This window comes from Streptomyces sp. NPDC040610 (assembly GCF_055594065.1).
In genome coordinates, this window is sequence record NZ_JBVIXA010000002.1 from 690,381 (window position 1) to 805,723 (window position 115,343).

General features: G+C 73.6%; 69 protein-coding genes and 1 pseudogene (2 of these 70 cut by a window edge). 26 read left to right on the plus strand and 44 right to left on the minus strand.

Annotation, left to right across the window (positions count from 1 at the left end; translation table 11 throughout):
- Positions 1-17,392, minus strand: the 5' portion of a protein-coding gene (locus tag ACZ6AA_RS09440; RefSeq protein WP_471457180.1) for an amino acid adenylation domain-containing protein. Its footprint begins 5,210 nt before the window's first position; the window shows 17,392 of its 22,602 coding nt (coding positions 1-17,392); the start codon lies at positions 17,390-17,392; its stop codon lies beyond the left edge, outside the window.
- Complete coding sequence (locus tag ACZ6AA_RS09445) at positions 17,389-32,100, minus strand: SDR family NAD(P)-dependent oxidoreductase (protein ID WP_471457182.1); 14,712 nt, start codon at positions 32,098-32,100, stop codon at positions 17,389-17,391. The genes ACZ6AA_RS09440 and ACZ6AA_RS09445 overlap by 4 nt, the downstream gene beginning before the upstream one ends.
- Positions 32,101-32,535: 435 nt before the next feature.
- Here ACZ6AA_RS09445 and ACZ6AA_RS09450 point away from each other — a divergent pair, with 435 nt between their 5' ends.
- Complete coding sequence (locus ACZ6AA_RS09450) at positions 32,536-33,291, plus strand: thioesterase II family protein (RefSeq protein WP_471457184.1); 756 nt, start codon at positions 32,536-32,538, stop codon at positions 33,289-33,291.
- Positions 33,292-33,375: 84 nt separating this feature from the next.
- Positions 33,376-34,758, plus strand: coding sequence for an amidase (locus ACZ6AA_RS09455; RefSeq protein ID WP_471457186.1), 1,383 nt, complete (start codon positions 33,376-33,378; stop codon positions 34,756-34,758).
- Positions 34,759-34,820: 62 nt separating this feature from the next.
- Here the strand turns inward: ACZ6AA_RS09455 and ACZ6AA_RS09460 are convergent, their stop codons facing one another.
- Positions 34,821-36,038: a serine hydrolase domain-containing protein gene (locus tag ACZ6AA_RS09460; RefSeq protein WP_471457188.1), complete on the minus strand. Its 1,218-nt coding sequence runs from the start codon at positions 36,036-36,038 to the stop codon at positions 34,821-34,823.
- Between the two features lie 418 nt (positions 36,039-36,456).
- On the opposite strand from ACZ6AA_RS09460, the gene ACZ6AA_RS09465 reads away from it, so the two are divergent.
- Positions 36,457-38,445, plus strand: a complete 1,989-nt coding sequence (locus ACZ6AA_RS09465; protein WP_471457190.1) for an N-acetylmuramoyl-L-alanine amidase — start codon at positions 36,457-36,459, stop codon at positions 38,443-38,445.
- 113 nt (positions 38,446-38,558) lie between these two features.
- On the opposite strand, the gene ACZ6AA_RS09470 is transcribed toward ACZ6AA_RS09465, so the two are convergent.
- The 3 genes from ACZ6AA_RS09470 to ACZ6AA_RS09480 all read right to left on the minus strand — a co-directional run bounded on the left by ACZ6AA_RS09470 (position 38,559) and on the right by ACZ6AA_RS09480 (position 42,311).
- Entirely contained in the window at positions 38,559-40,940 is a 2,382-nt protein-coding gene (locus ACZ6AA_RS09470; RefSeq protein WP_471457192.1) for a glycoside hydrolase family 95 protein, read from the minus strand.
- A 140-nt stretch (positions 40,941-41,080) separates the two neighbouring features.
- Complete coding sequence (locus tag ACZ6AA_RS09475; RefSeq protein ID WP_468458109.1) at positions 41,081-41,581, minus strand: hypothetical protein; 501 nt, start codon at positions 41,579-41,581, stop codon at positions 41,081-41,083.
- Between the two features lie 91 nt (positions 41,582-41,672).
- On the minus strand, positions 41,673-42,311 hold the full coding sequence (locus ACZ6AA_RS09480) for an ABATE domain-containing protein (RefSeq protein ID WP_468458111.1): 639 nt from the start codon (positions 42,309-42,311) through the stop codon (positions 41,673-41,675).
- Between the two features lie 67 nt (positions 42,312-42,378).
- Here ACZ6AA_RS09480 and ACZ6AA_RS09485 point away from each other — a divergent pair, with 67 nt between their 5' ends.
- Positions 42,379-43,086, plus strand: coding sequence for a leucine-rich repeat domain-containing protein (locus tag ACZ6AA_RS09485; protein ID WP_471457849.1), 708 nt, complete (start codon positions 42,379-42,381; stop codon positions 43,084-43,086).
- On the opposite strand, the gene ACZ6AA_RS09490 is transcribed toward ACZ6AA_RS09485, so the two are convergent.
- Entirely contained in the window at positions 43,083-44,489 is a 1,407-nt protein-coding gene (locus ACZ6AA_RS09490; protein ID WP_468458113.1) for a lysine N(6)-hydroxylase/L-ornithine N(5)-oxygenase family protein, read from the minus strand. The two genes, ACZ6AA_RS09485 and ACZ6AA_RS09490, sit on opposite strands and share 4 nt — an antisense overlap.
- Positions 44,490-44,556: 67 nt before the next feature.
- Between ACZ6AA_RS09490 and ACZ6AA_RS09495 the strand changes: the two genes are divergently transcribed.
- Complete coding sequence (locus ACZ6AA_RS09495; protein ID WP_471457195.1) at positions 44,557-45,507, plus strand: methionyl-tRNA formyltransferase; 951 nt, start codon at positions 44,557-44,559, stop codon at positions 45,505-45,507.
- Between the two features lie 225 nt (positions 45,508-45,732).
- Positions 45,733-45,942, plus strand: coding sequence for an MbtH family protein (locus tag ACZ6AA_RS09500; protein WP_468482074.1), 210 nt, complete (start codon positions 45,733-45,735; stop codon positions 45,940-45,942).
- 108 nt (positions 45,943-46,050) lie between these two features.
- Here the strand turns inward: ACZ6AA_RS09500 and ACZ6AA_RS09505 are convergent, their stop codons facing one another.
- Complete coding sequence (locus ACZ6AA_RS09505) at positions 46,051-46,680, minus strand: hypothetical protein (protein ID WP_468458119.1); 630 nt, start codon at positions 46,678-46,680, stop codon at positions 46,051-46,053.
- A 118-nt stretch (positions 46,681-46,798) separates the two neighbouring features.
- Here ACZ6AA_RS09505 and ACZ6AA_RS09510 point away from each other — a divergent pair, with 118 nt between their 5' ends.
- Complete coding sequence (locus ACZ6AA_RS09510; RefSeq protein ID WP_468482072.1) at positions 46,799-48,379, plus strand: amidohydrolase; 1,581 nt, start codon at positions 46,799-46,801, stop codon at positions 48,377-48,379.
- A gap of 126 nt (positions 48,380-48,505) precedes the next feature.
- On the opposite strand, the gene ACZ6AA_RS09515 is transcribed toward ACZ6AA_RS09510, so the two are convergent.
- The 5 genes from ACZ6AA_RS09515 to ACZ6AA_RS09535 form a co-directional block, all read right to left on the minus strand.
- The gene (locus tag ACZ6AA_RS09515; protein ID WP_030357441.1) at positions 48,506-48,751 is read right to left on the minus strand and encodes a DUF397 domain-containing protein; all 246 of its coding nucleotides are present in this window, start codon (positions 48,749-48,751) and stop codon (positions 48,506-48,508) included.
- A gap of 117 nt (positions 48,752-48,868) precedes the next feature.
- Positions 48,869-50,047, minus strand: a complete 1,179-nt coding sequence (locus ACZ6AA_RS09520) for a thiolase domain-containing protein (protein WP_468458123.1) — start codon at positions 50,045-50,047, stop codon at positions 48,869-48,871.
- Positions 50,044-51,111, minus strand: coding sequence for a thiolase domain-containing protein (locus ACZ6AA_RS09525; protein WP_471457198.1), 1,068 nt, complete (start codon positions 51,109-51,111; stop codon positions 50,044-50,046). The genes ACZ6AA_RS09520 and ACZ6AA_RS09525 overlap by 4 nt, the downstream gene beginning before the upstream one ends.
- The gene (locus ACZ6AA_RS09530) at positions 51,112-52,059 is read right to left on the minus strand and encodes a Zn-ribbon domain-containing OB-fold protein (protein WP_471457200.1); all 948 of its coding nucleotides are present in this window, start codon (positions 52,057-52,059) and stop codon (positions 51,112-51,114) included.
- Between the two features lie 17 nt (positions 52,060-52,076).
- Positions 52,077-52,877, minus strand: a complete 801-nt coding sequence (locus ACZ6AA_RS09535; RefSeq protein ID WP_471457202.1) for a crotonase/enoyl-CoA hydratase family protein — start codon at positions 52,875-52,877, stop codon at positions 52,077-52,079.
- A 166-nt stretch (positions 52,878-53,043) separates the two neighbouring features.
- Here ACZ6AA_RS09535 and ACZ6AA_RS09540 point away from each other — a divergent pair, with 166 nt between their 5' ends.
- Complete coding sequence (locus ACZ6AA_RS09540) at positions 53,044-54,657, plus strand: acyl-CoA synthetase (protein WP_471457203.1); 1,614 nt, start codon at positions 53,044-53,046, stop codon at positions 54,655-54,657.
- Positions 54,658-54,716: 59 nt separating this feature from the next.
- Here the strand turns inward: ACZ6AA_RS09540 and ACZ6AA_RS09545 are convergent, their stop codons facing one another.
- Positions 54,717-55,364: a chorismate mutase gene (locus ACZ6AA_RS09545; RefSeq protein ID WP_471457205.1), complete on the minus strand. Its 648-nt coding sequence runs from the start codon at positions 55,362-55,364 to the stop codon at positions 54,717-54,719.
- 218 nt (positions 55,365-55,582) lie between these two features.
- Between ACZ6AA_RS09545 and ACZ6AA_RS09550 the strand changes: the two genes are divergently transcribed.
- Both ACZ6AA_RS09550 and paaK read left to right on the plus strand, forming a co-directional pair.
- Entirely contained in the window at positions 55,583-56,632 is a 1,050-nt protein-coding gene (locus tag ACZ6AA_RS09550) for a glycoside hydrolase family 5 protein (protein WP_471457207.1), read from the plus strand.
- 241 nt (positions 56,633-56,873) lie between these two features.
- Positions 56,874-58,169: a phenylacetate--CoA ligase PaaK gene (gene paaK / locus ACZ6AA_RS09555; protein ID WP_471457209.1), complete on the plus strand. Its 1,296-nt coding sequence runs from the start codon at positions 56,874-56,876 to the stop codon at positions 58,167-58,169.
- Here paaK and ACZ6AA_RS09560 read toward each other — a convergent pair.
- From ACZ6AA_RS09560 to ACZ6AA_RS09580, 5 genes are read right to left on the minus strand one after another with little or no spacing between them, the layout of a single operon-like run.
- Positions 58,138-58,650 carry a PH domain-containing protein gene (locus ACZ6AA_RS09560; RefSeq protein ID WP_471457211.1) on the minus strand — a complete coding sequence of 171 codons (513 nt, stop codon included), beginning with the start codon at positions 58,648-58,650 and terminating at the stop codon, positions 58,138-58,140. The genes paaK and ACZ6AA_RS09560 overlap by 32 nt on opposite strands.
- A 43-nt stretch (positions 58,651-58,693) precedes the next feature.
- Positions 58,694-59,107, minus strand: coding sequence for an NAD(+)--rifampin ADP-ribosyltransferase (arr, locus tag ACZ6AA_RS09565; protein ID WP_468482176.1), 414 nt, complete (start codon positions 59,105-59,107; stop codon positions 58,694-58,696).
- 56 nt (positions 59,108-59,163) lie between these two features.
- Positions 59,164-59,985, minus strand: a complete 822-nt coding sequence (locus ACZ6AA_RS09570; RefSeq protein WP_468482064.1) for an SDR family NAD(P)-dependent oxidoreductase — start codon at positions 59,983-59,985, stop codon at positions 59,164-59,166.
- Complete coding sequence (locus tag ACZ6AA_RS09575; protein WP_471457213.1) at positions 59,982-61,079, minus strand: alpha/beta hydrolase family protein; 1,098 nt, start codon at positions 61,077-61,079, stop codon at positions 59,982-59,984. The genes ACZ6AA_RS09570 and ACZ6AA_RS09575 overlap by 4 nt, the downstream gene beginning before the upstream one ends.
- Entirely contained in the window at positions 61,076-61,999 is a 924-nt protein-coding gene (locus tag ACZ6AA_RS09580) for a zinc-binding dehydrogenase (protein WP_471457215.1), read from the minus strand. Before ACZ6AA_RS09580 ends, ACZ6AA_RS09575 begins: the two co-directional genes overlap by 4 nt.
- An 89-nt stretch (positions 62,000-62,088) precedes the next feature.
- On the opposite strand from ACZ6AA_RS09580, the gene ACZ6AA_RS09585 reads away from it, so the two are divergent.
- Positions 62,089-63,033: a LysR family transcriptional regulator gene (locus ACZ6AA_RS09585; protein WP_468458147.1), complete on the plus strand. Its 945-nt coding sequence runs from the start codon at positions 62,089-62,091 to the stop codon at positions 63,031-63,033.
- A gap of 69 nt (positions 63,034-63,102) precedes the next feature.
- On the opposite strand, the gene ACZ6AA_RS09590 is transcribed toward ACZ6AA_RS09585, so the two are convergent.
- Positions 63,103-63,408: a trypco2 family protein gene (locus ACZ6AA_RS09590; RefSeq protein WP_468458149.1), complete on the minus strand. Its 306-nt coding sequence runs from the start codon at positions 63,406-63,408 to the stop codon at positions 63,103-63,105.
- A gap of 117 nt (positions 63,409-63,525) precedes the next feature.
- Here ACZ6AA_RS09590 and ACZ6AA_RS09595 point away from each other — a divergent pair, with 117 nt between their 5' ends.
- A complete protein-coding gene (locus ACZ6AA_RS09595; protein ID WP_471457218.1) occupies positions 63,526-66,729 on the plus strand; it encodes a trypsin-like peptidase domain-containing protein in 3,204 nt (1,067 codons plus the stop codon).
- Between the two features lie 29 nt (positions 66,730-66,758).
- Here the strand turns inward: ACZ6AA_RS09595 and ACZ6AA_RS09600 are convergent, their stop codons facing one another.
- The gene (locus tag ACZ6AA_RS09600) at positions 66,759-68,303 is read right to left on the minus strand and encodes an acyl-CoA synthetase (protein ID WP_468458153.1); all 1,545 of its coding nucleotides are present in this window, start codon (positions 68,301-68,303) and stop codon (positions 66,759-66,761) included.
- Between the two features lie 162 nt (positions 68,304-68,465).
- On the opposite strand from ACZ6AA_RS09600, the gene ACZ6AA_RS09605 reads away from it, so the two are divergent.
- Positions 68,466-70,889 carry a penicillin acylase family protein gene (locus tag ACZ6AA_RS09605; protein ID WP_471457220.1) on the plus strand — a complete coding sequence of 808 codons (2,424 nt, stop codon included), beginning with the start codon at positions 68,466-68,468 and terminating at the stop codon, positions 70,887-70,889.
- A 32-nt stretch (positions 70,890-70,921) separates the two neighbouring features.
- Here the strand turns inward: ACZ6AA_RS09605 and ACZ6AA_RS09610 are convergent, their stop codons facing one another.
- On the minus strand, positions 70,922-72,472 hold the full coding sequence (locus tag ACZ6AA_RS09610; RefSeq protein WP_468482057.1) for an acyl-CoA synthetase: 1,551 nt from the start codon (positions 72,470-72,472) through the stop codon (positions 70,922-70,924).
- A gap of 58 nt (positions 72,473-72,530) precedes the next feature.
- Positions 72,531-73,649 (minus strand): NAD(P)H-dependent flavin oxidoreductase, encoded by a 1,119-nt coding sequence (locus ACZ6AA_RS09615; protein WP_471457223.1) that lies wholly within the window; start codon positions 73,647-73,649, stop codon positions 72,531-72,533.
- 148 nt (positions 73,650-73,797) lie between these two features.
- Here ACZ6AA_RS09615 and ACZ6AA_RS09620 point away from each other — a divergent pair, with 148 nt between their 5' ends.
- The gene (locus ACZ6AA_RS09620) at positions 73,798-75,033 is read left to right on the plus strand and encodes an FAD-dependent oxidoreductase (protein ID WP_471457225.1); all 1,236 of its coding nucleotides are present in this window, start codon (positions 73,798-73,800) and stop codon (positions 75,031-75,033) included.
- Here the strand turns inward: ACZ6AA_RS09620 and ACZ6AA_RS09625 are convergent.
- Positions 75,030-76,361: an enolase C-terminal domain-like protein gene (locus tag ACZ6AA_RS09625; protein ID WP_471457227.1), complete on the minus strand. Its 1,332-nt coding sequence runs from the start codon at positions 76,359-76,361 to the stop codon at positions 75,030-75,032. The two genes, ACZ6AA_RS09620 and ACZ6AA_RS09625, sit on opposite strands and share 4 nt — an antisense overlap.
- A 276-nt stretch (positions 76,362-76,637) precedes the next feature.
- Here ACZ6AA_RS09625 and ACZ6AA_RS09630 point away from each other — a divergent pair, with 276 nt between their 5' ends.
- A complete protein-coding gene (locus tag ACZ6AA_RS09630; protein ID WP_468482053.1) occupies positions 76,638-77,426 on the plus strand; it encodes an IclR family transcriptional regulator in 789 nt (262 codons plus the stop codon).
- A gap of 50 nt (positions 77,427-77,476) precedes the next feature.
- Here ACZ6AA_RS09630 and ACZ6AA_RS09635 read toward each other — a convergent pair whose 3' ends face one another.
- From ACZ6AA_RS09635 to ACZ6AA_RS09645, 3 genes are all read right to left on the minus strand, one after another.
- Positions 77,477-78,754 carry an amidohydrolase gene (locus tag ACZ6AA_RS09635; protein ID WP_468458166.1) on the minus strand — a complete coding sequence of 426 codons (1,278 nt, stop codon included), beginning with the start codon at positions 78,752-78,754 and terminating at the stop codon, positions 77,477-77,479.
- Between the two features lie 132 nt (positions 78,755-78,886).
- On the minus strand, positions 78,887-79,522 hold the full coding sequence (locus tag ACZ6AA_RS09640; RefSeq protein ID WP_468482051.1) for a TetR/AcrR family transcriptional regulator: 636 nt from the start codon (positions 79,520-79,522) through the stop codon (positions 78,887-78,889).
- A 96-nt stretch (positions 79,523-79,618) separates the two neighbouring features.
- The gene (locus ACZ6AA_RS09645; RefSeq protein ID WP_471457230.1) at positions 79,619-81,187 is read right to left on the minus strand and encodes a phytoene desaturase family protein; all 1,569 of its coding nucleotides are present in this window, start codon (positions 81,185-81,187) and stop codon (positions 79,619-79,621) included.
- A gap of 155 nt (positions 81,188-81,342) precedes the next feature.
- Between ACZ6AA_RS09645 and ACZ6AA_RS09650 the strand changes: the two genes are divergently transcribed.
- Positions 81,343-82,002 (plus strand): hypothetical protein, encoded by a 660-nt coding sequence (locus ACZ6AA_RS09650; protein ID WP_468482049.1) that lies wholly within the window; start codon positions 81,343-81,345, stop codon positions 82,000-82,002.
- Positions 82,003-82,030: 28 nt separating this feature from the next.
- On the opposite strand, the gene ACZ6AA_RS09655 is transcribed toward ACZ6AA_RS09650, so the two are convergent.
- The 3 genes from ACZ6AA_RS09655 to ACZ6AA_RS09665 form a co-directional block, all read right to left on the minus strand.
- On the minus strand, positions 82,031-84,298 hold the full coding sequence (locus ACZ6AA_RS09655; RefSeq protein ID WP_468482048.1) for a serine/threonine-protein kinase: 2,268 nt from the start codon (positions 84,296-84,298) through the stop codon (positions 82,031-82,033).
- Positions 84,280-85,218: an oxygenase MpaB family protein gene (locus tag ACZ6AA_RS09660; RefSeq protein ID WP_468458175.1), complete on the minus strand. Its 939-nt coding sequence runs from the start codon at positions 85,216-85,218 to the stop codon at positions 84,280-84,282. Before ACZ6AA_RS09660 ends, ACZ6AA_RS09655 begins: the two co-directional genes overlap by 19 nt.
- Positions 85,219-85,346: 128 nt before the next feature.
- On the minus strand, positions 85,347-85,658 hold the full coding sequence (locus ACZ6AA_RS09665) for a YidB family protein (RefSeq protein WP_468458177.1): 312 nt from the start codon (positions 85,656-85,658) through the stop codon (positions 85,347-85,349).
- 313 nt (positions 85,659-85,971) lie between these two features.
- Here ACZ6AA_RS09665 and ACZ6AA_RS09670 point away from each other — a divergent pair, with 313 nt between their 5' ends.
- Positions 85,972-87,276, plus strand: coding sequence for a hypothetical protein (locus ACZ6AA_RS09670; protein ID WP_471457233.1), 1,305 nt, complete (start codon positions 85,972-85,974; stop codon positions 87,274-87,276).
- Between the two features lie 25 nt (positions 87,277-87,301).
- Here ACZ6AA_RS09670 and ACZ6AA_RS09675 read toward each other — a convergent pair whose 3' ends face one another.
- Both ACZ6AA_RS09675 and ACZ6AA_RS09680 read right to left on the minus strand, forming a co-directional pair.
- The gene (locus ACZ6AA_RS09675) at positions 87,302-88,333 is read right to left on the minus strand and encodes a sulfotransferase (protein WP_471457235.1); all 1,032 of its coding nucleotides are present in this window, start codon (positions 88,331-88,333) and stop codon (positions 87,302-87,304) included.
- 124 nt (positions 88,334-88,457) lie between these two features.
- Positions 88,458-89,648 (minus strand): acyl-CoA dehydrogenase family protein, encoded by a 1,191-nt coding sequence (locus ACZ6AA_RS09680; RefSeq protein WP_471457237.1) that lies wholly within the window; start codon positions 89,646-89,648, stop codon positions 88,458-88,460.
- 248 nt (positions 89,649-89,896) lie between these two features.
- Between ACZ6AA_RS09680 and ACZ6AA_RS09685 the strand changes: the two genes are divergently transcribed.
- Positions 89,897-90,625, plus strand: coding sequence for a YoaK family protein (locus ACZ6AA_RS09685; protein WP_471457239.1), 729 nt, complete (start codon positions 89,897-89,899; stop codon positions 90,623-90,625).
- Positions 90,626-90,789: 164 nt separating this feature from the next.
- A complete protein-coding gene (locus ACZ6AA_RS09690) occupies positions 90,790-91,761 on the plus strand; it encodes a COG4315 family predicted lipoprotein (protein WP_471457241.1) in 972 nt (323 codons plus the stop codon).
- 125 nt (positions 91,762-91,886) lie between these two features.
- Here the strand turns inward: ACZ6AA_RS09690 and ACZ6AA_RS09695 are convergent, their stop codons facing one another.
- The gene (locus tag ACZ6AA_RS09695; RefSeq protein ID WP_471457243.1) at positions 91,887-93,335 is read right to left on the minus strand and encodes an FAD-dependent monooxygenase; all 1,449 of its coding nucleotides are present in this window, start codon (positions 93,333-93,335) and stop codon (positions 91,887-91,889) included.
- A 65-nt stretch (positions 93,336-93,400) separates the two neighbouring features.
- Here ACZ6AA_RS09695 and ACZ6AA_RS09700 point away from each other — a divergent pair, with 65 nt between their 5' ends.
- Complete coding sequence (locus tag ACZ6AA_RS09700) at positions 93,401-94,126, plus strand: TetR/AcrR family transcriptional regulator C-terminal domain-containing protein (protein ID WP_471457245.1); 726 nt, start codon at positions 93,401-93,403, stop codon at positions 94,124-94,126.
- Here ACZ6AA_RS09700 and ACZ6AA_RS09705 read toward each other — a convergent pair.
- Complete coding sequence (locus ACZ6AA_RS09705) at positions 94,123-94,599, minus strand: VOC family protein (RefSeq protein ID WP_468458193.1); 477 nt, start codon at positions 94,597-94,599, stop codon at positions 94,123-94,125. The genes ACZ6AA_RS09700 and ACZ6AA_RS09705 overlap by 4 nt on opposite strands.
- Positions 94,600-94,754: 155 nt before the next feature.
- On the opposite strand from ACZ6AA_RS09705, the gene ACZ6AA_RS09710 reads away from it, so the two are divergent.
- On the plus strand, positions 94,755-96,227 hold the full coding sequence (locus ACZ6AA_RS09710) for a M4 family metallopeptidase (protein WP_471457247.1): 1,473 nt from the start codon (positions 94,755-94,757) through the stop codon (positions 96,225-96,227).
- Between the two features lie 12 nt (positions 96,228-96,239).
- On the opposite strand, the gene ACZ6AA_RS09715 is transcribed toward ACZ6AA_RS09710, so the two are convergent.
- The 10 genes and pseudogenes from ACZ6AA_RS09715 to ACZ6AA_RS09760 form a co-directional block, all read right to left on the minus strand.
- Positions 96,240-97,988: a hypothetical protein gene (locus ACZ6AA_RS09715; protein WP_468458197.1), complete on the minus strand. Its 1,749-nt coding sequence runs from the start codon at positions 97,986-97,988 to the stop codon at positions 96,240-96,242.
- Between the two features lie 6 nt (positions 97,989-97,994).
- Positions 97,995-98,888, minus strand: a complete 894-nt coding sequence (locus ACZ6AA_RS09720) for a protein phosphatase 2C domain-containing protein (protein ID WP_468458199.1) — start codon at positions 98,886-98,888, stop codon at positions 97,995-97,997.
- A gap of 2 nt (positions 98,889-98,890) precedes the next feature.
- Positions 98,891-99,562, minus strand: a complete 672-nt coding sequence (locus ACZ6AA_RS09725) for a vWA domain-containing protein (protein WP_468458201.1) — start codon at positions 99,560-99,562, stop codon at positions 98,891-98,893.
- Complete coding sequence (locus tag ACZ6AA_RS09730) at positions 99,559-100,482, minus strand: hypothetical protein (RefSeq protein ID WP_468458203.1); 924 nt, start codon at positions 100,480-100,482, stop codon at positions 99,559-99,561. Before ACZ6AA_RS09730 ends, ACZ6AA_RS09725 begins: the two co-directional genes overlap by 4 nt.
- Before the next feature lie 4 nt (positions 100,483-100,486).
- The gene (locus ACZ6AA_RS09735) at positions 100,487-103,351 is read right to left on the minus strand and encodes a hypothetical protein (RefSeq protein WP_471457250.1); all 2,865 of its coding nucleotides are present in this window, start codon (positions 103,349-103,351) and stop codon (positions 100,487-100,489) included.
- Positions 103,344-105,302: a hypothetical protein gene (locus tag ACZ6AA_RS09740; protein ID WP_471457252.1), complete on the minus strand. Its 1,959-nt coding sequence runs from the start codon at positions 105,300-105,302 to the stop codon at positions 103,344-103,346. Before ACZ6AA_RS09740 ends, ACZ6AA_RS09735 begins: the two co-directional genes overlap by 8 nt.
- Positions 105,303-105,482: 180 nt before the next feature.
- Complete coding sequence (locus ACZ6AA_RS09745) at positions 105,483-106,436, minus strand: universal stress protein (protein WP_468458208.1); 954 nt, start codon at positions 106,434-106,436, stop codon at positions 105,483-105,485.
- Between the two features lie 76 nt (positions 106,437-106,512).
- Positions 106,513-108,870, minus strand: a pseudogene (locus ACZ6AA_RS09750) (phosphoketolase family protein); the annotation flags it as partial.
- Between the two features lie 177 nt (positions 108,871-109,047).
- Positions 109,048-109,917, minus strand: a complete 870-nt coding sequence (locus tag ACZ6AA_RS09755) for a universal stress protein (RefSeq protein ID WP_468458210.1) — start codon at positions 109,915-109,917, stop codon at positions 109,048-109,050.
- Between the two features lie 161 nt (positions 109,918-110,078).
- A complete protein-coding gene (locus ACZ6AA_RS09760) occupies positions 110,079-111,035 on the minus strand; it encodes a GbsR/MarR family transcriptional regulator (protein ID WP_471457851.1) in 957 nt (318 codons plus the stop codon).
- Between the two features lie 291 nt (positions 111,036-111,326).
- On the opposite strand from ACZ6AA_RS09760, the gene ACZ6AA_RS09765 reads away from it, so the two are divergent.
- The 5 genes from ACZ6AA_RS09765 to ACZ6AA_RS09785 form a co-directional block, all read left to right on the plus strand.
- Entirely contained in the window at positions 111,327-112,277 is a 951-nt protein-coding gene (locus tag ACZ6AA_RS09765) for an ABC transporter ATP-binding protein (protein ID WP_468458535.1), read from the plus strand.
- Positions 112,274-113,152, plus strand: coding sequence for an ABC transporter permease (locus tag ACZ6AA_RS09770; protein ID WP_468482038.1), 879 nt, complete (start codon positions 112,274-112,276; stop codon positions 113,150-113,152). Before ACZ6AA_RS09765 ends, ACZ6AA_RS09770 begins: the two co-directional genes overlap by 4 nt.
- A gap of 444 nt (positions 113,153-113,596) precedes the next feature.
- Positions 113,597-113,824 carry a type A2 lantipeptide gene (locus ACZ6AA_RS09775; protein ID WP_468458214.1) on the plus strand — a complete coding sequence of 76 codons (228 nt, stop codon included), beginning with the start codon at positions 113,597-113,599 and terminating at the stop codon, positions 113,822-113,824.
- A gap of 124 nt (positions 113,825-113,948) precedes the next feature.
- Positions 113,949-114,755: a hypothetical protein gene (locus tag ACZ6AA_RS09780; protein WP_468458216.1), complete on the plus strand. Its 807-nt coding sequence runs from the start codon at positions 113,949-113,951 to the stop codon at positions 114,753-114,755.
- Positions 114,752-115,343, plus strand: the 5' end (the start) of a protein-coding gene (locus tag ACZ6AA_RS09785; protein ID WP_468458218.1) for an NHLP family bacteriocin export ABC transporter peptidase/permease/ATPase subunit. It continues 1,694 nt past the right edge of the window; only the first 592 of its 2,286 coding nucleotides appear in the window; its start codon is at positions 114,752-114,754; its stop codon lies beyond the right edge, outside the window. Before ACZ6AA_RS09780 ends, ACZ6AA_RS09785 begins: the two co-directional genes overlap by 4 nt.

Below are 115,343 nucleotides of genomic sequence, written 5' to 3' on the forward strand. Positions count from 1 at the left end.
GGGCGGTGCCGGGCAGCGGTCCGGCCAGGGACCGCTCGTATCCGACCAGAGCGTCGAGGACGGCCTCGCCCACGGCGCCGTCGGCCTCGCCCGCCTCCTCGAAGTGTCCGGCGACGAGCACGTCGGGGACGACGTGGCCGGTGGCGGCCACGGCCCGCACCAGTTCGCCGACGTCGGCGAGTTCCCGCAGCGGCGGCGTGCCGCCCGCGTGCTCGGTGGGCCACAGGTAGTGGACGGCGTCCAGCGGTCCGTGGGCGTCGGCGACGGCGGCGAGCACCCGCGACCAGGCGTGCTCGTCGTCCGGGTCGAGCCGGTACACCGTGGGGTCGGCCGCGTCGTCCCGCGCCGGGGCGTCGGCCTTGGCGACGAACACAAGGCGCGTGCCCGGCGCCTGCCGCGCCATCGCGGCGCGATACGCCTCCTGGGCCGCGCGGTCCGACAGGAAGACCACGGCCAGGCACGGCGCGACGGCGACGGCGTCCGCCACCGGTTCCGCCGCCCGCGCCACCCAGCGTTCCTCGAAGTACCGCGGGGCGACGGCCTCTTCGGCCGCACCGGGCCCGGCGGCCGGACGCTCCGCCCGCAGCCAGAAGTGCTCCTCGGCGAACGGGTACGCGGGCAGGCTGAGCCGACGCGGCCGGGCCCCGTCCGCGTACAGCTCCCGCCACGCGACGGACTCCCCCGCCTCCCACAGCCGGGCCACCTTGTCGAGCCTGCGCCCGGCGAGCCACTGCTGGACGAGGGCGCGCCGGTCCGCCTCGTCGAGGACGCCGGAGAGGGCGCTCGCGGCACCGGGGGCAGCCGCCGCGGGGTGATCCTCGCGCGCCGCGAAGTCTTCGAGTGCGGCGACGAGTTCGGCCACGCTCTCCACGACGAACGCCACCCGGCACGCCATGGCGGTGCGTCCCACCTGGAAGGTGAACGCGACGTCGTCGAGGCGGGGCGGATCCGTGTCGTGTCGCTGGTCGGTGAGGTGCCGGGCCAGCGCGCGGGCGTAGCGGCGCAGGGACTCGGGAGTGCGGGCCGACAGGGGTACGAGGTGCGGTCCGGCGTGGTCCGTGGTGCGGGCGGGACGGGGCGGGGCCTCTTCCAGGACGGCGTGGACGTTCGTGCCGCCGATGCCGAAGGAGCTGACGGCGGCACGCAGGGGGACGGCCGATGCGGGCAGGGGTGTGAGTCGGTCCACCACGTGGAAGGGCGAGTTGGCGAAGTCGATCCGCGGGTTGGGCGCGTCGTGGTTGATGGTCGGCGGCACCGTGCGGTGGCCGAGGACGAGGGCGGACTTGACGAGGCCCGCGAGGCCCGCGGCGGCGTCGAGGTGGCCGACGTTCGCCTTCACCGAGCCGATGCCGCAGAAGCCGGTGGCGTCGGTGTGCCGCCGGTAGGCGGCGGCGACGGCGTTCACCTCGATGGGGTCGCCGATCACGGTGCCGGTGCCGTGGGCCTCCAGGTACCGCACGGACTCGGCGTGGACACCGGCGCGGTCCAGGACGGAGGCGACGAGCTCGCTCTGCCCCGCGAGGCTCGGCGCGTAGTAACCCGCCTTGCGCGCACCGTCGTTGTTCATGCCCACGCCCTGCACGAGCGCGTGGATGTGGTCGCCGTCGCGCACGGCGGCGCGGGCGTCCTTGAGCAGGACGACGACGGCGCCCTCGCCGCCGATCATCCCGGCGGCGTCCGCCGCGAACGGCTTGCAGTGACCGTCCGGCGACAGCGTCATGCCCTCCTCGTAGAGGTAGCCGACGGTCTCCTCGCCGTACATCGCGCAGCCGCCGACGAGGGCGTGCGTGGTCTGGCCCGCCTGGATGCCCTGGCAGGCCAGGGCGAGTCCGGCGAGGGACGACGAGCAGTTGCTGTGCACGAACAGGCTCGGGCCGCGCAGGCCGAGCCGGTGCGACACGGTCGTGGGCGCGGTGCCGGGCTGGGCCTGGAGGAAGCCGACCAGGGCCTCGGAGTCGCGGCGGACGCCGGGGCCGGTGACGGGCGCCTGGTACAGGGCGTTGGCGGTGGACATGTACACCGCCGCGTCGGCGATGTCCGCCGGCAGGTACGCGGCGTCCTCGACGGCCTTCCACGCGTGCTGGAGGAGCTGGCGCGCCTGCGGGTCCATCAGTTCGGCGTCGCGCGCGGAGACCTGGAAGAAGGCGGCGTCGAAGTGCCCCTTGCCGCGCATGCTCGCGCGCACCGGTACGTGCGCCGGGTCCTGGACGAGCCGTTCGTCGACGCCGAGGCGGCGCAGCTCGTCCGGCGGGCACAGCTCCACGCTCTCGACGCCCTCGACGAGGTTGCGCCAGAACGCGCGGTGGTCGTCGGCGCCGGGGAGGCCGACGGAGATGCCGATGATGGCGACGCTGCCGTCGAGGTGGGCGAGGGCTTCGGGGCTCTCCGCCGTGGCGGGGGTGTGCGCTTCGGTACGGGGGGTGCGCTCGGCCGGAGCCGACGCCGACGCCCGCGCGGGCACCGAAGCCGACACCGGTGCCGTGGGGCGGGCCTCGTCGTGCGGCGCCCGCTCCGGGCTCAGCACCGCGCGCAGCCGCGCGGCCGTCCCCTCCGCGTCGACGCAGCCGAACACGTCCGCCGAGGTGAAGGGGACACCGAAGCGCGCGGCGATGCGGTCGGCGAGCACCACGGCGAGGACGGAGTTGCCGCCCGCGTCCAGGAAGGCGTCCGTGGGCCGGAGCCCGGCGACGCCGAGCACCTCGCACCACAGGGCGAGGACGTCGGCGTCCCGCACGGTTCCCGTCGTACCGGTCGAGGTGTCGGCGGTGTCGGGCGCGGCGTCGGGGCGTGCGGCGGTGGCGGACGCCGTGGCGGGCAGGGTGATCGGGCGCCGCGCCAGGGCGAGCCGGTCCACCTTGCCGTTGGGGGTCTGCGGCAGCCGGTCGATCGGCAGGATGAAGGCGGGGACCATGTACGCGGGCAGGTCCCGGCCCAGGTGCGCGGTCAGTTCGCGTACCGACGCGTCCGTACCGGTGCCCGTGGCGGTCCAGTAGGCGACGAGCTGGGTGGTGCCCGTGGCGGGCTCGGTCCTGGTGACGACGGCGCACTCGCGGACGGCGGGGTGGCGGGTCAGGACGTGCTCGATCTCGCCCGGTTCGACGCGGAAGCCGCGCACCTTCACCTGGGAGTCGATGCGGCCCAGGCAGGCGATGGAGCCGTCGGCGAGGCGGCGCGCCAGGTCGCCCGTGCGGTACAGCCTGGCGCCGGGCGTGAAGGGGTCGGCGGGGAACCGCTCGGCGGTGAGTTCGGGCTTGTTGAGGTAGCCGAGGGCGAGCCCGTCGCCCGCGATGCACAGCTCCCCGGGCACGCCGATCGGCGCGGTCCTGCCGCGCTCGTCGAGGATGTGGATCCGGGTGTTGTCGATGGGGCGGCCGACGGTGACGCGGCGGCCCGCCTCGACGCGGGCGACGGTGGACCACACGGTGGTCTCGGTGGGCCCGAACAGGTTCCAGACCTCGCCGCCCAGGGCCGTCAGGCGCTCCTTGAGGGCCTCGGACATGGCCTCGCCGCCGCACAGCACGCGCAGGCCCTCCGCGTTGGTCCAGCCCGAGTGCAGCAGCATCGTCCAGGTCGCGGGGGTCGCCTGCAGCACGGTCGGCCGCACCCGCGCGACGAGTGCGGCGAGCCGGTCGCCGGAGCGCACGGTGGCCGGGTCGGCGAGGTGGCACTCGGCGCCGGTGATCAGCGGCAGGTAGAGCTCGAGGGCGGCGATGTCGAAGCTGTGCGTCGTCACCGCGAGGAGACGGTCCCCCGCGTCCAGACCGGGCCGCTTCGCCATGGCGCACAGGAAGTTGGTGAGCGCGCGGTGCGGCACCACGACGCCCTTCGGCCGGCCCGTGCTGCCGGAGGTGTAGATGACGTACGCGGGGTCCTCACCGCCGGACGTGACCTCACCCGCGGCTTCCCGGGCCCCCTCGACCGGGGCGTCGGCCTCCGGTGCGTCGAGCGCGAGCACCCGCGGCCCCGCCGCGTCCGGAACACCGAGACGGTCGCGCAGCGCGGAGGTGCTGAGGACCAGCGCGGGCGCCGCGTCGTCGAGGATGTGGGCGATCCGGTCCCGCGGGTAGTCCGGGTCGAGGGGAATGTAGGCGCCGCCCGCGCGCAGCGTGCCGAGGAGCGCCACGACCAGGTCGACGGAGCGCTCCAGGTGCACCGCGACGAGGCTGCCGGGGCCGACGCCGAGGCGGCGCAGCCGTGCGGCGAGCCGCCGCGTGCGCGCGTCGAGGTCCGCGTAGGTGACGGACTCGGCGCCCGCGACGAGCGCGACGGCGTCCGGTGTGCGCGCGGCCTGCTCGGCGAACAACTCGTGGACGCGGAGCCGCGGCTGGGTCACGGCGGTGTCGTTCCACTCCACGGTGAGGGTGTGGAGTTCCTCCGGCGACATCGGCGAGCAGTCGTCGAGCCGCTGGTGGGGGTCGGTGGCCGGGGCCGACTCCAGGAGGTGGACGTACTGCCGCAGCAGCCGGTCCACCGTCGCGGCGTCGTACAGGGCCGGGTCGTACTTCCCCTTCACGGTGAAGGCCGCCTCGTCGCCGTGCGGCGCGATGACCTCGAGGACGAGGTCGTACTCGCCCTCCTGGTGGATGCCCTCGACGTGGCGGACACCCGGGTTGCCCGCGGTGACGTCCTCCAGCCAGTCCTGGTACATGAAGGCGTGCCGGAACACCGGCGCGGAGCCGTCCGCCCCGCCCAAGCCGAGCTCGCGGACCAGCGGGCCGAACGGGTAGGTGTGCGCGAGGGCGTCGAGCAGCGTCCCCTGGACGTCCGTGCACAGGTCGGCGAACGTCCGGTCGCCGGAGAGCCTGCTCCTGACCGGCACCATGGTGACGAAGTGGCCGACGGTGGCGTCGAAGCGGCGGCCGGGGCGGGCGCTGACCGGCATGCCGACGACCAGGTCGTCCTGCAGGGTGTACTGCCGCAGCAGGACCTTGTGCGCGGCCAGGAACACGGCGGACGGGTAGACGCCGTGCGCACGGGCGAAGCGGGTGATCCGCTCGCCGACGTCCACCGGCAGCCGCGTGACCTCGGTGGCACCGTGGCGCCCGCGGTCGGGGGCCGAGCGCGGCCGGTCGGTGGGGAAGGCCGCGGCGGGCGGCAGGTCCGTGAGCTGCTCGCGCCAGTGGGCGAGCCGGGCGGTGCCCTCGGCACCGGACAGGAGGCCGGTCTCGTCGGCGACGAACTCCGCGAAGTCGGCAGCCGGGCGCGGCCCTTCGGGCAGGGTTCCGCCCTCGACGAGGCTCCGGTAGCCGGACAGCAGGTCCTTGACGAGGACGACGGCGGACGCTCCGTCGAGGACGAGGTGGTGGGCGTTCAGGAGGATCCACGCGTCGCCGTCGGGCGCGTGGAAGACGCTGAGCCCGCACAGCGGGCCGCGGTCCAGGTCGAACGGCTCCCGGGCGTGCTCGCGCACCCGCGCGAGCACCGCGTCGGGGTCCGGCACGGACAGCCGGTGCTCGGCGAACGCGGGCCGCGCGGCATCGGGACGGGCGAACACGAGCCGGTCGCCGTCACGTCGTACGACCGCCGCGAGCAGCGGGTGCCGGGTGCGGACGCCCTCGAAGGCGGCCCGCAGCGCGTGCGTGTCGAGCCCGGAGACGCGGAAGCACAGCGGCACGTTGTACACGCTCGTGTCCGGCGCGGACTTCTGCAGGCTCCACAGGCCCCGCTGCCCCTCGGACAGCGGGTGCGGCACGAACTCGCCGTCCGTGTTCGGCAGTTCGGTCCGGGGCGGGTGCGGCAGGCGTACGCCGTCGAGGTGGGCGGCCAGGGCGTCCACGGTCCGGTACTCGAAGAGCGCGGCCGAGCCGAAGTCCGCGTCGAGCTCCGCCTGTACGCGTCGGGCCAGGCGCACCAGGCCCATCGAGGACAGGCCGAGCGCGGGGAACTCCTGGCCGGTGGAAATCTCGTGCGGAGCTTGCCCCAGCTCGTCGGCGAGCGCGGCACGCAGCCAGCCGCGCACACCGTCCGCTCGGTCCGCTCCGGCGGTGCCGGTGCCCTCGGTCCCGCCGGTGACACCGGTACCCGTGCTCTCCGCACGGTCCGGGCCGTCCACAGGGAGCGCCTTCGCCACGCCGTCGTACCAGTGGTCCTTCTTCGCGAACGGGTACGTCGGCAGGCTGACGCGACGTACCGGGCGTCCGGCGGGCCGCTCGCCCCACGGGACGCTCGCTCCGGCGAGCCAGCGCCGGGCCGCCGCGTGCGGGTCCGCGACCGGGTCGCCCGGCACGGGAGCCACGGCGACAGCGCCCTCGGTGTCGGCGCCCTCGGTGAGGTCGGCGTACTGACTGGGCCCCGCGATGCCGCGCGCGCCGAACTCCGCGAGGGCAGTAGCGAGTTCGGCGGTCGAGCGGACGACGAGCGCGAGGCGTACGGGCAGTTCGTCGCGGCCGGTCCCGAGGGTGTACGCGATGTCGCTCAGCGCCAGCGGGCGCCGCTCTCGTTCCGCGTCGCCCAGGTGGCTGGCCAACTGATGTGCGGCCGTGCGCAGTTGCGCGGGCGTGTGCGCGGAGAGCGGCACCAGGCAGGCCTCGTCGTCCGCCGTCGCGTCGGGGCGTGCCTCGTCGTCCATGTGTTCCTCGATGATCAGGTGGGCGTTCGAGCCGCCCGCGCCGAAGCAGGAGATGCCGGCGCGCCGCGGCAGCGGGCGCCCGTCGGCGTCGGCCGGGGTCCAGGGGGCCAGTTCCCGCTGGACGAAGAACGGCGACTGCTTGAAGACGATGCCGGTGTTCAGGTCCTCGGCGTTGATGGAGGGCGCGAGGGCGCCGTGGCGCAGCTGCATCAGGACCTTGGTGAGCCCCGCGATGCCGGAGGCGCTCTCGCTGTGGCCGAGGTTGGACTTCAGGGAGCCGACCGCGCAGTACTGCCCGGGGCGGGCACCGGCGAAGGCGCGGCTGAGCGCGGAGATCTCCAGGGAGTCCCCGAGCGGCGTCGCCGTGCCGTGGGCCTCCACATAGCTGATGGTGTCGGGGGTGACACCGGCCCGGTCCAGGGCGCGGGCGACGACGTCGCGCTGCGCGTCGAGGCTCGGCATGCTGTAACGGCTGGTGCGGCCGCCGGAGTTGACGGCACTTCCCTTGATGACGCCGTAGACGTGGTCGCCCGCCGCGACCGCGTCGGCCAGCGGCCGCAGCACGACGGCGCCGACGCCCTCCGCCGCGAGGAATCCGTCCGCGTGCTCGGAGAAGGGACGGCACCGCTCGCCGGACGACAGCAGACCGTGCTCCTCCAGGACGTCGAAGTGGTCCGTGCCGAGGAGCAGGTTGACGCCGCCCGCCACCGCGCAGTCGCTGTCCCCGGAGAGCAGGCTCTGCGCGGCCAGGTGCACGGCCGTCAGCGACGCGGAGCAGGCCGTGTCGACGGCGACGCTGGGACCCTGGAAGTCGAAGAGGTACGAGGTGCGGTTGGCGATCGAGGAGTAGGCGGTGCGGCCGTTGTACGTGGCGTTCATGACGCCGACGAACACGCCCACGCGGCCGCGTCCGGCCAGCGCGGCGGGTGTGTAGCCCGCGTCCTGCACCGCGCCGTGCGCCGTCTCGATGAACAGCCGCTCCTGCGGGTCCATGGCCGCCGCCTCGCGCTCGTCGACGCCGAAGTAGTCGGCGTCGAAGGCCGCGACGTCGTCGAGGAAGCCGCCCCAGGGGCGCTCCCGGCCCGTCCAGTCGCACCACTGCCGGTCGGCCGGGTAGGGCGCGGTCGCGCTCTCGCCGCGGGCCAGGTTCTCCCACAGCTCCGTGGGGGTGTCCGCGCCCGGGTAGCGCCCGGCGAGACCCACGATGGCGATGTCACCGGAACGCCGGGCGGCCCGGTGCTGGTCGCCGGAACGCTGTTCCGGCCGCCGCGGTGCGGACTCGTGCGCGAGCGTCTCCCGCGCGGCGGGAGCCGCGGGCACGGACCGGGCGCCCATGCCCACCACCTCGGCGAGCCGCTCCGGCTGCGTCCCCGTGAAGTGGTCGACCACTTCACGGACCGTCCGGCGGTCGAAGAACAGCGTGCTGCCGAGGTCCTCGAAGTCCTTGCCGAGCGCGTTGTTCAGCTGGACCACGAGGATCGAGTCGAGGCCGAGGTCGAAGAGGTCGGCGTCCGCGTCGAGCTGCTCGGGGGCCAGTTTCAGGGTGTCGGCGACGAGGCCGGTGACGTACGCGAGGGCACGTTCGGTGAGGGACGCCTCGTCGACCCGGAGGTCGGGCGCACCGGGGCCGTCGGCCACAGGGTGCGTCGGGCCGTCGAGCCGGAACAGCCTCCGCAGCTCCGCCGCCCGCCGCTCCACGAAGTGGTCGACGAGCTCGTCCAGCGTGCGCAGTTCGAAGAACAGGGTGCTGCCGACGTCCTCGAAGTCCCGGGCCACGGCGCTGTTCATGCCGGACACGAGGATGGAGTCGAGGCCGTAGTCGTGCAGGTCCTTGGCCGGGTCGAGGGGCCCGTCCGGCAGCCGCAGGGCGTCGCGCAGCAGCCGCTCGAAGTAGGCGACGGTGCGCGCGCGCAGCTCGGCGCCGTCGTCCGCGGGGCGCGGTGCCGTGGCGTCCGGCTCCCGGGTGTCGTGGACGGCGGTCCGGGGCGCGGCGGCCGGGGCCTGGGGACCGGCCGGCGTGCGGAACCAGCCGTCGCTCTCGGCGACGATCAGCATCTGGCCGAGGGCGTGGGCGTCGGTGTCCGGCTGGACGCCGGTGCGGAACCCTTCGTCGGCCAGGACCTCGTGCCAGCTCTCGGCGGAGAGCACCGGGCTGCCGGGGATGCGCAGGGCCGCGTCCCGGTACAGCCACCAGCCGTCCAGGAGCCCGAACGTCACGTGGGCGAGGAGGGTGTTGCGGCTCATCTCGTTGAGGAAGAGCAGGCCGCCGGGTCGCAGCGTGGCCTTGACGTTGCGCAGGGTGCGGGCGATGTCGGCGGTGGCGTGCAGGACGTTGGTGGCCACCACGACGTCGAAGCCGCCGAGGTCGACGCCCTGCGGTCCCGGGGCGTGCTCGGCGTTGAAGATGCCGGTGGTCACGTGCGGGTGCCGGGGCTTCAGGCGCTCCTCGGCGCGGAACAGGAACGCCTTGGACAGGTCGGTGTAGTGGTACTCGGCGATGCGGTCGCCGAACGGCTCCAGGGCCTCCAGGACCTTGATGCTGGTCGCGCCGGTCCCGGCGCCGACCTCCAGGACGCGCAGGCGGCGCTCGGGATCGGCCGTGGTCCAGGCGCGTACGGCGTCGGCGAGCACCACGCTGAGCTGGTCGTTGAAGTAGTCGGCGACGGGGTCGCCGCGGTAGATGCCCTCGACGCGCGACAGCGAGGAGCCGGGGAAGAGGATCTCGGTGGCCTGCCGGGCGCCGGTGAGGACGTCCGGCAGAGCCTGGAGGCAGGACTCGACGAGGTCGACCTGCGCCCGCTGGTTGGCGTTCGGCTGCCACGCGTCGCGCTCGGCCCACCACTGCCGCCACAGGGCGGCGGCGTCCAGATCCCGCGCGGGCAGGCCGGACCCGGCCTCTGCGAACAGCCGGTGGCTCTCCTCCAGCCACCGCGCGTACCGCGCCGGGAGCCGGTGCCCGGTGCTGTCCGGCCGCTCGGCTCCCAGCTCCCGGAGCGTCACGTACAGCAGATTCAGGGTGAGTTCGCACATGCGCGGGTGCGGCAGGAAGCGGTGCAGGCGCTCCACCTCGCCGTGCGGCGCGCGGTGCGCGGACACGACGGCGTCGCGTACGGAGGGCAGGGCGGCCGGGTGGCGGCCCTGGTGCTCGGCCAGGGTGAGCCCGCGCAGCGCCTCGTCGCCGAAGGTGCGCATCAGCGCGACCTGGTCGCGGTCACCGGCGAGGAGGGACTCCAGGGTGCGCAGGGCCTCGTCGGGGTCGAGCGAGTCGACTCCGGCGGCGGCCATCCGCTCGCGGTAGAAGGCGTCGCTGACGACACCGGCCACCCCCCAGTACCCCCAGTTGACGACCTTGGCCAGGGCTGCGCCGCGCTGCCGCAGGGCGTGTGCGAAGGCGTCCTTGAAGGTGCAGCCGGCCGCGTAGTTGGCCTGCCCCGGCGCCCTCACGAAGCTCTCGACCGAGGAGAAGAAGAGCAGGAAGTCCAGCGGTTCGGCGCCGAACACGTCGGCGATGCGGACGCTGACGTCGACCTTCGAGGTGAGGGCGGCGCGGAAGCGCTCCTCGTCCATGTGGGCGAGGGTCTTGTCGGCGAGGACGATCGCGGAGTGCACGACGCCGTCGACGCGGGCGTGGTCCCGCTTGATGCGGTGGTACGCGGCCAGCAGGCTCGCGTGGTCGCCCGCGTCGGCCTGGACGTAGGCGGGCGCCGGCGCGCCCGCGGCCCGGGCCCGCGCGGCGAGGTCGGCGAGGCGGTGCTCGACGTCGTCGGCCAGGGGGCGCCGCCCGATCCACACGATCGTCGCCCGGTACCGCTCGACCAGGTACCGGCTCCACAGCTCGCCGATGCCGCCCGCGCCGCCGACGACGACGTACACGCCGCCGTGCCGGTAGGTGCCGGTCGCCGGTTCGAGGGCGTCGCCGGGCAGCAGCTCCTGGGAGAACCAGCGGCCGCCGCGCAGGGCCACCGTGGTGCCGGGCCGCACGCCGGTCAGGTACCGCTCCTGCCCGAGCAGGTGGCCCACGGGTGCACCGGAGTCGGCGTGCTCCAGGTCGGCCAGGTCGATCGTCCAGCGCGTGTGTTCCTGGGCGAGGCTGCCGACGAGGCCGTGGACGCTCGCGTGCGTCGCCGCGACCCGGTCCTGGTCGCGGACGGCCTGGGTGCCGAACGTGTAGACGGACCAGGCGAGTTCGCGCGTGCCGTGACCGAGGGACAGCAGCGCCTTGACGATCCGGAAGACCTCGACCGCACCGCGCTCCTGGCCCCGGACCATGTCGTCGGGAACCTCGGCGGGAGCGACCCAGACGATCCGGTCGATACGTCCGTCGGTCGCCGCGCAGGCGGTACGGATCCGCCCGGCGATGTCGTCGACCGACTCCCCCTCGGGCAGGTCGACGACCTGATGGCCGGGGTGCAGCACGGTCAGTTCGGTGTGCAGCCTGCGCTCGCCGTCGAACACGAGCACCGCGCCAGCCGGGCCCCGCGCTTCGAGGGCGGGCGTCTCGGCGGGGTGCCGCGGCTCCCACACCGGAAGCAGCGTGCGCAACTGCGAGACGCGGGCGGCCTGTTGGCGGTCCGGCGTGGTCAGGGCACGGTAGGCGAGGCCGCGCAGCGCGGCGCAGACCCGGCCCGTCGTGTCGAGCAGGTCGATGTCGAGGACGCGGCCCGCGTCGGCGGCGCGCTCCCCCGGCGCCGGGCGCACCCAGGCGTACATCGTCTCGCCGAACGGCGCGTGCGCGTCGAGGCGGTCGAGCGCGAAGGGCACCCGGGTCGGCCCGTCCGGGGCGGTCGTGGACCCCTCGGTGTCGAAGGCGGGGTCGAGGCCGAGCGAGGCGTGGACGGCGGCGTCCAGGAAGCTCGGGTGAAGGGTGTACTCCCCCGCCGTGTCGCGCAGGTGCGCGGGAAGGCGCAGCTCGGCGAGCACTTCGCGGCGGCCGTCGCGCTCGCCCCGGTGCAGGGCGTGGACGAGGCGGAAGCCAGGGCCGTAGGTGACGCCCGCGCGGGCGATGTGGGCGTAGACGTCGTCGCCGGGAAGGGGGCGAAGGCGCAGCTCGGCGCGGAGCCGGCCGAGGTCGACGGAGGGCGGCGGCGCGGCGGCCTCGGTGGTCGCGCGGCCCTGGACGCAGAGCCGGTCGCCGTCGGCGAGGAGGGCGAAGCCCAGCGCTCCGGGGTGGGTCGCGGCGCGCTCGCGGGTGAGCGTGAACTCCACCTGTCGGCCGCCGTCGCCGACGACGACGGGGCGCGCCCAGGTCACGTTCTTCAGGACGGTGCGCCGCCCGGTCGCCTCGGGCAGGGCCTGCCGGACGGCCGCGCAGGCCATCTCGAGGCTGGCGACGGCGGGCAGCAGCTTCCTGCCGTCGACGACGTGGTCACGCAGGACGTACTCATCGCCGGTGAAGGACGAGCGGTGGCGCTGACCGTCGAGCCGCGACACGTTCTCGTGCAGCAGCGGGTGCGCGGGGGCGCCCGGGGTTCCGGACGGCAGCGGCGCGGGGGGCGCCTCCGCGCGGCTCCCGGCGGTGGCGCCGGTGCGTGACCGGCGTTCCGGATACGGGTGGGACACGGGTGCGAAGGCGTACCCCGGCAGGCTCACGCGTCGGGCGGACCGCTGCCCGGGAAGCATGCTCCAGTCGGCCTCGGCGCCGCGCGCCCAGGCCTTCGCGGCCTTCTTCAGCTTGCCGTCGGCGAGCTTGCGGGCGAGCTGCGCGGCGCGCTTGCGCGCGGTGTCGCCGTCGCCCGTGGCGCAGCCCGCGGCGGGGCCGCTGAAGCGACGCGCGGTGTCGCCACTGTCGGGGCCATCGGTGAACTCGGCCAACTCGGCGGCGAGTTGACCGAGGTCCCGGACCACGAAGGCCACCCGGCAGGCCATGGCGACGCGGCCCGTGCGCAGGGTGTGGGCGACGTCGTCGAGGCGCAGCGCGGCGGCGCGGGGGCCGGTCAGTTGCCGTCGCAGTTCGGCGGCGGCGCGGACGAGGTCGTCGCGCGTGCGGGCGGAGAGCGGCACGAGCTGCGGCGCACGCTCCTCCTCCGGCCGGTCCTGCGCCGCACGGGACGGGACGTACTCCTCGAAGACGGCGTGGGCGTTGCTCCCGCCCAGACCGATGGAGCTCTGCGCGGCACGCCGCGGCCCGGCGTCCCCGGGCCAGTCCCGCAGTCGGTCCACGACGTGGAACGGCGATTCCTCCAGGCGGAGTTGGGGGTTCGGCGTGCGGTAGTGCAGCGTCGGCGGGAGCTGCCCGTGGTAGAGACTCAGGAGCACCTTGACGCAGCCCGCGAGTCCGGCCGCGGTGTCGAGGTGGCCGAGGTTGGTCTTCACCGAGCCGATGCCGCAGTAGCCGGTGTCGTCGGTGAAGGCGCGGTAGGCCTCGGTGAGGGCGGCGACCTCGACGGGGTCGCCGAGCTTGGTGCCGGTGCCGTGGGCCTCGACGTAGCCGATGGTGCGCGGGTCGACGCCGGTGCGGTCGAGGACCTGTCGGACCAGGCGGGTCTGGCCGTTGACGCTGGGGCTGTAGAAGCCGGTGGCGTCGCCGCCGTCGTTGTTCGTGGCGATGCCGCGCAGCAGCCCGTAGATGTGGTCGCCGTCGGCGACGGCGTCGGCCGCGCGCCGGATCAGCAGCGCCACCACGCCCTCGCCGCCCGCCATGCCGTCGGCGTCCGCGTCGAACGCCTTGACCCGGCCGTCCCCCGAGAGGTTGAGGCCCGCCTGATGGACGTAGCCGAGGCCGTCGACGCTGTTCGCCGAGGCCGCCGCCACCAGTGCGAAGTCCGTCTCGCCCGACTGCACGGCCCGGGCCGCGAGGGCGAGGGCGCTCAGCGAGGACGAGCAGTTGGAGTGCACGGACATGCTGGGCCCGCCGAAGCCGAGCTGGTACGACACCATCGAGGCGACGGTGCCGCTCTGGCTCATCACCCACGACAGGTATTTCCGGGGGTCCTCGATCACGGCGGCGGGCATCTCACCGGAGTCGTCGGGCGCGCCGTAGTGGTGGTTGCCGGTGGAGACGTACACGCCGGTGCCGGGTATCGAGCGGTGGTCGCGGCCCGCGTCCTCGACGGCCTTCCAGGCGTGCAGCAGGACCTGACGGAACTGCGGGTCCATCAGCTCGACGTGCTGCGGGGACAGCCGGAAGAACGCGCCGTCGAACTCGTCCTTGCCGTCGAGCCCGGAGCGCAGCGGTACGAAGTCGGGGTCGCGCAGGACGTGTTCGGGCACGCCCGCCGCGCGCAGTTCCGCCTCGCTCCAGCGTCCGGCGGACTCGTGGCCCCGCTTGAGGTTCTCCCAGAACTCCCAGTGGTCGCGGGCGCCGGGGAAGCGGCAGGAGATGCCGACGACGGCGACGGCGTCGTCGGGTACGGGCGCGGCCTCGGGCTCCGGCGCGGTCTCTTCGTCGGCGGCCACGTCGTCGGCCTGACCCACGGCAACGGCCTCGTCCAGGTCCAGGCCCAGATCCGCGTCCGCGTCGGGCTGCTGTCCCCGCACATACGCGGCGACGTCCCGCACCGTCGCGTACTTGAACAGGTCCGCGGCCGCGAACGGCACGCCCAGGCGGCGGCCGATCAGGTCGGCGAGCACGACGGCGGACAGCGAGTTGCCACCGGACTCGAAGAAGGACACGCCCGGCGTCAGGTCCCGTACCTTCAGGACCTCCTGCCAGCAGGCGAGAACCTCCCGTTCGACGTCACGGGACGCCTGCGCGGGCGTCGAGGTGCGCGGCTGCGCGCCGCTCATGGAGGTACGGGGCTTCGTCGCCGTCGAGGCACGCGGCGCCGCGGCCGCGGCGTCGGCCGCCGACACCTCCCGCCGCATCAGCTCGGTCCGGTCCACCTTGCCGCTCCCGGTCAGCGGAACGGCGGCGAGCGGCACGAAGAAGTCCGGGACCATGTAGGCGGGCAGCAGCGCCCGCAGATGGTCCTTGAACGCCTCGGGGCTCCCGGCCCCCCGCTCGCGCGGCACGTAGTAGGCGACGAGTTGCTTGGCGCCGTCCTCGCCGCGCGCGACGACGGCGCACTCGGCGACGTCCTCGTGCAGGCCCAAGTGGTAGTCGATGTCGCCGAGTTCGATGCGGTAGCCGCGGATCTTCACCTGGAAGTCCTTGCGGCCCAGGTAGTCGATCTCGCCGTCGTCGGTCCAGCGGGCGAGGTCGCCGGTGCGGTAGAGCTTGCCGCCGGGGACCAGCTCGTGGTCGACGAACTTCTCCGCGGTCAGGTCGGGCCGGTTGACGTAGCCCTTCGCCAGGCCCTTTCCGGCGATGCACAGCTCACCGGTCCCGCCGTGGGGCACCGGGCGCAGGTGTTCGTCGAGGATGTGGACCTGGGTGTGCGCGACGGGCCTGCCGATGGTGGTCGGCCGGTCGTGCCTGACCGGTCCGCCCGTGGAGTACACGGTCGTCTCCGTGGGCCCGTACAGGTTCCAGGCCTCGGTCCCGGTGTCGTGGAAGAACTCCTTGAGGGTGCGGGGCAGCGCCTCGCCGCCGCAGAGGACCCGCAGCCCCTCGGGGTTGCGCCAGCCCGAGTGGAACAGCATGCTCCATGTCGCCGGGGTCGCCTGCATCACCGTGGGGCGCACCCGCCCGACGCGCTCCTTGAGCCGGTCGACGTCCTTGATCGTCGGGCTGTCGCAGACGTAGACGCGGGCCCCGCACACCAGCGGCAGGAACAGTTCGACCTGCGCCATGTCGAAGCTGATGGTGGTGACGGCGAAGAGGGTGTCCGCCGCGTCCAGACCGGGCTCGCGCCGCAGTGAGCCGAGGAGGTTGGTGAAGCCCCGGTGCGGGATCATCACGCCCTTGGGGCGGCCGGTGCTGCCGGAGGTGTAGATGACGTACGCCAGGTCGTCGCCGGTCACGGGGACGGCGACCGGGCCGGAGTCGGCTGCCGCCTCGAGGGCGGCGCGCTCCTCGTCGAGGACCAGCAGGGCGGGCGCGGGGCCGTCGCCGGGCGCGGCCGCCAGGTCGCGGGCGCGGGCCCGGTGCCGGGCCCGGGTCACGATCAGCGGGGTGCGGCTGTCCGTCACGATGTCGGTGAGCCGGGCGGCGGGCAGCTCCGGGTCGAGCGGTACGTAGGCCGCGCCCGCCTTGAGGACGCCGAGCAGCGTCACGACCATCTCGACGGACCGGTCGAGCAGCACCGCGACCAGGTCTCCGCGCCGCACACCACGGTTCACGAGAAGTGCGGCGAGGGCGTCGCTGCGGGCGCCGAGCGCCTCGTACGTGAGGACCTCCTCCTGCCCGGCCACGGCGACCGCGTCCGGGGTGCGGCGCGCGGCCTCCCCGACGAGGTCGTGCACGCACAACTCGCCTTCCGTCCGGCGCAGTTCGGCCAGGGTGGTGTGCGGGGCTTCGCAGACGGCGGTCAGGACGCGCACGAAGCGCGCGGCCAGCCCCTCGACGAAGGCGCGGCCGTACAGCTCGGGCTGGTACTTCCAGTACAGCGCGTAGCCCGCGCCTCTGCGCCACACCTCCAACGACAGCTCGTACTCGCCCTCCTGGTGCAGTTCCTCGACGAGGCGGTAGGGCCGGTCGGGTGCGGTGAGGCCGTCGAGGACGTCCTGGTAGACGAACGCCGTCTGGAACACCGGGGAGCGTCCGGCCGGGGTGTCCTGCGCCAACTCCCGCACCAGCGCAGGGAAGGGATGGCTGTGCAGGAGGTCGTCGGAGACATACCCCTGGGCGCGGGTGACGAGCCGGTCGAAGGGCTCGTCGGCGGGGAGCGCGACGCGCACCGGCACCATGTTGATCATCAGGCCCATGGTCCGGGCGAAGGCCTCGCCGTCGCGCTCGTTCACGGGCATCCCGACGACGAGTTCCTCGGTGTCGGAGTACGTGGCGAGGGTGGCCGCGTACGCGGTGAGCATCGCCGTCGACGCGAAGGCGCGCCGTCCGGAGGCGAACTCGGCGATGCGCGCGGCCAGTTCGGCGGGCACCTCGGTCACGAGGGTCTTCCCGGCGAAGCGGTCGGCGAGGGCCGTGTGGGGGCGGTCGGCGGGCAGCTCGAGGACGGGCAGGGGCGCGGCGAGGCGGCCTCGCCAGTACGGCAGCCGTGCGGCGGCGCGGTCGGCGAGGGTGCGCTGCTCCGCGGCCACGAAGTCGTGGAAGCCCGCGGCGTCCTGGGGCTGCGGTGCGCTCGTCGGACGGTCCCCGGTGGCGGCGCCGAGCAGCGCCTCGTACTCCTCGAAGAGCGTGCTCATCAGGAGGGCGGCCGAGGTGCCGTCGAAGACGATGTGGTGGACGACGAGCAGGACGAGCGACTCGCCCGCCGGGCGGTCGAAGACACGGACGCGGAACAGTACTTCGCCGTCCCGCCCGGACGCCCCGCCCAGCGTGAACACCCGCTTGCCCGCGCGCTCGACGACTGCCAGAGCCTCGCCCTCGTCGGCAGTGCCCGTGAGGTCCACGCGGGCGAAGTCCAGTGTGCGGCGCGGGTCGACGGACTGCGACGGCGCGTCCGCCTCCTGACGGATCACGGTGCTGAGCACGGGGTGCCGCACGAGCAGCGCCCGGCAGGCCGCCTCGAAGGCCGCCACGTCCAGGCCGGAGACGCGGAAGCACAGCGGCACGTTGTACGCGGCCAGGTCCGGGTACGCCCGCTGGAGCGCCCAGAGACCGCGCTGACCCTCGGAGAGGGGGTAGGCGTGCTCACCGGAAGCAGGAACGGTTCGCTCACCGGAGGGAGGATCCGTGCGCTCCTCGGTGGCCGTCGGCCCCGGCGCGTCCTGCGGGTGCGACTCCTGCGCCTGGGCGCGCAGTTCGCGCAGGAGGTCGCCGACCTCCCGGGCGTCGACCTTGCCCGCCCGGTAGTCCGCGATGAGGGCGCTGAGCTCGTGCTTCACTTCTCGTAACTCTCTTCGTCGAGGAGCGCGATGGCGTCGTCGAGGTGCAGGGCGCCGGTGCGCAGCAGCTCCAGCACGTCCAAGACGGCGGGTTCGGCGGGGTCGGCCTGCGGGGCGGCGGGCGCGGGCGCTTCGGAGCGCGTCGCGACCAGCCGCGCGAGGCCCGCGGGCCAGCGGTCGGCCAGGTGCGCCGCGAGATCGGCCACGGTGCCGTACTCGAACAGCGCGCTGGGCACGAACCCGGGCGCGACCGTCGCCGCCAGGTCGCGGGTGAGCCCCACGGCGCCGAGCGAGGTCAGGCCGATCTCGATCAGGCCCGCGTGCGGCCCGATCTCCCCCGCGGGCCGTCCCACGCGGGCGGCGACGAGCTGACGCAGGTAGCCGCGGGCCTTCTCCTCGGCGGGGAGGTCGCCCCGGTGGGCGGTCGCGGGCGGCTCGGCGCCGTCCGGAACGAAGCGCCACCGCACCGCGTCGGACGTCGCCTCCGTGGCGGGCGCCTTCCCCGTGGCGGGCCGCTCAGCCGTGGCGCGCGTGCCCCCGGCCGCGGGCGGGCGGCTCGACGATCCGGCACCCCGCTCGGGCGACGCCGTCACCCAGTGCCGCCGCCTGGCGAAGGGGTACGTGGGCAGATGTACGCGCCGCGGCACCGCCGTGCCGTGCGTGCCGTGCGTGCCGTCCCAGTCGACCGCATAGCCGCCGAGCCACAGCTCCGCGACCTTGTCCCACTTGCCCCGCGCCACCCAGCGGGCGACGAGGTCGGCGCGTACGTCGTCCTCGTCCAGGAGCCGTGCCTCCAGGGGCCGCTCGGCCACCCGGCCGCGCCACACCCGCACCCCGGCGTCGGCCGTGCCGGTGCCGTCGGCCAGCGCCTGAAGGCCCTCCCGGACGTCGTCCAGGTCGTGCGCGAGGATCACCGCGCGCTCGGCCAGGGCGACCCGTCCGGTCTGCAGGGTGCGGGCCAGGGCGGCCGGGGCGAGCGCCGCGCCCTCCTTGGTCTCCAGGAAGCGCAGCAGCTTCTCGGCGTAGGCGCGCAGCCGTTCGCCGTCCGTCGCCGACAGCGGTACGAGCACGGGTCCCGTCGCACCGTCGCGCAGGGCCTGGTCCGCCGCTGCCGGTGCCTCCTCCAGGACGATGTGGGCGTTGGTGCCGGTGGCGCCGAACGCGCTCACTGCGGCACGGCGGGGCGCGCCGGGGCGGACGGCGTCGCCCGTCCACTCCTGGAGCTCCGTCTGGAGGCGGAACGGCGAGTCGTCGAGATCGAGGTACGGGTTGGCGGTCCCGTCGCCCACCAGCGGTGCCAGTGTCCGGTGGTGCAGTTGCAGGACCGCCTTGGTGAGCCCGCTGATCCCGGCGGCCGCCTCGGCGTGCCCGATGGCCGACTTGACCGAGCCGAGGGCGCAGAACCCGGTGGCGTCCGTGTGCTGCTCGAACACCCGGCGCAGCGCCTGGACCTCGATCAGGTCACCGATCTCGGTGCCGGTACCGTGCGCCTCGACGTAGCCGATCGTCGCCGGGTCGACCCCGGCCCGCTCCAGGCAGCCCTCGATCAGTTCCGCCTGCGCGGCGACGGACGGCACCCGGATGCCGGGGGTGCGCCCGGAGTGGTTGACCGCGGTGCCCTTGATGACGGCGTACACGGCGTCGCCGTCGGCCAGGGCCCGCTCCAACGGCTTCAGGACGACGGCGCCGACGCCCTCCGCCGATACGTACCCGTCGCCGCCCGCGCCGAAGGAACGCGCGGGCGCGTCGCTCGCCAGCAGGTCGAGCGTGCCGTACGTGCGGTACTTGGCCGGGTGCAGCGAAAGGTTCACGCCGCCCGCGAGGGCCGCGTCGCACTCGCCGCGCCGCAGGCTCTCCACCGCCAGGTGCACGGCGCTCAGCGACGACGCGCACACGGTGTCGACCGCGAGGGACGGGCCGCGGAAGTCGCAGAAGTGGGAGACGCGGTTGGCGACGGCCGCGGCGTTCAGGGCCAGCGGCACGGACGCTCCGTCGCCGCCCGCCGCGTCGTGCTGGACCAGGACGTAGTCCTTGTGCATGACTCCGGCAAAGACTCCGACGGTCCGCCGCGGCCCGGATCCCTCGGCCCCGGACAGACCCGCGGGCGTGTACCCGGCGTCCTCGACCGCCTCCCAGCACACCTCGAGGAACAGCCGCTCCTGCGGGTCGAGGTGAGCTGCCTCGCCCTCGGGGACGTCGAAGAACTCCGCGTCGAAGCAGTCCGGGTCGTCGAGGAAGCCGCCCCAGGCGGACATCTCCCGTCCGGACGGGGTGCGCTCGCCCGCGAAGGTGTCACGCGGCCAGCGGCTCTCCGGCACCTCGCCGACGCAGTCGCGCCCGGCCTTCAGGTTCTCCCAGAACTCGGCGATGCCGGGCGCCTTGGGGTAGCGGCCGCCGAGGCCGACGACGGCGATGTCGCCGGAGGGTCCGGCGGGGGCGGGGGGCGGGGTGTCCGGCCGCGCGGGTGCGTCGGGTGCGCGGTGCGCCTCGGACACCTCAGACGCCACGGGCACTTCGGCCGCCGCGGACGCGTGCTCGCGGGCCAGATGCGCGGCGAGATCCGTCACCGTGGCGTGCTCGAACATCACCGTCGGCGACAGCTTCGTGCCGAGCCGCTCCCCCAGCTCCGCCGCGATCCGCAGCAGCGAAGCGGAGTCGAGGCCCAGCGCGTAGTAGCTCGCGCCCGCGTCGACCTGGTCGGCGGGCAGGCCCAGCGGACCGGCGACCACGGCACGTACGAGCGCCTCGATCCCGTCGGCGGGCGCGGCCACGGACACCGCCTCGGCACCGGACGCGGCCACGGGCTGCGGCGTTGCGGCCCGCGCGGGATCGGCGGCCCGCGCCGGATCGATGTGCCCGGCATCGCGCACGGCCTTGGTCGTGAGCCCTGTCAGCTCGCCGATCTGTCGTCCGCGTACATCGAAGAACTCCATCCCGAAGGTGAGCAGTTCACCGCCGCGCGTGATCCCGGCACGCGCCACCCGCGTGTAGCAGGCCCGGCCGAGGGTCTGCGCGGCCCGGAACGACGCGTAGTGCAGGGGCAGGAACAGGCGCGGCTCGCCGCCGAGGGCCACGGCGCTCGCGGCCACCGCGCTGCCGTCGATCAGCGCCGGGTGGAAGAGGTGCTCCGGCGCCTCGGCCGGGGCGGTGGCCCCGTCGACGGCCACGCGCACCCAGATCGCGTCGGGCGTGGTGTGCACCGCGCCGGCGGCCTTCATCTCGCCCGTGTGGACGAGTTCCCGGGAGCGGAAGTCGCGGTAGATCTCCCCGAGGTCGCGCGTGCCGCTCCCGTCGGCGAAGTGCGGCGTGCCGAGGGCGTCGAGGACGTCGGCGGGAACCGTCGCGCCGAAGCGCGCGCCGTCGTCCGTCCGGTGCACCTCGGCCGTCACGTACGGCTCGGCGCCCTGGTCGTCGCCGCGTACCGCGTCGGTGACCGTGAGCCGCCAGGAGCCCGTGGCCGTGGGCCGCGCCTCGACGCGAAGGTCCACAGCGCTGTCGGCGGCCACGGCCAACGGCCGGTAGATGGACAGGTCGCGCAGGGTGAGCCCGGTGGCGGGCGCGTCCGGTGCGAGGTCGGCGCAGCAGCCGTACAGGAGGTCGATCCAGGCGAGTCCTGGCAGCAGGCGGAGGCCGTAGACGCGGTGGCCGTCCACGACGGCGTCGCGGGCGTCCAGGCGCCGCGTCCACACGCGCGGCTCCGAGGCGCCGACGGGTGCGTCGGTACGGACGGGATCGCCGGTACGGACGACGGGGCCGCCGGAGCCGACCACAGGAACGCCCGTACGCACGTCACGCCGGTCGAGCTCCGGCAGCGGCACCGGACCACGACGTTCCGCACCCGCCGGGGGCGCCGCGGGTCGGCGCAGGACGACGTGTCCGTTCGTGCCGCCGTCGGCGAAGCTGCTCACCGCCGCGTACTCCAGGTCGACCGGCTCGGCCCGCCGGGGCAGGGACAGCACGGCGGGGTCGAGGGTGAAGTGCTCCATGGGCTGCGCACCCGAGCGGAACGGCACCGTCCGCTGGTGGTGCACCATGAGCGCCACCTTGAGGAACGCGGCGATGCCCTCGGCGCACAGCGGGTGCCCGATGTTGGGCTTCATCGAACCGAGGCGCAGCGGCTCGGCCCGCTCGGCCCCGTACACCGCGGCGACGGCCTTGAGCTCCAGCAGGTCGGTGAGTTCCGATCCGGAGCCGTTGACGTCCAGGTGGCCGACCTGGTGCGGTGCGCATCCGGCCTGCCGCAGCGCCTCCTGCATCACCCGCTTCTGGGCGGCGAGGTTGGGGGTCGCGGGTCCGGCCGTGCGGCCGTCGTTGTTGAGGGCGACGCCCTCGACGACCGCGTACACCGTGTCGCCGTCGCGCTCGGCGTCGGCCAGCGGCTTGAGCAGGGCCACGCCCGCGCCCTCGCCGAGGACGACGCCGCCCGCGCGCCGGTCGAAGATGTGGAACTCCCCGTCCTCGCGCAGCAGTCCCCGGCGCCGGAACAGCTCGTGCGCCTCGGGGTCGGCGAGCAGGCTGACGCCGGCGACCAGGGCAAGGTCGACCGATCCGGCGGCGAGCGCGTCGGTGGCGACCTTCAGCGCCGTCAGCGCGGACGAGCAGGCGGTGTCCATGACCATGGCGGGGCCGTGCCAGTTGAAGAACTGGGAGACGTTGGCCGCCAGGTAGTTCTGCCCCACCGTCATGATCGGGTTGCGGGCCGCGCCCACCAGTTCCCCGTCGGCCGCCGGGCGGCTGCGGGCCCCCACGTACACGCCGGTACGGGTGCCGTCGAGGTCCGCCGTCCGGTAGCCCGCGTGGTGCACGGCCTTCAGGCTCTCCTCCAGGAGGACCAGGGCCTGCGGGTCCATGGCGCGGACGTCCTCGGCGTGCAGCAGGAAGTGCCCGGCGTCGAAGCCGTACACGTCGTCGACGAGACCGGCGCGGAAGCCCGTCGCCCGCCCCCAGCGCTCGGCGGGTATCTCGCGCACGGCACTGCGCCCCTGGGACAGCAGCTCCCAGTAGGCGTCCAGGTCGGGAGCGCCGGGCAGGCGGCAGGCCATGCCGATCACGGCGACGGCGGCACCGCGACGGCCACCGGTGCGGTCTGCGGGGCCCGGCTCCGTCGTCGGCTCCGACTGCGTCGCCTGCTTCAGCTCCGGCTCCTGCTCCTGCTCCTGCTCCTGCTCCGATGCGGAGGCGAACTGCGCGCCGATCTCGTCCGGATACGTGTCGAGGAGCCAGGCCACCAGCTCGCTCAGCGTCGGGTACTCAAGGAGCACCGACGGGTCCAGCGGTATGTCGAGGCGCCGCCGGATCCGCTGCAGGATCTGGGCGAGCAGGATGGAGTCGGCGCCGTAGTCCGCGTACGAGGTGTCATCGTCCAACTGGCCCGGCTTGAGGCCGAGTTCGCCGCTGAAGGTGGTGCCGAGGAAGGCGGTGAGGCGGGCGGCGAGGGTGCCGCTCCCGGGTGTGGCGTCCTGCTGGGCCGCAGGGGCGGGTTCGGTGGTACGCGCCCGGGGCGCGGGGTCGGCGGGACGGGCGTCCGGAGCGGGGGCCGTGGGACGTACGTCGAGCAGCGCGGCCGCGTCGAAGCGGTCCGGGTCGACGCGGACCGGCATGACCACGGGGCCGCGCGGGGCGGCGAGGACCTCGTCGAGCAGGGCGAGTCCCTCGGAGTCGGTGATGCTGAGCAGGCCGGTGTCGGTGTACGCCTTGTTCGTGACCTCGCCGAAGCCGGTGTCCCGCCAGCTCGGCCACTGAACACTGGTGACGGGCAGTTCGCGGGCGTGCGCCCGGGCGAAGTAGTCCATGAAGGCGTTGCCCATGGCGTAGTCGCTCTGTCCGGCGCCGAGTGTCGGCAGGGCCGCGGAGACCGAGGAGAACAGGACGGCGAAGCGCAGCGTGCGGGCGTCCAGGGCCGTGAGCAGGTTCACGGTGCCGTCGATCTTCGGTGAGACGACCCGGGAGATGCCGGACAGGGGCTTGCGGACGAACGCCGGGTTCTCCGTGTCGACGAGTCCCGCCGCGTGCAGCACGCCCGCGATCGGCCCGAGCGTCGACTCGACGGTCGCGACGGCCGCGGCCACCGCGTCGGCGTCGTCCAGCGGCAGCGCGAGCACGCGCACCTCGACGCCCTGGGCCTCCAGCGCGGCGACCGCGTCGGTCTTCGCCCGCACCGGGGGCGGGCAGGCGTCGGGGTCCGCCCACAGGTGGCGCGGCGGCAGGGCCTCACGGCCCGTCAGGACGAGACGTCGTACGCCGTGACGGTCGACGAAGTGCTGGGCGCACCGCAGGCCGATGCCGCGGGTGCCGCCGGTCACGAGCAGCACCTCGTCGGCGGCGAAGGGGGCCGGGGCGGCCTGGGTGGCCCGCGCGGGCCGACCGCGCCCGGCCGTGCCGGTCGAGGGCTCGGCGAGGACGGGCGTGAGCCGGGTGCCGTCGCGGTGGCAGACCTCCGGGGCGCCTCCGGTGTCCAGGAGTTCCCGGTGGACGGCGGCGGCGAGGTCGGCGGTGTCGCGGACGGCGGGGTCGAGGTCCAGGTGGCAGGAGCGGAGGTGCCGGTACTCGCTCTGGAGCAGCCGGTAGAGGGCGGCGCGGGCGGCGCCGGTGAGCGGGACGCGGCCCGCGAGAGGAGCACCGGTCCCGGCGGCCGTCCGGCCTGCGGAGGCCCGCACGCCTTGGGAGGCCGCCAGGCCGACGGGCCCCTCCAGACCGACGGGTCCCCCCAGACCGACGGAAGCCTCCAGACCGACGGAAGCCTCCAGACCGACGGGTCCCTCCAGACCCTGCGTCACGAACAGCACCCGCACGTCCCGCGTCGCCTTGACGTCGAGCACCTGCCGCAGCAGTGCGAGGGCACGACCGGCGGCGCTGTGTTCCGTGATCCGGTCGATCCCGCCGGACGCCGCGGCGTCGCCCAGGCCGGTGAGGTCGATCAGGGCCGAGCAGGACGCGGCACGCCGGGCGATGAGCCGGTCCGCCGCCGGATCGGCCACGTCCACGAGCGTGGCGTCGACGGCAAGGTCGGCGATCGCCTCGGCGAGCCGTCGGGTGGCGCGGTCGTGCAGGAGGAGGGTGCCGGTGGGCCGGGGCCCCTCGGCGGCGGCCGGGGCCTGGCGCCACTGCTTGGTCAGGAAGAGGGTGCCGCGCGGCACGGCGTCGGCCGCCGTGACCGTGGCGGCGGGGGCCGCCCGCACCACTGGCTCGGCCTGCGCCGCTGTCGGCGCGGCCGCCGGTACCCAGTGCCGTTCCCGTGCGAACGGGTAGGTGGGCGCGCTGATCCTGCGCGGCGCGGTGACCGCCGCCGCGTGCAGGGCCTGCCAGTCGGGTGCGGCGCCGCGCGCCCACAGTTCGAGCAGCTCCGTCAGCTTGCCGCGCCGCGCCAGCGTGGCGACGGTCTCGGCGAGTTCCTCGGCGGGGACGACGGCAAGCGCCTTCCGGTCCCGCTTGGCGTTGCCCCGGCAGACGCCCTCGATCGAGGCGTCGCCCGCCAGCAGGCGCTCCAGCTTCTCGGCGAGCGCGGCGAAGGAGTCGGCGACGACGCCGAGCCGCTCGTCCATGGCCTCACGCCCGGTCTGCAGCGTGTACGCGAGGTCGGCCGGGGTCACGTCGGCGGCCGCTTCCTGTTCCCGGGCGTAGCTCAGCAGTTCCCTGGCGTAGGCGTGCAGCCGCTCGTCGTCCTTCGCGGAGAGCGGGAACAGCTGCGGGGTGCCCTCGGTCGGGGCCGGGCGGCGGTCGACGTGCTCGGCGACGACGAGGTGGGCGTTCGCGCCGCCCGCGCCGAACGAGGAGACTCCGGCGACGCGGGGGTGCGGGCGGCCGTCGACGACGGGCCGCTCCCAGTCGCGCAGTTCCTGGTTGACGACGAACGGGGTGCGGGAGAAGTCGATGTTCGGGTTGAGCGTCGACGAGTGCAGCGAGGGCGCGATCTGCCCGTGCTGGAGCTGGAGGAGGACCTTGGTGAGCCCGGCGATGCCCGCGGCGCTCTCGCAGTGGCCGATGTTGGACTTCGCCGAGCCGACGTAGCAGCGCGGGTCATGGCCGGAGGCCCCCGTACCGCTCGTGCCGTTACCGCCCGCGACGGAACCCGCGACCGAGCCCGCGGCGGAACCCGCGGCGGCGAAGGCCTGGCTCAGGCCCGTGATCTCGATGGGATCGCCGAGCTTCGTGCCGGTGCCGTGCGCCTCGATGTAGCCGATGGCCCTGGGGTCGACGCCGGACTCGCTCAACGCCTCCTGGATCGCGGCCTGTTGGGCGCGTGGGTTGGGCACGGTGTAGCCGTTGGTGCGACCGCCGTGGGAGACGCCGCTGCCCTTGATGACGCCGTAGATGTGGTCGCCGTCGCGTTCGGCGTCGCGCAGCGGCTTGAGCAGGACGACGCCGACGCCCTCACCCGGGATGTAGCCGTCGCCGCCGACGCCGAAGCTCTCGCAGTGGCCCTTGCCGGAGATGAACTGGCCGGCGCTGAGGCCCAGGTACTTGTTCGGGTGGACGGTCACGTTGACGCCGCCCGCGAAGGCCAGCTCCGTGCGGCCGCGGCGCAGGTCGCGGCAGGCCAGCTCCACGGCGGTGAGCGAGCTCGAGCACATGGTGTCCACGGTCATGCTGGGGCCGTGCAGGTTCAGGACGAAGGAGACACGGTTCGCCACGCTCGCGTAACTGCTGCCGAGGGCATGGGGGTTGCCGCGGCCCGCGCCCTCCCCGGGGAACAGCAGCTGGTACTGCCCCCACATCACCCCGGCGTACACGCCGACCTGCCCGGCGCCGCGCCCGCCCGTGGCGCGCCCGAGCCGCTCGCGGGTGTATCCGGCGTCCTCCATCGCCGTCCAGGCGTGCTCCAGGAACAGCCGCTCCTGCGGGTCGAGGTAGTCGGCCTCGTGCGGCGCGATGTTGAAGAACAGCGGGTCGAAGCGGTCCACCTCGGCGATGAAGCCGCCCCACTTGCTGTAGTGCCGCCCGGGCACGGAGCGGTCCTGCTCGTAGTGCTCCCGCCAGTCCCAGCGGTCCTCGGGGATCTCGACGACGCAGTCGCGTCCGGCGCGCAGGTTGTCCCAGAACTCCCGTACGTCGCGCGCTTCGGGGTAGCGGCCGGACAGGCCGATGACGGCGATGTCCAGGGCGGTGTCCTCGACCGGGGCGACGTCGTCACCTTGCGCCGCCTCGGAGGTGTCGCGGACGGGTTCGACGGCGTTCGCGCGCGTCGGCCGTGCCGCCGCCGCGGGTATTCGCTCCGGGACGACGTCCCCGAACAGCCGCTCCAGGACCGGCCGGTGGTCGTCGAGGAAGTAGCCGCCGAGCTCGTCGAGGGTGTGGTACTCGAACATCAGCGTCTTCGGCAGCGACCCGAATGTCTTCTCAAGGCCGGCCGTCAGCTCGGTCGCGAGGATCGAGTCCATGCCGTACGAGCCGAGGGGTTCGCCGTCGTCGATCTCGCCCGGCGGGAGCTGGGTGAGGCGGTACAGCTCCTCCTTGAGGAACCCGAGCGTCCGTGCGCGCAGCGCGCCCTCGTCCGCCAGGTCGGGCGACTGCTCGGCCGCGACGTCCTGCGCCCGCGCGGCCTCCCCGTCCAGGAGCGTCCGCCCCGCCGCCTGGTCCCCGGCCCACACGACCACGTGCGGCTCGTCGGACGCCAGCGCGCGACGGAACGCGTCGAGCCCGGCCTCCGTGGCCATCGGCAGCAGCCCGCCCCGCAGCCGCAGGGTCCGCCGCGTGGCCTCGTCCGCACCCATGCCGCCGCTGTGCCACAGCGGCCACGCGACGGACAGCGTGCGCCCGCCGCGCTCACCGGCGGCCACGCGGGCGGCGCGCTGTCGGGCGAACTCGTCGAGGAAGGCGTTGGCCACGGCGTAGTCGCCCTGGCCCACGTTGCCCGTAGCGCCCATCAGGGACGAGAACAGCACGAAGAGGTCCAGGTCGACGTCCTGGGTGGCCTCGTCCAGGGCACGGCAGCCGTCGATCTTGGGGGCGAGGACACGGCGGAACTCGGCGACGGACTTGCGCTGGAGGAAGTTGTCGTGGAGCACGCCCGCCGCGTGCAGCACGCCGTGCAACGCCTTGTGACGTCGCGTCAGTTCGGTGACCAGGCGCGCGGTGGCGGCGGGGTCCGTGACGTCCAGGACGTGGTACTCGGGTCGCGCACCGGCGGCACGCAGGGCGGCCAGCTCCGCCTCGATCGCCGGGCTCAGCGGGGACCGGCCGGTGAGGCACAGCACGGCTCCGGGGGCCCGGCGGGCGATGTCCCGGGCGAAGATCCGGCCCAGGCCGCCGACGCCGCCGGTGACGAGGTAGACGCCGTCGGCCCGCCACGGCACGGGCGCCGCCGGGGGCAGGGGGGCGCTCTCGTCCAGCTCCTCCCAGCCGAGCACCCTGCGGGCCTCGCCGTCGTGGCTGATCCGCTGATCGCCCGGACGGCGGCTCTCCGCCTCCAGGACATCGGCGAGGTGCGCCGTGGACGCGTCGGCGGGCACCGCGACGAGCTGTCCGACGAGGGCAGGGTGCTCCAGGCGTGCGGTCCGAAGGAGGCCGGACAGGGCCTGGTGGAGGGCCTGTTCGCCGTCGGTGTGCGTGAGGACCTGCAGCAGGACCGGCCCCGACGGCTTGCCGAGCAGGAGCCCCCGCACGGCCCGCAGCAGCTCGACCGCGTGCGCGGCCACGGAGTCGGCGACCGGGGCGGCGGTCCCCTCGGCGGCAGTTCCCTCGACGGCAGTTCCCTCGACGGCCTCCAGGACGGTCACGTCCGGGAGCAGCTCACGCAGCGCGTCGAGCCGGTCGTCGAACCCGCAGGCGAGCACGAGCCGCGCCGTGTGGGCAGTCTCGCGACCCGCCGCTGCCACCACCGCGTCCCCGGCGGCGGTCTCGCGCCACACGGGTCGGAACAGCGTCACGTCGTGCGTGGCCCCCGTCTCGGCGGGCTCCGTGGTCTTCCGCATGGAGTAGCCGCGCAGCTGCGCGAAGATCCTTCCCTGTGCGTCGCAGAGGTCGAGGTCCCACCGCTGTACGTGACGCGAGGCGCTCGGCACCGCACGGATCCACGCGTGGGCGGAGCGCGGGGTGGCCCCGTGGACGTCGATGCGGTCGAGGGCGAACGGGAGGGCGACACCGCCCTGTTCGGCCGTGTGGAGCTCGGGCGCGAACGCCGCCTGGAGCGCGCCGTCGAGCACGCTGGGGTGCAGGACGTAGTCGTCGAGGGTGTCCGCCACGTCGTCCGGCACGGCGAGCTCGGCGAGGACCTCGCCGTCACCGAGCCGGATGCCGCGGAGCGCCCGGTGCGCGGGGCCGTAGTCGAGGCCGGTCGTGCGGAGCGTTGCGTAGAAGTCGTCGATGTCGACCGCCGCGTCCGTGCGGGACGTGAGGGCGTCGAGGTCGAGGGGCCGGGGCACGGTGGTCCGGTGGCGCGACGCCGCACCGCGTGCGTGGACGACGTCGGCCGTTCCGTCGGCCGCCTCGGCCGTTCCGTCGGCGCCGTCGGCGCGGATCTCGAAGGCGACGGAGCCGTCCGCCTCTTCCGTCACGACCGTCCGCACGGTCCGTGCCCCGTCGCGTACGACGACGGGCCGCGACCAGACCACGTTCTCCAGCCGCAGCACCTGGGCGTTCTCCGGCCCGTCCGCGTCATCGGCAGCGGGCAGCACCCGGCTGACGGCTTCGCGCGCCATCTCCAGGGAGGCGACGGCGGGCAGCACGGGTTCGCCCGTGACCCGGTGGTCGCGCAGGAAGTGGTCATCGGCGCCGAGGGTGGACGCGAAGCAGGTCGCGCCGTCGGCGTCCGGCGTCGTCGCACGCTGGAGCAAGGGGTGCTGGGGCACGGGTGCCGCACCGGACGGCCCCGGCTCCACATCTGCCGACCCCGGCGCCGCACCCGCCAGGCCCGGCTCCACCCCTGCCGACCCCGGCGCCGCACCGGCCGGACCCGACTCCGCCCCGTCCCGCGACCGGCCACCGGCCGCGTCATCGTCGATCCAGTAGTGATCCCGGTCGAAGGCATGCGTGGGCAGCGCGATCCGTCGCGGCGCCGGACCGCCCGCGTAGCGGTCCCGCCAGTCGATCCGAGCCCCGCGCACCCACCCGGCCAGCGCGTCCACCGGCGCGGCGTCGGCGGCGACGTCCGGCACGGCGTCCCGCCGGACCCGTCCGCGCACCACGTCCGCCGGGCGGCTCTCGCCCGCCACGAACGCTTCGAGCAGCTCGGCGAGCGAGTCGACGCCCGTCGGCAACAGCCCCAGCCGCTCGGGCAGTTCCTCCCGGCCGACCTGCGTGGTGTACGCGATGTCCCGCAGGTCGGCGTCGCCGGGCCGCTCCCGGCGCAGGTGGTCGAGCAACCTCTGGGCCTGACGCACCAGTTGGGGCTCGCTGCGGGCCGACAGGACGACCATCGGGCGCGCCGCCCCGGCCGCGTCCGCACCGGTGGCGGCCGGACGGCGGCCCCCGTCATCCGACCCCGACCTCGACCCCGACACGACACCGACACCGGCTCCGGCTCCGGCTCCGGCTCCGGCGAACTCACCGACGATCACGTGGGCGTTGCTGCCCCCGGACCCGAAGCTGCTGATCCCCGCGAGCCGGGCGGGGCGCCCGTCGAGGTCCCAGTCGGACAGCCCGGTCACCACGGAGAACGGCGAGGCGTCCAGGTCGATGTGCGGGTTGGGGCGTGCGTAGTGCAGCGTGGCGGGCAGTTGCCGGTGCTGGAGGGCCAGGACGGTCTTCAGGACTCCGGTGATGCCCGCGGCGGCTTCCAGGTGGCCCAGGTTCGTCTTCACCGAGCCCAGGGCGCAGGTCGCGTCGCTGTCGGCGAACGCCTTGGTGAGCCCTTGGACTTCGATGGGGTCGCCCAGCGCGGTGCCGGTGCCGTGCGCCTCGACGTAGCCGATGTCGCGCGCGCTCACGCCCGCGTCGGCGAGAGCCGCCTCGACGAGGCTCGCCTGCAGGGCGGCGCTGGGCACGGTCAGGCCGCCCGCCTGGCCGCCGTGGTTGGTGGCGCTGCCCTTGAGGACGGCGTGCACCGGGTCGCCGTCGGCGAGCGCGGCAGCGAGCGGCTTCAGGAGCAGGACGACGCCGCCCTCGGAGCGGACGTAGCCGTCGGCCGCGGCGTCGAACGTCTTGCACAGGCCGTCGGGCGCCAGCATGCCCGCCTGGTGGTAGGCGAGGGTGTTGGCCGGGTGGCAGAGCACGTTGACGCCGCCGACCAGGGCCGTGTCGCAGTCCCCCGCCCGCAGCGCGCGCAGCGCCGAGTGCACGGCCACCAGCGAGCTGGAGCACGCCGTGTCCAACTGCACGCTCGGTCCGCGCAGGTCGTAGAAGTACGAGACGCGGTTGGCGATGACGGCCATGGAGGTCGCGAGGCCGCTGTGGGCCCGCACGGGCAACTTCCGGGTGTCCATGAGCCGCTGGTAGTCCGAGCCGCTGGCGCCGACGAAGACGCCGGTCCTGCTGCCCGCGACGGCGCTCGCCGAGTATCCGGCGTCCTCCAGGCAGGCCCAGGTCAGCTCCAGGAGCCAGCGCTGCTGCGGGTCCATGTGGCGCGCCTCGTACGGCGTGACGCGGAACAGGGCCGCCTCGAACGCCCCGGCGTCGGTGACGAATCCGCCGCGGTCGATGCCGGGGTGGGTGTCGGGTCCGGTGCCGTCGGGCCACTGCCAGCGGCCTTCCGGCAGTGATCCGATCGCGCTGCCGCCGGACGCGAGCAGCCGCCACAGGCCGGTGCGGTCCTCGATGCCGCCGGGCAGGCGGCATGCCATGCCGATGATGGCCACGTCGCGGTCGGTGGCCGCGTCGCGGGAGGCGTCGGAGCCGTGCGGGGTCTCGGCGTCGGGGGTGGCCTCGGGGGCCGGTGGGACGTCCGGTGCTTGGCTGGTTTCGCCCGCCTCGACCCCACTGAGACCAGCCAGGTGGGAAATGATCTGCGTGCCGGTGTTGTGCTCGAAGAAGAAGAGGGGCGCGAGGGAAATGCCATAGCCGGATTCGATCTTTTCCTGAAGATCCAAAAGGCCCGCTGAATCGAATCCCAGCTCGAACAGCGGGCTTTCAAGGGGGTGCTCGATTCCCTCGTAGTCACCCCCGAGTATCTCGTCGAAGAAATCCCGGATTTCCACGGAGAGTTGCTCCGCGGAAGGAATGGCGACGGACACGGAGGTTTCCTCCGTACTCGTCAGGAGACCCATACGTATCTGACGGTCCGGCAGATCGTAGACGACGAGCACGCCGTTTCCCGCATTGGCCAGATCACCGGGCCGATATCCCGGGACAAGGCCCTTGATCTCCGCGCCGTGGAGCTGGTGCATGCGCAGCACCGTGTCCAGGCAGCGCCCCTGCGCGTTGGTCGCGCGGACGTACTCTGCGGGCTCGAACCCGGGATGCCGCCGGAAGTCACGGCACCGGGTCACCCCCACCGCGGTCCGCACGCCGACCTGCTCCTCGGCCCATGTCAGTAGATGTTCCAGCAGCGTGTCGCCGAAACGGAAGCTCTGCTTCGATGGATCGACGTTCAGGGAAAGGACATGGGCGACCGGACCCTCGGGGCGGTGCAGCCGATCGGCGGTGTCGAACGAAACGGCGTAGAGGCCCTCCGGACTCTCGATGCGCTGGGAGTAGACGACGGCCTGGACGGCACCGTCGGCCTCGACGACGAACTGGCCGACCGGATGCGAGAAAAGCCGCTGCCGGATGACTTCTTCGGAGATCCGCAACGGCGCGGGCCAGCACAACTCCTCGAGTTCGAGAAGCCTGGGCATATCCGAGAGACGGGCGTGACGAATGACATCATCGTGCTGCTGAACCATGTGTACGTACGCCCCGTCCCCCGTGCACCGGCGCTTCATCACCGTCGAACTGTCGCCCACTTCACGCACCGACGACTGCCCGCCACATTGAGGTAGGAATGGGCGGAACGTCAAGCGCCGATTGCCGCACCCGGCCCACCACTCCTGTTCCCACTTGTCCGGAATTCACGGTGGATCCGGGATCGAGTGGGTACGAGCTGCGGAGACGGCAGCACCAGTCGGTCGTTACAGTGGCTCGAAATATACCCCAGCGCACGTGACCCCCCGTCGGTGTCACGCCGAGTGCGCCGGGAGCTTAGAGTAGCCCTTGTTCGACCATGAGTTACACACAACGGTCACGATTCGTTCACAACAGCCACTGAGGCATCACGAGGAAGAGGCGGCACGATGGCATCGACCGGCAGCTCCTGGGTCCGGCGGTTCCATCCGGCGCCGGACGCGGCCACCCGCCTCGTCTGCTTCCCGCACGCCGGCGGCTCGGCGACGTTCTACTTCCCGCTCTCCGCCGTGGTCTCACCTGCGGCGGAGGTTCTGGCCGTGCAGTATCCGGGCCGCCAGGACCGCATGAACGAATCCTGCATCACGGACATTTCGACACTCGTGGACCGCGTCACCGAGGAGTTGCTGCCCTGGGCGGACCGGCCGCTGGCGTTCCTCGGGCACAGCATGGGGGCGACGGTGGCCTTCGAAGTGGCCCGTAGACTGGAGGCGCGGGGCATCGTCCTGCTCGGCCTGTTCGCCTCCGGGCGGCGCGCCCCATCACGTCGACGCGAGGAGAGCGTGCACCTGCGCAACGACCAGGGTCTCGTCGAGGAGCTGCGGCGCCTCAGCGGCACGGACGGGGAACTCCTCGCCGACGAGGCCGTCCTGAGCATGGTCCTGCCGGCCATGCGCGGCGACTACCGCGCCATCGAGACGTACCGCTACCAGCCCGGACCGCCCCTGAACTGCCCCGTCCTCGCCCTGACCGGCGACAGCGACCCGCTGGTCGAGGTCGCCGAGGCCAGGGCCTGGGCGCAGCACACGGTGGCCCCGTTTCGGCTGCGGGTCCTGCCTGGCGGACACTTCTTCCTGAGCGAGCACACCGAGACGGTCGCCCGGGAGATCACCGACCACCTCGACGCCGCGGCCCCGCGCCGCTGACCTGCCCGCTCGCCCGCACGACCACCAGGACAGACCAAGGAGCTGGGACCGCTGGAGCTCGACGAGTACGCGTCCTTCGACGCGGTGGGACTGCGGGAGCTGATCCGGGCGCGTGAGGTGACCCCCGCCGAGGTCGAGGACTGTGCGCGCCGGGCGCTGGAGCGGGCGCACGCCGAACTCAACGCGCTCACCCGGCCGCTGTTCGAGCCGTCCCTCGCCCATGATCCGGACGGGCCGCTGGGCGGGGTGCCCTTCGTCATCAAGGACAGCGGCCCCTTCGCGCAGGGCGTGCCGTTCACCATCGGCAGCCGGGCCATCAACGGCGCGTACGCCCAGGTCGACCACGATCTGATGGCCCGGTTCCGGGCCGCCGGTCTGGTGGCGCTCGGGCAGAGCACCGCGCCGGAGTTCGGGCTGAGCTTCGCGACCGAGTCGGTGCGGTACGGCCCGACCCGCAACCCCTGGAACCCCAAGCTCGGCGTGGGCGGGTCGAGCGGCGGGGCGGCCGCCCTGGTCGCCGCGGGCGCGGTGCCCGTGGCGCACGCCAGCGACGCGGGCGGATCCATCCGCGTCCCGGCCGCGTCCTGCGGCCTCGTCGGCCTGAAGCCGGGTCTCGGCCGTACGCCGTGCGGGCCGACCAGCGGGGAGATCGCCTTCGGTCAGCTAGTCGAGTTCGCCGTGACCCGTACCGTCCGGGACACCGCCCACCTCCTCGACGCCGTCAGCGCGCCCACTGTCGGCGACAAGTACCAGGCGCCGCGGCCGGCGCGCCCCTACACCGAGGCGATCCGCACCGATCCCGGCCGTCTGCGCGTCGCCCTCACCACCGAGCCCTGGACGGGCGGCACCGTGAACGGCCAGGTCGCCGCCGCGGCGGTCACCGCGGGCCAGGTCCTGGAGTGGATCGGGCACACCGTGACCGAGACCCGTCTCGACCTCGACGGCGACGCGGTCGTCGAGGCGGCCATGCTGACGGTCGTCACCACCGGCGGCGCCGTGCTGCGCGGCGCGCCCCGCAGGCCCGACCCCGGGAAGCTGGAGGCCGTGTCCCGGCGCGTGCTCAGCGAGACCGAGGAGTTCACGCTCCTCGACGTGATGAGCGCCACCCAGGCCCAGAACGAGGTGACGCGGTCCCTCGGCCGGTTCTTCCAGGAGTACGACCTCCTCCTCACGCCGACCCTCGGGCGCCTGCCCGCGCCGCACGGCACCCTCGACTACGACCACTCCGGGCACACGGCACGCTCCTGGCTGCGCCGCCTGTTCACCTACGGGCCCTTCACCGCCACCTTCAACGTGTCGGGGAACCCGGCCATCAGCCTGCCGCTCGGCCAGAGCCGCGAGGGCCTGCCGATCGGCGTCCAACTCGTCGCCGCGCACGGCCGCGAGGACCTGCTGCTGCAGGTCGCCGCGCAGCTGGAACAGGCGACGCCCTGGGCGGACCGCACTCCCCCGGTCTACACCGGCTGACCTGACCCCGATCCACTGCGACTGGCCCTGCGGGCCCACGCTCATCGGCCTGCCCGAGCTGGTCAGCCGGTGTGACCCGCGGTCGGCACCGGCTTGTCGGCCATGGCGCACATCGCGGCGGTCTGCAGCTCCTTGGACACCTCGTTGAGCTTCGGAAAGGCTTCCGGGTGCTCGGCGAAGGCCTCCGTCGGGATGAGGACGGTCGCCGTGCGCTTGCCGCTGGGGTCGGTGAAGTTGGTGCTGAAGTAGCCGGGGATGCCGCCGTCGTGGGCCCACACCCTGCCGCACGGGCCCTCGAGGGTCTGGATGCCGAGGCCGCCGCCGGGGCCGTTCGGCTGGTCCGGGCGGACCGGCACGGTGGTGCGCATCTGGGCCAGCTGGGCGGCGGGCAGCAGTTCGCCCGACATCAAGGCGTGGTAGAACCGGTCCCAGTCACGGGCGCTGGACACCACCGCTCCGGCCGCCCCGCCCCACGAGGGGTCGTTGTCGGAGACGTCCACGTGACCGTCGCGGGGCACCCCTGCGTACTCCCTGAACTCGGGCGGTACTCCCGGTGGCATATGGGCGGCGTCGGGTTCGTAGCCGCGGGCGTGTCGGCCGCGCCAGGTGGAGTCCGTGGCGAAGTAGGTGTGCTTGAGGCCGAGCGGCCGGGTGATCCGGTCGCGGACCAGCTCGGCCAGGCTCTTCCCGGTGACCTTCTCCAGGACGGCGCCGACCGCGGCGTAATTGGTGTTGCTGTACGACCAGGCGGCGCCCGGCGGGAACTCCGGATCGGTCCGCACGCCGACTGCAAGGAGCTGCTCCGACGTCCAGCGCCGCTGTTCCCGGCCCAGTATCGAGGGAAGGAGCGCCGGGTCGAGGGTGTAGTCGTACAGGCCGCTGGTGTGGTTGAGGAGCATCCGCAGGGTGATCGCCCGGCCGTTGGGCACCAGGCCCGGCAGCCACTTCTCCACCGGGTCGGTCAGCGCGAGCCTGCCCTCGGCGACCAGTTGCAGGGCGACGGTGGCCATCATGGTCTTGGTGTTGGACCCCATCCGGAACTCGTCCCCCGCCCGCAGCCGCTGCTCCGCCCGGCTCCAGGCGGCCTGTTCGACGACCTCGACCGGCCGCCCCCGCCCGTCGTCCACGCGCACGACCACACCGGGCGCCCCGGCGGCCACGACCTCCCGCGCCAGCCGCTCCAGTCGGTCCCGCTGATCGGCCCCCGCGGCGTTCGACGTGCCGCCCGCCTTCGCGACGGCCTGGCCCGGCTGCCCGAGCGTGCCGACGACCCCGGTCACGGCCAGGACGGAAGACACCGCCAGAAGGCCGACGCGGCGACGACGGTGAGCAGGTCGAGTACGGGACTGTTCGGCCCCACGGACGGGGCACGCTCTCATCGGCATGCCGATCACCCTCGCGCACCGGCGGCCCCCTCGTCACTGGGGCACACCGGATGGTCGAGGTGGGGCCAGCTCCCCCACGCCGCTCCACCTCGTGCTCCGACCTGCGGCTCCGCCCGCTCATTGGTCCACTCCACTGACGCACCGCAGGCGATGACACCGCCCGTGGCGAAAACACGCCAGACCGGCGCTGACATGGGAAATCCCTTCTCCTGGGCATGATTGACGGATCGTCGGCGAGCCGGTACCACTGACGCACGCCCGGCCCCGCACGCCCCGTCACGCCGCTTTGGCCCGGAAGTCCCAGGAGGCTGCCTTGCGAGGATCCGTCACCGCATCCGTCCCGCCCACGCGCAGACGTGCCGCCAGGGCGGCGGGCGCTCTCGCGTCGGCCGCCCTGCTGGTGCCCCTGCTCGGCGCCGCGCCGTCGTCCTCCGCGTCCCGGCCCGCGTCGGACGCCGGGCCCGAGAGCCTGCAGAGCGCCTTCGCGGCGGCGGCCGCCGAGTACGACGTGCCGCAGAGCGTGCTGCTCGGCGTCTCCTACCTCCAGTCCCGCTGGGACGCGCACGGCGGCGCCCCGAGCGTCACCGGCGGCTACGGCCCGATGCACCTCACCGACGCCCGCACCGCGCTCGCCACCGCGCCGCACCACGCCGACGGCGCGGAGGACCCGCGCGGGGACGCCTCCCGGGCCACGCTGCGGCCCCAGGCGAAGCCGCCGACGGAGTCCCAGCTCCCGGACCGGTTCAAGACGTTGAAGCGGGCCGCGAAGCTCAGCGGCCTTCCCGCGGAGCGGCTGCGCGAGGACTCGGCGGCGAACGTCCGGGGCGGCGCGGCCCTGCTCGCCGCCGCGCAGAAGCAGCTCGGCAAGCCGCTCAGCGACGACCCGGCCGACTGGTACGGCGCCATCGCGCGTTTCTCCGGAGCCGACGACCGGGCGAGCGCGGCCACGTACGCCAATGACGTGTTCGCCGTCATGCGGGACGGGCAGCGGCGGACGACCGACGCGGGGCAGCGCGTGACGCTGGCCGCCCGGCCCGGACTCGCCCCGGAGAACGCCCAGTTGCGCGGCATGGGGCTGCGCAAGGCGAAGGATGCCGGGACGGACTGTCCGAAGACGCTCGCGTGCGAGTGGATCCCCGCGCCGTACGAGGAGTTCGGCGACAACGACTACGGCAACCACGACAAGGCCGACCGCCCCAAGAGCCAGGGCATCAAGTACATCGTCGTGCACGACACCGAGGGCACCTGGGAGGGCGTCCTGAAGATGGTGCAGGACCCGACGTACGTGTCCTGGCACTACACCCTGCGCTCCTCCGACGGCCATGTCGCCCAGCACGTGCGCACCAAGGACGTCGCCTGGCACGCGGGCAACTGGTTCGTCAACGCCAAGTCCGTCGGCCTGGAGCACGAGGGCTTCCTGACGGCGCCCGACACCTGGTACACGGAGGCGATGTACCGCTCGTCGGCGCGCCTGGTGAAGTACCTCGCCAAGCGGTACGGCATCCCGCTGGACCGCCAGCACATCCTCGGCCACGACACGGTGCCGGGCACGACGGCCGCGACGATCCGCGGCATGCACACCGACCCCGGCCCCTACTGGGACTGGCAGCACTACTTCAAGCTGCTCGGCAAGCCGCTGCACCGCACGGCGGGACCCAAGGGCGGCCTGGTCACCGTGGCGCCCGAGTTCAGCAAGAACCAGCCGGAGTTCACGGGCTGCGCCAAGCCCGGCGAGAAGTGCGTGCCGCACGGCTCCAGCGCGGTGCGCGTCCACACCGAGCCCCGCGAGGACGCCCCGCTGATCCAGGACATCGGGCTGCGCCCGGGCGGTGAGCCGTCGACGATCGACGTCAACGACATGGGCTCGCGCCTGTCGACCGGCCAGCAGTACGCGGTCGCCGACCGCCAGGGCGACTGGACGGCCGTCTGGTACCTGGGCCAGAAGGCCTGGTTCAAGAACCCGAAGGAGCAACCGACGGCCGTCGACGCGCGCGGCTGGGTCCTGACGCCGAAGGACGGCGCGAGCGACGTCCCGGTGTACGGCCGCGCCTATCCGGAGAAGGAGGCCTACCCGGCCGGGGTGCCGGTGCAGGCCGTCTCGCCGCTGCCGTACAAGCTCCTCGCGGGCCAGAAGTACGCGGTCGGCGACAAGCTGCCCGGTGAGTACTTCTACTCGCCGACGTTCGACCTCGCCCCGCACCGCGTGGTGCGCGGCAAGGACATGTACTACGAGATCCAGTTCGGCCACCGGGTGGCGTTCGTGCGCGCCGCCGACGTGAAGGTGATGCCGTCCGGATCGTGACGGCGATGCCGACGACCTGAGCTCGTCGGGCCCGGACCTGCGTGGGGGCAGGCTCCGGGCCCGACGTCGTACGGGGACCACACAGTCGTACGGGGACAGTCCTACGGGGCGGGCTAGCGGAAGACGTAGCGGCGGCCCGCCACCGCCTTGAAGGTGCGCTCGCCGCCCGTCAACAGGGCGCAGCGAACGGTCAGTTCGCGGGTGCGCGAGGCCTGCACGACGACGTGGGTGGCGCGGCCGTCGGCCCAGGTGATGTCAACGGTGGCGCCGCCCCGTGCCCGCAGGCCACGCACCGAGCCGTCCGGCCAGCTCGCGGGCAGGGCGGGCAGCACGTCGATGGTGTCGTGCTGGCTCTGCAGCAGCATCTCGACGATCCCGGAGGTGGCGCCGAAGTTGCCGTCGATCTGGAACGGCGGGTGGGTGTCCCAGAGGTTGGGCAGCGTGGAGGACCTGAGCTGTTCGCCGAGCATCTTGTGCGCGTGGTCGCCGTCGCGCAGCCGCGCCCAGAAGTTGATCTTCCAGGCCTTGGACCATCCCGTGCCGCCGTCGCCGCGTGCCTTCAGGGAGACCTCGGCGGCCTTCGCCCACTGGCTGCCGGGGCGGATCTGCCGTCCGGGGTGCAGGGCGTAGAGGTGGGAGACGTGCCGGTGGTCGTCGCCGGGGTCGTCGAGGTCGTCCTTCCACTCCTGGAGCTGTCCCCAGGAGCCGACGCGCAGGCCGGGGTCGAGCCGGTCCAGGGTCTGTTCCAGGCGGGTGCGGAGGGCGGGGTCGTCGCCGAGGACGCGGGCGGCCTGAAGGGTGTTGGTGAGCAGGTCGTGCACGATCTGCTGGGACATGGCGGCGCCGACGGTGAAGTCGCCGTGCTCCGGCGAGTAGCTGGGCGTGACGACGAGGGTGCCGTCGCGCGGGTCGGTGCGCAGCTGGTCGAGCCAGAACGCGGCGGCCTCCTTCATGACGGGGTAGGCGGTGTGCCGCAGATAGTGCGTGGACCCGCCGAAGCGGTAGTGCTCGTAGAGCTGTGCGGTGAGCCAGGCGGCGGCCTCGGGGAACCAGAACGCGGTCGACCAGTCGTGAACGCCGGTGAAGCCGTAGGGGTTGGTCTCGTTGTGCACCACCCAGCCGGGCGCCCCGAACATCTCCCGCGCGGTGCGCCGCCCGGGCTCGCGCAGGGCCTCGACGAAGCGGTCGTAGGGGGCGGTGGTCTCGGCGAGGTTGGCGGCCTCGGCCGGCCAGTAGTTCATCTGGAGGTTGATGTTGACGTGGTAGTCGGCCGACCACGGCGGGGCGGTGCTGTGGTTCCAGCCGCCCTGGAGGTTGGCGGGCAGCGAGCCGGGGCGGGAGGAGGCGATGAGGAGGTAGCGCCCGTACTGGAAGAACAGCGCTTCGAGGGCCCGGTCGGCGGCGGGCGTGGTGCCGTACTCCTTGAGGAGCTGGTCGGTCGGGACGTCCGGGGCCGCCGCCGTGCCGAGGTCCAGGGTGACGCGGTCGAACAGGGCCCGGTGGTCGCGCACATGGCGGGCGCGCAGCTCCTCGTGGCCGCGGGCGAGCGCGGCGTCGACGGTGCGCGTGACGGTCCGGTGCGGGTCGTCGCCGCGGTAGCGAGGGAAGGTGTCGGCGTAGTCGGTGGCGGCCGCGAGCACGAACCACACCTGGTCGGCGCCGGTGACCGTGAGACTGCCGTCGGGGCCCGCGGCGAGTGTCCCGCCCCGGTGGGCGACCCGGATCTGGGTCTCGAACTTCAGGCCGTTGTCGGCGAGTTCACCGCGTACGGTGATGCGGTCGCCGTCGGCCGCGGCGGTGACGTCGGTGCGCGGTGAGGTGGTGCGCAGGGTGCAGGTGACGGCTCCGGGGCGGTCCGCGCCGAGCCGTCCGACGAGCACGCCGTCGGGGTGGGAGGCGAAGAACTCCCGGGTGTGGCGGGTGCCTTGGTGGGTGTACGCGACGGTCGCGACGGCTTCGCGCAGGTCCAGGGCGCGGCGGTACGAGGCGTCGGGCGCGTCCGGCGCGCCCGCGACGTCGATGCGCAGGTCACCGAGGGTCTGGTGGGCGCCGTAGCCGCGCCGGGGCTGGCCGAGGGCGGCGGCGACGGCGTCCGGGGCGAGTCGGCCGCGGTCGTCGAGGTCCCCCCGGACGGCGGCGAGGGCGTCGGGGCGGGGTGCGCGCCAGTTGCCGTGGTCGTAGCCGCCCTCGGCGCCGGGGCCGCCGGTCCACAGCGTCTTCTCATTGAGCTGTAGCCGCTCACTGGTGAGGGATCCGAAGACCATGGCGCACAGGGCCCCGCCGCCGATGGGCAGCGCCTCGCGTTCCCAGTCGGCGGCCGGGGCCCGGTACCAGAGCCTCAGGTCATCGGATGACTGAGCGGACTCGCCGGTGGCGGCGATGCCCTCGGACGCCGGTCCGCCGAGGGCCAGAGCGGCTCCCGCCCCTACGGCCGACTGAATGGTGGTTCTTCGAGTGATCCCCTGCCGCATGAACTCCAGGAACTGTGGCCTCATGGGCCGCCACGCTAAAAGTCCGATGACTCGCCCGACAAGGAGCATGACAAACCCACTCCTTGGACGGAGTGGGTGGGCACTTGGACTTCGGGGCGGCGGGGCGCGGTGACCTCGCGGGCGGCGATGGGCCTCCGGTGCCCTCAGCCCTGCTGGAACAGCTCCGCGGGCAGCGGCTTGAGGAGCGCGTACAGGTCGTCGGTGATCGGGCGGTCCCAGGCCGCGATGGTCACCAGGACGTTGTCGCTGCGGTCGAACTGCACGCAGGAGACGCGGCTTTCGGACAGCCGCAGACGGCGCACGATCAGGAGGTTGTCGCCCTGCATCACCGGCACGTCCTCGCTGGCGACGACGGTGACCTCCTCGTCGTTCTCCAGCGCGAGCAGCAGCTGGGCCACCTCGAAGGGCACCTCGCCGTCGGCGAGCTCGCGGGCCGGGGCGCCCTCCGGCAGATTGCCGATCACCATCGCCGGACCGCGGCCGCCGAACAGGTCGTAGCGCAGGAAGACGCCCTGGCAGCTGCCGTCGGGGGCCGGCAGCAGGCCGGCGCCGAGATTGCCGGGCCAGTCACCCGGGTCCATGGCCAGGACGTCGAAGTCCGGGCCCGCGGGAGTGGCGGAGCTGCGGCGGCGGAGGAAGGACATGCCGCCATGGTACGTGTCCGGCGCGCTCACCCCTGCCCGGGGGCGGCGGCGGGAAAGCGCCGGTGAGGGTGTGGTTCCCGGCCGGGCGGGCTCAGGCGTGCCCCCGGTTGCGCTCGTGGTGGCGGGCCACCCGGGCACGGTTGCCGCAGGCGGGTCGGCACCACTCCTGGCGCGGGTGGTCCTTGAGGAAGTACCGCACGCAGCGGGGCGCGTGGCAGGCGCGCAGCCGCTCCCGGTCGGGTCCGGTGAGGAAGGCGAGCGCGGCGCGGGCCAGGGCGGCGTTCAGGAGGTCGGCGCGTACGACGGTCTCCGCCTGGGCCACCGGCTCGTCACGGACGACGGGCGCGCCGCCGCGCGGCCAGCTCAGGACGGGCACGGCGGGCACCCGGGCGGCGGCCTCGTTGAGCCTGGTCACGGCCTGGCCGAGGGGCAGCAGCCGCCGGGCGTCGGCGGGGCTCGGCGCTCCCGGACGCACGGCGCGGGCGAACAGCGCGCGGACGGCGGCACGCACCCCCCGTACTGCTTCCAGTGCGCTCTCGTCGGCCCGGAAGCGCCGGGCGGCGAGGGCTCCGGGCAGCGCCGCCGCGTGGGCGCGGACCCAGGCGGTGAGGCCGTCCGGCGTGTCGAGGTCGTCGGCGACACCGCCATGGCCGTCGTGGCGGAGGGTGGCGGCGAGGTCGAGGGTGAGGAGGGTGGCGGGCGGCGCCGACGGCTCGGGCGGGGCGGGCATGCGGTTAATGATAGGTTCCCCGGCAACCATTAACAGGGGGTGGCTCGGGGTGCCGGACGGGACCGTACTGGACTATTGGCGTGCCGGACTCGACGCCGTACCGGAAGCGGTGTGGGACCACCCCCGCGTCGAGTCCCTGCTCCTCGCCGACAACGCGCTCACGCACCTGCCCGCCCGCATCGCCGCCCTCCCGGCCCTGCGCACCCTGGACCTCGGCCACAACCTGCTGACCGAGGTCCCGCCGGAACTCGGCGCCCTGCCCGCGCTGACCGACTTCCTCTATCTGCACGACAACCGCCTCACCGCCCTGCCCGAAGAGCTGGGCGGCCTGCGCCGGCTCGCCTACCTGAACGTGGGCGAGAACCGGCTCACCGCACTGCCCGGCGCGGTCGGCCGCATGACGTCCCTCGTCGAGCTGCGCGCCCAGCACAACCGGCTCACCACGCTGCCCGCGACGCTCGGCGGCCTGCGTCGGCTGCGCGAGCTGTGGCTGCGCGGCAACGAGCTGACCACGCTCCCCGACGACGTACGCCACCTCGGGGAACTCCGCGAACTGGAGCTGCGGGAGAACGCGTTCGCGACCGTGCCCGACGCCGTGCGCGGGCTGCCGCTCCTGCGCCGCCTCGACCTGCGGGCCAACCGGCTGCGCGAAGTGCCGCACTGGCTGGCCGCGTTGCCGTCCCTGGAGAAGCTGGATCTGCGCTGGAACGACGTGCGAGGCGGCGAGGACACCCTGGCGGCCCTGCGGGCGCGGGGCTGCGTGGTGCTGCGCTAGCTCCCCTTCAGCGCGGGCTCCCGTCGGCGGCGCTCGATCAGCGAGGCGCGGATCTCGCCCGCCCTGACCGCCGTGTTGGACAGGAGCGTCGAGGTGAGGCCGTGGGTGTGCTCCGTGCCGCCCTGGAGGTAGATGTCGGCGGCGACGTTGGCGTGCGTGGCGACGCGGTGGTCACGCCCGACGACGAGGGCGTCCTCGTCGTCGCGGCGGCACAGTTTGCCGAGCTCGCCCATGCGCTCGTCGATGCCGCGCGGCTGGTAGCCCGTCGCGCACACCAGGAGGTCGGCGTCCATGACGTCGCGCTCGGCGGTCGGCAGGAACTCGATGCCCAGGCGCAGGCCGTCGTCGTGGGTCTCGATCTCACGGATACGGGAGATGTTGAGCATCCGCATGCGCTGACGCCCCTGCACCTTCTCCTGGTACATGGTGCGCGAGAGCGACTCGATGAGGTCCATGTCGACCACGGAGTAGTTGGTACCGCGGTGGTAGTCGAAGAGGGACTGCTTCACCTCCGGCGGCGCGTTGTAGAAGATGTCCACGGCCTCCGGGTCGAAGATCCGGTTCGCGAACGGGCTGTCGTCGGCGGGCGTGTAGCCGTACTTCGCGAACACCGAGCAGATCTCGGCGTCGGGGAAGTGCCGGTGCAGGTAGTCCACGCTCTCGGCGGCGCTCTGGCCGGCGCCGAGGACGACGGCGCGGCGCACCGGGGTGCCCGCGTCGAGGAGCGCGCCGACCCGGGGGATCAACTCGCTGTTGTGGAAGACCCGTTCGGAGCGGGCCGCGCTGGGCGGCAGATGGGGCTCCATGCCGGTGGCGACACAGAGGCTGCGGGCCCGGCGCACGATCTTCCGCTCCGGGTCGCCCGGGGCGCGGCTGACCACGTCGAAGGCGACGACCTCGCCGTTCTCGGTCACCGGCTTCACGGCGACGACCTCGCAGGAGTACTCCACGAGCCCGGCGACACGACCCGCGGCCCACTCCAGGTAGTCGTGGAACTCGATGCGCAGCGGGAAGAGCGTCTTCTGGTTGAGGAAGTCCACGAGCCGGTCACGCTCCTGCAGGTAGCACAGGAAGCTGTAGCTGCTCTTCGGGTCACGCATGGTGACGAGGTCCTTGAGGAAGGACACCTGCATCGTCGCGTCGTCGATGAGCATCCCCCGGTGCCAGCCGAACCGCGGCTGCTTCTCCAGGAACCCGGCGCGTATCCGGTCGCCCTCGGCGGCCCGCGCGTTGTGCTCCTCGACCGCGATCGCGAGGGCGAGGTTGGACGGCCCGAAGCCGATCCCCAGGACGTCGTACGTCACTTCCGGTCCCCCATGTGCCGACCCCGTGCCGCCGCTCGCCGGCTCCGTGCCGCCGTACGTCGAATCCTGTTCGCTGTGCAGAGTGTTCACCCGCGTCATCGCCTCCCTAAGCAGGCACATGTTAGATAAGGTTAGCCTTACCTTGCAATGTCTGAGGAGGATTCACATGCGGGTCGTCATGTTCGGCTATCAGACGTGGGGTCACCGCACACTGCAGGCCCTGCTCGACTCCGAGCACGACGTGGCCCTCGTCGTCACCCACCCCAGAAGCGACCACGCGTACGAGAAGATCTGGGACGACTCGGTCGCCGACCTCGCCGCGCGGCACGGCGTGCCCGTGCTGCTGCGCAACCGCCCAGGAGACCCCGAACTCCTCGAAACCCTCAAGTCGGTCGAACCGGACCTCAACGTCGCCAACAACTGGCGCACCTGGCTGCCCCCGGAGATCTTCGACCTCCCCCGGCACGGCACGCTGAACGTACACGACTCGCTCCTGCCGACCTACGCCGGCTTCTCCCCGCTGATCTGGGCCCTCATCAACGGCGAGCCCGAGGTCGGCGTCACCGCCCACCGCATGGACGCCGACCTGGACATGGGCGACGTCCTGCTCCAGCGCGCGGTGGCCGTCGGCCCGCGGGACACGGCGGCGGACCTGTTCCGCGCGACGGTCGACCTGATCGCCCCGATCGTGCGCGAGTCGCTCGACCTGATCGCCTCGGGCACGGCGGTGTGGACGCCGCAGGACCGGTCGCGGGCCAGCTTCTTCCACAAACGCGCCCCGGAGGACAGCCGCATCGACTGGACCTGGCCCGCGGAGGACCTGGACCGGCTCGTGCGCGCCCAGTGCGACCCGTACCCGAACGCCTTCACGCACCACCGCGGCAAGCCGCTGCGGATCGTGGAGGCGGCGGTGTCCGAGGGCCGGTACGGGGGCACCCCCGGGCGCGTCTTCATCCGTGAGGGCGACGCGGTCGTCATCGTCGCCGGTGCCGACGCGCGCACGGGCCGCCGCCGCGGGCTCGCGGTCAAGCGGGTGCGGACGGAGGACGGGACGGAGTACGCGGCGACGGACTACTTCCGCACGATGGGCGGGTATCTGACGGCCCGTCCGTCCTGATCCGGCCGGACACATCAGCGGGCGGCCCGCCCTCTGCGGGCGCGAGGTCCACCGGCGTGCCGCCGGGCCCGTACGGGAGGTGCGCGGGACGGCGCCCACCGGACTCCCCCGTCCACCCGCCCGGACCGACCACCTGATTAGGCAACCCTTACCTTACTATGGCTTCGATCTCCGGACGGCGCCCGCACCGATCTCCGGACCACCGACATCGAGGAGAGACCGCAGATGAGCAACCCCTTCGACGACGCCGACGGCCGGTTCTCCGTGCTCGTCAACGACGAGGGCCAGCACAGCCTGTGGCCCGAGTTCGCCGAGGTCCCGGCGGGCTGGACCGTGGCCCACGGCCCGGCCGACCGGCAGTCCTGCCTGGACCACGTCGAGGCCAACTGGACCGACCTGCGGCCCAGGAGCCTGCGGGAGGCCACGCGCGCCTGACGCACGGCGGCCCGCGCCCTCAGGACGCGGGCCGCTCCATCCCACGGCGGCACCCCGGGCGCCCCGGGCGCCTCACGCACCCCGAGCACCTCACGCATCCCCGGCACCTCACGCATCCCCCGCGCCCCGCGCATGCACCAGCGGCCCGTCGTCGACCCGCACAAGGCGGTACCCCCGCCCGCCCCCGGAGCCCCCGCGCCGCTCCGCCCGTCGCGCCCGGGCCCGGGCCCGGCGAGCAGCGGCCAGCAGCGCCGCGACCTCCGGACTGCGTCGGCGCAGCCGCAGGAAGGACCGCTCCGACCAGCCGCCGAGCACCGCGGCCGAGGGCTGGGCGACCCCGTCGCGCACGGCCCGCAGGACGACCCGCAGCGCCGCCGCACCCGGCCCGGCCGAGACCGCCATCGGACGCCCCCGCTCGCGCTCGCCCGCCGCCATGAGGCTCGCCGCCGCCATGGCCTCCGCGAACGAGGGGTCCTGGGCCTGCCAGTTGAGCAGCAGCCGTTCCGTCACCCCGGCCGCCGCGGCGCAGCCCGCCTGCCCGAGGCCGAGCGCCGCCGCGCGCAACGCGTCGGCCCTGCGCACCGCGGTCTCCTCGCGCAGACTCGGGTCCACCCGCAGGGCCCGCAGCAAGGAGCGATCGATATCTTCTTGCGCGTCGAGGCCCGCGACCACACCATCGGCCCAGGCCTCAAGGCGGTTGACCGCGGCCGTGCGCCGCTCCACCCGTTCGTCCTCCACCAACTCACCACCAAAGCAACTTAGGCTAGCCTCACCTAACAATAGAACAATAGCCCGTCGGAATCCCGTACGGACGAAGACCGGACCCGACACCCCGCTGCCTCGAAGGGATCTGTACGTGCTCTGCACCAGGATCACCAACGCCCGCGTCGTCACGATGGACCCGGACCGTCCCACCGCCCGCGAACTCGGCATCTGGCGTGGGCGGATCGTGGGGCTCGACTCCGATGTGGCGGACCTCCCGGCCCGCCGCGTCCTGGACCTCGGCGGCGCGACCGTGCTGCCCGGCTTCATCGACAGCCATGTCCATCTCGTCTGGGCGGGACTGGCGGCCAAGGCCCCGAGCGTGGCGCCGAGCAGCCGCGTCGACGACGTCCTCAGGGTGGTGGCCGACGCCGTCGCGGCGGCCCCCGGTGACGGCTGGGTGACCTTGGCCGACTACGACCAGCGCGGACTGGACCGGCCCCTGACCGCCAAGGAACTCGACGCCGTGAGCGCCGGGCGCAAGGTGTATCTGGGGCACATCTCGGGGCACGCGTGCCTGGTCAACACGGCGATCCTGGACCTGCTCCCGGCGCATGTCGCGGGCTCGGACGGTTTCCTCGCGGAGGAGGACATGGGCGCCGTGCTGCGACTGCGGCCGCCGCACGCGCTCGGCGAACTGACCGACGCCATCGAGCACGCGGCGCGCGTGTGCCGGTCCGAGGGCGTGACGGCGGTCGCGGAGGCGGGCATCGGCAGCGAGCTGTTCGCGCACAGCCCCATCGAGGCCGCGGCATACCAACTCGCCCACGAGTCGGGCAGGTTGCCCGTCCGCGTACAGCTGATGGTGGCCGCGGACGCGCTGCGCCCGGTCGAGGCGGCGCGCGAGGACACCACGACCCGCGCCTTCGGTCTCGGCCTGCGCACGGGCTTCGGCGACGGCGGACTCTCCCTCGGCGCCCTCAAGGTGTTCACCGACGGCGGCATGATGGCGCGGACCGCGGCGCTCACCGACCCCTATGTCGGCAGCGAGTCGAACGGCCAGCTCCAGATGGCCCCCGACCTGCTCAAGGACACCATCGTGGCGGGCCACCGCGCGGGCTGGCAGCTCGCCGTGCACGCGATCGGCGACCGCGCGGTCGACGTCGCCCTCGACGGCCTGGAGGCGGCCCAGCGCTCCCGGCCACGCCCCGACGCCCGCCACCGCGTGGAGCACGCGGGCCTGGTGCGCCCGGACCAGCTGCGCCGGTTCGCCGAGCTCGACGTCACGGCCGTCGTCCAGCCCAGCTTCCTGCGGTACTTCGGCGACGACTACGCCACGATCATGGGCGCGGAACGGGCGCCGTGGATGTACCGGGGCCGGGGCTTCCTCGACCACGGGGTGCGTCTGGTGGGCAGTTCGGACCGGCCCGTCGCCGACGGGGCGCCGCTGCGGGCCGTCCAGTTCATGGTCGAGCGGGCCTCCGCGTCGGGGCAGGCCATCGGACCCGACGAGGCCGTCGATGTGGACGCGGCGCTGCGCGCCTACACGATCGACGCCGCGTACGCCTGCCACTGGGAGGACAGCGCGGGCAGCATCACGCCCGGCAAGCGCGCCGACCTGGTGGTCCTCGGCGAGGACCCGAGGGAGGTGGAGCCGGGGCGGATCGGGGACATCGAGGTGCTCGGCACCTTCGTCGAGGGCGAGGACGACCTGGCCGCGCCCGCCGCCGACTGACCACGTCCCCCCGCCTCCCGAAAGGCCTCCCCGCGGGCCCCTTTGGAAGCCACCGTGGCCCCGGCCCCCGCACTGCGGGGGCCGGGGCCACGGGCCGTCGCGGCGCACACGCGCCGGGCGCGCTTCCTACGTCAGGTCGAACCGCCCCTCACGGGCCCCGTGCACGAACGCGCCCCACTCGGCGGGCGTGAAGATCAGGGACGGGCTCTCCGGCCGGCCGCCGTTGCGCATCGCGATGAATCCCTCGACGAAGGCGATCTCCACGTCACCGCGACCCTCGCTGCTCGACCGCCATTCGGCGCTGCTGAGGTCGAGGTCCGGCTTGTCCCAACCCGCGAGCGGATGCTGCTGGGTGATGGTGCTGTCGGCCACGTCCGTGCTCCTCCCGATGCGTCGTCCGCCCGCCAGCCTAGCTTTCACCCCCGGCGCAGCACAGGCCGCGGCACAGGCCACGAGAACGGGCGGAATCACGCCCGCCGGGAGCGCGCGTCACGTCGTGGGCGGCTCCGCGCCGACCAGCCACATGGCGAAGAACTGCGAGCCCCCTCCGTAGGCGTGCCCAAGTGCCGTGCGCGCACCGGCCACTTGGTGCTCACCGGCCTGTCCCCGCACCTGGAGCGCGGCCTCCGCGAAGCGGATCATCCCGGACGCCCCGATGGGGTTGGTGGACAGGACACCGCCCGACATATTCACCGGAAGGTCACCGTCCAGTTCCGTCACGCCGGACTCGGTGAGCTTCCAGCCCTCGCCCTCCGCCGCGAAGCCCAGGTTCTCCAGCCACATCGGCTCGTACCAGGAGAACGGCACGTACATCTCCACCGCGTCGATCTCACGGCGCGGGTCGGCGATGCCCGCCTGCCGGTAGACGTCGGCCGCGCAGTCCTTCCCCGCCCGGGGCGACACGAAGTCCTTGCCCGCGAACATGGTGGGCTCGCTGCGCATCGCGCCGCCGTGCATCCAGGCGGGCGGGCGCGGCGCCCGGGCCGCGCCCGCGCGGTCGGTGAGGACCATCGCGCAGGCGCCGTCGGACGAGGGGCAGGTCTCGGAGTAGCGGACGGGGTCCCAGAGCATCGGCGCCGACTGCACCTTCTCCAGGGTGATGTCGTGCTCGTGCAGGTGCGCGTAGGGGTTCTTGAGGGCGTTGCGCCGGTCCTTGTACGCGACGAGCGAGCCGATGGTGTCGGGGGCGCCGGTGCGCCGCATGTAGGCGCGGATGTGCGGCGCGAAGAAGCCACCCGCGCCCGCGAGCAGCGGCTGCTGGAACGGCACGGGCAGCGAAAGTCCCCACATCGCGTTGGATTCCGACTGCTTTTCGAAGGCCAGGGTGAGGACCGTGCCGTGGACGCGGCCCGCGACGAGGTTCGCGGCGACGAGCGCGGTGGAGCCGCCGACGGAGCCCGCGGTGTGGACGCGCAGCATGGGCTTGCCGACGGCGCCGAGCGCGTCGGCGAGGTACAGCTCGGGCATCATCACGCCCTCGAAGAAGTCGGGCGCCTTGCCGATGACGACGGCGTCGATGTCGGCCCATGTCAACTCGGCGTCGAGGAGGGCGCGTTGCGCCGCCTCGCGAACCAGGCCCGCGATCGACACGTCCCGGCGGGCGGCGACGTGCTTGGTCTGCCCGATCCCGACGACGGCGACCGGCTCCTTGCCGGGCGCGTTGCTCATCGCGGGTCTCCTTCCAGTACGGCGACCAGGTTCTGCTGGAGGCAGGGGCCGGAGGTGGCGTGGGCGAGGGCACGCTCGGACGCGCCGCGGTGGACGCGGGCCGCGGCCTCGCCGAGCCGGATGAGCCCTGCGGCCATGACCGGGTTGGCGGCGAGGGCGCCGCCCGAGGGGTTGACCGTCACCTCGTCGCCGAGCCGCAGCGCCTTGCGCAGCACGACCTCCTGCGAGGTGAACGGCGCGTGCAACTCGGCGGTGTCGACGGGCCGTTCGAAGGCACCGGCCCGTTCGGCTGCGAGGCGCGTGGACGGCGAGTCCGTGAGGTCGCGCACGCCGAGGCTGTGCGCCTCGATGCGGTGGTCGATGCCGCGGATCCAGGCGGGCCGCTCGCACAGCTCACGGGCCCGCTCCCCCGCGGCGAGGACGACGGCGGCGGCGCCGTCGCCGACCGGCGGGCAGTCGCCGGTGCGCAGGGGACGTACGACATAGTCGCCGTGCGGCACCGAACCCCGCAGCTGGGCATGGGGGTTGGCGCGCGCGGCGGTGCGGCTCCGGGTCGCGACCCCGGCCAGGGCGGGTTCGTCCGTGTCGCCCGCGTCGATCAGGGCCCGCGCCTGGAGCGCCGCGAGGGCGACGGCGTCCGGCCACAGCGGCGCCACGTAGTACGGGTCGAGCTGGCGGGTCAGGACGTCGCGCACCGATCCGGGCGACGACTTGCCGTAGGAGTAGACGAGCGCGGTGTCGCACTCGCCGGTCCGGAGCTTCACCCACGCCTCGTACAGCGCCCAGGCGCCGTCCATCTCCACGTGCGACTCGGAGATCGGCGGCCAGGCGCCGACGCCGTCGAGGGCCATGGTGAAGGAGAAGGCGCGTCCGGCGAGGTAGTCGCAGGACCCCGAGCAGGTGAAGCCGATGTCGCCGCTCTTCAGGCCGGTGGCGGCGAGGACTTCGTGCAGGACGGGCATGAGCAGCTCGACCTCGGACAGCTCGTCGGTGGTGCGCCGGTGGTCGCTCTGCCCGAAGGCGACGATCGCGACGTCCCGTGCCCCGTGCGCGGCGGGCGCCATCTACACCAGCTCCTTGTACGTGTCGTAGTCCGCGTCGGGCTCGCCGGTGGGCCGGTAGTGGTCGGGGTAGCGGCCGCTCTCGCTCCACACGGGCTCCACGCGCAGGCCCATCCGGACTCGGTCGTAGGGGATGCCCGCGATCCGGGCGTGCAGGGCGAGGTCGGCGCCGTCGAGGGCGATGTGCGCGTAGACGTAGGGCACTTCGATGTCGAGGTTCTTCGCCTTGATGTTGACGATGCAGAAGGTGGTGACGGTGCCGCGCGGTCCGACCTCCACCTGCTCGGCGGTGGCGATGCCGCAGGTCGGGCAGGCACCGCGCGGCGGCACGTACACCTTGCGGCAGGACGGGCAGCGCTCGCCGACGGTCCTGCGCCCGGACAGGGCGTGGATGTACTGGGACTGGGCGCGGCCGGGGCTGTAGGTGTAGTCCAGCCGGGCGGGGGCGACGATGCCGGTGACGGCCCCTCCCGCGAACTCACCGTCGTGCGAGGTGACGTGATGGCCCATCACACCGTCGTACGGCTCGAAGCAGGCGATGTCCGTGATGGCGCCGGTGCGTTCGGCGGCCCAGCGGACGCGGACGCGCATGCCGGTGCGGACGGCGTCGGGGCCCGGGGCGTCGAGGGCGTGCAGCAGGGCCGTGTCGGCGCCGTCGAGGCGTACGAGGACCCAGGCGAAGGGGGTGTCGAGGGGCTGGCCGCGGCGGGGCTCGTGGTTCCAGGCCCAGGTGGTGACGGTGCCGGTGGCGGCGACTTCGACGAGGTCGCGCAGGTCTTCGGCGGTCACCGGGTCGTACTCGATGGGCGGCACGAGAACTCGGCCGTCGCCGGTGCGCACGCCGAGCACGGTGCGCTCGCGCAGACCGGTGAGGAAGGCCGACTGGACGGGGCCGAGGGAGCGGGTGAAGGGGAACTCGACGACCAGTGGGGCACGCAGGACTTCGGTCACGGGGGTGGCTCCTCGCGTCAGGCGCGGCGGTAGACGGGCGGGCGCTTCTCGGCGAAGGCGCGGGCGCCCTCCTTCGCGTCGGCGGTGTCGAACACCGGCCAGCCGCGCTCCAGTTCGGCCGCGAGACCGTCGGCCTCCGTCATGTCGGCGGTCTCGTACACCGAGGCCTTCACGGCCTCGACGGCCAGCGGCCCGCAGGCGTTGATCCGCTCGGCGATGGCGAGGGCCTGCTCCAGGGCGGTGCCGTCGGGTACGACATGGCCGATCAGGCCGACGGCGGCTGCCTCCGCGGCCGTGTAGGGGCGGCCGGTGAGCAGCATCTCCAGGGCGTGGGTGCGGGGGATCTGCCGCTGGAGGCGCACCGTGGAGCCGCCGATGGGGAACAGCCCCCGCTTGACCTCGAAGAGCCCGAAGGTCGCCGACTCCCCCGCGACGCGGATGTCGGTGCCCTGGAGGATCTCGGTGCCGCCGGCCACGCAGGCGCCCTCGACGGCGGCGAGCACGGGTTTGCGGGGCCGGTGGTGGCGCAGCATGGCCTTCCAGTGCAGGTCGGGGTCGGCCTTGAGGCGGTCCCGGTACTCCTCCCCCGCCATCTGGCCGCCCGCGAGCGCCTTCAGGTCCATGCCCGCGCAGAACGCGGACCCCTCGCCGGTGAGCACGACCGAGCGCACCGCGTCGTCCTCGTCGGCGGCCACCCACCCGTCGTACAGGCCGACCAGCATCGGAAGCGAGAGCGCGTTCCTGGCCTCCGGCCGGTTGAGCGTGAGTATCAGCGTGGCGCCTTCGCGCCGCACGGAGAGATGTTCCGTACCACCCATAGCCGTCCTCCCGTCGTCAGACCTGGAACAGGTTGCAGGAGGGGAGGTGCCAGTTCAAGAGTTTTCTGACAGGTAGTCAGTTTTCTTCTCCGCGGACCCTTCCCACTTGTGCGCGCCTCTGCTGTCATGACCGCCACACGAGATGGCGCCGGGGTCAGGAGGAGCGGTGGAGTACAACCTTGCCGACCTGTTCGAGTCGGTCGTGGACGTGGTGCCGGACCGCGCGGCGCTGCTGTACATCGACCACCCCGGCACGGGCACGGAGCACGGACTCACCTACGCCGAGCTGGACGCGGCCGCCAACCGCATCGCTCACCACCTGATGGACCACGGCGTGAAGCCCGGCGAGCACTTGGGCCTGCATCTCTACAACGGCGTCGAGTACCTCCAGACCGTCCTTGCCTGCCTCAAGGCGCGGATCGTGCCGGTGAACGTCAACTACCGGTACGTGGAGGAGGAGTTGGCCTATCTGTACCGGGACGCCGACCTGGCCGCGCTGGTCTTCGACGCGGAGTTCGGCGAGCGGGTGGCCGCCGCGCTGCCGCGCGCGGAGAAGCTGCGGCATCTGATCCGGGTCGGCGAGGCGCCCCCCGGCACGCCGGGCCCGGACGCGGTGGCGTTCGCGGAGGCGGAGGCGTCCGGGTCACCCGAGCGCGGGTTCCCCGAGCGCTCGGCGGACGACCTGTTCATCATCTACACCGGGGGCACCACGGGCATGCCCAAGGGCGTGATGTGGCGCCAGGAGGACCTGTTCTTCTCCGGTCTCGGCGGCGGCGCCCCCACCGGCGAGCCGGTGACGAGCCCGCAGGAGGTCGCCGAGCGGGTGGCGGCCGGGGGCGACGGCATCACCTTCTTCCCCACCCCGCCCCTGATGCACGGCACGTCCACGCTCACCGCCTTCATCTGCTTCAACTTCGGCCAGCGCCTGGTCATCCACCGCAAGTTCGCGCCCGAAGAGGTCTTGCGCACCATCGCGAAGGAGAAGGTCACCAGCGTGTCCCTCGTGGGCGACGCCATGCTGCGGCCCCTCGTCGACGCGCTGAACGGCCCGCTGCGGGGCACCGACCTCTCCGCCCTCTTCAGTGTCTCCTCGTCCGGCGCGATCATGTCGGAGACGGTCCGCGCCCAGTTCGCCGCGCTCGCCCCGAACGTGATGCTCCTCAACAACTTCGGCTCGTCCGAGTCCGGCTTCAACGGCACCGCCACGGACGACTCGGGCCCCGAGAAGGGCTTCCGGCTCCGCGTCAACTCCCGCACGCAGGTCGTGGATCCGGCGACCTACGCCCCGGTGGCCCCCGGCGAGCCGGGCCGCATCGCCCAGCGCGGCCACGTACCGCTCGGCTACTACAACGACGCCCGCAAGACCGCCGAGACCTTCTTCCGGCGCGGCGACGAACGCTGGGTGCTGCTCGGCGACATGGCGACGGTCGACGCGGACGGCATCGTGACGGTGCTCGGCCGCGGCTCGCAGTGCATCAACACCGGGGGCGAGAAGGTATACCCGGAGGAGGTCGAGCAGGCCCTCAAGTCCCACCCGGACGTCTATGACGCGCTGGTCGCCGGGGTGCCGGACGAGCGCTGGGGCAACCGGGTCGCCGCGGTCGTCCAACTCCGCGATGGCGCCGACCAGTTGGACCTCCCCGCCCTCCAGACCCACTGCCGCACGCACCTTGCCGGGTACAAGATCCCGCGCGCGGTGGTCTTCACCGACCACATCCAGCGCTCGCCGAGCGGGAAGGCGGACTACCGCTGGGCGCGGACGGTGGCGGCCGGGGCATAGCCCTCAGGACCGGTCGGCCACCCGGCCCCGTACGCCCCACCCCCGTACACCCCGCCCCCTCAGCCGCACACCGACCGCGAAGCCCGCACCAGCGCCACCGCGTGCAGCGCGTCGAGGCGCCGCTCGTGCCATACCTGAGCGGTGGCCGCGGTGAGCAGGCCGCGGCAGTACGGGGCGGTGCGGGCGGGCTCCGACGCGGCGATGGCGTGGACCAGTTCGCCGTTGACGCGGTTGATCTCCTCGCGCACCTTCGCCAGGTCAGGGCGCTCGGTCGGGGCCGACGCGGGATCCGCGTCCCACCGCCGGTGCAGGGCGCGCTGCACGACCTTGTTGGCCTCGATCTGGTCCCGGAAGATCCGCACGGTCACCTCGGGGTCCGCGCCGATCCGCTCGGCCTGCCGCGCCACGGCGTCCAGGACCTGCCGCTCACGCGCGGGGTCGTCGATGGGGCTGCCCGTGCCGTACTTGGCCGCGGCGACGAGGTCGGCGGTGGCGAGGCGCTGCGCGGAGAGGCCGGAGAGCGCGTGCAGTCGCGCGTACGGATCGTCGGCGGCGCCCCGCGCCGGGCGGTCCACGGAGACAGCACTCCACACGCCCAACCCCGCAGGCACGCCGGGCGAGGCGACCGCGGTCCCCCCGCCTACGAGCAGCGCCGCGGCGATGCCCCCGGCAGCGAGCAGACGTCCGACGGATGAGGCAACGCGCACGGGAAGTCCCCTTGCTGACGGCGGCCGTTGGGCGAGCGGGCACCGGAACGGCGCCCGCGACGACGCGGCCATCGTACGACCGGCATTCCGGTTCAGCGGGCTGGCCCGCCAGACAGCCCGCTGAAGTATCTCTTGTCATGCACCTTGTGATGCGGACTCGCCCTTTGCTATTTCTTGGTTAGGAAAGGTTCCTAACCTTCAACGGCTTGGAGTCCCCCATGAGACCAGCCCGTCTGGCCGCCACTCTCGCCGCAGCACTCGTCGCGGGCCTCGCCTCCGCCGCCCCACCGGCTGTCGCGACCGCGTCGGGCCCCACCGCCCCGCGCGCCGCCGCGCCGACCCCGGTCGCCGCGAACGGCCAGCTCACCGTGTGCGGCACCAAGCTCTGCAACCAGAACGGCAAGGCCATCCAGCTGCGCGGCATGAGCAGCCACGGCACCCAGTGGTACGCGCACTGTCTGACCAAAGGCTCCCTCGACGCCCTGTCCGGCGACTGGAACGCCGATGTCCTGCGCGTCTCCACGTACGTACAGGAAGGCGGGTACGAAACCGACCCGCGCAAGTACACCGACCTCGCGCACTCCCTCATCGAGCAGGCCTCCGCGCGCGGCATGTACGTGATCGTCGACTGGCACATGCTCAGCCCCGGCGACCCGAACGCCAACCTCTCCCGGGCCAAGACGTTCTTCACCGAGATCGCCAAGCGGCACCAGGGCAAGAGCAACGTCCTGTACGAGATCGCCAACGAACCCAGCGGCGTGAGCTGGTCACGCATCAAGTCCTACGCCGAGCAGATCATCCCGGTGATCAGGAACATCGACTCCAACGCCCCGGTGCTCGTCGGCACCCGCGCCTGGTCGTCGTTCGGCGTCTCGGAGGGCGCGAACGAGTCCGAGGTGGTCAACAACCCGGTGAACGCCGCCAACATCATGTACACCTTCCACTTCTACGCCGCCTCGCACCGCGACGAGTACCTGAACACCCTCTCCCGCGCCGCCGCCAAGCTCCCCGTCTTCGTCACGGAGTTCGGCACCCAGAACTACGCGGGCGAGGACGCCAACGACTTCGCCATGTCGCAGAAGTACCTGGACCTGATGGCCGCCAAGAAGATCAGCTGGGTCAACTGGAACTTCTCCGACGACAACCGCTCCGGCGCCGTCTTCAAGACCGGCACCTGCGACAAGGGCGGCCCCTGGACCGGCACGGCGCCGCTGAAGCCGGCCGGGGCGTGGATACGCGAGCGGATGCGCACCGCGGACGACTTCTGAGCCCGGCGGGGACCGGCGCGGAACGTCCGCCGACCGGCGCCGGTCCCCGGCACCACCCGCACGATTCATCGCCCCGGGAACCGGAACACCACCCCTGTCCCGGGAACCACCCGCCCGCCGCGACACCGCCCATGCCACCTCGTACGAAACCCTTGCCAGAAGCCATGAAACCTTGAATAACTGACCCCGACACAAGATCGGCCAAGGGCCGGTCGCCCGGCATGGGACGGGGGTACTCCAGATGGCGCGCACACCGGCACTGCTGGACGCGGGGGAGCGGCTCGCCCGCGCGGAGCTGGAGGCCCTGCAGCTGGACCGGCTCCAGGACACGCTGCTGCACGCCTACGAGAACGTGCCCTTCTACCGGGCGGCGTTCGACGCGGCGGGGCTCGGCCCGGACGACTGCCACTCGCTCGCGGACCTCGCCCGGTTCCCGTTCACCACGAAGGCGGACCTGCGCGCGAACTACCCCTTCGGGATGCTCGCGGTCGAGCAGTCCGAGCTGCGGCGGCTGCACGCGTCGAGCGGCACCACCGGGCGCCCCACGGTCGTCGGCTACACCGAGCAGGACCTGAGCATGTGGGCGGACGTCGTGGCCCGGTCCATCCGCGCCGCGGGCGGGCGGCCGGGACAGAAGGTTCATGTGGCGTACGGGTACGGCCTCTTCACCGGCGGGCTCGGCGCGCACTACGGCGCGGAGCGGCTCGGCTGCACGGTGATCCCCGCCTCCGGCGGCATGACCGCGCGCCAGGTGCAGCTCATCCTCGACTTCCGGCCCGAGATCATCATGGTGACGCCGTCGTACATGCTCACGCTCCTCGACGAGTTCGAGCGCCAGGGCATCGACCCGCGCACCACCTCGCTCCAGGTCGGCATCTTCGGCGCCGAGCCGTGGACGGAGGAGATGCGGCGCGAGATCGAGGAGCGGTTCGCGATCGACGCCGTCGACATATACGGGCTCTCGGAGGTGATCGGGCCCGGCGTCGCCCAGGAGTGCGTGGAGACCAAGGACGGCCTGCACATCTGGGAGGACCACTTCTACCCGGAGGTCGTCGACCCGATCACCGGCGAGGTGCTGCCCGACGGCGAGCACGGCGAGCTGGTCTTCACCTCCCTCACCAAGGAGGCGCTGCCCGTCATCCGGTACCGCACCCGGGACCTGACGCGGCTGCTCCCCGGCACCGCCCGGGTGTTCCGGCGCATGGAGAAGGTCACCGGGCGCAGCGACGACATGGTGATCCTGCGCGGAGTGAACCTCTTCCCGACCCAGATCGAGGAGATCGTCCTGCGCACCCCCGGGCTCGCCCCGCACTTCCAGCTGCGGCTGACGAAGGAGGGCCGCATGGACGCCCTCACGGTCTGGGTGGAGGCCCGCGCGGACACCCCGCCCGGGCGGCGCGTCACGGCGGCGCGGGAGATCTCGGCGGCGGTCAAGGAAGGCATCGGTGTCTCGGTCGCCGTCGAGGTCGTGGACCCCGAGACCATCGAGCGTTCGGTGGGGAAGTTCAAGCGGATCGTGGATCTGCGGGGGAAGTGAGCGGGGCCCGTGCCGAGGGGCGGGCGCGTTCCCTGTACTGGTCGAGCGTCTCCAGGACGGCCCGGAACACCTCGTCCTGCTGGTGCTCGGACAGCACGCCGGGCAGGACGACGGGGCGGCCGCGGACCAGGTGCGCGCGGGCGACGTACCAGCAGAGACCGCCGCGGCCGGTGCGTCGCTGCGCCTCGATGCGGGTGACCGTGTGCCACGGGATCAGGCGTCGGCTCACCGCCGTCCTGAGCCGCATCCCCTCGGGGGTGAGCGTGGTCGTGCCGCGGGCGCGGTTCAGCGCGTAGAAGGCGGTCGGCAGCCAGATCCCGGCGAGCACCGCGGTGGCCGTGCGGCCACTGCTCGTCGAGTGCGCGTAGGCGCCGGGGAGCACGAACAGAGCGAAGAGCCCCAGCGTGAGCGTGAGCACCGCAAGGCCGAGGTGCAGGGAGCGGCGCCGGTGCCGAGCGAGCGCTATTCGAACTGTTTCCACCGGTTCATGGTAATTCGCCGGTACGCGTCCCTCGGCCGCCCGGTCAGTCGTTGATCGCCTCGACGCCCTGGGCCTTGAGGGCCGCGAGGTGGTCCCGCATGTGCTGGAGGGTCTCGGGCGGGTGGCCCTGCCAGTCCCGGACCTCCGCGACGACGCGCAGGGCCTCGCGGGTGCGGTAGGAGCGGGTCGGGTTGCCGGGGAACTTCTTGTCCGTGAGGTTCGGGTCGTCCTCGAAGGGGCCGGTGGGCTCGACGAGGTAGATCCGCTCGCGCTCCGCGCCGGCGGCCAGCTCGGCCCCCCAGACGGCGGCGTCCAGCGTGGCGGTCAGGTAGACGAAGTTCGCCCGGTCGCCCTTGCCGTAGTTGGAGCCGTGGCCCGGCCCGAGGAGCGACCCGACGGCCGCGTCGGCCTTCGTGCCGTGGAAGAAGGGTCCGGGATCCTCGCTGCCCCAGCGGATCGGCGCGTTCACATGGGCTCCTTCGGGTGTCGGTGGTCCGGGCCACGGTAGCGCCGTCAGGCGGGTACGGCCCCGACCAGACCGCCGTCGATGATCAGGTCCTGGCCGTTGACGTAGGACGCGTCGGACGAGGCGAGGAACGCGACGGCCGCCGCGACCTCCTCGGGGCGGCCGAAGCGGCCGGTGACGATCCGGCCGGTCACCGCCGCCGCTTCCGCGTCGCTCAGCGAGGCGGCGGGGTACATGGGGGTGTCGATGTATCCGGGGCTGACGGAGTTGACGCGGATGCCGCGGGGGGCGAGTCCCGCGGCGAGGGTCCTCGCCAGGTTGTGCGCGGCGGCCTTGGTCGCCGAGTACAGGGTGAGGACGCCGTTGCCCCGGTGCAGGGTCCAGGACGCGTTGATGACGATCGAGCCCCCGTCCACGAGCAGCGGCAGGGCCTTCTGGACGGTGAAGAACACGCCCTTGAGGTTGACGTCGACGGCGTGGTCGAAGTCCGCCTCGGTGATGTCCTCGAACGGCAGGAAGGTGCCGGTGCCCGCGTTCGCGAAGAGGCTGTCGAGGTGGCCGTGCCGGGCCCTGACCGTGTCCATCAGCGCGTCCACCGCGCCGGTTTCGGCGACGTCGGCCACGGCGCCCGAGGCGTTCGGGCCCAGTTCCGCGACGGCTGCCCGCACGCGGGCGCGGGTGCGGCCGGTGACGACGACGTGGGCGCCTTCGGCGACGAGACGGTGCGCGGTCGCCAGGCCCATGCCGCTGGTGCCCCCGGTGATGAGGGCGGTCTTTCCGGTGAAGCGGTTCATGTCGGTGGTCCTGTTCGGTACTTGGTCGGAGGCGGTGCGCGCCGGTGCTCCTGTCGGTTCTTGCGGGCGGGTCATGCCGGGCTCCCTGTCAGCGCTTGGGTGATCCAGTCCGCGAGCTGGGGCAGCCAGTCGGGGCGTGCGTTGCCCAGGAGGTGGTCGCCGTGCGGGACGGACAGGTGGGTGCCGTGCGGCGCGAGGCGGGCCAGTGGTTCGCCGTTGATCACGCCGGGGATGACGTCCTGGCCGCCGTCCACGGTCAGGAGCGGGACCGCGATCCGGGGCGCCAGGGCGGAGAGGTCCACCTGGCGGGCGAAGTCGCGGGCGGCCTCGGCCGATCCGGCGCGCCGAGTCAGGATGTCCCGTACGGGCTGCGGAAGCTCGTCCCAGTCGAGGCGGAAGGGGCCGCTGACGGTCGCGGCGGCGGCCACGCGCGGCTCCCGCGCCGCCGTCCCGGCCGCGTAGTAGCCGCCCAGGCTGAGGCCGACGACGGCGACGCGCGGGACGCCGAGGGCATCGATGACGCGGCCGACGACCCGGTGGTAGTCCGCCCGCACGGTCGTCGTGGCGGTGAGCGCGCCCTGCCCGGGGCCGTCCATCGCGAACACCGCGAGACCGCGGGCCAGGAGCGCGGACACCAGGTCGAGGAACTCCTCCTTGGCCGAGTCCAGGCCGGGCACGACGATCACGGTCCCCGGCGCGTCCGCGGGGCCGCGCAGAAAGCCGGTGAACTCCGCGCCGCGCACACGCCGGGCACCGGGCTCCAGCAGGGCGAGCGCCCGGCCGAGCGCGTCGTCCGCCGCGGCCGCGGCCCGGTCGGCCCCGGCGAACGGGGCCAGCGTGGCGACGTGGAACCACCGCGCCGCCATCAGCAGGTACTCCCCCGCCGACAGCGCGGATCCGGCGGCCGCCGCGCGCCGGAGGTAGTCGCGTCCGGCGCGGTCGAAGGCCGGGCCCCAGTCGCCGATGGACTCCAGGTCCCCGGTGACGCGCTGGTACGCGTGCGGGTCGAGGCCCGCGCCGGTGGCGCGGCTCCACTGGGCGGCGGAGAACTGGGCAGCGCAGAACGCGGCGTCGGCGAACTCGGCAGCGGGGAATTCGGGGTCGGAGAGCTCGGCAGCGGGGAACGCGGCGTCAGAGAATTCAGCGTCGGAGAACTCGGCGGCGCTCATCGGGCGACACCTGTCGTGAGGACGGCCTTGCCACGTATGCGGCGCTCCCGGAGATCGACCAGAGCGGCAGCGGTCTCGCTCCAGTCGGCGACCCGGCCCACCTCGGGGTGCAGCCGCCCCCGCTCCACGAGGCGCACCAGCGTGGCGAGGTCGGGGCCGTAGGGGGCGCCCGCGTAGTGGAAGTGCTGAATCGTGGCGCCAGCCGGTCCGCCGAGGAGCTCGAAGAAGTCGAGGGTGACCGGGGTGCGGCTCGCCTGCCCGCACCAGATGAGCAGGCCGCCCGGGCGCACCTTGGACAGCGCGGCCGGGAGCTGCGTGCCGCCCGTGGACTCGAGGACGACGTCGAACGGCCCCCGAGCCGCCGCGACCTCGTGCACCACCTCGGCCGCGCCCAGCTCGGCGAGCCGCTGCCCGCGCTCCGGGGTGGCCGTCACCACGGTGAGGTCCGCCCCGGCCGCTGCGGCCAGCTCGGTGACGTAGTGGCCGACACCGCCCGATGCGCCGGTCAGGAGCACCCGCCGACCGGTCGGGGAGCCCGCCGCGCGCAGCAGGCGCAGGGCGGTGATGCCCGCCAGGGGCAGTGCCGCCGCGCGGACGCTGTCGATCCCGTCCGGGAGGGCGGCGAGGGAGTGGGTGGGGACGGCGGCGTACTCGGCCCAGCCGCCCTGGGGCGGATGCCCGGCCACGCGGGTGCCGACGCCGGGGCCCGAGCCGTCCGCGGCGGCCTGGACGACGAGCCCCGCGATGTCCTTGCCGGGCAGCAGCCCCGGGGCGGGACGTTCGAGCAGGAACGTCTCGCCCCGGTTCGGCGCGAACGCCTCGACCTTGATCAGCGCCTCATGGGCCTGCGGGGCGGGCTGGGGGACGTCGGTGAACTCCACCGGACGCGCCGCATCCCCCGTGGGAATCAGTCTTCGCATGCCGACGATGCAATCCCGTCGGCCGCCCGGTGATCCAACAACGGACCGGAAAATCCGACAACCATCGGTTGTCACCTATGGTGATGGGCGTGGATCTGGACATGGCGCAGGTACGTGCCTTTGTGTATGCCGCCCAGGAGCTGCACTTCGGACGGGCCGCGGGGAAGCTGGCGATCACGCAGCAGGCCCTGTCCAAACGGATCGGACGGCTGGAGTCCCTGCTCGGCGCGCGACTGTTCGCGCGCCTCGGCCATGGCGTGGCCCTCACCGAGGCGGGGCGCGGCTTCCTCGAACCGGCCCGGCGGGCCCTGGCCGCCGCCGATGACGCGGTGGCGGCGACGGCGCGGAAGGGCAGGCCGCTGCGCGTCGACGTGTGGGGCCATCTCTACGCGCCCATGCGGACGCTGGCCCAGGTCGCCGGTCGGACCGAGGAGCTGGAGCTGGGCCACGGGCGCGATCTGCCGACGGTGACGACCGCGCTGCTGCACGGCGACATCGACGCGGCCTTCGGCCGGGTCCACCCACCACTGGCCGCCGAGCTGACGCACCGCCTCGTCCGCCTCGAACCCGTCGACGCCGTCCTGAGCGCGGACCACCCGCTCGCGGCCGAGCCCGCGCTCCGGCCCGAGCAGCTGCGCGACAGCGTGCTGTGGGCACCCGGCACCCTGGACCGGCTCGACTTCCTGCGCCAGTTCGCGGACCGCTTCGACATCCGGGACCGGTCCGTCGGCGTCAACCTGGGCCTCGCCCACCTCCTCGCCGAGGTGGCGGCACACCCGCGCCGCTTCTCGCTGCTGCCCGCCGACGTGCCCCTGCCGGAGATCCCCGGCCTGCGCTCCGTCCCGCTGGTCGACCCCACCCCGCTGTACGCCTGGTCGCTGCTGTGGCGCACCGGGAACGCCCACCCCGGCCTGAGCGGTCTCGCCGCCGCGTGCGCCGGGGAGGCGGGGCGGAGCCGGTGGCTGGAGTACGACCCGGCCCGGGACTGGCTGCCCGAACGGCCCGCATCCGACCCCGGTACGCGGACGGCGTGATCCGGCGCCACCGCGGCCCCGGGCCGGCGGGACCCGTGCCGCCGCGCGGGCCGGGCCGCGCGACGGCCCTCACCGCTCGTCGTCCGCCGCCTCACCCGCGATGTACGCGGTCGTCAACGTGCCGTCGTGGGCGCGGACCTTGGGGTGCAGGGTCAGGGTGATCCGCTGGGTCCGCGCCGCGGTGCGCGTGGCGTCCGCGGCACCCTCCACCACCCAGAACCGGATCTTTCCCTGCCCGCCCGCCGTGCGCTCGGCCGCCACGGTCGCCTCGATCTCGACCGGGCCGAGTTCGAACCGGACCGGCTCGTCGGCGCCGTCCGCCAAGGCCTCGTTCAGCTCCGCGCGCAGAGCGCGAATCATCTCGGCGAGTTCCACTGCCTGTCTCCCTGGCGTGCGGGGCCGTCGTACCCTCATCCATGTGGCTTGCGCCACACGGCAGTTGATCGAGTGGAGCCTAGCCAGTCGGCGGCTCGGGCGGAACAGGTGGCGGACGTGTCCGGACTGCGGGCCGGTCAGGTGGCGGAGATCCTCGTGACGCACGCCGCCGGCGAACGCCGCGGGTCCGGGTACCTGGCGGGCCCCGGCATCGTCCTCACCGCCGCGCACGTCGTCGCGGGGGCCCGCCACGCGGCCGTGCGGTTCGACGCCGACCGGCCGGGCGAGTACAGCGCGGCCACCGACGTGTGCTGGCGGCACAAGGGAGTTGATGTCGCTGTTCTCCGTGTGCCGTCGTGGGCGGGGGCGGAGGTCGACACCGCGCGGTTCGGCCGGGTCCCCGAGGAGGACCTGCTGCTGCGGTGCAGCGCTGCGGGCTTCCCGCGCTTCAAGTTGCGCAGGAGGAGCGACGGTTCGCGCTTCCGGGACTGCGAGCACGTCCACGCCACCTGTTCGGTGCTGGCCAATCGCCGTGAGGGCACGCTGGACCTGCGGGTGGCCCAGGCCGTCCCCACCGCGGCCGGGGCGCGCCCGGTGTCGCCCTGGGAGGGCATGTCCGGCGCCGCGGTGTTCAGCGACGGGCGGATCGTCGGCATCGTCTCGCGCCATCACCTCGGCGACGGGTCCGGTCGGCTCGGCGCCTCCCGGGTGGACCGCTGGGCCGAGACGCTGTCGGCGGACGAGCGGGAGCAGTTGGAGGAGCTCCTGGGCTGCCCACTGACGCTCGACGCCCTGGAGGCCGTACGGGAACAGGCGTCGCGGACGTCGTCGTACACGCCGGACCGTCAGCTCGACCACTATCTGGCGGCGGCCGAGCGCTACGCGGGCACGCACCCCTACGACGACGTGTCGTTCGGCCGCACCCCGCCGCTCGCGGACGTCTACCTCCGCCGGTGCGTCAGGAGACGTCTCGTCGAGTACCCGCAAGGGGGCGAGGGGAACGAGGGAGCGGGGGCCGTGGGCAGCCGCGATCGGCTGACCGCCCGGCTCTTCGAAGAGGTCTCCGCCGAGGAGGTGTTCACCAGCGAGGAACCCTGCGTCGTGGTCGCCGGGGCCGGGGGCGGCAAGACCAGTCTGCTGCGCCGCTGTCTCGCCCTCGGCATCGAGGCCCGGCGGCGCGGCGAGGCCGACGGCGTGAGCGTCCCCGTACTGGTTCCGGCGGCGTCGCTGGCCGGGAAGCCGCTCGCCGAGGCCCTCGCGGCGGCGGCCACCGCGGAGTTGGCGCCCTTCGGGCTCCTGGAGACGCTCTCCCCCACGTTGTTCAGCAAGGGCCCCGGTCCCGGGTCCCGCTGGACGGTGCTGGTCGACGGGCTCGACGAGATCGCCGACGTCGGTGTCCGCCGGAGCGTTCTGGGCAATCTCGCCGCGCTCGGCGAAGGCGGGTCCGCGGGACCGTTCCGGTTCGTCGTCGCCACCCGGCCGCTGGCCGACCAGGAGTTGGAGAGCTTCAAGCTCCACTACGTCCTGAAGCCCTTCCAGGACCACGATGTGCGAGAACTCGCCCAGGTGTGGTTCCGCTACCTGGGCCTGGCCGATCCGCCAGGGACGGCCGACCGCTTCCTGACCGTCCTGACGCGGGCGAAGCTGGCCGAGATGGCGAGCAGTCCGCTGATGGCCACCATGCTGTGCCGCCTGTACGCGGCGGGGCCGGACGGGACGCTGCCGAGCAGCCGGGGCGCGGTCTACCGCAGCTACATCGAGCTGCTCGACAGCGGCCGCAGCCCCGCCGGTCTCGTCCGGGTCCGGGCCCAGACCCGCGCCGCCCTCCAGGGGCGCGGCGACCAGGCCCTGAAGGCCGTCGAGCGCACCTTGGACCGTCTGCCCGCCCTGATCGCCCAGGTGGCGGACGTCCTGCACGGCGACAACCGCCTGTCCGCGACCGACGTCCTGGCGAACCTGCCCGCCGCGAGGCAGCCGAGCGCGGTCCCCTCGCGGGAGTGGCGCGCGTTCCTGGAGGCCGCGCTGCGGGGCAGTGGTCTGCTGACGGCCGGTGCGGGCCGCCTGGAGTTCTGGCACCAGACGCTGCTGGAGTTCCTGGCCGCACAACACGCCCTGGCCGACGGCGCCCACGCACTGGAGCCCGCGCTCAGGCGTGTCTTCGAACGCGAGGGCACCGAGGCGTGGCGCTGGCGCCGCTTCCAGTACGGCGTCCGCATCCCCAGCGAATACCTCTCCTACATCGCCTTCCTCCTGGACGCGGCCTGGGACAACGGCGACCTGGACGCCCTGAAGCAGATCAACGGGCGCCTGTGTCACCTGGTCGACGCCGACTACCCGCTGGGCGCCTGCCAGTTCATGGTCCAGCTCGTGCGGTTCGGCGCCGCGCTGCCTCCGCAGGTCGTCAGCACCGTCGTGGGCACGGCTCTGCAACTGCTCGGGGACCTTCCCGTCCACCACTACGTGTACGAGGACGGCGAGGACATCGTGGATGTCCTCCTCGGCGTGGGGCATCCCGACGCCATCGGGATCTGCGCGGACCTCGTCAGGGACCTCCGGCTCGCCGACCGCGCCGCCATGTGGGCGGCCCGGGCCCTGCCCCGCTCGGGCGGCGCACGGGGCGTCGAGCTGTGCGTGCAAATCGCCTCGGACCCCGACCTGCCGGGGACCGTACGCGTCAGAGCGGCGCGCGCGCTGGCCGGGTGGGATCCGCGCGGCGCGGGTCTGTGCGCCGCGCTGGGGCAGGACACCGACCTGGACGACGAGGCCCGGGTCGGGGCGCTGCGCGCCCTGTCGCGGCTCGGTGACCCGCGCGCCGCCGACCTGTGCGCGGACCTGTGTGCGAAGCGCACCCTCAGCCCGAAGCACCGGACGTGGATGGCCATCTTCCTGGTCTCGCTCGGCGACGCGCGCGGGGCCGACCAGTACGCCCTGCTCGCCGGTGACGCCCGGCTCGACCTCGCGCGCCGCCGGCGCCTGATCGGGACGCTGAGCAGGCTCCCGTTCCCCCGCGCCGCCGACCTCTGTGCCGAGCTGGCCACGGACAGCTCACGCGGCGCTCAGGTGCGCCTCGCCGCCGCCGAGGCCCTGTTGTCCCGCTGCCCCGACGCCCGCGCCGTCGCCCTGGCCACGACGCTCACCGCCGACACCGGCCTGCGGGACGGGCACCGCGTCGCGGCGGCCCGCGCCCTTGCGTACCGGTCGCCCCGCCAAGGCACCGCGCTCTGCGCCGAGCTGGCCGCGGACGTGAGCCTCGACCCTCACGCCCGTGCGGCGCTGTGGCAGCTGCTCGCCGAACTCCGGAGCACCCATGCCACGCCCTGAGGAGCCCGAGGCTCGCGGCGGCCCGCCGGTCAGCCCGAGCCGAGGCGGTCCCGCAGCTCCCTCTTGAGGATCTTCCCGCTGGCGTTGCGCGGCAGCGCGTCCACGAACACCACGCGCTTGGGCGCCTTGAAGTGCGCGAGCCGTTCGCGGGCGTGGGCGATGAGTTCGGCCTCGGTGACCTCGCCGCCGCGTACGACGACAGCAGTGACGGCCTCGATCCAGCGCTCGTCGGGGAGGCCGACGACGGCGGTCTCGGCGACGGCCGGATGGGTGTAGAGCGCGTCCTCGACCTGGCGCGACGCGACGAGGACTCCGCCGGAGTTGATGACGTCCTTCACGCGGTCGACGACCGTGAAGTAGCCCTCCGCGTCCCGCACCGCGAGGTCGCCGGAGTGGAACCAGCCGTCCCGGAACGCCTCGGCGCTCTCCTCCGGCTTGTCCCAGTAGCCCTCGCACAACTGCGGCGAGCGGTAGACCACTTCGCCCCGAGTGCCGTCCGGCACCTCCTTGCCCGCCTCGTCGACGACCCTCGCCTCGACGAACAGGACGGGCCGCCCGCAGGAGTCCATGCGGCCCTCGTGCTCGTCCGGGCCGAGGACGGTGGCGAGCGGGCCGATCTCGCTCTGGCCGAAGCAGTTGTAGAAGGCGAGGCCGGGCAGGCGCGAGCGCAGCCGCTCCAGGACCGGCACCGGCATGATCGACGCGCCGTAGTAGGCCTTGCGCAGGGCGCTCAGGTCACGGGTGGCGAACTCGGCGTGCTGCGACAGGCCGATCCACACGGTGGGCGGAGCGAACAGGCTGTCGGCGCGGCCCGCCACCACCAGGTCGAAGATCCGCACGGCATCGGGAGCGTCGAGGATGGTGTTCTCGGCGCCGACGGCCAGGTACGGCAGCAGGAACACATGCATCTGGGCCGAGTGGTAGAGCGGCAGGGAGTGCAGCGGCCGGTCGGACTCCTTGAAGTCCAGGGCGTGCACGGCGCTCATGTACTCGTGGACGAGGGCCCGGTGGGTGAGCATCGCGCCCTTGGGGGCGGCCGTGGTGCCCGAGGTGTACAGGAGCTGCGCGAGGTCCTCGGCGTCCGGCGCGGGGCCGTCGTAGGGGGCGGTGGTCGCGAGGCGTGCGAGGAGTGCGTCGTCGGCGTCCCTGAGCGGCAGCACGGCCACGCCGTCGGGGAGGCGTCCTGCGAGGTCGGGGTCCGCGAGGACGAGGGTGCTTCCGGACTGCCGGACGATGTACGCGAGGTCGTCGCCGGTGAGGTTCTGGTTGACCGGGACATGGACGAGGCCCGCGCGGGCGCAGGCCAGGAAGCCGATGAGGTAGGCGTCCGAGTTGTGGGCGTAGGCGCCGACGCGGTCGCCCCGGTCCAGGCCGGTCGCGCGCAGGACGGCGGCCGCGCGGGAGACGGCGTCGTCGAGTTCGGCGTACGTCCAGGCGCGGTCGCCGTAGCGCAGTGCGGTGCGGGCCGGTGTCCGGCGCGCGCTGCGCCTCAGGACGCCGTCGACCGTGCTGCCGCGCGCCGCCGCGGTGGCCGTGCCGTCGCCCGCTGTCGCCCTGTCGCGTTCACCCGTCATGGGCGTGATCCTGCGGGCGGTCCGGTGCGGCGGTCAAGGGCCCCGCCCCGGACGCGTCGCGCCCCGTCAGGCACTGTCGCCCCACGTCAGGCGCTCCGGACAAGATACATACCGCTTGGTACGCTCCAACAGCCACTGCTCTCACACCAGTTGGGAGGCTCCATGCGCATCCGCACGAGACCCGTCGTGGCGTCGGTCGCCGCGTTCCTCACCGCATCGGCCCTGCTGTCGCCCATGGCGTCCGCACGCGACGACGACCGCTCCCGCGACGCCCATCCGTCCGGCGGCGGCCTGTCCGCCACGATCCGCTACACCGAGTACGGCATCCCGCACATCCGCGCCGACGACTACGCGGATCTCGGCTTCGGCAGCGGCTGGGCCCAGGCAGCCGACCAGGTGTGCACGCTCGCCGAGGGGTTCGCCACCGTGCGCGGCGAGCGCTCCCGGTACTTCGGCGCCGACGGCGACCCCGGCGGCGCGCTGTCGTCGGCCGCCACGAATCTCGCGAGCGACCAGTACTTCCGGGGCGTACGCCAAGCGGGCACCGTGGAGCGGTTGTTCAAGCAGTCCGCCCCGCTCGGCATGAGCCGCGCGAGCAAGGAGCTGACGCGCGGGTTCGCCGCGGGCTACAACGCCTGGCTGAAGCAGAACCGCATCACGGACCCGGCGTGCGCGAAGGCCGCCTGGGTGCGTCCGGTGACCACCCTCGACCAGGCGCGGCTCGGCTACGCGGTGTCGGTGCTCGGCGGCGAGGGCCGCGCCGTCGACGGCATCGTGGCGGCCAAGCCGCCGGGCGCGGACGCCACCCGCCGGGCGCCGGAGCCGCGCCGGGCCGCCGAGGCGGCGCGCGACCTCGTCTCCCCCGGCCCCGGCAACGCCGACATGGGCTCCAACGCCGTCGCCTTCAACGGCAGCACCACGGCGAACGGCCGCGGCCTGCTCATCGGCAATCCGCACTACCCCTGGCACGGCGGCCGGCGCTTCTGGCAGTCGCAGCTGACCATCCCCGGCGAGCTGAACGTGTCGGGCGGCTCGCTCATCGGCACCCCCGTGATCAACGTCGGCTTCAACGGCCAGGTGGCGTGGAGCCACACCGTCGCGACGGGCGTCCCCTTCAACGTGCACGAGCTGACCCTGGACCCCGCCGACCCGACCGCGTACCTCGTGGACGGCAAGCGCGAGCGGATGACGAAGCGGACCGTGACCGTGCCGGTGAAGGACGGCGCCCCGGTGACGCGCACGCAGTACTGGACCCGCTTCGGTCCGGTGGTGACCTCCTTCGGCGGCCAGCTGCCGCTGCCGTGGACGAAGACGACGGCGTACGCCCTCAACGACCCCAACTCCCGCAATCTGCGCACCGGGGAGGCCGACCTCCGCTTCGGCCGGGCTCGTTCGGCCAAGGGGGTGCTCCGCGCGCTGAACGCCACCCAGGGCCTGCCGTGGGTCAACACCGTCGCCGCCGACCGGCACGGCAACTCCCTGTACACGCAGTCGCAGGTGCTGCCCCGGCTCACCGACGAGCTCATCGGGCGCTGCTCCACCGCCCTCGGCAAGGCCACCTACCCGGCGGCGGGCGTCGCCGTCCTCGACGGGTCCCGTTCCCGGTGCGCGCTCGGCAAGGACAAGGACGCGATCCAGCCGGGCACCTTCGGCCCGTCGCGGATGCCGACGCTTGAGAACGCCCCGTACGCCGAGAACTCCAACGACAGCCCCTGGCTGAGCAACGCCGACCGGCCGCTGACCGGGTACGAGCGGGTCTTCGGCACCATCGGCACGCAGCGCTCGATGCGCACCCGCGGCGCGATCGAGGACGTCGCGGCGATGGCCGAGCGCGGCGGTCTGACGGTCGAGGACCTCCAGCGCCAGCAGTTCGCGAACCGCGCGCCGGCCGGTGACCTCGCCGCCGCCGACGTGGCCCGCGCCTGCGCCGCGCTGCCGCCCGGGGCCGCGCGGACCACCGACGGCAGGGCCGTCGACGTGTCCGGGGCCTGCCGGGTGATCAAGTCCTGGGACCGCACGATGGACACATCGAGCAGGGGCGCGTTGCTCTTCGACCGGTTCTGGCGGGCCCTGACGGCGAAGGTGCCGAGCGCCCAGCTGTGGCGGGTGCCCTTCTCCGCCGCTGATCCGGTGCGCACCCCGAACACCCTCGACACCGGCGCGCCCGGCTTCGCGACGGCCCTCGCCGACACGGTGGCTGAGCTGACGGCGGCGGGGATTCCGCTCGACTCCCGGCTCGGCGACCACCAGTTCGTCGTACGGGGCGGAAAGCGGCTGCCGATCCACGGCGGCACCGAGTCCCTCGGCGTCTGGAACAAGATCGAGCCGCGGTGGGACGCGGGCGGCGGCGGCTACACGGAGGTGGCGCACGGCTCCAGCCACATCCAGGCCGTCGGCTGGGACAAGTCGTCGTGCCCCAAGGCCCGCACCCTGCTGTCGTACTCCCAGTCGTCCAATCCCAACTCGCCGCACTACCGCGACCAGACGCGGCTGTACTCCGACGAGCGCTGGGTGACGTCACGCTTCTGCGAGAAGGACATCCGCAGCGCGCCCGGCCTGAAGGTGGTGAAGGTCCGCCAGCGCTGACGCCCACGGGGCGGGGCGGGAGCGCGGCGGTCTCACACCGCCCGCTCCCTCCCTTCCCAGTACGGCTCCCGCAACCGGCGCTTGTACAGCTTGCCGTTGGGGTCCCGGGGCATGGACGCGATGAAGTCGACGCTCTTCGGCCGCTTGTAGCCCGCGAGTCGGCGCTCGCAGTGGCGCAGGATGTCGGCGGCGAGCGCCTCGTCCGCCGGGTGCCCCTCGGCGGCCTCGACGACGGCCTTGACCTCCTCGCCCCAGTCGTCGTGCGGGATGCCGAACGCGGCGGCGTCGGCGACGGCGGGGTGGGTGAGCAGCGCGGACTCGATCTCCGCCGGGTAGATGTTGACGCCGCCCGAGATGATCATGTCGATCTTGCGGTCGCGCAGGAAGAGATAGCCGTCCTCGTCCAGATAGCCGAGGTCGCCGACGGTGAAGAAGTCGCCGATGCGGTTCTTGCGCGTCTTCGACTCGTCCTTGTGGTACGAGAAGCCGCCGGTGCTCATCTTCATGTACACGGTGCCGAGCTCACCGGGCGGCAGCCTGTTCCCGTCGTCGTCGAAGACCGCCAACTCACTGATGGGCCAGGCCCTTCCGACGGTCCCCGGCTTCTTCAGCCAGTCCTCCGCGGTGGCGAAGGCGCCGCCTCCCTCGCTGGCCGCGTAGTACTCCTCCACGCACCCGCCCCACCACTCGATCATCGCCCGCTTCACATGGTCGGGGCAGGGCGCGGCCCCGTGGATGGCGTGCCGCATCGACGACACGTCGTACGCCGCCCGGATCCCTCCGGGCAGGGCGAGCAGGCGGTGGAACTGGGTGGGGACCATATGGGTGTGGGTGCAGGCGTGCTCGTCGATGAGGCGGAGCATCTCCTCGGGCGCCCACTTGTCCATGAGGACGAGGGGGTGGCCGATGTGCAGGGCCGCGCCCGCGAACTGGAGCACGGCCGTGTGGTAGAGCGGCGAGCACACCAGATGGACGTTGCCGTCGAAGGGCTTGATGCCGAAGATGCCGAGGAAGCCGCCCAGATAGGACTCCTCGGGCGGCTTGCCCGGAAGGGGGCGGCGGATGCCGCGGGGCCGTCCGGTGGTGCCGGACGTGTAGTTCATGACCCAGCCGAGGGTGCGGTCGGCGGGCACCGACTCCGGTTGCCCGTCGACGAGTTGGGCGTACGGGCGGAACCCGGGCAGGTCGCCGACGGCGTAGCGGTGCGTCGCGGGGAGCTTCGCCTCGTCGGCCGCAGAGGTCGCGGCGTCGGCGAACCGCTCGTGCGCGATCAGGACCTTGGCGCCCGAGTCGGCGACGATCCAGGCGATCTCCGGGCCCACCAGATGGTGGTTGACCGGGACGAGATAGAACCCGGCCTGGCTCGCGGCGAGGTACGCGGTCAGGAACTCCACGCCGTTGGGCAGCACGACGGCGAACGCGTCGCCGCGCTCCAGGCCCGCAGCGCGCAGGCCGTGCACGAGCCGGTTGACGTCGGCGTGCAGGCGGCCCGCCGTCCACTCCTCGCCGCCGGGGTCGACGAGGACGGTACGGCCGGGGTCGGCACCGGCCTGGGCCCAGAATCCGTTGGGCGGGGTGCTCATCGGGTCTCCTCGGGGGTTGGGCGCGGGGCGGCTCGGCGGGAGGTGCGGGGCGGTCCCCTCAGGCCCGCCCCGCGATGCGGTTCAACCGGTCGATCGCCCGCTCGAACCCGCGGGTCAGGTCGTCGAACACGGCCTGGACGCTGCGCTCGCTGTTCATCCGGCCGACGATCTGCCCGACGGGAGTACCGAGCAGCGGCTCCACCTCGTACTTCTGTATGCGCGACACGGCCTCGGCGACGAGCAGCCCCTGCAGCGGCATCGGCAGCGTCCCGGGGCCCGCCGGGTCGTCCCACGCGTCGGTCCACTCCGTGCGCAACTGGCGTGCGGGCTTGCCCGTGAGGGCCCGGGAGCGGACGGTGTCCCCGGACCCGGCGGCGAGCAGCTTGCGGGTGAGCGCGGCGGAGTGGAGGTCGGCCTCAGTCGTCGTCAGCCACACCGAGCCGAGCCAGACGCCCTGCGCGCCGAGGGCGAGCGCCGCCGCGACCTGTTCGCCGCCGCCGATGCCGCCCGCCGCGAGCACCGGCAGCGGCGCGACCGCCTCGACGGCCTCGGGCGTGAGCACCATGGAGGCGATCTCCCCGGTGTGGCCGCCCGCCTCGTACCCCTGCGCCACGACGATGTCGATGCCGGCGTCCGCGTGCTTGCGGGCGTGCCGGGCGCTGCCCGCGAGGGCGGCGACGAGCACGCCCTGGTCGTGGGCGCGGGTGACGACGTCGGCGGGCGGTGAGCCGAGGGCGTTGGCGAGCAGTTTGATGGGGTAGTCGAAGGCGACGTCGAGCTGGCCGCGCGCCACCTGCTCCATCCAGCCGGTGATGCGCCAGCCGGACGCCTCGCCCTCGGCGAGCGCGGGCACGCCGTGCTTGGCGAGGGTCTCCTCAACGAACTGCCGGTGCGCCGCGGGGATCATCGCCTCCACGTCGGCCTCGGTCGGCGACTGCCCTCCGGGAGCCTCGGCCCGCTTCGCGGGCATGACGACGTCGAGCCCGTAGGGCAGGCCGTCCACATGCTCCTGCATCCAGTCGAGGTCGCGCGCGAGGTCGTCGGGCGCGGTGTAGCGGACCGCGCCGAGCACCCCGAACCCGCCCGCCCGGCTGATGGCGGCCGCCACGGCGGGGAACGGCGTGAAGCCGAAGACGGCGTACTCGAATCCGAGTTGCTTGCTCAGCTCCGTCTGCATGGGCGCAGGATGCCGCAGCGGCCCGGACGAGGGAAGAGATTTCTGATGCAGTGTCAGATAATTTACGCGAGCACGGACCTGACCGTACGGTCAGCCATCTGACCGATCGGTTAGGGTGGCTCGCACGACACTCACGAGGGGACCCGGGATGGAACGCACAACGTGCTGTGTGGTGGGCGGCGGACCGGCGGGCATGATGCTGGGCCTGCTCCTCGCCAGGGCCGGGGTCGAGGTCACCGTCCTGGAGAAGCACGGGGACTTCCTGCGCGACTTCCGGGGCGACACGGTGCACCCGTCGACGCTGCGGCTCCTGGACGAACTGGGCCTGGGCGAGCGGTTCGACCGGCTGCCCGCGCAGCGGCTCACGCAGATGCGGATGCATGTCGAGGGCACCACGTTCGTGGCGGCCGACCTGCGCCGGGTGCCCGGTCGCCGCAAGTACATCGCGATGGTCCCGCAGTGGGACTTCCTCGACCTGCTCGCGTCGGCGGCGGCCGAGGAGCCGTCGTTCAGGCTGCGGATGCGCACGGCGGTGACGGGACTGCGCACGGACGCGGCGGGGCGGGTCACCGGCGTGACGTACACCGACGAACAGGGCGTGCCGGGCGAGCTGGCGGCCGATCTGACCGTGGCCTGCGACGGCCGGGACTCCGTGGTCCGGGCGGCGGCCGGACTCGTGCCCCGGTCGTTCGAGGTGCCGATGGACGTGTGGCAGGTCAGGGTCCCCGCGCCGCGCGACCGCCGCAAGCGCGGCCAGGTGTTCCTGAGCGTCCGCGACGGCCAGGTCGCCGCCACGATGGACCGCGGCGACTACTACCAGACCTCCTACCTCATCAAGAAGGGCACGGACGCCCGGCTGCGCGCCCACGACATCGCCTGGTTCCGCGACCGTCTGGGCGCCCTTCTCGGCTGGGACGACGAAGCGCTGCTCGCGATCGGGTCCTGGGACGACGTGCTGCTCCTCGACGTCACCATGGGCCGCCTCCCCCGCTGGTACCGCGACGGACTCCTGTGCATCGGCGACGCCGCCCACACCATGTCCCCGGTGGGCGGCGTCGGCGTCAACCTCGCCGTCCAGGACGCCGTGGCCGCGGCCCGCCACCTGGCAGCGCCCCTGCGCCGAGGTCGCCCCACGACCACCGATCTGCACCGCGTCCAGCGCCGCCGCGAGTTCCCCGCCGCCCTGACCCAGCGCTCCCAACTCGCCGAACACGAGACCCTCCTCCGCCCCGCCCTCGACGGCACCCTCCGCCCCGGCCGCCTGCCGACCCCGCTCCGGCTGCTCCGACGGGTGCCGCTGCTGCGGATGGTGGCGGGGTACGTGGGCGGGGTGGGGGTGCGTCCGGAGCACGCGCCCGGGTTCGCGCGGCGGGGGCCGCGCTAGCGCACCAGGCAGGGACGCTTCGCGTCGAACGTCCAGCCCGGGACGAGGTACCGCATCCCGGCGCTGTCGTCGCGGGCGCCCAGGGCCTTCTCCCGGTAGAGGTCGTGGGCCGCGTGGAGGCGGTCCGGGTCGAGGGTGATGCCGAGGCCCGGGGCGTCGGGGACGGATATCTCGCCGTTGCTGATCCGGGGCGGGGTGACCGTCAGGCGTTCCAGGCCCTCCTGCCAGATCCAGTGGGTGTCCAGGGCGTTGTAGGGGCCGGGGGCCGCGGCGCCGCAGTGCGTGACCATGGCCAGGGAGATGTCGAAGTGGTTGTTGGAGTGGCAGCCCCAGGTCAGGCCCATCGCGTTGCAGAGCTGGGCGACGCGCACCGAGCCCCGCATGGTCCAGAAGTGCGGGTCGGCCAGGGGGATGGAGACGGACTGGAGGGCGAGGGCGTGCGTCAGCTGCCGCCAGTCGGTGGCGATCATGTTGGTGGCGGTCGGCAGGCCGGTGGCGCGGCGGAACTCGGCCAGGATCTCCCGGCCCGAGTAGCCGTCCTCGGCCCCGCAGGGGTCCTCGGCGTAGGCGAGGGTGCCGACCAGGGGCGCGCACAGGTCGACGGCCTCGCGCAGTGACCAGGCCCCGTTCGGGTCCAGGGTGATCCGCGCCTCGGGGAAGCGGTCCTTGAGGGCGCGTACCGCCTCGACCTCATCGACGCCCGGCAGGACCCCGCCCTTGAGCTTGAAGTCCCGGAAGCCGTACAGGGCGTGGGCCGCCTCGGCCTGGCGGACGATGGCCTGCGACGTCAGGGCCTCCTCGTGCCGGAGGCGGTACCACTCGACGTCCGAGTCCGGCTCCCGGACGTAGTCCAGGTCGGTGCGGTCCGGGTCGCCGACGTAGAAGAGGTAGCCGAGTACGCGAACGGAGTCGCGCTGTTGGCCGTCGCCGAGCAGCGCGGCCACCGGGACGTCGAGGTGCTGGCCGAGCAGGTCGAGCAGGGCCGACTCGACGGCCGTGACGGCGTGCACGGTCGTCCGCAGGTCGAAGGTCTGGGCACCGCGTCCGCCCGCGTCACGGTCCGCGAAGCGGCTCCCGATCGCGCGCAGCACTCGCTTGTAGTCGCCCAACCGGGCGCCCACGACGAGGGGTTCGGCATCCCGCAACGTCTGCGTGATCTTCTCGCCGCCCGGCACCTCCCCCAGGCCCGTACGGCCTTCGGAGTCCCCCAGGACCACGATGTTGCGGGTGAAGTAGGGGCCGTGGGCCCCGGAGAGGTTCAGCTCCATGCAGTCGCGGCCCGCGACCGGGTAGACGGCGAAGTTCGTGACGGTCGGCTGGCTGCTCATGCCGGTCGAGGTCCTTTCGGGAGAGAGGGAGGGGGTGCGCGAGGTCGTGGTGGTCCGGTGCTCTCAGAGGTCGAGGACGTCCAGGGTCCGCCGGGCACGCCCCGGACCTCATCCCCGTATGCAGATGATGTACACGTATGAGAACGGAGATTATGGGGCTGAACAGGCGGGGGTCAATGGGTGCGGCACCGTCCATGAGGGCGTGGCTCCGCGATGGGGCGCGGCGACGTGAACGGCCGCGGACAGCAGGCCATCGCGCGGAATTACGATGAGGCCATGGCGAAGACGAGCGGGACCCGCGGGGTGAAGTCGGCGGCCCGCACCGTGGAGCTGCTCGAACTGCTCGCGGCCCGGGGCGACCGGCCCGCCCGCCTGGACGAACTGGCCGCGGAACTCGGCGTACCGCGCAGCAGCATGTACCAGCTGCTCCAGACCCTCGTCGACTGCGGCTGGGTGCGCTCCGACACGACCGGGTCCCTCTACGGCATCGGGATCCGCGCCCTGCTCACGGGCACCAGCTACCTGGACAGCGACCCGCGCGTGCGCCGGGTCCGCCCCGCGCTCGACCAGGCCTCGGACGCGCTCGGCGAGACGATCCACCTGGCCCGGCTCGACGGCCCGAACGTCGTCTACCTCGCGACGCGCGAGTCCCACGCGTACGCGCGCAGCCTCAGCCGCGTCGGCCGCCGGGTCCCGGCGCACGCGGGAGCCCTCGGCAAGGCCCTGCTGGCCGAGCGGCCCGACGACGAACTCCCGCTCCCCGAGGGCCCGTTGGCCGCGTACACGGAGAACACGCACACCGAAAGGAAGACGCTCCTCACCGACCTCGCCGGGGTGCGCGAGCGCGGCTACTCCATCGACCGCGAGGAGACGGTGACGGGCATCGCGGGCTTCGGCTTCGCCCTGCGCTACGACGTACCGGCCATCGACGCCCTCAGCTGTTCGGTGCCCGTGGCACGGCTCAGCGAGGAGCACGAGGCCCGGATCGTCGCGGTCATGCGGGAGACCCGGGCCCGGATCGAGAGTGCCGCCGCACCGGCGCCGGGCGCTCCCGACTGGCGCTGACGCTCAGGCCGTATGCCGCCCGCCCCGGCCGAACTCCCCGCCGCCGACCCTCACTCCGGCCGCCCCAGCCACTCCAGCGCCGCCGCCGTCAGCGCCGTCACGCCGGTGGTGACGGCCGGTTCGGGCACGGGTGCGAAGCGCGGCGAGTGGTTGGACGGGATGTCGCGGTCCACGGCGCCCGCGGCCTGTGCCGCGGCGTACGTCGCGGGGTCGCAGCCGCCGAACAGCCAGTAGCAGACCGGGGCCTTGGCCGCCGTGCCGAGGATCCCCACGTCCTCGCTGCCGGTCACGGGCCCCGGGTCGATCACCTGCCCCTCGCCGACGACCGCGCCGATCGCACCCATGGTCCTGGCCACCGCCACCTCGTCGTTGACGAGCACGGGGAACGCGTCGAGCTGCGTGAACTCCGGCTCGCGCGCGGCCCCCGCCACCCACGCCTCACCGCGCACGATCCGCTCGACGGCGGCCCGCATCCGGGCCCGGACGTCCTCCTTGTAGGAGCGGATGCTCAGCCGCAGCTCGGCCTCGTCCGGGATGACGTTGTCCACCGTGCCCGCCCGCAGCGACCCCACGGTGAGCACGGCCGTCTCCCCCGCCGGGACCTCGCGCGAGACGACGGTCTGCAACCGCATCACCGTCGCGGCGGCCATCACCACGGGGTCGACGGACGCCTCCGGCCGGGAGCCGTGCGCGCCCTTGCCGTACATGACGACCTTCAGCGAGTCGGTGGCCGCGAACGCCGCTCCGGCGTGACAGGCCACCATGCCCGCGGGCAGCGGCGCGACATGCTGGCCGAGCACCACGTCCGGCGTCCCGAAGCGCTCGAAGATGCCGTCGTCGACCATCGCCTGCGCACCCTCGCCGATCTCCTCGGCGGCCTGGAACGCGGCGACGATCCGCCCGCGCCAGCTCGCGCGCGCCTCCGCGAGCAGCTTCAGGGCGCCAAGGAGGCAGGTGACGTGCATGTCGTGGCCGCAGGCGTGCATCACGCCCTCGGTGCGGGAGGCGTAGGGCAGGCCGGTGCGTTCGACTAGGGGCAGGGCGTCGAAGTCGGCGCGCAGCAGGACGGTGGGACCCTCGCCGTTGTCGAGGACGGCCACGACGCCGGTGCGACCGACGCCGGGCGTGACGTCGCAGCCGTACGCCGTGGCGCGCCGGGCGATCTCGGCGGCGGTGCGGTGCTCCTCGAAGGACAGCTCCGGGTGGGCGTGCAGGTCCTGGTACAGGGCGACGAGCTCGGGCAGGGCGGCGTCGAGGCCGCGCAGGGCGGGGGGTGGGGACCCGGCGGGCGGATCCTGCGGCTGGGACGGGGAGTTGCTGACGCCCATGCGACGCTCCTTCGGCACGCGGTTGCGGCGTCGCCCCGCGGCCCCGGCGGCCGACGGCTCACGCCTCCCAAGTGCTGCCCACGGCCCACCAGTCACACACCTGTGCGCCCTCGCGCCCGCCGCACACCCGGTTCAGCGGTCGCCGTCCCCCGCCCCGATCGCGTTCAGCGTGAACGTCTCCAGCTCGTCCGCCGCCGCGTCCAGGTCGAGATCGGGGTGGGCCAGCCAGTGGCCGATGACGCCGTCGATGGCGCCGCCGACGGCGAGGGAGACGGTGCGGACGTCGAACGGGCGGAAGCTGCCCGCCCGCTGGCCCGCGGCCAGGAGGTCGGCGAGCGCCTGCCAGCGGCCCGCGGTGTCGTGGGCGCCGGGGGTCTTGAGGCGGGTGCCGCCGTGGTCGTCCAGGAGCATCTCCGTGATGACCCGGACGTGGCGGCGGTGCGCCTGCTGGTAGCCGATCATCGCGCGGACGTAGGCGATGACGGCGGCGCGCGGGTCCGCCTCGGCCGCGACGCGTGCGCCGACGTACGCGGTGAACTCCTCCAGGACGTGGTCCAGGGTCGCGCGGGTGAGGTTGTCCTTCGAGGAGAAGTGGTAGAGGACGGCCGCCTTGGACAGGCCCGCCTGTTCCGCGATGGCGGACAGGGACGTCGCGGGGTAGCCCTTGGTGGAGATCAGGTCGATCGTGCACTCGATGAGCTGACGGCGGCGCGCCTGTTCGGTGAACGTCGGGGAGTCCCCGCTGCGACCGGCGCGTCGGGAAGCCATGGTGAGCACCTCTTGTCTCCGTCACTCACGCGTGGGTCCTCCTCGCGCATCGAACGGTGTCCGACCGTACACCAGCCCGTTCCGCGCGGCTTCGCCTCACCGTTCCAGTACGGCCATCGCGGCGTTGTGCCCGGGGATGCCGCTGACCCCGCCCCCGCGCAGCGCGCCCGCGCCGCACAGCAGGACGTTCGCGTGCCGGGTCTCCACGCCCCAACGGCCCGCCTGTCCCCGCTGGTCGGGGGCGCTCTCGGCCGCGTACGGGAAGGACAGGTCGCCGTGGAAGATGTTGCCGCCGGGCAGACGCAGATCGCGCTCCAGGTCCAGCGGGGTCTTCGCCTCGACGCACGGGCGGCCGTCCGCGTCGGTGGCCAGGCAGTCGGCGATCGGCTCGGCCAGGTGCGCGTCGAGCTGGGCGAGGGCCGACGAGAGGAGTTCGGTGCGCAGGGCGTCGTTGGTGGCGTCGGTGAAGAGGCGGGCGGGGGTGTGCAGGCCGAAGAGCGTCAGGGTGTGGCAGCCGCGGTCGACGAGGTCCTGGCCGAGGACGGTCGGGTCCGTGAGGGAGTGGCAGTAGATCTCGGAGGGCGGTGCCACGGGGAGTCCGCCCGCCTCCGCCTGCGCGTGGGCCCGCGCCAGCTCCCCGTATCCCTCGGCGATGTGGAAGGTCCCGGCGAAGGCCTCGCGCGGGTCGACGTCGGGGTCGCGCAGCGCGGGCAGCCGGTCGAGGAGCATGTTCACCTTGAGTTGGGCGCCTTCGGCCGGGGGCGGCGGCGCGTCCCCGGTCAGCACGGCGAGCTGCTGCGGCGAGGCCCCCACCAGGACGTGCCGGGCCCCGACCGTGCCCTCGCCGTCCGCCGTCCGGTACGTCACCTCGGCACGGCGGCCGTCGGTCTCGACGCGGGTCACCTCGTGGCCGGTGTGCAGGTCGGCGCCGGCCGCGCGGGCGGCCTCGGTGAGGGCGCGGGTCAGGGCGCCCATGCCGCCGACGGGGACGTTCCAGTCGCCCGTTCCGCCGCCGATCACGTGATAGAGGAAGCAGCGGTTCTGGCGCAGGGACGGGTCGTGGGCGTCGGCGAACGTGCCGATCAGCGCGTCCGTGAGGACCACACCGCGCACCAGGTCGTCGGCGAACCGCTCCTCGACCGCCCGGCCGATGGGCTCCTCGAACAGCATGCGCCAGGCGGTCTCGTCGTCGACACGGCCGCGCAGTTCCTTCTTCGTCGGCAGCGGTTCGGTGAGGGTGGGGAACACCCGGGTGGCGACGTGGGCCGTGCGCGCGTAGAAGTCCCGCCAGGCCGTGTACTCGCGGTCGTCGCCGGTGAGCCGGGCGAACGACTCCCGGGTACGGGCCTCGCCGCCGCCCACGAGCAGCCCCGTGGGGCGCCCTTCGCGGACCGTCGGCGTGTACGACGACACCGTGCGGGTGCGCACCCGGAAGTCCAGGTCCAGGTCCCGCACGATCTTCCGCGGCAGCAGGCTCACCAGGTACGAGTAGCGGGAGAGGTTGGCGTCCATGCCGGGGAAGGGGCGCGTCGACACGGTGGCCCCGCCGGTGTCGGGCAGCCGTTCGAGGAGCAGCACGGAGTGGCCCGCGCGGGCCAGGTAGGCGGAGGCAACCAGGGCGTTGTGGCCGCCGCCGACCACCACTGCGTCGTAGCTGGATCGCATGATCCTTGGTAGCACGGAATCGAGCGGTTGTCCGGGGGCGGGAGCGAAGCGGTGGCCGGGGTGCGTTCCCGGCACCGTTCGTCCCGTACGACCCAGGTACCGCTTGAGTACGGGTACTCATGCCCGTCGCGCCGCGCCGACGCAGGATTCCCTCCATGGCAAAGATCAGCATGGCCCCCGAGCAGCGTCGCAAGGCCGTGAGAGCGACGGCGGCGGGCCTGGGGATCGTCGCGGCGTTCGCGGGTCTCATCGGCTTCGCCCGGTGGTTCGAGGGAGTCTGGCAGGGCGACCCGTACCCCGTCGCCGATCCCGCGGCGACGTCCCGGCACCTGGACGAGCGCAGCCAGACGGTCTACGACGCGCTGGCGCTGCCGGACGCCCGGCTCGACGCCGCGCGGTCCGGGCCGCGCGCGTACACCGACGCCTACAACTGCGACCGCCGTGGCCTGCGCACCTGGTCCGACGCGCTCGACCCCTCGCCGCCGAGCGAGCCGCACGTGGTCAGCGTCAGCTACGACTGGACCCTGCGGGACGTCCCCCGCGCCCGGGCGGTGACCGCCCTCCAGCACGCGCGCGAGGAACTGACCCGCCAGGGCTGGCGGGTGGCCGAGCACCAGAACGACCGCTACGGCCTGGAGCTGAGCATGCGGCCCCCGAAGGACGGCACGTCGGTCGCGATCACGGCCTACCCCGGCGGCCGCCTGGAGGTCTCCGCGTACGCCGACTGCGCCCGTTACCCCAAGGGCACCCCGATGGACATGGACGGCGATCCGGAACTCGCCGCCATGCGCGCACCCGTCCAGCTCCGCGGCTGACCGGGACGGGCAGGCCGCGCCCCGCGCCTCAGTGCGCCCCGGACGCCCGCTGCTGCCGCAGTGCCGCCACCCTTCGGTACAGCTCCACCGCCTCCGTGCCCCGGCCCAGCTGCTCCAGGCAGTGGGCCTCGTCGTTGCGGCTCGCGAGGGTGTCGGGGTGGTCGGGGCCGAGGACCTGTTCGCGGGCGGCGGCCACCCTCCTGTACTCGGTGAGGGCGTCCGGCCACCGCCCGAGCCAGCCGAGGCCGACGGCGACCTCGCGGCGGCTGACCAGAGTGTCCGGATGGCCCGCGCCCAGGACGCGTTCGCGGATCGCGCACACGTCGCGGGCCTCCGCGAGGGCCTCCTCCCAGCGGCCGAGGCGGCCCAGGTTCACGCCGAGGCCGTGCCGGGCGCGCAGGGTCTCGGGGTCGGCGGGGCCGTTCACGCGGGTGCGGTCCTCGATCAGGGCGCGGTACAGCTCCAGGGCCTCCGCGCTGCGGCCGAGCCGTCCGAGGCTGATGCCGACCTCGTAGCGCGCCGCGAGGGTGTCGGGGTGGTCGGCGCCGAGCGCCCGCGTCCGCGCCTCGGCCACGTCGCGGTACGTCTGCAGCGCTTCCGGCCAGTGCCCCAACTGGCCGAGGGCGTACGCGACTTCGTAGCGGGTGACGAGGGTGTCGGGGTGGGTGGCGCCGAGGACGCGGGCCCGGGCGGCGGCCACGTCGCGGGCCAGGCGGTAGGAGTCCTCGAGGCGGCCCAGGCGGCTGAGGTTGAACGCCAGGTTGTGGCGACATCGCAGGGTGTCGGGGTGGTCGGGGCCCACGGTGCGCTCCCGGGCGCCGAGCACCTGCGTGTACACCTGGTGCGCCTCGAAGTGCCGCCCGAGCTGGCCGAGGACGTACGCCATCTCCTGGCGGGCGGCGAGGGTGTCCAAGTGGTCGGCGCCCAGGGCGCGTTCGCGGCCCTCGGCGACGCGGCCGTACTCGCGCAGGGCGTCCGCGGGGCGCCCGGTGCGGCTGAGCGTGAAGCCGACCTCGTACCGGCTGGCGAGGGTGTCGGGGTGGTCGGGGCCGAGGATGTGCTCGCGCTCGGCGGCGACGGCCCGGTGCACCTCGCCCGCCTCCGCCCAGCGGCTGAGGCGGCCGAGGCTCAGGCCCGCGTTGTGGCGGCTGACGAGGGCGGCGACGACCGACGGCGGCGGCGCGGGCCGCTCCGGCGCGGGCGCGGGAAGCACGGTGTGCCGGCCGGTGGGGCGCGGGATCCACTCGCCGGTCAGGCCCGCGGCGGCGTCCGGCGGTGTGGTGCGCAGACCGGCGCCGGTCGCCTTGTGGCCGGTGGTCATGCCGCGCGTCCAGGGCGGCAGGGCGGGCTCGCGGTGCGGCTCGGGGCGCGCCCGGCGCTCGGGGTGTGCGGCCTCGGGGCGGCGCAGGCAGGGCGAGACGACGGTGGGGACGTAGGCGGCGGGGGCGCTGCGGCCCGCGGTGATGCGGCGGCCGAGTTCACGGGCGTCGGCGGGGCGTTCGTCGGGGTGCTTGGCGAGCAGGTCGAGGACGATCCGGTCGAAGTACACGGGCAGTTCGCCGCGGTGGCGGCGGGGCGGCTCGGGCGCGGTGTCGCGGTGGCCGACGAGGACCGCCCAGGCGTCCTCCATGTCGAACGGCGGGGCGCCGGTGGCGAGTTCGTACAGCACGCAGCCGAACGAGTAGAGGTCGCTGCGCTGGTCGACCTCGGCGCCGCTGATCTGCTCGGGCGACATGTAGTGCGGGGTGCCCATGGCGATGCCGGTGCCGGTGAGGCGGGAGGTGAAGCCGATGTCGTGACCGAGCCGGGCGATGCCGAAGTCGCAGATCTTCACCGTGCCGTCGACGAGCCGCATGATGTTGGCGGGCTTCAGGTCGCGGTGCACGATGCCCTGTTCATGGGTGTACGCGAGCGCGGACGCGACCTGGTCGGCGATGTCCACGACGTCGGTGACGGGCAGCGGGTGCTGTCTGTTGTCCTCCAGGAGCTGGCTCAGGTTGCGGCCCTCGAGCAGCTCCATGACCAGGAACAGCACGCCGTCGTTCTCGCCGAAGTCGTGCACGACGGTCACACCGCGGTGCTGGAGCGCCGCCGCGACCCGCGCCTCGCGCCGGAACCGCTCCCGCAGGACCCGGGTGAACGACTGGTCGTGCTGGGGCCCGAGCGGCTTGAGGCACTTGACGGCGACCTTGCGGCCGAGCGATTCGTCGCGTGCCCGCCACACCTCGCCCATGCCGCCGCGCCCGATCAGGTCGAGCAGTCGGTACCGGCCCTGGATCAGCCTGGTGTCCGCCATCGCGTGCCGTCGCCCCCGTTGCCTCGCTGCGCCCTCCCCGGCCCGTCCAGTATGGCGTCCCGTCTGTCGACTTTGTACGGCACACGGCGCGGGTCGGGGCGGCTGCCGGGGCCGAGGCGGGCCATGGCGCGCAGGATGTGCTTCGGCGGGAGCTGCCAGCGCACCCGGGCGGGCACGAGGCGCAGCAGGGTGCCGGTGGCGGCCAGGCGGCGGGTGACCGTCGGCGGCGGGGGCGCGGGCCTGCCGTACAGCTCGTGGGCGTAGCGGGGCAGGGACGCGTACGCGAGGTTGGCCACGCGCCGCCACAGCAGGGCGCGCGCCGGGATCAGCAGGGTCCGGGTGGGCGGCCGTCGCAGGAAGTCGTCGACGGCGCGGGCCTCGGGGCCGACGGCGAGCTGGGGGCGCACCTTCTCGAAGTAGGCGGCGAGTTCGGCGGTGGAGGACGGTACGCCGTCGGGGTCGAGGCCGACCAGGCGGGCGCTCTCGCGGTGTTCGGCCACGTAGCGGTCGGCGGCCGCGTCGTCGAGGGGGTAGCCGGAGCGGCGCAGGACGTGGAGGTAGGAGTCGATCTCCGCGCAGTGCACCCACAGGAGCAGGTCGGGCTCGTCGACGCCGTAGCGCTCGCCGGTGTCCGGGTCGGTGGCGGAGAGCATCGAGTGGATCTTGCGGACGCGGGCGCCCGCCTTCTCCGCGGCCTGCGTGGTGCCGTACGTCGTCGTGCCCACGAAGTTCGCGGTGCGCATCAGGCGGCCCCAGGCGTCCTTCCTGAAGTCCGAGTTCTGCATGACGCCGCGTACCGCGCGCGGGTGCAGCGCCTGGAAGTACAGCGCCCGCACGCCCGCGACCCACATCATCGGGTCTCCGTGCGCCTGCCAGGTCACCGACGAGGGCCCGAAGAGCCCGGCGTCCGCCTCGCGCATGCCGTCACCTCCCTCTCGCAGGTTACGCACACCGCGCGGCCCGCGATACGGCCGTGAGCGGCCCGCCTCGTGTCCGTGCGGCGGCACGGGCACGAGACGGTCGCCTGGCTGGCCCGGAGGACTCGGGACTACTGTCCCAGTTCGCCGTTCGGGCTCGCCGCGTCCACGGCGAGCGGCAGCATCTCGGCGACCTTCTGCGCGATCTCGTCCGCGGTGGAGCCGGTGACCGTGGCTATCCGGGCGATGTGCCCGCCGAGGACCTTGCCCAGCTCGTCCGCGGTGACGGGCAGGTTCTCGCCCGTGCTCAGCCAGGAGTCGACCTTGTCGCCGAGGCCGGCCTGACGCAGCTCATCGAAGGCGGCGCCGACCTGGCTGCCGTCGTAGAGGGTGGCGATGAGGAGCTGCTCCAGGGGGGTGGCCGGGGCTTCGAAGGCAGCCATGTGTTTCTCCCATACGTTGCATGTGGATCGATGGTCCCGGGCACCGCGGCCGAGCGCCGTCGCGGGGATGCGACCGCGTTCTTCCTGCTGCCGATGTGCCCTTGTGGGACCAGACGTGAGGCTGCCGTCCGACGGTTGCCCGGCATTTTCGGCGGGGCAAGGAACCGGCCACGCCTCCCGTGAACACGGCCCGGCCGGGACCGACTTTCGGCCACGTGGAGACGGCCGCGCGGTGAACTCCCCGTTGCCGCGCCCGAGTCGGGCCGCGCCCGCGTGGTCGGACAAGCGCACAGAACGGCATATTGTCCGCCGCATGACTTCTGTTTGGAGCACCCGCCTCGCTGTGGCCGGATCCGCGGCGGCCGTCGTCGCCACGATGCTCGTGAACGCCCCACCGGCCTCCGCCGCGATGCCGTTCGGGGCGGTGGACCCCGCCACCGTCGCGCAGTTCAGACTCCACCAGGTCGTCGCCGGGGGCGGCGCCGACGGCACGGACGCCGCGGTCGCGGCCGTGGAGCGGACCGGCGCCGTCACGACCGTCGACGTCGGCACCGTCCTCAACACGGGCGGCAGCACCGGCATCGCGGGCCTCTGCCACGACACGGGCCTGTCCGCGGGCCTCAAGCCCGCCGGACACTGCTGGAAGAAGGAGGACGACCGGTCGAGCAGCTGGAACGCCACGGAGGGCGGCTGGACCCCGCAGGGCCTCTCCCTGCCGTACAGCGACAGCGGCGCGCCCACCGACGGCAAGTGGAAGGGCGTCCCCGCCCATGCCGTGACCTGGCACCACAGCACGGACCTCGGCAACCCCGACCCGGCGAAGCGGCGCGGTGACGAGTACGCCCGGCTCACGCTGGTGAACGCGAAGAACGCCGCGCCCAACTACCACAACCTGCTTCTGGTCCAGCCCGTCAAGAAGGCCGACGGCAAGGGCGACTTCCGCGTGGTCCCGCGCAATCACGTCGACGGTGTCGTCTGGTACGGCGACCGTGCCTTCGTCGCCAACGGCCGCTACCTCCAGGTCTACGACCTGCGGCACATCTGGAAGCTCAACAAGCAGGGCAAGGAGGTCGGCATCTCGGGCACGACCTCGTCGGGCCTGTGGCACAACTACGCCGTCCCGATGGTCGCGATGTACCGGACCACCACCGGCGACGCCCCCTGCTCCGTCACCTCGGGCACCACCCCCTGCCTCAACTCCCTGAGCCTCGACCGCGCCGGCGGCCAGGACTCCCTCGTCTCGGCCGAGTACAAGAAGGACGCCGCGGGCGGCCGCGTCGTGCGCTGGCCGCTCGACGCCACCACCAAGCTCCCCAAGGGCACCGCCTCGGCCGCGTACTCGTCCCCGGTCTGGTCCATGCAGGGCGCGGCCACCGACGGCACGAACTGGTACCTGGCGGGCACCTGTCCGACGGGCTCGGGCGGCGGCACCCCCAGCGATCCGTACTCCTGCGTCCACAAGGCCCAGGCGAACGCCGCGCCGCACGTCATGACGGCCGCCCCCGTCTACACCCAGAACCTCGCCTATTCCTGGACGACGGACAGGCTGTGGGGCGTCAACGAACGCATCAACTCCACGGTGGGCAAGCGGGTGGTGTTCTCCGTCAACACCCCCTGAGCAGACCGCAGGCCCCCCCTACTGTCTACTGTCGGCTGTCCGCCAGGGCTCGTGCTCCGGGAGCGCAACACTCCCGCAGCGCGGCGAACTCGGCGGCGGGCAGCCGACGGGAGGAGCCACGGCGACTGCCGTCGAGCCGCGCGGCCCCGGTGTCGAGCCACTGCGGGAGCGGCTCGACACCGATGAACTCGGCCAGTCGCGCCAGCTCCGCGCGGGGCTCGTCGAGCAGGTCCTCGTACGCGAGCGTGGTCCGCATCCCGGCGGGCACCTCGCCGAGACGGTCCACGCCCTGGGTGACCAGCTCCGACCACAGCGCCCCGAATCCGGTCAGCGGCAGATCGCTTTCCAGTACGAGGGCGGGGTCGAACCGCTCCCCCAGCAGGGGCGCCAGTTCGGGCGGCAGGGAGCGGACCTGGTCCTCGGTCAGGTTCTCGACGCGCTCGGCACCGGTCCGCGCGAGAATCTCGCGCAGCAGGAAGATCAGCCGGTAGCCCGTGTGCCGGCTCATGGACAGGGCGCAGTCGGGCCCGTCCCTGAACAGATGTACGAAGCGCGCCTCCGGGAACACCGCGCGCAACAGCGGCACCCGCTCCAGCGAATACCCGGACCGCTCGACGGCCACCGTGCGCCCGAAGCGCGCACCCAACAGGTCGAACAGCGCCTCGTAGTGCCCCGCGGCCGTGCGCTCCGGCCAGCGGGGCACCTGCTCCTCCAACTCGTCGAAAAGCCCGTCCGGGTCGTCGGTCAGGTGCGGGAGCACCATCAGGGACAGCGCCGGTATCCCCGTGGTCTCCGTCGCGAAGCGTCCGGGACGGCGCGGATAGACGAACTCCGGCATCGGCACGCCGTTCCGGATCATCCGCTCGAACAACGGATTGGGCTCGGCGAGCAACCGCCAGAACTCCCCGCCCCCGAACACCCCCTCCGGGAAACCCCTGCTCTGCACCGACGACAACAGCTCGTTGAGGCTCAGCACATCCGGATGCGCGTTGACGATCCCGGACAACGCGGTCGACCCACTGCGGCCGGTACCGACGACGAACGTCAGGGTGCGCATATGGCGATTCTCCTTGGACGACGACCCGTACTGATCACGGGCAGGTTTCCCTGGGGGGCGTCGTCCGACGCCTGTCCCTGCGCGGGAGCACTGGGTCGTTCGGGCCACGTGACCGCACGGCGTGTCAGCGGCGCACCCGCGGCATCCCCAGGCCGATCCACGAGATGATCTCGCGCTGGATCTCGTTGTTGCCGCCGCCGAAGGTGAAGATGACCGCCGAACGGTAGCCGCGTTCCAGTTCGCCGTGGAGGACGGCGCCCGCCGAGGCCTCCTTCAGGGCGCCTGCGGCGCCGATGACTTCCATGAGCCAGACGTAGGCCTCGCGGCGGGCCTCGGAGCCGTAGACCTTGACGGCGGAGGCGTCCTGGGGGGTGAGGGTGCCGTCCTGGACGGCGTTCACCATTTGCCAGTTGAGGAGTTTCATCGCGTCGAGCTTGGTGTGGGTCTGGGCGAGGCGGCGGCGCACCCAGGGCAGGTCGATGACGCGGCGGCCGTCGGCGAGCTTGGTCTCGGTGGCCCAGCGCTGGACGTCGTGCAGGGCGCGGATGGCCATGGTGCCGTGGGCGGCGAGGGTGACGCGTTCGTGGTTGAGCTGGTTGGTGATCAGGCGCCAGCCCTTGTTCTCCTCGCCGACGCGGCGGGAGACGGGCACGCGGATGTTCTCGTAGTAGCTGGCCGTCGTGTCGTGCGAGGCCAGGGTGTTGATGAGGGTGCAGGAATAGCCGGGGTCCGACGTCGGCACGAGCAGCATGGTGATGCCCTGGTGCGGCGGGGCGTCGGGATCGGTGCGCACGGCCAGCCACACCCAGTCCGCCGTGTCGCCGTTGGTCGTCCAGATCTTCTGGCCGTCGACCGTGTAGTGGCCCGTGTCCTCGTCGCCCTCCCGGACGGCCCGGGTCTTCAGCGCCGCCAGGTCGGTACCCGCGTCGGGCTCGCTGTAGCCGATCGCGAAGTCGATCTCGCCGGACAGGATCCGCGGCAGGAAGTACGCCTTCTGCTCGTCCGTGCCGTACCGCATGAGCGTCGGGCCCACGGTGTTGAGGGCCATCAGCGGCAGCGGCACCCCGGCCTGGGCCGCCTCGTCGAAGAAGATGAACTGCTCCATCGGGGTCAGCCCGCGGCCGCCGTACTCCTCGGGCCAGCCGACGCCGAGCCAGCCGTCGGCTCCCAGGCGGCGGATCGTCTCGCGGTAGAACCGCTTCTGGGCGGCGGGCTCGCCGTAGCGGGTGTACGCGCGGTCGGGCACGAGTTCGGCGAAGTACGCGCGCAGTTCGGTGCGCAACCGCTGCTGCTCGGGGGTGTATTCGAGGTGCACGGGCCCTCCTGTCGTCCCTGCGCCCGACCCTGCCGTGGCGCTGCGGCTTGACGGCGGACAGAGTAGAACGTGTTTCAGTAAGGGGGAAGGGGGATGGGGGCGGGTGGGGGGGAGGGAGGGCGGCGGCTCGGGGGGGGCGCCTGCCGCCGGTCGGGTCCGTTCACGGTCGGGTCCGTTCCCGAGCGCGTCCGGTGGCCCCCGCCCTGTCGCAGCCTCGTTGCGGCCCGCCCCCTTGAGAGGCTGGCCGCATGACGAATGATCAGCCGGGGGCGGACGCGGGCGCCGAGACGCCCGGGGCGCGGGTCGGCAATCGGCACCCCCTCGCCCTGGTCCTCTTCGCGCTCACCGCGGTCAGCGGGTTCGTGGACGCCGTCACCTTTCTCGGGCTCGACCGGGTCTTCGCGGCGAACATGACCGGCAACGTCGTCGTCATCGGCTTCGCCACGGCCGGGGCGCCCGGGTTCTCCGTCACCGGGTCGTTGGTGTCGCTCGGCGCGTTCCTGGTGGGCGCGGCCGGGGCGGGACGGCTCGCGCGGGCGTTCCGGGGGCGGCGCCGGGTGCCGTGGGTGCGGGCCGCTCTCGTCGGCGAGGCGGTGCTGCTGGGGGCCGCGACCGCCCTCGCGTTCGCGGGCGCCGCCGACGCCACGTACGCCCTGATCGCACTGCTCGCCCTCGCGATGGGGCTGCGCAACGGCACCGTCCTCAAGCTGAACGTGCCGGACCTGACCACGACCGTCCTGACGCGCACGCTCACCGGGCTCGCCGCCGAGTCCCGGCTCGCGGGCGGCGCGGACCGGCTCGCGGTCCGGCGGGTCGGCGCGACCCTCGCGATGATCGCGGGGGCGCTGCCCGGCGCCTGGCTCGTTCTGCACCACGGGATCGGCTGGCCGCTGCTCGTTGGCACCGCGGCGGTGACGGTCGTGGCCTGCGTGTATCGCGAGAGGCCGGAGGTGACTCCTGAGGAGTCGGGCCCCTAGTCCGACACGCGCGGTTTCAAGACGCACTCCTAGCTTAGACATTGTCTCGGTTTGGTCACAGCCCCCAAAAGGCTGAACAGGCGTGAGCGCGGCGCCCGTACTCACGCCACGAAGGCCCACGAAAGCCCGGGCGACCGAGCGACCACATCACTAGGAGACCTCTCATGTTCAGCAAGAACACCCGGCCGGCCATGCTCTTCACGTCCTTCGCAGCGGCGGGCGCACTGCTCCTCACCGCGTGCGGCGGCGGTGGCGACGACGGCGACTCGAAGGCCGCGGGCGACGCCCCCGCAGCCAACGCCCCGGCCGCCGACGGCCAGTCGGGCGGCGGCGGCACGATGGACCTCTCGCTGCGCTCGGGCACCGCCGAGCAGAACAACGCCCAGCGGCGCACCGGCGATTGGGCCAACCCTCCGGGCAAGCCCGCCGACAAGCCCGTGCAGCGCAAGTGGGTCCAGCTGTCGGCGGGCCGGGCGGGCGACCTGAACCCGGTCGTGGTGAACGGCGCGGGCTTCACCCTCTACCGCTTCGACAAGGACACGGCACGGCCGTCCAGGTCCAACTGCGCCGGCGCCTGCGCCACCACCTGGCCGCCCGTCCTGGTGAACCCGGGCGGCAAGATCTTCGTCGACGGCGTGAAGCCCTCGGACGTCGGCGTCATCAAGCGGGACGACGGCACCCGCCAGGTGACCATCGGCGGCTGGCCCGTCTACCGCTTCAGCAAGGACACCAAGCCCGGCGACACCAACGGCCAGGGCGTGGGCGGCACTTGGTTCGGCGTGACGCCGAACGGACAGAAGTCGGGGCAGCCCGCGGGCGGCGGCACGGGCGCCGACGAAGGCTCCGGCGAGGGCTCGGGCCAGGCGGGCGGTGGCCAGGCCGCCGCCCCCGCCACCAGCGCGATCCTCTTCGACGACGCCAACTTCCCCGGCGACGGCGTCGCGCAGGGCGTGGCGGGCAAGGGCTGCCAGAACGTGGCGCGCCCGAAGGTGGCGTCCTCCATCTCGGCGAGCGGCTCGCTGAAGCTCTGGTCGAAGGCCGACTGCAAGGGCGAGTCGAAGGTGATCAACGGCGACGTGGCGGACCTGGCCACCATCGGCTTCGACAACAAGACCAGCTCGGTCGCGTTCGGCTGACGGCCATCGCGGTCGCCTGACGGCCATCGCGGTCGACTGACAGCCATCGCGGTCGACTGCCGGGTCATCACGGTCGGCTGACGAACCATCATGCCCCTCCCTCCCGGACCCGCGCCGCACACCCCTCACACCCGGACCCGCGCCACATGCCCGTCCGGACGGATCAGCGCCGAGCCCACCCCCACCCAGTCGGGGTGGGCCTCGGCCAGCGGCCCCTCGTGGACGACGACGTCCGGCGAGGGGCCGTCGGCGTGCCCGGCGCCGGTGAGGTCGAGGAGCACGTGGCGGCCCGGGCGCAGCAGGTCGAACAGGGCGCGCCCGCCCGCGAGCCGCAGGTTCGGGGCACGGCGGCCGGTGAGCGGGTGGCTGTCGGCGTCGGCCGCGTACGCCACCGACAGGCCCGAAAGCCCTTCGGCCAGGCGCCGGGAGAACTCCGGTACGGCGGCGATGGCGCCGCTGAGCAGGTCGCGCAGGGCGGCTCCGTCACCGGAGTACGCCGTCATCAGGGCGGTCTGGGCGCGGGTGTTCTCGATCAACTCGGCGCCGACCGGGTGGCGTTCGCTGTGGTAGGTGTCGAGGAGCCCGTCCGGCGCCTCGCCGCGCACGGTCGCGGCCAGCTTCCAGCCGAGGTTGGCGGCGTCCTGCACCCCGACGTTGAGGCCGACCCCGCCCGCCGGGAAGTGCATGTGCGCGGCGTCGCCCGCGAGCAGCACCCGGCCCTTGCGGTACGTCTCCGCCTGCCGTGCCGCGTTCCCGAACCGCGAGAGCCAGCGCGGGTCGCGCATGCCGAAGTCGTCGCCGCTGATGCGCAGGACCTTCGCCCGCAGCTCATCGAAGGTCAACTCCCCCGGCCAGTCATGCTGTTGGTCCTCCGGTGTGTGGCCGACGAAGCGGTGGACGCCACCGGGCAGGCCCACGCAGAGCAGTCCGCCCCGCGGGGTCGACATGCTGAGGACGGGCCGGGCGGGCGGCGCGTCCAGGACGACGTCGCCGAGCCAGCCCCACACCGTGGCGTCGCTGCCGGGGAAGCCGATGCCCGCCGCGTCGCGCACGGTGCTGCGGGTGCCGTCGCAGCCGACGACGTACGCCGCCTCCGTCTCGTACGGGCCACTGGGGCCCATGACCTCCACGCGCACGCCGGACGGATCCTCGGTCAGGCCCGTCAGGCGGTGGCCGCGCCGGATGTCGGCGCCCGCGGCGCGCGCGTGCCCCTCCAGGAGCGCTTCCGTGCGGGCCTGCGGCAGGGCGAGCGTGAACGGGTACGGGGTGTCGAGGACGCCGAAGTCGAGGCGGTGGTCGAGGGCCGCGAAGTGCCCGTCGGGCAGGCGCAGGCCTTCGGCGAGGAACGGCTCGACGACGCCGCGGCACGCCAGGACCTCCAGGGTGCGGGGGTGCACGGTCAGGGCCTTGGAGTGCGGGGACGGCGTGGCGCGCTGCTCCAGGACGGTCACCGGCACGCCGCCCAGGCGCAGTTCGGCGGCGAGCCACAGGCCGACGGGGCCTGCTCCGGCGATGAGGACGTGCTGGTGCTGCCGGTTTCGGCGGTTCGCTTCTTCTGCGTGCTTCGTGCGCACGGGCCTCTCCTTCGAGTCACACTTGGTCAGTGACCAAGTAGCCTGACCGTCAGTAGACTAGGTCAGTGACCAAAAAGCAAGGGACGCCCGCCCGGACCGAGAGCGGCTACCGCGCGGGCCTGACGCCCGGCGCCGTGGCGCGCGCGGCTCTCGACGTACTCGCCGACAAGGGCGCCGACGGACTCTCGGTGCGGGCGACGGCGGAGCGCCTGGGCGTGCGGATGAACACCGTGCTGTGGCACGCCAAGACCAAGACCAGGCTCCTGGAGCTGATGGCCGACGCGATCGTCGCCGAGATCTCCCTCGACGGCCTGCCCGACAAGTGGCGGGCGCGCGTGCGTGAACTCATGCGCCGCTACCGGAGCGCGCTGCTCGCGCACCGGGACGGCGCGCGGATCGTGGCGGGCACCTACGCGGCCGAGCCCGCCACCCTCCTCTTCGCCGAAACGCTCACGACGGCACTCCTGGAAGGCAGCCCGGCGGACTCGGCCGACCGGTCAGACCGATCAGACCGGTCAGATCCAGCGGGCCCGGCGGGCGAGCGCGAGGCGGCGTGGACGGCCTGGAGCCTGCTCTACTTCGTCCTCGGCCTGACGCAGGAGGAGCAGTCGCTGCCGGAGACGACCGACCCCCGCTTCACCCGGTCGCTGGAGTCGGGCGCGTACCCGTCGCTGCGGCGCCTCGCACCGTACTTCCGCGACCCGTCGTTCGAGGGTCGCTTCGAGCACGGCCTCGATCTGCTCCTCGGGACCGGGGTGACTCAGGACCCGCCCCCGACCGGCCGGGCCTAGGCGCCGTCGGCCGCCGCCCGCAGCGCCGCCACGTCGATCTTCTGCATCGTGAGCATCGCCGCCATGGCCCGCTGCGCCCGCTCCGGATCGGGGTCGGTCATCAGGGCGCCGAGCTCGTCGGGGACGACCTGCCAGGACAGGCCGTACTTGTCCTTCAGCCAGCCGCACTGGCTCTCCTGGCCGCCGTCGGCGGTCAACTCGGTCCAGTAGTGGTCGACCTCCTCCTGGTCGGCGCAGCCGATCTGGAAGGAGACGGCCTCGTCGAAGGTGAACTCCGGTCCGCCGTTGATGCCGGTGTAGTCCTGGCCGTCCAGGGAGAATTCGACCGTCAGGACCGTACCGGCCGGGCGCGGTCCCGCCTCGCCGTAGTACGACACGTTCGTGACCTTGGAGTTCGGGAACACGGAGACGTAGAACTCGGCGGCCTCCAGTGCCTGGGTGTCGAACCAGAGGTTGGGCGTGATCTTGGGCATGGCGCTCTCCTGTCGTCCGCATGGCCTTCGCTTGTCTGTACTGACCCTCGCTCCGGTCGAAACTCATCGCCACCGGACGCCCCGATGTCTTGGCCGCACTCCCCCGCGCCCCGATGATGCGTGCAGGGGCCGGGCACATCGGGGGAGGCCGGGACATGGACAGCGGTCTGATCAGCACCGTCATCGCGACCGTGGGCGGTGGCCTGCTCGGCGGGGGCGGCGCGATGCTGAGCCACCGCAGCAACACCCGCACCGCCGCCCGCCTCATCTACGCCGAACTGGCCAGGAACAGCGCGGCCGTCGCCTACTTCCGGCAGACCGGCCACTGGACGGCGCCCGCGCTGTCGCGGACCGCGTGGGACGAGCAGGCCGCGGTCATCGCCCGCAGGCGCGGCAGCACGGCCTTCGTCGCCGTGCACCAGGGCTACGAGGCGCTGGAGACCGCCCCCGCACTCGCGGCGGACGGACTCAGCGACGCCGTGCGGGACCGGCTCCTGAACGGGGCCGTACGCCAGTTGGTGCGGGCGCTCGAAGAGATCGCCGCGATGGCGCGGATCCCGCCGGAGCTGGTCCGCGAGGCCACGGGCCTGCTCGACGGCTCCTACCCGGCGCCCGCCGAGGAGACCGGCGCGCTCACCTGGCTGCTCCAGGGCGTCGTCCCGCTCGCGCTCCAGGCGCGCCTCGCCCCGGAGGACGTGGCGCGCCTCATCAGCGAGCCCGCGCCCCTGCCCCCGGCCACGGGCCCGGCCTCCGTCGAGGACGCCGACCAGGTCGTGTACGACGCCGGGCACAGCCGGGAGACCACGGGACTGGCCGTGGCCCGGCGCACCGGACAGCCGCCGACGGACGACACGGCCGTGGACGAGGCGTACGACGCGCTCCTCGCCACCTCCGCCTTCGCGCGTGCCGTCCTGGGCCGCGACCCCCTGGTCAAACGGCCCATGACCGCGGTCGTGCACTACGGCGACTCCTTCAGCAACATGTACTGGAACGGGGAGCTGCTGGTCCTCGGTGACGGGGACGGCAAGGTCTTCGGGCGGTTCAGCCAGTGCCTGGACGTCGTCGCCGGCGGCGTCTGGATGGGGGTGCGCGAGATGATGGCGCTCTTCTCCCACGCGGGGCAGAGCGGTGCGCTCTCGGTCTCGCTCTGCGACGTCTTCGGCCAGCTCGTCAAGCAGTACACCCACCGCCTGGGCGTCGAGGAGGCGGACTGGGTGGTCGGCGCGGGCCTGCTGGCACCGGGCGTCCGCGGCTCGGGGCTTCGCTCCCTCAAGGCGCCCGGCACCGCGTACGACGACGACGTCCTCGGCAAGGACCCACAGGCCGCGGCCATGGACCACTACGTCCGCACGGGCCGCGACAACGGCGGCGTCCACATCAACAGCGGCATCCCCGGCCACGCGTTCTACCTCGTCGCCGAGCGCCTCGGCGGGTACGCGTGGCAGCGCGCCGGGATGATCTGGTGGGACGCGCTGACCGTGCACGCGATCGGCGGTGATCTGCTCTTCGAGGACTGGGCGCGCTTCACGGCGGTCGCGGCCGTGAGCAGGTACGGCGAGGGGAGCACCGAGCACCGGGCCGTGCTCGACGCGTGGGAGCGGGTGGGGGTGCGGGTGCCGGAGCGGTAGCTGCGGGAAGCCTCAGCCGTGTGCGCGCAGTGCCGCCGTCAGCGCCTCGGCGAACTCCGCCGCCGTGGCCTCCTCCGGTCCCGCCAGGGCGCCCCGGGTGAGCTGTCCGAGCCACGGGGTGAACCAGAACTCGCCCTGGACGGGCGGCTGTCGCGCGTCCCAGTCCGGTACGGGACCGGCGAGGCGCGCCACCAGCAGCGCCACCCGGTGGACATCGCGGACCAGGGGCGGCATGCGCGGGTCGTCGCCCCAGTCCGGCTGGTGCATCAGGAGGGGCCGCGGGTCGTCCAGGGGCGTCACGCTGTCGATGTCGATGAGCCGCCCGCGCCCCCGGCCCGCCTCGATGCCGTACACGAAGTTCTTCCAGTTGGTGTCGCCGTGGGCGAGCCCCATCCCGTGCAGCAGGGCGTGGGCCGACACCACGTCCAGGAGCAGTTCGGCGCGCTGCCGCGACGAGGGCACCTGGCAGCCGACGAAGTCCGGCTCCTCGGCAAGGAGGTGGTCGCCGGTCTGCGCGCCGCCCTCGCGGAGCAGGAACGGCGCGGCGAGCGGCGGGTACAGGACGCCCTTGGCCCGCTCGCCTGCGCCGACGACCGCACGCGGCCACAGCAGGACCCGGTCGGCCGTGCGGCGCCCGGGCGTGGGCAACGTGCCGACGCGGGAGAGGAGTTCGCGGTACGGGGCGAGGGCGCGGACGGGATTGCGCTGCCGCTCTCCCCCGGCCGACGGGCCCGCCGCGCTGTCCTCGTCGAACAGCTTGACCAGGAACTCCTCGGTGGAGGCCCCGGCGCGGGCCGGGCGGATGTGCGGCGGCACGCCGGGCCGGGGGTCGCCGATCCACAGGTCGGCCAGGGGCACGAGGTCGATCATGGGGTAGCCGTGGGCGGGTGGGGGGCGCCCGAAGGCCTGGTCCGGCCGGGACCGGCTGCCCTGCGGTGTCCGGCGCGGCTTCACGGGCGTGGGTCCGGGCGTGCGTCCCGGGGAGACCGGGGGCATGGGTGACGTGTGCGGCAGGGGCCCGAGCGGGATGTCGGGCAGGGTGTCGGAGCGGGGCGCGGGCGCGGCCCCGGACGGGGTGCCTGCCGCCGTCCCGTGCGGACCGAGCCGCGCGGGCGGGTCGATCGTGTCCACCAGGGCCGTGGCCTCCGCGTCGAGCGGCACCCGGCCCGGGCGCCTCGGCACCGTCGCCACGACCCGGCGTACCAGCGGCGAAGCGGCGATCGCGACCACGCTCGCCGTCGTGCCCTCGGCCGCGCCGTCCGCCCCCGCGAGCCCCGCCACGAGCAGCGCGCCCGCCGCCACGTACACGAGGAAGGCCACCGACCGGTCGAGGGCGGCGGGTTGCCCGGCGATCCTGGCCGTCGCCCACAGCGCCACCAGCAGGACGGCCGGGCCGCCGACGGCGAGGCCGACGACGACGTCCTCGTCCCAGCGCCTCGGCTCCGCCCAGCGCGCGTTGACGTCCCACAGCCAGCACGCCGCCTGGCTGCCCGCCCAGACCGCGGTGAGCAGCAGCCACCCGGCGGCGCGGCGGCGCCGGGCCCGCCACCGGAGGCCGCGCAGCCGGTGCGCGTGTCCGGCCAGCTCCGCGCCCCGCGTGGTGCTTCCGCTGGTGTCCGCGCGCCGCCTCAACTCCGCCGCGGCGGCGGCGAACCGCAGCGTGTCGGCCGCCGCGCCGCCCATCGCGCGGCGCACCACCTCGGCGAGGAGCTGGGCGGCGGCGACGGCGAGCACCAGCCACCAGCCGGGCGTCACGTCCAACGGCCCTCACCCCGCGCCGGCGCCGAACGTGCCGTCGGGCCCCGCCTCGTAGTGGCCGAGCCAGGCGACCGCGGCGGCCCGGTCGTCGCTGCGGTCGTTGCGCCGCACGGCCAGCGAGCCGAGGAACTCCAGCGGGGTCGGCGGCGTCGCCCAGAGCCGACCCAGGAAGGCCCGCACCTGCTCGTCGCGGCCGTCGCGCGCCAGCCCGTCGGTGGTCAGGGCCAGGACCTCGCCGTCGCCGAGGTCCAGGACCTGGATCTGCAGCGCCGCGTAGTTGCCGGGCAGGGCGGCCGTGGGCGTGAGGTCCTCGGCCCGGCCGGGGAAGACGGGCGCGAGGAAGCCCGGGCGCAGCCGCCACGCGGTGGAGTCCCCGACGCGGGCGACCACCGCCGCGACGCCGCCGCCCGGCGGGATCCGGGTCGGCAGCGCCGCCACGACGAGTGTCGTGCGGTACTCGCCGTGCTCGTGCCCGCCGCCCGTGCGCCGCCGGGACAGCGAGTCGAGGGTGACCGCCACGTCGGCGACCGTCTCGCGCACCCGGCCCGCCAGGTGGTCGCCGGAGGGGTCCGGTGCCGCGAGCCACTGCGCGCGGAACGCCTTCACCGCCACCCGGGCGGCGGCGCGGGCGGCGCGGCCCGCGTCCTCCGAGCGGCCCACGCCGTCCGCGACGGCCAGGAAGCAGATGCCGGTCGCCGCGTCGGACCACAGGGCGAAGGCGTCGTTGCAGTTGTCCCGGGGACGGCAGGTCTCCGCGGCCGCCGCGCCCGCCCGCACCGTGACCGCGCCCGCCTGTCCGCCGTCGTACGCGAGCAGCGGCAGGGCCGCCTCCGCGTCGCCGGTGAACAGCGGTGGCTCGTACCAGGGTTGGTCCATGGCGTCGACAGCCGGAAAGTCGGACATGGTCAGTAGTCCTCGACGTAGGACCGCACCGTCCCCGGTGGCGGCACGACCTGCTCGGAGTCCATCGCCACGCTGCGCGCCACGGAGCCGAAGACCAGCTCGGCGAAGCGCTCGATGGCCTGCGCGGGCGAGTCGCTGCGGCCCGCGAGGTACGCGGCGCTCGGGTCGGCGGCGATCGACGCGAGGGTGCGGGGGTCGACGCGGCCGTAGCCGTAGGGCACGAGCAGGACCCGCCGCCCCTGGCCCGCGCTGGCCAGGAGCGCCTGATGCTCCGCGTACCAGCCCCCGGCGCGGTCGCGGTGGGCGGTGGGGCGGCCGTCGGTGAGCATGAACACCAGCGGCGGGCGCGCCGCGGGGCCGAGCGCGGCCAGGTCGTGCGCGACGGTGTGCGCGGTGGCCTCGAAGACCCTCGCGAACGACGTCGGCCCGGAGGCCTCCAGGTCGGGCACGGCCGTCGTCGACGACAGGCTGGTGAGCGGCAGGTCCACGCGGGCGTCCTCGGCGAAGGAGATCACCGAGAGCCGGACCGCCCGCCGGATCGTGGGGTCCTTCGCGAGCCGCGCGAGGAGTTCGCGCAGCACGGTGTTCACCACCTCGATCGCGGTGGCGGACCCGGCGGTCTCGGCCATGGACCCGGACCTGTCGGCGAGTACGTAGAGCGGCAGCACGTTCATCCGCCGCTCCTCGGGGCGAGCAGCACCAGGGCCTTCTCCATCCGTCCGGCCCGTTCCCGCGGCAGCCGTACGACTTGGAGGACGTTGCCGGAGCGCGCCGGATACCCGTCGAGCGTCACGCTGCGCTCCATGTCGACGAGCGCGGTGAAGTCGGCGGAGCCCCTGCGGTCCAGCTCGCCCTCGCCCTCCCTGGCCTCGCCCAGTTCGGCGAGTGCGCGCACGGCGTGCGCCCGCACCGCCGCCATCAGCTGGGCCCAGACGCTGCCCTCGGCGGCCTCGGGCACGAACGCCGACGCGGCCAGGTGGTGGGCGGCGATCACCCAGGCGCCCGGGTCGCCGGTGGCCGCGGCGGCCGGGCCGAGCGCGTCGCACTCGGCGAGCAGCCGCAGCCGCGCCGACCAGCCCGGCACGGTGGCGGCCTGGGTGCGGTCGACCAGGGCCACCCGGCGCATGGCGCCGAGGAGTTCCGCGACGGTCGGCAGCAGGCGTTCGACGGCCTCGCGCGGCGCGAGGCCGGACGGCAGCGGGGTGAGGGTCAGGCCGGGCAGCAGCCGTTCCCCGCCGAGCCGGAGGGTGGCGATGTCGACCGCCGAAGGCCCCCACAGCTCCGGCTGTTCGCCGCGCTCCGCCGTCCCGGCCCGCACCCATTCGGCGAGCAGTCGGCAGGCGACCTGGCGCGGCCCCGCGGCGGCCACGCCCACCAGGCCGAGCAGGGGCGCCGCTGCCCCGTCGTGGCGGGGGTGCAGGTCGGCGGGGTCGACGGGGGTGCGCAGGACGGTGGCGAGGTCGTCGCAGAGGGCGCGGACGAGGGGGGCGGGGGCGTGTTCGGGACCGATGTCGGGGGCGCCGCCGGAGACACTCCCAGGGTCGCTTCCCGGGGTGCGGGCCGCCTCGGGCCGGGCACCTTCGGTGGGTTTCACGGCGTCAGAGGGTGCCACTGAACGGGTCCTTGCTCTCGTCGTAGTACAAGCCCGACTTCATGACCTCCTCGAAGACCTCGCCGGGTGCGGCGTCGATCAGGTCGAGGGGCGCGGCCACGGTGCGGCGGCGGGGCCGTTCCTTGTGGAAGCGGAGCGCGCCCGTGGCGTCGAGGGACACCCAGACGTAGCCCTCGGGCACATCGGCGAGGGTCCCGAACTCCCGGCGTGACGGGTCGTCGGCGGGTGCCGGGCCCGGCCCGGCGTCCTGTTCCACCCCGGTCCCCATGTCCGCCCCCGCACCGGCCTCCTGGCCCGTACTCGTCCTCGTCCCCGCACTGGGCAGCCCCCAGTACAGCGTGATGCGCCGCGCGGCCACATGCAGCAACAGCCCGCCCGCCGGGACCTCGTCGCCCGCGAAGGCCAGCGGCTCGCGTTCCCGCAGGCCCACGCCGACCTGGTACACCTCCTGGTAGAGCGAGTAGCGCAGGGTGGCGGGCGCGCCCTCGCGCTCCGGCGGTGCGACGAGGCCGTGCGGTACGTCGGTGGTGTCGACCGAGGCGCCTTCGAGCAGCCAGCCCGGTGTCCCCTTGCACAGCAGGAGCGTGATGCGCTCCTCCTGGTCGATCTCGAAACGGACGTTGACGCCCGCGGCGGCGAGTTGGTTCGCCTCCTCCTGGAGCATCGTGTGGGTCGCCCACAGCGAGTCGGCGTCGCGACCGCCGTCGTCGTCGGAGACGTCGTAGCGGTGCACGGCGAGTACGGCGCGCACCGGGTAGGTGGAGCGGCCCTCGGCGTAGGCCCGGCCGCCGGGTTCCAGTTCGAGGCGCTGGCCCCGGCTGAACACCGGTTCCTCGTACGTCTCCTGGGAGCCCTTGCGGAGGTGGAAGTCGGCCGCCAGGTTCACGTACAGGCGGCTGGCGTCGACGTCCAAGTAGGAGATGCCGCTCAGCAGTTCGGGGATGACCTGGGGGTCGTCGGCGTCCGGGCTGAGGTCGGCCACCGCGTCCAGGTACACGCCGCCCACCGCCGTCCCGGTCTTCGCGAACTCCGCGTCGAACTCGACCTCGAAGGTGGGCGCCAGCTGGTCGCTCTCGAAGCGGCGGCGCAGTGCGTCCTCGATGCCGCGACGCAGCGCCGCCGACTGCATGGAGCCGCCGGAGAACAGCACCCGGTCGACGCTCTCGTGACCGCCGCCCGACACGTCGAGGCCGCCGCGGGCGATGCCCCCGGCCAGCCAGGCGATCTCCGCGACGAGGTCGCGCACCTGCTCGCCGAGTTCGTCGGCGGTGACGGTCGCCTCCGCGACGGACAGCTCGGCGGGTGCCGCACCGTCCGGGGACTCCGGCCAGACGAAGGGGACGGCACCGGAGTCCGGTGCGGCGCCGCCCGGGGCGGCCGCACAGACCCTGACCGTCGCCGGGTTCTCCCTTCCGAGCCCCTGCCGTTTCACCGCTTCGGCGGCCTCCCACAGGGCGTGGAACCTCTGTTTGCGGAGCAGGGCCTGTTCCACGCCCTGGAACCGGGTGTCACCGGCCATGATCCCGAGCTTGCCGCGCAGCAGCGTGAAGAGCCGGGCGGTGAGGCGGTCCCCGCCTAGGTTGAGCCGTCCGCCCGAGGCCAGGACCTGCGGCTGGAGTTTGTAGAACCGGCCGGGGCTGTCCCCGGCGGCGGCCGGGGTCGCGTCCACAATGGTCACCTTGATCAGGGCGCAGTCGGTGGTGCCCCCGCCGACGTCGATGACCAGCAGGTTCTCGTGCCAGGCGCGGGCCTTCGCCCACGCGCGCGGCTGCTCCCAGGCCCGGCCGCCCTCGGGGCAGCGGGCGTTCAGCGTGAACGCCTCGACGCCGAGCAGGAAGTCCGCGCCGAGCCGCTTCATCATCGCGAACCCGGCGGCGGCGACGGCCTCGTCGATGTTCATCTCCACCTTGGGCGCGAGGGTGCGCAGCACGTCGAGCAGTTCGTCGCGCTTGTCCGGCGGCAGTTTGGTGGGGAAGGTGACGCTCAACGACCCGATGGCACGCGGCAGTTCCAGTTCGTCGGCGACCAGCTCGGCGAACCGCGCGTACACCCGGCGGAAGAGCTCCCGGCCGCTCAGCTCGGTGCCCGGCACCTCGTGCTCCAGGTCGGACAGATGGCGCTTGGCGCCCCGGACGCGCTCGCCGGTGGCGTCGGACGCGAAGTCGACGCTGTCGCCGGTCACGACCAGATCGCTGGTGCGGGGCCTGGTGTGGCTGACGTGGTGCACGTCCAGGGGCGCGCAGCCGAAGATCTCGCGCCAGGCCTCGCCCCGGGCCCGGGGGATGCCGGCGGTGCGGTCCTCGATCTCCTGCGCCGGATCCGGGGATTCGTCGGTGGCGAACAGTTGGACCGGCAGCAGGCTCCTGGCCCGTTCCACACCGGCGGCGGGCAGCGCGGCGTCGCTGCCGCTCACCCGGCGCCGGTCGAACACGCCGCACACGGCGCGGCTGGTGCCGAAGTCGAAGAAGGCGCCGATGACGTCGGGGCCCTGTGTCTGCGCGGGACTGCCGTCGGGCGTGGCCTGGGTCATGGGACGGTCTCCGATCTGGTCCGGGTCGAGCCGGAAACTGCCGCGTGCCGACGGCGCGGGGACGCGGGACTCCGGTTGGTGGCGGCGGTAGTGGACGACGACCGTCGGCTCGCCGGGCCTGCGCCGCCACGGGGTGAGTGCGAGGTCGGCGTCGGCCGCCGCGCCGTCGACGGGCGGTGTGAAGGTGGTCGTGCTGACGACGGCCGAACCGTCCAGCACGTCGACGCGCTCTATGCGCCCTGGAACGGTGCCGCGCCGCAGCACGAGGCCCGCGCCGCCCGACCGGCCGTAGAGCTCCAGCGACGGCCGGTCATCAGGCACGTCCCGCCCTCGCCGTCGACAGTTGCTGCAGCTCGGCCCCGATCTGGTTGAGCACGGCGAGCGGTCCGGTGGCGCTCACCAGGGCGAGCCGCTGCTGGACGAGGAGTTCGCCGAGGGCCTTCTGGGTCTGGACGACGGCGGGTTCGAACTTGTCGATCAGCCGCCGTTCCAGGAGCCGGGCCAGTTCCTCGCGGACCCGGGCGACCTGCCGGAAGTACAGCCGCGCCGCCGGGCGGTACGCGGCCCCTCGGGCACCCCCGCGCCGCCCCGCCAGCTGGTCGAGGAGGCGCCCCGCCATGGCGTCGATCTGCGCGACCTCCTCGGCGTCGGCATCCGCGCGCAGCTGCCGCGGGCCGTCGTGCGCGTCGGCTCCGGGCGGCGCGGTGAGCCGGGCCCACGGTGCCCGGTCGGCGAAGTCCTCGCGGGTGTGCGAGGCCCACCAGCCCGCGAGGGCGTCGGTCAGCTCGGCCCGGGTGCCGTCGACGGCGGCCGCGGCGAGGCCGCCGATGTCGAGTGCGCGCAGCGGCTGGAGCGTGTCGGCGTCGGCCCTGCCCCCGGTGCCGCTCGGTTCCAGGGCGAGCCGCACCTCCGACCAGGCGTCGGCCGCGTACACGGCGGTGTCGGCCTGTTCCCTGGCGATGCGCCGCAGGTCGGCGATGGGGCGGGCGTCGTCGCGGGCCGCGGCCGCCTGGAGTTCGAGCTTCCCGGCGACGGGGACGTGTCCGCCCGCCTCCTTGAGCAGCCGGATGCCGTCCTCGATGAGCTGCTCGAACTCCTGCGAGTCGACGTGTGCGGTGTCCTTGTCGGCGAGTTCGGCGATGAGGGCGCGCAGACGGCCGACGCCGCCGTCGTCGAGGGCGCCCTCGACGGCGACGCGCAGTTGGCCGCCGGTCGCCCCGGACGGGTCCCAGGGGGCGGCGCGCCACTGCTCGCGCGCGGGCTGGGTGCTCTTCCAGATGTGCGGGTTGTCCGGGTCGAAGGCGTGCCAGGCGGCCTCGTCGGCCGCGGCCCAGGGCCCGCTGACGGCGGCGACGCGGGTCTCGCGGCCGGGCCTTCCGTGCGCGCCGATGTCGCGCACCATGGAGGCGATGGACGTCTCCAGGACGCCCAGGGAGTTGGCGTTGCTCGGGTTGTCGACGGCGTCGAGGCGGGTTGCGACGAACACGCAGTGCGGGTCGGGCGCGGTGCGCGGCGTCGTGAACTGGGTGCCGCCGCCGCAGGCCACGGTGAGCAGGGCGATGTGCGCGCGGCTCTGCGTCTCGGCGATGACGACGTCCTCCAGCGGACCGCCCTGGCGGGTGCCGGGGGTGTCGACGATCACCACGGACCGGCCCGCCGCCCAGTCCAGCGGCCACACCTCGGCCGGGACGCGCAGGCGCGCGCCGACCCGGGCGATGAGCGGGCTGCCCCGCCCGGCGCTGAAGGTGAGGGTGCCGTCGCGGGCGGCGAGTTCCTCCAGGGTCATGGTCGAGCCGTAGCCGAGCCGCCCCACGGCCTCCAGCATCTCCTGGACCAGCCCGACGTGCGGATGCACGGCCCGGCTCAGCTCCTCCAGGCTCCGGGAGTCGTCCTCGTCCAGGTCCAGCAGGCGGCGGGCCCGGCGGCGGGCGCCCTCCTCGGTGAGTGTCACGACGGTGTAGTCGGGCGGGCCCACGGGTCCCTCGTCCTGGACGAGCCGCAGCTCCGTGGAGACCGCGCTGACCGCGCCCGGGCCAACGGAGAGGATGTCGTGACGCCCGAGGAGCAGACGCAACGTGGTGGACTTCATCGAGGAGTTGGCCCCGAGGGCCACGATCCTGACCTCGCCGGCGGTGGTGTGCCGCATCCGCTCGAGGACGTGCTTCAGCTGGTCGATCCGGTCGAGGAGCACGGGCGAGCCGTCGGGCAGCGCGAGCCGCTCCAGACTCGCCGCGAGCTTCTCCAGCTTCCTGACGAGATAGGTGTCCCCCATCGGGTGCCTCCCCCCTCGGCGTGCGGGGAGCACCACCCCGAACGCGCGGAACACCGCCGGCCCCGGTGGGTGGGCGGCGGCTCCAGGCCATTCAGCCTGGAGCACTTTTCATGATTTTGATAGACAACCGGCACTGTCTGACAGATCGTCAGTTATACGCATCCCCACGACTGTTGTCGGTCACCCGTGCGGCACCACCGCGATGGGGCAGGCCACGTGCCGGACGGCCGAGTCCGCCGTCCCGCCCAGGCGCGGCCCGGCCTGCGCGCGGCGGCCGACGACCAGGAGCGAGGCGCCCGTCGCGGCCTTCAGCAAGTGGTGCCCCGTGCGCCCGAACCGGACGCGCTCGACGACCTTCGTGGCGGGGTAGGCGAGACGCCACGGCAGGAGCGCCGCCGCCACATCACGGCGCGCGTCCTCCTCGCGCCCGGCGAGCACGTCGGGGATGGCCCGGCCCGGGGCGTAGGCGTCGAGCGGCGGCACGGTCCACACGTGCACCACGTGCAGGGCGGCACCGCGGACGGCCGCCGCCTCGAAGGCGTATCCGAGCAACTCCTCGCCGGGGAGCGGCAGATCGAGGCCGAGGACGACCGGCCGGTACGGCGTGCTGCGCGAGGGTCCGCCGTCGGCGTCCGGGACATGGGCGTCCTCGGGGCACTCCCCGGCCCGGACCAGCACGACCGGCCGCTCCGCGCGGGCGGCCACCTCCGAGGCGACCGGGCCGACCAGGAAGCCGCCGAACCCGGGCAGCCCCCGGGAGCCGAGGACCAGCGTCTCGGCGTCGGCGGCCGCCGCGAGCAGGGCGGCGGCCGTCGGCCCCGAGGGCTGCTGGGCGTGGATCCGCAGCGCCGGGTGCACGTACGACAGGGTGATCGCCGCCCGGTCGAGGACGCCGCGCGCCCGGTCGGCGGGTCCTGCCCGGCGTATCCGCGGCTGCTGGTCCGGATCGGCCGCGACGTGCAGCAGCCGCAGCGGCACGCCGCGGCGCAGCGCCTCACGGGCCGCCCAGTCGGCGGCGTCCATGCCGGCGAGGGTGCCGTCGACGCCCGCGGTGACCGCGCGCGTGCGGTCACCGGCGGCACGGCGGGTGCGGGTCGTCGGGCAGGGACGGGATGACGTGCGGTGGCGATTCATGGGGTGCCTCGGCGGGTGTGCGGTCCAATGCTGTGCGGGTGGTTCGGGCGCTGCTCGGATGCGGTGCGGGGACGGGTCAGTACGGCCAGGACCAGTCCGCGACCTCGGGCAGGTCGGTGCCGTGCTCGCGGATCCAGGCGTGGTGGCGGGTGCGCTGGTCGGCCATCAGTTGGCGCAGGGCCGTGGCGCGGACGGACAGGTCGGGGACGCGGTCGATGACATCCATGACCAGGCGGTACCGGTCGAGGTCGTTGCGTACGACCATGTCGAAGGGCGTGGTGGTCGTGCCCGCCTCCTTGTAGCCGCGCACATGGAGGCGGCCGTGGCCGGTGCGGCGGTAGGTGAGGCGGTGGATCAGCCACGGGTAGCCGTGGTACGCGAAGATCACCGGCTTGTCGCGGGTGAACAGCGCGTCGTACTCGAAGTCGGCCATGCCGTGCGGGTGTTCCTCGCGCGGCAACAGCCGGGCGATGTCGACGACGTTGACGACGCGCACGGCGAGTTCGGGCCGATGCTCGCGCAACAGAGCGGCGGCCGCGAGGACTTCCAGGGTGGGGACGTCGCCCGCGCAGGCCAGCACGACGTCGGGGTCGCGCAGGCCGTCGTCGGTGCCCGCCCACTCCCACACGCCCGCGCCGCGCGCGCAGTGGGCGCGGGCCGCGTCCAGGGTCAGCCAGTCGAAGCAGGGCTGCTTGCCCGCGACGATCACGTTCACGTAGTCCCGGCTGAGCAGGGCGTGTTCGGCGACGGACAGCAGGGTGTTGGCGTCCGGCGGCAGGTAGACGCGTACGACCTCGGGGCTCTTGTTCAGGACGTGGTCGACGAAGCCGGGGTCCTGGTGGGAGAAGCCGTTGTGGTCCTGGCGCCAGACGTGCGACGTCAGCAGGTAGTTGAGGGAGGGGATGGGCGCACGCCACGTCAACTGCCGTGATGTCCGCAGCCATTTGATGTGCTGGTTGACCATGGAGTCGACGATGTGGACGAACGCCTCGTAGCAGGAGAACAGGCCGTGGCGGCCGGTGAGGAGATAGCCTTCGAGCCAGCCCTGGCAGAGGTGTTCGGACAGCACCTCCATGACGCGGCCGTCGGTGGCGAGGTGTGCGTCGGTGGGCAGCGTCTCGGACTGCCAGGCCTTGCCGGTGGCGGTGAACAGGGCGCCGAGCCGGTTCGACTCCGTCTCGTCGGGGCCGACGACACGGAAGTCACGCCGCTCGGCGGTGTCGGCCATGACCTTGGCGAGCATCCCGCCGAGGACCCGGGCGGGCTCGTGCAGGGCGGAGCCGGGCTTGTCGACGGCGACCGCGAAGTCCTCCAGGGGGCGCAGCGGCAGGGTGCGGGTGAGCAGGCCGCCGTTGGCATGCGGCGTCGCACCCAGGCGCCGGTCGCCCTGGGGCACGCAGGCCAGGACCTTCGGGGTGGGGCGTCCTTCGGCGTCGAACAGCTCCTCGGGGCGGTAGGAGCGCAGCCAGGCCTCCAGTTGGCGCAGGTGGTCGGGGTTCTCGCGCACGCCCGCGAGCGGCACTTGGTGCGCGCGCCAGGTGCCCTCGACCGGTTCGCCGTCGACGTGCGCGGGCCCGGTCCAGCCCTTGGGCGTGCGCAGGACGATCATCGGCCACGCCGGGCGGCGCCCGCGCCCGCCCGTGGAGCGCGCCTCCCGCTGGATGGCGGTGACGCGGTCGACGGCCCGGTCGAGGGCGGCGGCCAGGTCGCGGTGGACGGTGCGCGGGTCGTCGCCGGTGACGTGCAGGGGCTCGTGGCCGTAGCCGCGCAGCAGGGCGTCGAGTTCGGCCTCGGGGATGCGGGCCAGGAGCGCCGGGTTGGCGATCTTGTAGCCGTTCAGGTGCAGGATCGGCAGGACCGCGCCGTCGTGCACGGGGTCGAGGAAGCGGCTCGAGTGCCAGGATCCGGCCAGCGGCCCGGTCTCGGCCTCGCCGTCGCCGATGACGCAGGCCACGAGCAGGTCCGGGTTGTCGAAGGCGGCGCCGTAGGCGTGCGCGAGGGAGTAGCCGAGTTCGCCGCCCTCGTGGAGGGAGCCCGGCGTCTCCGGCGCGACGTGGCTGGGTACGCCGCCGGGGAAGGAGAACTGCCGGAACAGCCGCTCCATGCCCGCCGCGTCCCGGGTGACGTCCGGGTACGTCTGCGTGTAGCTGCCCTCCAGCCAGGAGTTGGCGAGGATCGCGGGACCGCCGTGGCCGGGCCCCCACACGCACAGGGTGTTGAGGTCGCGCTCCTTGATCAGCCGGTTCAGGTGCGTGTGGACCAGGTTGAGGCCGGGGGACGTGCCCCAGTGGCCGAGGAGGCGGGGCTTGATGTGGCGCGGTTGCAGCGGTTCGGTCAGGAGCGGGTTGGCGAGCAGGTAGAGCTGGCCCGCGGCGAGGTAGTTGGCGGCGCGCCAGTGGGCGTCCAGGGCGCCGATGTGATCCTTGGCCATGGGTGACTGACCTCGATTCTGTCCGGGTTCGTGGCCGGGTCCGCGTCGTGGTGCGTGTCCGGGGCTCGTGCGTGTCCGGGTGTGCGGCCGGGTTCCACGTGCGGCGCGGTTCAGACAGGTCGGGCGCAGGTGCGTCTGGTACGTCTGGTACGTCCGGTGCGCGCGCCGCGCGGGCGCCGCTCAGGCATCGGGCACCACCGTGACCGGGCACGCGGCGTGGTGCAGGACGGCGTGGTTCACGGGGCCGAGTTGGAGGCCGGTATGGCCGGGGCGGCGGCGGGCGCCGACCACGACCAGGTCGGCGGTGGCGGAGGCGTCGAGGAGGGCGGCGCGGGCCTGGCCCTCGACGGCCTCGTGGCGCACGGCGACGGCGCCGTGGTCGCGTACCGCCGAGCGCAGGGCCGCGTCGAGTTCGCGTTCCGCGCGCAGCCGTCGTGGGTCGGCGGCGCCGACGGGGTGAGCCCCGCCGCCCGCCTCGGGCACGGGGCGGCGCCAGGCGTGCACGGCGAGCAGTTCCGTGTCGCGCCGCCGGGCCGCGCGGACGGCGTACCCCACCGCCGCCGCGGCCCCCGCCGCCTCGTCGACGCCGACGACGACCCGGCGGAACCCGCCGCGCAGGCTCTGTTCGCCGCCGCGCACCACGGTGACCGGGCAGGAGGCGCGGGCGGCCACGGACAGGCTGACCGAGCCGAGGAGCAGCCCGGCGAGACGGCCGCGCCCCCGGCTGCCGACCACCACCCCGGCCGCCCCGCGGCTCTCGCGGACGAGGGCGGCGGCCGGGTCCTCGTCCAGGACCTCGCTCGTGACGTCGGCCGCGTGGGCCCGCTCGCCGACCCGTGTCCTGGCGGCCGCGAGGACGCGGTCGGACTGGGCGCGCACAGCCTCGCGGTTGATGCCGAACGACGGTTCGTGGCCCTCGTACCACTCCCAGCCCGAGGCGTGCACGATCCGCAGCGCGAACGGGCCGCGCACGGCCTCGTCGGCGGCCCAGTCGAGGGCCCGCAGGCTCGCCGGTGAGCCGTCCACTCCGACGATCAGTGTCCCGTCCACGGCGTTCGGCCTCCTCGGCGTCGTGTCCGCGCCCGCTGCCCGGGCCCGCCGCTCGCCCGGCGGATCCCACCCCGACGTTGACATGCTCCGGCCGTGCCGGGGCAGAGCCGAACCGGCCCGATGAGGGGGCCGACCGGCCCTGCCGTGCGCCGCCGCGGGGGTCAGCGCCGGGTCAGAGCCGCGCGCTGGGCGGCGCTGAGCCGTCCCGGCCTCGCGACCACGCGGTACGTGTCCGGCGCCTCGTGGCGCAGGGCCACCGGATCGGCGATGTCCGGGTGCTGCTCCGCGTCGTGCAACGCGGTGGCGACGCGCTCCCCGGTCCATCCGAGCGCCGTCGCCAATTGCCCCGCGGTCAGCGGGACTTCGGCGTGGGCGAGGGCCGCGAGGACGGTGAGGGCGTCGGCGAAGGCGTCGGCGGTGGTGCCGCCCGCCATGTCGTCGCTGAGGCTCGTGAAGAACTGCCGCATGTGGTCGAGGCGGGCGCCCGCGGGTGTGCCGGGGTCGAGGATGTCGGCGCCCGCCCGGGCGGTGTCGGCCATCATCGCGTGCGTACGGGCGCTGGTCAGCCAGGTGCGCAGCCAGACGTCGTCGTCGATGAGATAGGCCTCGCGCCGCCCGGAGGCGTGCCGCTCCCGGCGCAGCAGTTCCAGGCGTTCCAGGTACGCGACGGCCTTCGACACGGAGGCGGGGCTGACCCGCAGACGGTGCGTCAGGTCGGCGGCGGTCAGCGCGCCGGAGTCGGCCGTGACGAGGCTCGCGAGGACGCGGGCGGCCATTCGGGGCAGCCCGGTGTGCACCATCAGCTCCGCGAACTGGTCCACGAAGCCGCGTACCGCTTCGGGGTCGCGCCCGTGCGCCGCCTCCGGGTCGGCGCGGGTGGTGGGGTCGGTGGGTGGCGTCTCGTACGGGGCCGGGGCGGCCCGGCGGGCGCGGCGCGCGGTGGCGTGGTGGGCGTGCTCGGCGCGGTAGCCACGGGGGCCGCCGTTGCGGGCCACTTCCCTGCTGACGGTGGACGTCGGCCTGCCGAGCCCCCGGGCGATCTCCGCGTACCCGAGCCCGTCGGTGAGCCCCGTCGCGATCCGCCGCCGGTCCTCGTGGGTCAGCCTGCCTCCGGGCATCGTCAAGCACTCCGCTCCCCGCCGCCGGTCGATGACGTGGACAGTGTGCCTTCACGCACATGCCATTGCAACGCCGAGCCGGCCAACGTTGCATTCACCGTCAACTCCATTGCACCGAACGGTAGAAATAGCCATTTCCAAGGACCGGAACACCTCCGCCATCGATTGACGCCCCCATGAACGCAACGTAGCTTTCACATCCGCTCAACCCCGGTAGGCCGACGCCCGATCCCGGCGAGCGACACCCCCTGACCCCACCCCCCCTGCGATCACGGTGAATTGATGACGATGATGACCACGAGCGGCGAGGACGACGTCGTGCTCGACGTCGAAGGGCTGCGCATGCGGTACGGCACGACCGACGTCCTGCGGGACGTGACGTTCCGCGCCCGGCACGGCGAAGTGCTGGCCCTGCTGGGGCCGAACGGCGCGGGCAAGACCACCACGATCGAGATCCTGGAGGGCTTCCGGATGCGCTCGGCGGGCCGGGTCCGCGTCCTCGGCACGGATCCGGCGCGCGGCGACGAGGAGTGGCGGGCGCGGGTGGGTGTCGTCCTGCAGTCCTGGCGGGACCACGGCAAGTGGCGGGTGCGGGAGCTCCTGACGCACTTCGGCAGGTACTACGTCCCGTACACCACGGGGCCGGTGCCACGGCCTTGGGACGCCGATGAACTCCTCGCCGCCGTGGGCCTGTCGGCGCAGGCGGGCGACAAGGTCAGGACGCTGTCCGGCGGGCAGCGGCGCCGCCTCGACGTGGCGATCGGCCTCGTCGGCCGCCCCGAACTCCTCTTCCTCGACGAGCCCACGGCGGGCCTGGACCCGCGGGCCCGCTACGAGTTCCACGACCTGGTCCACGGCCTGGCCGCCGACCACCGGACCACGATCCTGCTCACCACGCACGACCTCGCGGAGGCGGACAAGCTCGCCGACCGCATCATGATCCTGTCCGGCGGCCGGATCGTCGCGGACGGCTCCGCGGCGGACCTGGCCCGCCGCACGGCCGCCGCGGACGAGGTGAGCTGGACGCGCGACGGGCGGCAGTTCACTCGCACGACCGGTGACTCGACGCGGTTCGTACGGGAGTTGTTCGCCGAGCACGGGGAGGCGATCGGCGATCTCACGGTCCGCCGGGCCTCGCTGGAGGACACGTACCTGGCGCTGGTGCGCGAGCCCGGGAGCCGAGGCGGCGACAGCCCGGCCGCCGCCGCGCATGGGGAGCGCACGACGGAGGTGGCCCGATGAGCGTCCTCGCGCGCCGGACGCGCCCGGCGAACCCCACGCTCACGGCTCTGCGAGCGGGCTGCGACCGCGGCGCGATCGAACTGCGCCAGTCGTTCACCAACGGCGCGGAGCTGGTGTCGCACCTGCTCTGGCCGGTGCTGATGCTCATCGCGCTGTTCTTCATGCGGGACACGGAGTTCGGGGCGAGCGGGCTGCTGCTCGGCACCCTCGCGCTGCCGAGCATCCTCGGCATGAACGCCGCGATGGGCATGGTCACGATGAGCCAGGTCCTGACGGCCGAGCGGGAGGACGGCACCCTGCTGCGGGCCAAGGCGACGCCCGGCGGCATGCGCGGCTATCTGATCGGCAAGGTGATCTCCGTCGCCGGGGGCCTCCTCGCCGACCTCACGATCCTCCTCGTTCCGGGCATGTTCCTGATCGACGGCCTGGCGGCGGACAGCGCCGGGGCCTGGCTGACACTGCTGTGGATCCTGGTCCTCGGGATGGTGGCGACGCTGCCCGTCGGCGCGATCCTGGGCTCCCTCTTCCCCAGCGCCCGCAGCCAGGGCCTCATCCAACTCCCGGTCATCGGCATGATCACGATCTCCGGCATCTTCTACCCCGTCACCGCCCTCCCCGACTGGCTCCAGATCGTCGCCCAGTGCTCCCCCATCTACTGGCTCGGCCTCGGCATGCGCTCCGCCCTGCTCCCCGACGCCGCGGCGCACGTCGAGATCGCCGACTCCTGGCGCCACCTGGAGACGGCCGCGGTGCTCGGTGTCTGGGCCGTGCTCGGTCTGGCCCTCGCTCCCGTGGTGCTGCGCAGGATGGCGCGCCGGGAGTCGGGGTCGGGGGTGGCGGAGCGCCGGGAGAGGGCGTTGCAGCGCGTGGGGTAGCGGGCCTGCTCGACGGGTCGGCGCGGCGCCGCGCGGGTCCGTCGTTCCCCGGTGTCCCCTTCGGCCCCGATTGCGCACGCCTTCAGTAAACCTGCACATCGAATGCGCACCCCCGTCATGCCATTCCGTCCCCGCGCCTCTCGCATTTCCGTGCATCGACCACAGGGCGTGCTCTTTGGAGGGAGAGTGTCCGATTTGCTGGAATGAGTCGTTCCGGGTGCCGCATTTCCTTCTGTGAATGTTGTGAAGGAGCTGCCACCGCGCGGTGAACCTGCCTGCACGCAGCAGTGATTCGATGCTGCAGCCGCGGCTGACCGTCACTTGGCCGATTGGATGTGCGAGCTGCGAACATGCTTTGATCCAGGCCGCCGCGGAATTCGAATCCCCAGGTTCCACGGTTTTCGAAACACCTGTGCACCACTCATGAGAAGGGCAGCTCACATCATGAACAACGTCCCCCAGGTCGAGACCCTCGAGATTTCCGACGCCGACCTCGACAACGTCGCCGGCGGCCTCGTCTCCGGCGTCGTGGGCAACGTCACCGGCACCGTCGACTCCATCGCCCCGGTCTCGGGCGTCGTCGGCGGCGTCGTCGGCACGGTCGAGGGTGTCACCGGCGTGAACACCGGCGCCGTCACGGGCCTGGCCTCCGGCCTGACCGCCGGTCTCTGAGCCTCCGCTCACCGAGACGGCATGACACGTACGCCCCGGAGCCTCAGGTTCCGGGGCGTACGGACGCCACCGGCACCAGCTGGGCGGTGCCGCCACCGGCCAGGCACAGTAAGGGAAGCGTTCCGTGCAGTTCCGCCAACAGGCCCTGTCCAAGCTGCAGTCGCCCGAGGAACTCGACGTGCCGGTGCGCTACGCCCGCCCGCAGGGCCTGCTCGTCCTCGCCGTCACCGTGGTCGTCATGGCCGCCGCGAGCGTCTGGGCCGTGACCGGTTCGGTCTCCTCGACGCTCCGGGCGCCCGGAATCCTCACGTACGGCAAGGGCAGCTACGTCCTGCAGAGCCCCGTCACCGGTCAGGTGACCCGCGTCCTCGCCGATGAGGGCAAACGGCTCGCCGCGGGCGCTCCCGTACTGAAAGTCCGTACGGACCGGGGCGACAAGGTCGTCCGCGCGCTCGCCGCGGGCCGTGTGACCGCACTCGTGGCCAGGATCGGCACCGTGGTCACCACCGGCGCCGACGTCGCGACCCTGGAGCGCGTGGCGGACACCGACGACCCGCTCCTCGCGATGCTCTACGTACCCGCCGACAGGGCGGCCGGTGTCCCCGTCGGCGCCCCGGTGGATCTCACCGTCCAGTCCGTGCCCACCGAGGAGTACGGAAAGCTGCGCGGCCGGGTGCAGGCCGTCGGACGGGCGGCACAGAGCAGGCAGAGGATCACCGGTTTCCTCGGCGACAAGGAACTGGCCCGGCAGTTCACGAAGGACGGAGCACCCGTCGCCGTGCTCGTACGGCTGGAGAAGTCCTCGCGCACCAGGTCCGGCTACGCCTGGTCGACCACCGGCGGGCCCCCCTTCGCGCTCGACTCCCTGACCCCGGCCACCGGCGCCTTCCACCTCGCCGAGCAGCGCCCGATCGATTGGCTGCTTCCGTGACCGCACCCCTTCCCTCCCCCGCGCACCAACAGCCGCTGCCACCCCCCGGCGGCCGACGCGGACACCGCCCCGAACCCCCGCGGCGCGGACGACGCCGTGCGGCACCGCGCGCCGCGCCGAAGGTCAGGCGCCCGCGCACCGTTCGCACGCCCACCGTCCTGCAGATGGAAGCCGTGGAGTGCGGGGCCGCCGCCCTCGCCATGGTCCTCGCCCACCACGGACGGCACGTCCCCCTGGAGGAGCTGCGGATCGCGTGCGGCGTCTCCCGCGACGGCTCCCGGGCCAGCAACGTCCTGAAGGCCGCGCGCAGTTACGGGCTCACCGCCAAGGGCATGCAGATGGAGCCCGCCGCGCTCGCCGAGGTCGAGGCGCCCGCGATCCTCTTCTGGGAGTTCAACCACTACGTCGTCTACGACGGCACGGGGCGCCGTCTCGGCCGCAGGGGCGTGTACGTCAACGACCCGGACAAGGGGCGCCGCTTCGTGCCCGCCGAGGACTTCGACACCAGTTTCACCGGAGTCGTCCTCGTCCTCGAACCGGGCCCGGACTTCCGCCCGGGAGGCCGCAGGCCCGGCCTCATGAAGGCCC

Bases quoted from the DNA above. Each gene is read 5' to 3' on its own strand.
- ACZ6AA_RS09600 (WP_468458153.1), bottom strand. From the start codon at position 68,303: ATGACGGGTGAACGCGACAGGGCGACAGCGGGCGACGGCACGGCCACC.
- ACZ6AA_RS09445 (WP_471457182.1), bottom strand. From the start codon at position 32,100: ATGCCCAGGCTTCTCGAACTCGAGGAGTTGTGCTGGCCCGCGCCGTTG.
- ACZ6AA_RS09645 (WP_471457230.1), bottom strand. From the start codon at position 81,187: ATGCGATCCAGCTACGACGCAGTGGTGGTCGGCGGCGGCCACAACGCC.
- ACZ6AA_RS09610 (WP_468482057.1), bottom strand. From the start codon at position 72,472: ATGAGCACCCCGCCCAACGGATTCTGGGCCCAGGCCGGTGCCGACCCC.
- ACZ6AA_RS09640 (WP_468482051.1), bottom strand. From the start codon at position 79,522: ATGGCTTCCCGACGCGCCGGTCGCAGCGGGGACTCCCCGACGTTCACC.
- ACZ6AA_RS09475 (WP_468458109.1), bottom strand. From the start codon at position 41,581: ATGTCCTTCCTCCGCCGCCGCAGCTCCGCCACTCCCGCGGGCCCGGAC.
- ACZ6AA_RS09550 (WP_471457207.1), top strand. From the start codon at position 55,583: ATGAGACCAGCCCGTCTGGCCGCCACTCTCGCCGCAGCACTCGTCGCG.
- ACZ6AA_RS09710 (WP_471457247.1), top strand. From the start codon at position 94,755: ATGGACAGCGGTCTGATCAGCACCGTCATCGCGACCGTGGGCGGTGGC.
- ACZ6AA_RS09770 (WP_468482038.1), top strand. From the start codon at position 112,274: ATGAGCGTCCTCGCGCGCCGGACGCGCCCGGCGAACCCCACGCTCACG.
- paaK (WP_471457209.1), top strand. From the start codon at position 56,874: ATGGCGCGCACACCGGCACTGCTGGACGCGGGGGAGCGGCTCGCCCGC.
- ACZ6AA_RS09490 (WP_468458113.1), bottom strand. From the start codon at position 44,489: ATGACGCGGGTGAACACTCTGCACAGCGAACAGGATTCGACGTACGGC.
- ACZ6AA_RS09745 (WP_468458208.1), bottom strand. From the start codon at position 106,436: ATGAATCGCCACCGCACGTCATCCCGTCCCTGCCCGACGACCCGCACC.
- ACZ6AA_RS09685 (WP_471457239.1), top strand. From the start codon at position 89,897: ATGACGAATGATCAGCCGGGGGCGGACGCGGGCGCCGAGACGCCCGGG.
- ACZ6AA_RS09740 (WP_471457252.1), bottom strand. From the start codon at position 105,302: ATGGGGGACACCTATCTCGTCAGGAAGCTGGAGAAGCTCGCGGCGAGT.
- ACZ6AA_RS09495 (WP_471457195.1), top strand. From the start codon at position 44,557: ATGCGGGTCGTCATGTTCGGCTATCAGACGTGGGGTCACCGCACACTG.
- ACZ6AA_RS09725 (WP_468458201.1), bottom strand. From the start codon at position 99,562: ATGAACGTGCTGCCGCTCTACGTACTCGCCGACAGGTCCGGGTCCATG.
- ACZ6AA_RS09720 (WP_468458199.1), bottom strand. From the start codon at position 98,888: ATGTCCGACTTTCCGGCTGTCGACGCCATGGACCAACCCTGGTACGAG.
- ACZ6AA_RS09620 (WP_471457225.1), top strand. From the start codon at position 73,798: ATGGAACGCACAACGTGCTGTGTGGTGGGCGGCGGACCGGCGGGCATG.
- ACZ6AA_RS09570 (WP_468482064.1), bottom strand. From the start codon at position 59,985: ATGACCCGCCCGCAAGAACCGACAGGAGCACCGGCGCGCACCGCCTCC.
- ACZ6AA_RS09580 (WP_471457215.1), bottom strand. From the start codon at position 61,999: ATGCGAAGACTGATTCCCACGGGGGATGCGGCGCGTCCGGTGGAGTTC.
- ACZ6AA_RS09660 (WP_468458175.1), bottom strand. From the start codon at position 85,218: ATGCGCGAGGCGGACGCCGGGCTCTTCGGGCCCTCGTCGGTGACCTGG.
- ACZ6AA_RS09670 (WP_471457233.1), top strand. From the start codon at position 85,972: ATGACTTCTGTTTGGAGCACCCGCCTCGCTGTGGCCGGATCCGCGGCG.
- ACZ6AA_RS09675 (WP_471457235.1), bottom strand. From the start codon at position 88,333: ATGCGCACCCTGACGTTCGTCGTCGGTACCGGCCGCAGTGGGTCGACC.
- ACZ6AA_RS09665 (WP_468458177.1), bottom strand. From the start codon at position 85,658: ATGGCTGCCTTCGAAGCCCCGGCCACCCCCCTGGAGCAGCTCCTCATC.
- ACZ6AA_RS09650 (WP_468482049.1), top strand. From the start codon at position 81,343: ATGGCAAAGATCAGCATGGCCCCCGAGCAGCGTCGCAAGGCCGTGAGA.
- ACZ6AA_RS09575 (WP_471457213.1), bottom strand. From the start codon at position 61,079: ATGAGCGCCGCCGAGTTCTCCGACGCTGAATTCTCTGACGCCGCGTTC.
- ACZ6AA_RS09705 (WP_468458193.1), bottom strand. From the start codon at position 94,599: ATGCCCAAGATCACGCCCAACCTCTGGTTCGACACCCAGGCACTGGAG.
- ACZ6AA_RS09635 (WP_468458166.1), bottom strand. From the start codon at position 78,754: ATGGGCGTCAGCAACTCCCCGTCCCAGCCGCAGGATCCGCCCGCCGGG.
- ACZ6AA_RS09630 (WP_468482053.1), top strand. From the start codon at position 76,638: ATGGCGAAGACGAGCGGGACCCGCGGGGTGAAGTCGGCGGCCCGCACC.
- ACZ6AA_RS09480 (WP_468458111.1), bottom strand. From the start codon at position 42,311: ATGCCCGCCCCGCCCGAGCCGTCGGCGCCGCCCGCCACCCTCCTCACC.
- ACZ6AA_RS09535 (WP_471457202.1), bottom strand. From the start codon at position 52,877: ATGGGTGGTACGGAACATCTCTCCGTGCGGCGCGAAGGCGCCACGCTG.
- ACZ6AA_RS09520 (WP_468458123.1), bottom strand. From the start codon at position 50,047: ATGAGCAACGCGCCCGGCAAGGAGCCGGTCGCCGTCGTCGGGATCGGG.
- ACZ6AA_RS09615 (WP_471457223.1), bottom strand. From the start codon at position 73,649: ATGCAGACGGAGCTGAGCAAGCAACTCGGATTCGAGTACGCCGTCTTC.
- ACZ6AA_RS09500 (WP_468482074.1), top strand. From the start codon at position 45,733: ATGAGCAACCCCTTCGACGACGCCGACGGCCGGTTCTCCGTGCTCGTC.
- ACZ6AA_RS09605 (WP_471457220.1), top strand. From the start codon at position 68,466: ATGCGCATCCGCACGAGACCCGTCGTGGCGTCGGTCGCCGCGTTCCTC.
- ACZ6AA_RS09760 (WP_471457851.1), bottom strand. From the start codon at position 111,035: ATGCCCGGAGGCAGGCTGACCCACGAGGACCGGCGGCGGATCGCGACG.
- ACZ6AA_RS09765 (WP_468458535.1), top strand. From the start codon at position 111,327: ATGACCACGAGCGGCGAGGACGACGTCGTGCTCGACGTCGAAGGGCTG.
- ACZ6AA_RS09470 (WP_471457192.1), bottom strand. From the start codon at position 40,940: ATGAGGCCACAGTTCCTGGAGTTCATGCGGCAGGGGATCACTCGAAGA.
- ACZ6AA_RS09690 (WP_471457241.1), top strand. From the start codon at position 90,790: ATGTTCAGCAAGAACACCCGGCCGGCCATGCTCTTCACGTCCTTCGCA.
- ACZ6AA_RS09655 (WP_468482048.1), bottom strand. From the start codon at position 84,298: ATGGCGGACACCAGGCTGATCCAGGGCCGGTACCGACTGCTCGACCTG.
- ACZ6AA_RS09775 (WP_468458214.1), top strand. From the start codon at position 113,597: ATGAACAACGTCCCCCAGGTCGAGACCCTCGAGATTTCCGACGCCGAC.
- ACZ6AA_RS09450 (WP_471457184.1), top strand. From the start codon at position 32,536: ATGGCATCGACCGGCAGCTCCTGGGTCCGGCGGTTCCATCCGGCGCCG.
- ACZ6AA_RS09525 (WP_471457198.1), bottom strand. From the start codon at position 51,111: ATGGCGCCCGCCGCGCACGGGGCACGGGACGTCGCGATCGTCGCCTTC.
- ACZ6AA_RS09625 (WP_471457227.1), bottom strand. From the start codon at position 76,361: ATGAGCAGCCAGCCGACCGTCACGAACTTCGCCGTCTACCCGGTCGCG.